This is a genomic window from Methanobrevibacter gottschalkii DSM 11977 (assembly GCF_003814835.1).
GTDB classification, from domain to species: Archaea; Methanobacteriota; Methanobacteria; order Methanobacteriales; family Methanobacteriaceae; genus Methanocatella; species Methanocatella gottschalkii.
Window position 1 is genome coordinate 285,408 of sequence record NZ_RKRG01000002.1, and the last position, 115,343, is coordinate 400,750.

Genomic DNA, 115,343 nt, shown 5'->3' on the forward strand with positions numbered 1-115,343 from the left:
CATATTACTGGTAGTTACGCCGGTTATAATGGCAATAATATCGCCATTTTCAGGAAAATTTTCAGATAAGATTGATTCACAAAAATTAGCAGCAATTGGAATGGGCTTTGTAACTATTGCAGTATTTATATTAATATTTTTAGATTATTCAACACCATTATGGGTAATAATTATTGCTATGGCATTACAAGGTTTGGGTTATGGAATATTTTCATCACCAAATACAAACATGATAATGAGTTCAGTTCCGCAGGAGGAAACACCAAGCGCATCAGTATCTATTACTGTAATGAGAGTAATAGGTCAAACTATGAGTCTTGCAATGTTGACTATAATATTTTCAGTAATAATGGGTAATGTACCAATAATTCCAGAATACTTTAGTTTATTAACAAAAAGTTCTCAAACAGCATGTATAATATCCACATTATTATGTTTTATTGCAGTTATAGCTTCACTTGTAGGAATTGGTGGAAAAAACGATTTAACTAATTGAAGATTTTTATCTTCAATTCTTATTTTTTTAAATTAACTTAACTTTTTTGAGTTTTTAAATAGGCATTTTTTATTTCTTTTTTAATTAGCTTATTGTTTTTAACCTTTTAATTTCAGATTAAATAAAAATTTGAACGGATTTCTTGAAATAGGATTTTCACTATAAATCGAAAAAGCTTATGAAATTTTACAGGCTGTGTTTATTTAAATTTTTTATAATTATATTAATATACTTGTTTTTACAAATAATATTTCGTTAATTATTATTGATTAGGAGATAAAATGTCAGAAGATAAGATTAGTATGAATCATGGTGCTGGCGGAGAAGTAATGGCTAATTTAATTGCTAGCACAATTTTAGATAATATCACTAAAAAAAGTGTTAATGGAGGTATTAGTTTAGATGCATTGGATGATGGTGCATCAATACCTATTGGAGAGGATTATGAACTTGTTTTAACAACTGACGGTCACACTATTGATCCATTATTCTTCCCAGGAGGAGATATTGGTAGGATTTCAGCTGCTGGAACAATAAATGATGTTTCAGTAATGGGTGCTCGTCCATTAGCGATTTCAAATGCAATAATTATGCAAGAGGGATTTCCAATTGAAGATTTGGATAGGATTATCAAATCATTAAATGAAGCTTGTGAGGAAGTGGATGTTGCTGTGATTACTGGAGATACAAAAGTAATGCCTCAGGACAAACTTGAGGGTATTGTAATGGTTACAACCGGTCTTGGAATAGCTAAAAAAGGTGAAGTTGTTCGTGATTCAACTTTGGAAGTCGGAGACAAGATAATTGTCACCGGTAGTCTGGGTGATCATGGAATGAGTTTAATGTCTTTTAGAGAAGGTTTCGGATTTGAAACTGATTTAAAATCTGATGTTGCTCCAATGTGGAATATTATTAAAAAAGCTTTGGAGATTGGAGGAGTTACTGCTATGAAAGATCCAACACGTGGAGGATTTGCAAATGCTATTAATGAAATGGCATCAAAATCTGGTGTAGGGGTTGTTCTTGAACAAGAAGCGATTCCAATCAAAGAAGAAGTTCATGCTGTATCTGAAATGTTAGGTATTGATCCGTTTGAAGTAGCAAATGAAGGAAAAGTTGTCATGGGTGTTAAAGCCGATAAGGCAGAAGCAATCCTTGAAGCTATTAAAAATGAAAAATACGGTGAGAATGCAGCTATAATTGGTGAAGTAGTTGAAGGAGACTATGTTGTAGTTAACACTCCTATTGGTGGTGAAAGGATACTTGAAGCACCTATTGCGGATCCGGTTCCTAGAGTTTGTTAAGGTGATAAAATGGTAAGTATATTTTCAAGAAGAATTATTGCATATTTTGTTGATTTCTTTGTAGTTTCAGCTTTCATGTGGATTGTATCTTATTTGTTATCATTAGTAATTGGCACTAATAATCCTATATATCATTATTTTATATATTTAGTTCCAATTTTAATAATGATTTACTTTGTTTTATGTGAAAAAATTGTCGGGGCTTCTGTTGGAAAATCTTTATTGTACTTGCAAGTAAGATCCCAAAATGGTGCACATATTTCTTGGTCTCAAGCTATTGTACGCAATTTAACTAAAATTTATTGGATTCCAATAATTTTTGACTGGGGTATTGGTAAAGTATTAAAAAAGGACAGGTTATTTAATAGCATTACAAAAACTGTTGTTATTGATGAGCTTAATTAAGCTCATTCTTATTTTTCAGAATTAAAGAACTTAAATAAATCATATGTTGGTAGTTTAATTTCAAATAAATGTCATATTGCTGCTGATGCTTGAATAAAATATTAAATAGAAAAGTAAAATTTACTTGATTAGTTCTGAATATTAAATATCTCCTTTTTTAAATTCACTTGGTGTAAAGTAAGATATTTCAGATAAGTTATTGTTAATTAATTCTTTATTGACATCAACAGTGTCTGTATAAACAATAGCTAATGCACGACCATATTCATCTTCTACTTTTTTATCATCAATATCCAGATATACTGTTTTTCCAAGGCAATTATTTTCAACAAAGTCTTTAGCTTCACTACTTGGACTTCCAACTTGTGTAAGCTGAACTTTACCGATGCCATAAACTTTTATTGTATTTCCATCAATTACTTCTAAACATTTTCCGGATTTTTCATAGTGTATGGTTTTATTGTTGATTTTTAAGGTTCCCGCTTGATTTTCTAGTGGAGTATTGTCATTAATTAATATATTTGCAGTAGTGAATATTATTGTTATTGAAAAAATAATTAGTAAAATTACTGAAATGGATTTTTTATTCATTTTAATCTATTGTGCATGTTCGCAGTCATGTTTAAATCTGCATGAATGACATTTTTTAGGATTTTTAGTTGGCATGAATGGTTTGGATCCATTAAATAATCCATGTATTCTATCAATTGTGAATTTAATTTCTTTTTCAACATCTTCTGTGAATGGTTCAATCCAGAAGAGATTTTCAGTACCTCTTTCACGAAGCGCTCCTTTAATTTTTCTATCATCTCCAGACATGTCTTTAAATGCAAGGCAATATGCTCTTACTTGATTCATTGTAGATTTATAAGGTGTTCTTCCAGGTTTATCGTCAATTATTACAATTTCCTCTGGTTTCATCCATATTTCATCAATATGTCCTCTGATTCCATATTTGGGAGATATGACAAAGCATTCTCTAGACATTGAGGCTTCACTTTTAGATGATTCAATCACTTCTTCAAAGCTGACTTGTGCAGATTCTTGTTTGAATATATCCTCAAGTTGCTTGTGAATTTCACTTCCATGGGTCATTTCAGGTGTTGTTGGTGATTTTATATTTTTTACATGTTCCAGATATAGTTGGTATTCGCAATATCCTTGTTTATTTAACCAACTAATGGGGAAATTGTTTTTTCCTTCAATTATCTGAAGACCTTTCACTGAAGGATGCTGTTTAGTTTCATAATTAATTGAGTATTGTGTAATGTTTTTTTGTTCCATATTTCAATGTTTGTTTTTTGAAGTATAATTATTTATCTTTCAAAATTAAAATTAAGTTCATGCACTATATTAATTCAAAAACAATACTGTCACCAAAAAACGGAATGAACCTATATCGCGGTTGTACTCATGGTTGCATATACTGTGATTCTAGAAGTGACATATATAATATGAATCATAGATTTGAGGATGTTGAAGTTAAAAAGAATGCTTTAGTGTTACTTAAAAATGAACTTCTTAAAAGACCGCAATCTATGATTGGAACTGGAGCAATGACTGATCCATATATCCCACTTGAAAAACACTTGGAATATCTTAGAAAATCTCTGAATCTAATTTATAGATATGGTTTTGGATTTACATGCATTACAAAATCCGATTTGATTTTAAGAGATTTGGATTTACTTAAAAAAATCAATGAAAAAACAAAAGTTGTTGTTCAAATGACTTTAACTACCTCTGATGATGATTTGTGCAGAATATTGGAGCCTCATGTATGTAATACAACAAGAAGGGTTGAAGTTTTAAAGATACTTCAGAAACATGGTATTCCAACAGTTGTTTGGTTAACTCCAATTTTACCTTATATTAATGATAATATTGAGAATATTGAATCCATTTTGAATTATTGTATTGATGCGGGTGTTAAAGGAGTAATCTGTTTTGAAATGGGGATGACATTAAGAGAGGGGGACAGGGAGTACTATTATAAAAAATTAGATGAATATTTCCCGGGTCTTAAAGATAAATATATTGAAGAATTTGGAAATAGTTACTCAATTCCAAGTCCAAATAATAAACAATTAATGTCTATTTTTAATGAAAAAACAGATAAACATGATATTTTAAACAAACCTGATGAAGTATTTGACTATATTTCTTATTTTCCTCAAAAATCAGTTCAATCTAGATTAATCTAAATAATTAAATAGTTATTAAGCTAAATATTTATGTAATGAATTTTAATGAATTAAATATTTCTGATAATATTAAAAACGGACTAAAAGGAATGGGTTTTACAAAAGCAACTCCCATCCAAGAACAATCAATTCCTGTAACTTTAAAAGGAAAAGATGTAATGGGTCAGGCACAAACAGGTTCCGGTAAAACTGTTGCATTTGCAATTCCAATTATTGAAAAGATTTTCATTGATGATAAATCTCCTCAAGCTATTGTATTATGTCCAACAAGAGAACTATGTATGCAGGTAGCAGATGAAATTTCGAAAGTAGCATCAAACATTAAAAAACTTAAAATTTTATCTGTATATGGTGGCCAACCAATTGGAAGACAGACAAGAGTCCTTAAAAAAGGGGTTCATATTGTTGTCGGAACTCCTGGGCGAGTAATTGATCATATTAATAGGGGCAATCTTGATTTAAACGGCATTGAAAGTGTTGTTTTAGATGAAGCTGATGAAATGCTGAATATGGGTTTTAGAGATGATATGGAATTTATATTAAAAAACACTCCTAAAACTAGACAAACATTACTGTTCTCAGCCACAATGCCTGATGAAATTAAAAAAATAGCTAGAAAATACCAAAGAAATCCCAAATTTATTAAGGTTAAAGCAAACAAGAAGAACTCTCCAAAAATAACTCAATATTCTTTTAAATGTAATGCGAAATATAAATTCGATGACATGACAAGGTTACTTGATGTATTTGATGTTGAACTTGCTTTAATATTCTGTAACACTAAAAAAGGTGTTAATTATGTTGCAAAACACTTAAAAAAAAGAGGATACTCTGTTGACGGTCTTCATGGGGACATGACTCAAAAAATGAGAGATAAAGTGATGAACAAGTTTAGAAATGATAATATTGACATTTTGGTTGCAACTGACGTGGCAGCACGAGGACTGGATGTTGATAATTTGGATGTTATAATTAATTATGATGTTCCTCAAAACCCTGAAAATTATATCCACAGAATTGGAAGAACTGCAAGAGCAGGTAAACTTGGTTATGCTTTTACTTTAGTATGCAGGGATGAAACTAGGAGATTTGCAGCTATTAAAAAAGCTAATAACACTAAAATTACAGAAAAACAGATTCCTTCTTATAAGGAAGTTGAAACTATTAAAAATAAACTGATTTTGGATAAAGTTATAAACTGTATAGAACGTGGAGAATTGGAAGACAGTTATATTAATTCAATTAAAGACAGTATGAATAAAAAAATAAACGCACAGCAATTAGCTGCGGGTTTATTGAAGATGGTAAGAGAAAATTAATTATTTTTTACCATCAATAACATTATATTTTATTTTTTCAGATTCGAGCTCACGAGTAAATGCTTTACTCATATCACCAACACAGATTGCAAGAACATTCAAACCTTTACGTGCAGCATTTGCAGTTGCATTTGGAGCAGCATATTCAATATCTAGTGGTAATTCTAATTTATTGATAATGGCGCGTGAAACAGTACCTGCACATGCAATTTTATCGATTGGCTCACCACTGTTTGTTCCGTTCTCATAAACTTTTTTAATTAATTCTAAATCAGAAGCTTTGGATCCGCCATCTTTTATGGTTGGAACATTAATTATAGTTACCTCACCATTACTTACATCAATAGTTCCTGTAAGGTTTGATAATGCCACATCCATTCCTTCTTTAGTATTATCCATAACAATGCCTGTTGCATTTTCTTCTTTTTTATGGGCATATAATACTCCATCATCCATAAATAAACCCACTATATCATCTTTTTGGAGATCTTCTCTTGCAATAGCTGGCCAAATAGTTTTATAATGGTTCATAGTCTCTAAAACTGCATCTGAATATTTTCTAAGACTAATTGCATCTTTTTTAACTTTTTCAATACCTTTTTGAGTTATTTTATATGGTGATCTGCCGTCTTTAGAACTGATGTATCCTTGTTCAATTAATGTTTTTATGTTTTCGGAAACTGCTTGTATTGTAATTCCTAATTTATTAGCCAAATCTTTTTGTTTGAGGTGAGGGTCCTGTTTTGAGATTTCACTTAAAATCTGAAAATGAGTTAATGCACCTCTTTTTTTAAATGCTTTCATCATAATTCATTCCTCAATTGTATTTGATTATTTTATATATTTAATTTTATATTATTTATATTATCTTTTTTTAGGTGGATTTGTATGGTATATTTGTCTTATTTTTTAGGCATAATTTTGAATATTATTTTATTTTTTGGGTTTTTAATTTAATTGATTTGTAATTTTTTTAAAATAAATCATGTTAAAATAAAAATCATATTTTATTTAAAAATTATAAATGACATTTTAAATTAAGATTATCAATTGATATTAATAAATTTTAGTTCATGATGATGGTTTAAGTAAATCGGCTGATATGAATTGATATAAGTTAAATAGATGTGGATTAAAGAACAATATCTGTTTATTTTGTTAATTTTCCATCTAATCTATTATTAAACTCTTCTAAAAATTCATATTTTTTATCAATTGGGATGTAAGCTCCACAAGCCATTGCGTGACCTCCACCAGATCCTCCAACATCACTTGCAACTTCTCGTATGATATTTCCAAAGTGAATTCCATCATATGAAAGTAATCTGGAACATCTAAGAGATACTTTAAGACCGTCACTATCTGTTTGTGTAAAACCAATAATTGGTTTTTTCCAATTACAGTATCCTAAAATCATTCCTGTTATTGTTCCAACAATTTCAGGAGCAATTCCGGTTCCATCAAAGTATTGTAAATTTTCGAGTTCTATGATATTTGTTTCATCATTTTCTGCAACACTACTAATCCCTTTAGCAAGGTTTGTTCTATGAATTTTACTTACAACTTCAAGTTCATCAAGTGCAACAAATCTGTCCCCTTTCAAAACTTCCATAGCTATCTGCTCTTCATGATTTCTTCCACACGCATTCATTGCTGTTGAAAATTCAGAACCATCTCTTAAAAAGCTATGTTCATCCTCTTTTAAGAAAGTATATGAGTCCCCTAAGATTAATTGAGGTAAATATTGAATATATTTCGGTGGAACGGCCTGTGTAAGCATGGACATGAGACGTTGGAAAAGTTTACCTTTTTCCTCCATTGTTAACTCATTTAAAGTTTTTCTGTTATGTTTTTCATCAATACCTAACTCCTCTAAAATAGCCATGGTTTCATTGGTATTATTGGTGATTGGAAGTTTAACATCACTAAAATAAGAAAGTGCAACAAATAATGGGCGGGTGTTCCTTCCGTAAATGTTGATGTCGCTTTTTATTATTTCAAGGTATCCTCCATCAATTGCATCCTGTTGTATGATTTTATTCAAACCTTCAAAATGACCTGTTTTTGTATTTTGCATATCTCCAATTGCAGATAAAACACCAATCCAGCTTAAATCATCATATCCGAATCTTTTTGCAAGAAAATAACATAATCCTCCACCACAAACATAGTATGATCCATCGATACCGTGATGGTTGGGATTAATTTCTAAATAAGTATAATCCTTGTTATTTTTATAGTCCAAATCCCTTAAAGGAGGGTGGTGGTCTAAAATGAGTATTTTCTGATTTTTTTGAGCTTTTGCATCAATTTTTTGCCCTGAACCCAAATCTGAAAATATTGTAAGTTCATGGGTAAGTTCAATGTCATCCAACACGTCTAAATTCACAAATTCTATTTCATATTCCTTATTTTGCCTATCTAGTATGGTTGATAAGATTGCACCTGAACAGATACCGTCACAATCGATATGGGAATAAACTTTAATGTCTTCCGCATTTTCGATAAGTTCTTTTGCTTGCCTGTATTGCTCGTGCATTAATTGTGGTATTTGCATGATAATCAGTTTCTAATTTCTTTAATCTTTAAGCTAATTTCTTTTATTAATTCTAATTTGCTTTTATCCCATTCAACGAGTGCTCTTCCGGATTTTTCATACCATTTTCCAGGGTATGATTTATCTTTTTCAAGTTCATAATTAAGTCCCAGTCTCTTCAATGCCCTTTCTATGTCATTTATAGTCGGATCTTTTACACAATCCTCTTTTGAAATCTTACGGCCTTCATTGAGGGATAATTTTTTATTTAAATATTGTGGCCAAACAGTAATCATAGTCAACACCTATTTAATTTCATTTTCAAAAATTTCTAATGCATCTTTAACAACTAAATCCATATTGTAATATTTGTATTTTGCAAGTCTACCTGCAAAGATTACATTTTCTTCTTTTTCCATTTCTGATTCGTATAATTTGAATTTATCCAGATATTCCTGAGTAGGGTAGGGATAACATTTTTCTCCATTGAATCCGGGATATTCTCTCATAATAGCAGTTTTTCCACCAACTTTTTGTTGAGTTAATTTTTTAAATTCAGTTATCCTTGTAAAATACGGGTCATTTGGATAGTTTACAACACCTGCTTCCTGATATGAATCTTCATCTAAAACTTCATATACAAAATTTAAGCATCTGTATAACAATTCCCCATATTTGTAATCGTAAAAGTAATCGATTGGACCTGTGTAGACTAATTTTTCATAATTAATTTTACCAATATAATCTTTATAGTCGGAATTAAGGCCAATATGAATATTGTCTGATTTTGCCATGTTTTCACACATTTTAGTAAATCCTTCTTTAGGCATTCCTTGATAAGTGTCACTAAAGTATCTGTCATCATGATTAAATCTGAATGGAATTCTTGAAATGACTGCTGGACTTAAATTAGCTGCTGATGTCCCCCATTGTTTTTCTGTATAATTTTTAAATAATTTATTGTAAATATCACGACCAGCATTTTTCAGCACAACATCTTCAGAGGATTTTATCTCGTCAATGTCTTCTTTGTGTTCCTCAATCCATTCTTTCATTGAATTTTCATCTAAATCTAAATCATATAATTTATTTAATGTATCTATACAAATGGGCATTGGTACGAGCTTATCATCAACATAACTTAAAACTTTGTGCACATAATCTGTCCATTCAGTAAATTTAGATAAGTAATCGTGAACTTTTTTATAATTTGTATGATAAATGTGAGGTCCATATTTCTGAATTAGTATGCCGTCTTTGTAGAAATCATAAACATTACCTCCGATGTGGTCACGTTTTTCAATTATCAATACTTTTTCATTTAATTCATTTGCAATTCTCTCAGCAATTGTTAAACCAGAAAGTCCAGCACCTACAATCACATATTTATAATCGGCCATTGTTTCACTCCTTTTGAATTTGAATTTTAGATTCAATTGCGGTTGAAATTGAGCTTAATAAAATTTTAGTTTTTAAATCTGTATTATGAATGCTTTTAAGTTTATTTACTTCACTAAGTAACAATTTATTTTCTTCTTTGGTAAATGGAGAGCTTTTCCAAGAATTAGTCCAATGAAGTAAATGTGGATTTATGGAGACAGTTTGAACTTCTTTAGAAAATCCTTCAGTACATTGTCTGCAGTAAATGTATGATTCCATTAATTCATATAAAAGTCTAACATTAACAGTATTGGTAATGGATTTATCATTAGGCAAATCCCTGATGTAGTAATTATAACACATGAAATTGTTTAAAAACACAATTCCCTTTGCTTTTAATAGTGCTTCGAGTGAAAATGCCATATCATCACCTGAAACAAATGGCTGGAATCGTAAGTTATTATCCGTAATCAACTCTCTTTTATAGATTTTACTCCAGACAGCAGGAGCCATTTTTAATAAATCTGGTTCCTGCTCGATATTCTCAACATGGATAGTGTCAATTGGAACATCCCTTGGATAAGTTACTTCTAAGGTTTTGCCATAAAGAAATCTTTCAACAAAATTATCCCAAATGAAATCTGGAACATCTAAAAAGTTTGCAGTATCAAAAGTTTCATTTGGATAGCTATTTTCTAGAGTGTCAATGTAGGGCGAGAACGATTTTTGAACTTTACCGCCATATTCAAATATTCTTCTAAAACGACCAAAAGCAACATCTGCATTATTTTTTTTAGCTGCATGGTATAATGTTTCACATGCATCTGGTGTGTATCGGTCATCCGGATCTAAAAACATTATATAATCCCCGGTACAAGCATCAATGCCGGTGTTACGTGGTGTGTATGCCGCACCACTGTTTTTTTCATGATGGATTGCAATACAACAGTCGTATTTTTCCGCATATTCATCTATGATTTTATCGGATCCATCGGTTGAACAATCATTGACCATTATTATTTCCAAATTTTCATTTCCTATTGTTTGATTAATAAGTGAGTCAATTCCTCCTCTGAGATGGTCACCAACATTAAAAATTGGTAAAATAATGCTTATTTTATCATTCATTTTGCTCTCTCCATTTTTTAAATAACAATTCCATCATATCTGGAACTGTGTAAGTATCAGGGTGAATGTAAGTAATATTATATTTTTTTAAAACTTTTGCAGTAATAGGTCCAATACAAACGGTAAGTATGTTGTCAGATAGCAGTTTAGCAATTTTTTCTTTATTCTCTATTATCTTAAAGAAGTTTTCAACAGTTAATGGACTTGTAAATGTAATTGCATCAATTTCTTTGTTTTCAATTTTAGAAATTAATTCTTTTACCGCTTTTTTATCCATTGGAAATAAAGATTTATATGCTTCTGCTAGAATCACAGTATTTCCCATTTTTTCTAACTCTTCTGGTAAGACTGGTCTTGCAGATAAAGTTCTAGGAATTCCAATAATTTGGTTTGTTATTTTCCTTTCTTTAAACTCTTCAATCAAACCTTCTGCTGTAAAATCTTCAGGAATTAAATCAACTTTAAGTCCGTTTTCTTCAGCAAGTTTTCCAGTTTTATTTCCAATAACAGCTAATTTACAATTTAAACTTCCTAAAAAATCAGGGTAAAATTTATTCAGTGAAACGATGGTTGTAGGGGATGTAAAAATAATCCAGTCAAGTTCATCCTTTCTTTTAATTAAATCTTTTAAAGATTTGCTGTTTACAGGTTCCAAATCAAGTGTTGGTGCTAAAAAAGGTTCTCCACCTAATTTTTCTACAATATCACAAGCCTTTTTTGCTCTATCTTCAGGTCTTGTTATTGCAACAACGGGTTTCGACATTTATATTACCTTCATCAATTTATAAGTAAGGTAAAATTTTACCATTTACCAATACTTATTATACTTTAAATAATTAAAATTTAGATTGAACTATTAATTAAATTTTTTTCAAATGTCCAATTCATGGAATATCAGATTTGACAAATTGGAATTCTAATGGTTATTTTAGTGATAAATTTCCAACCATTCTTGAAGAGAAATTTAATGATTAATTTCTTTAAAATTTAGAGCTTAAACTTTTTTTATTCTTATTTGAGGATGGGACACAACCATAAAATTAAAATCTTTGCATATCTTTTGGTTTCTCAACTGTTTTTTATTAAAAATAGTTAGGGTTATAAATATCATTCTGGTGGTCTGATTGATTGTTTTCATAACTTATATTCCTCATTAGTTATTTTTATGCTTTTTTATAAAGTCACAGTTTGCAAGTATTTATAATATATGAGATAAATAATATCAATTATCATAATATATTTATTCGGTGATTGTAATGCATGATAGGATTGAGATTGCTCGTGAGTTCGCAAATGCAATTAAATCAGATAAAATCATTAAAATTATTTTATTTGGTTCTGTTGCTCGCGAAGACGATATTGAAGACTCTGATATTGATATTCTGATTATATCTAATGAATGGGAGCAAATTGATTCATTAATAACTGATGAAGTCTTCAAAGTTGTCCTAGACACACAAGAACTTATCTCTCCACATATATTGTCTGAAAAACAATTTGAGGAAACTAAAAATTTCAATTTCTTAACTAATGTTTTAAAGGATGGTGTTGAAATTGGATGAATGTGAAGCATTCATCAAAAAAGCAAAAAGTAAATTAACCTCCAGTAGAGCATTATACGAAATAGGGCAATATGGGGATTCTGTTGGAAGATCATATTATGCAATGTTTCTATCAGCAAAAGCATTACTTGTTAGAGATGGTTATGATGTAAGTTCACATAAATCCTTAATTGGTATTTTTGGTAGGGATTATGTTAAAAAGGGAGATTTTGACAGTAATATTGCCAAATATCTTTCAGGTACGCAATCCTTAAGGGATAATGCTGATTATGATGCTATTGATGCAATTTCAAAAGAAATTGCACATGGTAGAATCAAACAAGCTGAAAGATTCATAGCCTAAGCTGAAAGATTGCTCTAAAAACTTTTTTTTAATCTGGAGGGTTCGCCAAAATTGATTTTTGATTTTTTGCTGAATAATTTTGGGTTTAATTTTTTCTTATTTTCACCATATTTTATTAACTTTTCCGCATTCATTGCGATTAGGAATTAATATTTATTTAAATTAATTCAAGGGATTATTATGATTTTTGCAACTGGTATTTGATTGGATGTTTGATAATACATATGGAATTAGATTAACTAAATTTTAAACTGCTTTTTATAATATTGTTGTAAATGTAAACAATTATATAATTGGAATATATATCATATTATTAAAGGTGATAAAATGACTAATGTTTTAATTGCATATTTCTCAGCCAGTGGTGTTACCAAAAATCTTGCTGAAAAAATAGCCAATGATAATGATTATGATATATTTGAAATTGTTCCAGAAGAAATCTATACTCCTGAAGACCTTGACTGGACCAACAAACAGTCAAGATCAACTATTGAAATGAATGATAAATCATTCAGACCTCCAATTTCTGAATCATGTGATGTAGGTGAATATGAGACTGTTGTAATTGGTTTTCCGGTATGGTGGTATACTGCACCTACAATAATTAACACATTCATCGAAAGTGTTGATTTAACTGGTAAAAAAATTAAAATATTTTGCACTTCCGGTGGATCTGGGGTTGACAAGTGTGTAAATGATTTAAAAGCCACCTATCCTGAACTTAATTTTACAAAAGGTATTCGATTCACTGGTAATGTTTCAAATGCAAAAGAATGGATTGAACAGGATTTGTGAATAAAAAATTAGTTTGTAATAAGTTATTCAACAAGAATCGGGAAACTCAGGTTTCTGTGATGAATTTATAAAATGAGCAATTGATTATGGTAATGGTGCTGTAAAATAGAATTTAAAATTAATTAACATTGGATCATGTAAGCATTTATGTAATGTAGACTCCTGATGAAATGTTTTAAAAAGAGTATAATATTGGAATTTGCCGATAAAATGATGGAGTCGGATTGATTGTATATGCAACTGCAGATTACTATTATTCAATGTGTGGATAATTAAACTTCTTTGATATGACTTATCCTATATTAAATAAAAATTACTGTATTTTAACTTCTGTTGTTCATATGAGAATAATGCATTAGTGAAATTAAAGATTTCATTGGATTTTCTAAAACCTTGGTAAGTATTAATTTTTTATATTAATAAATTATATATTAAATTATGTTTTCAAATATAGGTGTTGTTGGTGCAGGTGCTATGGGGACTGCAATTTCTCAAACCATCTGTGATAATACTCAAAAAGTTTCACTGTATGCTAGAAGGGAAGAATTAGTTGATTCAATAAATACAACTCGTTTTAATAAAGATTATTTTCCAAATATTCGTTTAAAAGATAATATAATAGCTACTAATGATTTAAATGATTTGAAAGATGCAGAAATAATCTTTTTAACATTGCCTTCTTCTACAATAAGGGAAGTTTGTTCTCAATTGAAATATATTATTTCTCAAGATTGTGTTTTAGTAAACACTGCTAAAGGTCTTGAAAAGGGTTCTCAAAAAAGGATGAGTGAAGTTATCATGGAAGAAACTGGTAGGCCAGCTTGTGTATTATCAGGACCAAATATTGCTGTTGAAATGGTTGAAAGAACATTTTCTTCAGCATCTATTGCATGTGAAAATAAACAGTACCTTGAAAAAGTTGAAAAAGCACTATCAACTTTTAGATTCAAAGTTTCGGCCAGTTGTGATGTTATTGGTGTTGAATATTGTGGTGTAATTAAAAATATTATTGCAATATCCCAGGGAATCTGTGAAGGGATGAAAATAAATGACAATGCACGTTTTTCTGTATTTACAAAGACTTATAATGAAACTAAAGATATGATAGAAAAATTTGGTGGTAATAGGAACACTGTTGATGATTATTGTGGTTTTGGGGATATTATTACTGCTTCTACTTTAAATGTAAGTAGGAACCATACATTGGGTGTTTTATATGGTCAAAGAATTGTAATTGATGAGAAAGCATCAGGTGTTCTTTTTGAAGGAAAAAATACAATTGTAATAATGAAAAAATTATGTAAAAAACATAATATTGATTGTGCAACAGTTGATTTTACTTATGATGTAATTATCAATAGAATTAATCCTAAAAAAGCATTTGAAATATTTTGGGATAAATTATAGTGAGATGGTTTGATGATTTGTGCAGCAATACTTGCTGGTGGTATAGGGAGTAGATTAAAACAAGGAAAACCTAAACAGTTTGTTAACATTAATAATAAGCCAATTTTGGTTCATTCTGTTGAAATATTTTTAAGTGTTGATGAATTAGATAAAATTATTGTATCCTCTCCAAAAGAATGTGTTGATAAAACAAATGATTTAATGGATGAATATTTCCCTAAAAATGATAAAATAATTGTTATTGAAGGTGGAGAAACTCGTAATGGCACTATATTAAATTCAATTCAATATATGAAAGGTCAAAATTGCGAAAAAGATTCTATTTTAGTAACTCATGATGCATCAAGAATATTTGTGTCTAAAAAATTAATTAAAGATAGTATTAAATACGCAATTGAAGTTGGTGCAGCTAGTGCTGCAATACCTGCAACAGATGTTATATTTGAAACAGAAATAGATGGGAAGCTTACTGGTGTTCCATTAAGGAAATATTTATGTCATGCACAAACTCCACAGTCATTTAACATTGATAAATTTTTAGATATTTATGAAGATTTATCAGAAGAGGAAATATCTAAATTAGATGAAGCTATGGTGCTTTTCCATTTAAGGAATGCCGATGTAAAATTATTCCCCGGCGATCAAAATAATTTTAAAATAACTCGTCCTTTTGATATTAAATTAGCTGAATCTATTTTTAAAAATTAACTAATGTAAATAATGTTTAAATATCTAAAAAGGGATATAAAGTATTATTAAATTAATTGTAAATATTATTGATAAAATGGACAATTTTAAGTGTGGAAGTATGGATTTTAAGATTAGTGTTATTGCACCGGTTTATAATGCTGTTGATTCTTTAGAAATAGCAATAAATTCTATCATCAATCAAACAATTGGTTTTAAGAATATTGAATTAATTTTAGTTGATGATAAATCTAATGATGGATCTCAAGACATTATTAAAAAATATGCTGATAAATATGAAAATGTTATTGGAATATTTCTAAAGGAAAATTCAGGACTTCCAGGAAAACCAAGATCACTTGGAATTAAATATGCATCAGCACCTTACTTAATGTTTTTAGATGCTGATGATGAATATCTGCCTAATGCTTTTGAACTGCTTTATAATACCATTGTTAATGAAAAATCTGATTTTGTAATGGGTTCTCATTTCTGGAATATGAATGGGGAGAGAATGAAAATTAATATTTTACATGATTGTAATGATAAATCAGATGTAATTAATATTAATCCTTTTTTAAATCAAAGAAATTTTATTTTACTTAGTTATAATCATGTTGCACCATGGGGTAAAATTTTTAACAAAGAGTTAATATTAAAAAATAATATTTCTTTTCCAGAAGATACATTGGCTGAAGATACTTATTTTTATTTTAAAACTCTAATTAACTCAAAAAAAGTTACATTATTGCCTAATGATTCATTATATATGTATAATGTATTTGAAAATAAAGATTCTGTAATTCATACTCATAACCTATCTAAATTTAACTATTTTTTAAAAGGTTTTGCTAATGTGATGGAGTTAATTAAGGATATTCCATTTTCTAAAGAGCGGATTTTAATTAGTAATATGGGAAGTTTGTTATTAATATTTTCGAATTTATCTATGAAAGAAAAAAAAGAAGCTGTCCCGAAAATTTATTATTTTGAAAAATCATTAGATGAAGAAGTTGTTCTTAAAAGAAAGGAACTCATATTATTAAATAAATTGATTTTAAAAAAACATTTTTATTTAGCAATTATTATTTCTGATATTTACTCTATTCTGTATAATAATGAAAAAATTAAAAATTTGTATAGAAAATGGGGTCATAAGGAATAGTTTTTTCTAAAAATATAATAAAAAATTAATCTTTTGAATGAAGATTGATTTAATATGGATCATATTCCACTAAATGTTCTTACATAAGGAATTTTGCTTAAAATATAAGGCATTAACCAAGATAAAAAAATTATCATTATGAACATTAATGGAAACATTAGATTGGAATGGGGATTGTAATAAGATAAAAATTTAGTTACAATTACATGTGAAAAGTACATTCCATAACTACATATACTTAAAGAAATAATGCTTTTGCCAATGAAGTTATCTTTTATCGCTTTAAATTTGTTTAATTTATCTGCATACTTAATAGATATGAATAAACCTAATCCCATAAATACAATTGGGATATTCTGATAAATAGAATGGATAGCAGTACTATTTATGTAATTTAAGTATACAAAACAACTTAATGAAATTAAAAGAGTGATAACTCCTAGAATACAAATTTTTTCATTATTTAGTTTAAATTCTTTATTTTCTAAGTAGTAACCTAAAACTGGATAACCAACATAACCAGCAAAATAGCTTAAATCAAGGTTAGTCCACAATGGATAAACATTAAATGTTTGTAAAATTATAATGCTAAACCATATAGCTAAAAAATATTTTAAACCTTTTTCACCATATTCTTTTACAAATGAATTGAGTATTGGTAGAAATAAATAAATTCCAATTAAAACCCAAAAATACCAAGTAATTGAGGGTTCACCAATAAATACTTTCCAGAGATATGTTGGATTGCCCCCATAATAATATATTTGAGCTAAAATAAGTATTATCCAAAAGATAAATGGGTAAATAATCCTTACAAATCTTTTCTTTAAAAATTGACTTAAATCAGGATATTCGCGATTTAATAGAAGCGCTCCGCTTATCATTAAAAATATTGGCACACCAATTCTTCCAATATCATGAAAAGTCATTTGAACAATTATTTGTGTTGTACTTGTTAGTGGGCCAAAAAAATAGTCCACATGGCAAATAATAACTGCAATAATTGCAAATGCTCTTAAAAAATCGTAATAAAATATTCTCTCTTTTTTGGTTTTCATATTATTGTTTAGGGTTAAATGAGTAAATATAGTTATTTTTTTTAACTAGTTTTAATATTATTATTGTTTTGTAATGTAATATATTTATTATTAATAATTCCTAAAATATATATTAATTGTTAATATTAGATATGATATTTTGAAATAAACATTACTGGTGCTTTTTAAATGAATTTAACTGAACTTTATTATAAATTACCTAAAAAAATTCGTTATTCTGAGAGATTTATATTGTTTTGTATCAAATTAGCTAAACCATTCCACAAGAAAAAAACACATGAAAAGGAGATTAATTATACATTAAATTATTTATTCAAGTCATCTGATGTTAAAATTGAAGGTACTTTAAGGAATATTCAATTATTGTATGCTGAATTATTAAGATTCATTGATAATATATGTAAAAAATACAATTTAGATTATTGTTTAGCTTATGGAACTTTATTGGGTGCTATTCGTCATGATGGTTTTATTCCATGGGATGATGATTGTGATATCATCATGATTAGAAATGATTATAATAAATTAATCGAGGTATTGCCTTCCGAAATCAATAAACACAAATTTTTAAAAGAAAATATTGGTTTAACAAAATTAGTCGGTTTTAGAGAAAATTATTTTAATAATGTTAAAACTCTTTATGATGAAGAATTGGGGCATGATGTTTATTTTCACGATTATAATAAAGCACCTAAACAATTTGATAGTAAGTATAATGAAAAGTTACCGAATTTATGTAAATCATTATTTTTACAGATAGGTTGGCTAAAACCGATGGTTAGGTTAGATATATTTCCATATGACTATATTGAAGAAAAATCCCTAAATCATTATGATAAACATTATCGTCCGGCTAAAGTGTCATTTAGAAATTTCTTTGCAGATGATGATTTTTCTTATGAAAAAGAATTTAATAAGCATTTTGATAAATTAGGCTTAACTCTTGAGAAAACTAAATATGTTGGTGAAGGTATAGATGGATCTGATGAATATGTAGGATCTTATGATTCAAGCATGTTTTTCCCAGTAAAAACACATAAATTTGAAGGATATGATCTTAAATGCCCAAATAAATCTGAAGAGTTGCTTAAAAGATGGTATGGTGAAAGTTATATGAGTATCCCACAAGCTATTGTAATGCACGGATACTCAGAGTATAATTCTCGTTTCTTTGATTCAATTGAAGATATGAATGAATCATTTAAACTTGCTATAAATGAACTTAAAAAGATTAATGACGAATTCGAGTAGTTTTTTATTTTTTCATATTTTAATTAGTAAACTAAACAATTGGTTAGTTTTTTTAATATTCGCCAAAATCAATCTCGTCAGGTGCTGGACTCCATTTGGATTCTTCTGGGGGTAATGCCATATAATTTCCGTATGTTCTGGTAAGAACTTTATCATAATTATTCGGTATATTTACTTCAATATCTTCAAATTGTGCTTTTTTTGGAGGTAACCAATCAGTTTTATGATAAATTGGCATTTGGCATATTGCCGGGAAATCACATATGTCATCACAGTCATCATTTTGGTATTTGCGATAAGAATTCACACATCTTTTTTTAATTCCATATGCTGAAATAGGGATTATTTTTATTAAATAATGTATTGTTTGTTGTAATATTTTTTTTAATTTTGACTGATTGTCATATTTAATGAATGCATACATGGTTAACTGATTAAGTGAAAAACTAACCCATTTATGAATAAATCTTTTGAAGCTATTATTTGGAATATTATCTAAAATGAATACATCAATAAAAATATTTTGAGTGTAATCAACTTGATCTGCCCACCATTCATTTATTACAGTATTTTTTAGCATTAACCTGCCCCATGTGTAATGGTATGTTTCTTCATTTAAAACATTGATAAATCTGTATTTATCATCAATATCCTTCTCTATAATTTTATTTAATTTTTCAAATTCTTCTCTAAACATTATCACGTCAATATCATCATCCCATGGGATGAACCCTTTATGTCTTATGGTTCCAAGTAGGCTTCCGCCATATATGAAATAAGTTAAATCATTTTCTTCACAGAGTTTAATGAAATACTTTAAAATACACATTTGGACTTTTTGTAAATGTTTTAGAGTCTCATCATCGTATCGTTTTGTCCTGAACATTGTATTCCCATTATCTTTTTTTTTTAATTAATTTTATTTATGTGTTGGAAATTTTTAAATATTTCTTTTTTTAAAATTTATAATATAATAAACATAAATTTTATTAAGGTAATATTATGAAATCTGATAATCCAATTGTATATACTTGTTTCTGTACCGATATTATTCATGATGGGCATCTAAATTTAATTAATGAAGCAAAAAAATATGGAGATGTTGTTGTCGGAGTTCTTTGCGACTCTGAAATGGTCAAATATAATAGATTTCCCTTAAAAACAACTGAAGAACGTATTGAATTAGTTAAAGAGATTCCGGATATAAAAGATGTAATTGTTCAAAATAAAATTATGTATGATGATGTGGTTTCTGAACTCAAACCGGATTATATTATTCATGGAGATAACTGGTCTGAAGAATCTATGAAGGTTATAAGGAGAAATATTATTTCTGTTCTTGATAAGTATGGGGGGAAATTAATCGAAGTTCCATATACTTTCAATGAAAAAATACAAAAAGTTGATAGGCAAATGAGAGAAAAGTTAGCAATGCCTGAACTCAGAAGAGCCAGATTAAGAAAATTATTAAACATGATTCCTGTTGTAAAAACAATTGAAGTGCACAGTGGATTAACAGGTTTAATAGCTGAAAAAACTGTTGTTGCTGACGATGAACACATTGACCAATTTGATGCAATGTGGATTTCAAGCTTATGTGACAGTACAGAAAAAGGTAAACCCGATATTGAATTAGTGGATATGACTTCAAGATTTAGAACAATTAATGACATTATGGAAGTCACTACAAAACCAATCATATTTGATGGGGATACAGGGGGAATAGCAGAACATTTTGTTTATACTGTAAGATCTCTTGAAAGAATGGGTGTTTCAGCAGTGATTATTGAAGATAAAATTGGATTAAAGAAAAATTCGTTGTTTGGAAATGAAGTTAAACAGACACAAGATGAAATTGATCATTTCTGTGAAAAAATTTCTGCAGGTAAAAATGCTCAGTTATCTGAGGATTTCATGATTATAGCAAGAATTGAAAGTCTTATTTTAGAACAAGGTATGGATGATGCACTTAAAAGGGCATTTGCATTTCGTGATGCTGGTGCAGATGGCATCATGATTCACAGCAGAAGAAAAGAACCAGACGAAATCTTAGAATTTTGCGACAAGTTTAGAGCAGAAGATAAAGAAACCCCAATTGTAGTGGTTCCATCTTCATATAATACAATTACTGAAGATGAATTAAAAGCGCATGGAGTTAATATTGTAATTTATGCAAATCAGTTATTAAGAGCAGCGTTTCCATCAATGCAAAATGCTGCAAAAAGTATTTTAAAACATCATAGGGCTCATGAAATAGATGAAAAGTTATTGTCTATTAAAAAAATTATTACTTTAATAGATGAATTGTAAGGTGGTTAAATGTCAAGATATGCAATTTTATCGGATATTCATGGAAATCTATTTGCTCTAAAAGAAGTTTTTAAGGATTTAAGTACACAAAAAACCGATTATATAATTCTTTTAGGGGACTTAATTGATTATGGGATGCAGTCTAATGAAGTTGTTGAGTTCATCCGTGATAATTTATCTTCAAAAATAATCTGTAATATCTGGGGAAATCATGAAATGGCTATTTTGACAAAAGATTTTAAACATTTTTCAAGCTCAAGAGGTGTTGAATCAGCAAAATTTACTGATTCTATTTTAACTAACGATTCTAGGAGCTATTTAAACAATGAATTGGTTAAAGAGGGTAAATTAGATTTTGAAATATGTGAAAAACAAGTTTTAGCAGTTCATGGATCTTTAACGGATTATTATTGGAAAGCTATTTTTCCAGATAATTTAAATGGAAATTATATTGATTATGACATTGTTTTATCAGGCCATTCCCATTATCCTCATGTTTTTCAAAAGTTTTATGAAGTTGATGATCCGGACATGAGAAATAAGAAATCCGTATTGTTTATTAATCCGGGATCTGTTGGCCAGCCTAGAAATCATAATCCTAATGCTCAATATGCAATTTTAGACACTGATTTAATGAATATCGAATTAAAATCAGTTAAATACCCTAAATATGATGCTATGGATTTATATGATGGTAATATTGATGATTTTTATAGAAAAAGATTAAAAAATGGAATTTAAGGGATATTATGAATATATTATATATTATTAGTGGTGTTACTGGAATGACTGGTAACGAGTTAGTTCGCCAGTTGTTAAATCAGAATGAAGATGAAGTGAAAATCATCGGCTTCGATAATTTTTATGCATCTTCAATTGATACTGTAAGCGATTGTATTAATGACGGTCGTTTTGATTTTTATGAATATGACTTAAACAGTAATGATGATATGGATAAAATTGAAGCACTGGTTTTAAGTATTAAAGATGATTTCGATGAATTAGTATATATTAACTGTGCAGCTGTTGTTCATACCGAACACTTCTATAAAGTTTATGAAACTTATCAAACTAATGTTGCTAGTATGAATGACTTCTTACAACAGGCTATTCGTGTGGGTGCTGAAAAATACATTAATTGTTCCACATCAGAAGTTTATTCCATGAATTCATGGAATGAAGAGGGTGGGGTTAAAGAATCTGATTTCATCACTATGGCTGATGCAGAACACAGTCAAAGAACTAGTTATGCAACTGGTAAATTGTTAACAGAGTTTTTTATGAAAGATTCTGTAGATAATGGCAAAATCAAGGGATGTTCTATTCGCTTTGCCAATGTTTACAGTAAAGATGAAAAGTATCCAAAACATATTATTCCACATATTATTGATAGCTTTAAAAACAAGGGTGAAGTTGTTTTACTTGAAAATTCTAAAAAGAATTGCAGAACTTTCTTAAATAATTATGATAGTTGTAGTGCAGTAATTGAATTAGCTAAAACTGATTCTGCACTTGATGGTACAATTTATAATGTTGCAACAGATGAAGAAATTTCAATTATTGATTTGGCAATATTAATTGCTAAAAAAATGGGAATTGATAAACCTGTTATTAAATTTGAAGGTTACCGTGAATCTGATCCTGAAAGAAGACTATTGTCCACTGAAAAAATTATAACCAGAACTAACTGGAAACCAATTATTGACTTGGATAAAGGATTGGATGAATGTATTGAGAACTACACTAAAAATTAGGTGAATAGACTTGAAAATTTCCATTATTACTGTTGCTGGTGTTTCCAGCAGGTTCAATAAAGATATTTCTGAAGAAGAAAAGATGTTAAAATGCATATATTATGAAGAAAATCCTAAAGACACTTTAATTTATAAAATGATTAATAAATTATCATATTGTGATAAAATAGTTGTTGTTGGAGGATACAAATACTCTGATTTAACTGAATATGTCAATAAAGAAATTCCTATAGAGTTACAGGAAAAAATCATGCTTGTTGAAAACGACCGTTATGCTGATCTAAGCTCAGGTTACAGTTTATACTTAGGAATCAAAGAATCTTTAAATAATTTTGATGGTATTGAGGAATTACTTTTTGTAGAAGGTGATTTGGACATTGATTCAGAATCATTAACAAAGGTAATCGATTCTGATAAAAATGTTTTAACATTCAATAGAGAACCAATTTTTTCAAATAAATCTGTTGTTTTATATCAAAATGAAAATGATGAATACCATTACTTATTTAACAGTAATCATGGAATGTTAATCTTAAATGAACCATTTAAAGCTATTTTTAATTCAGGTCAAACTTGGAAATTTAGAGATATTGAATTACTTAAAATAGCTAATGATTATTTTTATGAAAATTGTATAGATGATACTAATTTGGGCATTATCCAAAAATATTTTGATTCAGTTGAAAATAAAGATACTATTGAGATTATCGGATTGGAACATTGGGTTAATTGTAATACTCGTGCTGATTATCAATATATAAAAGAATACTGGGGGAAATAACATGAAAAATTTAGATGAAAGGTTAAAAATAGTAGAAAAACATGTAAAAGATGATGAAATTACAATAATGATTATTGGTTTAGGTAGTGTTGGAACATATTTGCTTGACTTTTTAGTAAGTAAAAATGATGCTGCGATAAAATTAGTAGTTGTTGGAAGAAATCAGGAAAAAATGCAATCTGATGTTAATATTGTCCGTGTTGCAGGTCTTATTCGTGAAGTTAACAAATCTCAAATTGTAGTTGAAGCAGGTGTTGACTTAAACGATATTGATTCAATTCAAAAAGCAATCAGTAAACATAATCCTGATTTTATTGTTAATTCAAGCAGAGCATATCCTGGTCTTAAATATGGAAGTATATCTTGGAGTAATGTAAGGGCTTACGGTATTTGGACTCCTTTGTCAATTAAATTTACTAAAAATATTATGGAAGCATGTGAAAATGTTGACACTGATGCAGTTGTCATTAACACTTCATACTCTGATGCAGTTATTCCATGGCTTAAAAGTGCTGAAAAAGCATATCCTGACTTTGGAAGTGGAAATTTAAATCACTTAATTCCTAGAATGAAATTTGCAGTAGCAAATATTTTAGGGGTGGATGATTTCTGGAATGTTGACTTTAATTTTGCAGCAGCTCATTTCCATGATGTATGTATTAGTAAAGAAGGACAAACCGAAGGTGTGGACTTGCCTCTCAAGATATACTACAAAGGCGATGAACAAGACATTCCTCATGATGAAATTTATAATGCATGTTCAATTAGTATGCCCGTTGATCAAAAAAGGAATATGATGAATGCTTCTAGTAATTATCGTATTATTTCAGCAATAATTGATGCAATACGCACCGGTGAGAATCAAAAAATATTTTCTCCAGGAGCGTTTGGTCATATTGGAGGATATCCTGTAATTATTGGTTATAAAGAGGGTAAAATTTCTGCTTGGATTGATGAATCTGTATTTACATTTGATGAAATGGATAAAGCAAATCGTAAATCCCTTGCTTTAGATGGTGTGGAAGATATTCTTGATGCAACCTTAATCTACACTGATGATTTAATTAAAAAAGTTGAAAAAGCATTTGGTGAAGATTTACCGAAAAAAGTAAAATATGATGAAATTGAAAAAACCGCTGAATTTCTCATTGAAAAGATAATCACTCCACAATTAAATAAATAGGATCAATCATAATGAAAGTTGAAGATTTTGTTGATGTTTTGGATTGTGAATTTTATACTGGTGTTCCGGATTCACAATTAAAAGCATTATGTAATTATTTGATAAATGAATATGGCATTGATGAAAAGCATCATTTAATCGCAGCTAATGAAGGTAATTGCACCGCTCTTGCTGCAGGTTATCATTTAGCAACTGGAAAAGTTCCAGTCGTTTATATGCAAAATAGTGGTGAAGGAAATATTATCAATCCTGTTGCATCACTTTTAAATGATCAAGTTTATGCAATTCCAGCTATTTTTGTCATCGGATGGAGGGGACAACCTGGAATTCATGATGAACCTCAACATATTTATCAAGGAAAAATTACTTGTGATTTGCTTGATTTAATGGATATTGAGAACTTTACAGTCAGTCCGGAAACTTCTGTTGATGAACTGAATGATGTAATGATTAAATTTAATAATGTTTTAAAATCAGGTAAAAGTGTTGCATTTGTTATTCTTAAAAATGCTTTAACTTATGATGGGAAAACTATTTATGAAAATGATAATGAACTAATTCGTGAAGAAATTATAGAACACATTGTTAATGTATCTGATAGTGATCCAATTGTATCAACAACGGGTAAAGCAAGCCGTGAGCTATTTGAAATAAGGGAATCTAAAAATCAAGCTCATAAACATGATTTTTTAACAGTTGGTTCAATGGGGCATTCTTCTTCTATTGCTCTAGGGATTGCAATAAATAAGCCGGATAAACGTGTTTGGTGTATTGACGGTGATGGAGCTTTATTAATGCATATGGGATCAATGCCGGTTGTTGGAAATGTTAATCCTGATAATTTAATTCATATTGTAATAAATAATGGTGCTCATGAAACCGTTGGTGGAATGCCAACTGCAGCGGCAGGTACTGATTTAGTTGCTATTGCAAAAGCTTGTGGTTATTCTTATGCAGTTTCTGTGGATAATATTGATGATTTGGATGAAGAACTTATTAAAGTAAAAAATATGGGTAATTTATGCTTTATTGAAGTATTATCTTCAATTGGTTCACGTGCTGATCTTGGAAGGCCGACTACAACAGCATTAGAAAACAAAAAAAGCTTTATGAACTTTTTAAATCAATGAATTTTAAGTGGTATTTTGAAATATAATGAATATGATGATAAAACATTAAAACATCTGCAAAGTTTGGAATTAATGATTTTAAAGGATTTCATTAAAATTTGTGAGGAAAATAATCTTACATATTACATGTATGCTGGTTCCCTTTTAGGAACCATTAGGCATAACGGGTTTATTCCTTGGGATGATGATCTGGATGTAATCATGTTTCGTGATGATTTTGAAAAATTCAAAAAAATTTTTATTTCATCTCAAAGTGATAAGTATGAATTATTGTCCAATGAAACTGAAAAAGATTATTTTCATTTGCTTTCAAAATTAATGCTTAAAAATACTAAATTTGAGGAAGACTGGGTTAATCAGGTTGATTTTCATATTGGAATAAATATGGATATTTTTGTTTTAGATGATTTGGCTAATGGCAAATTCAAAAGGAATTATCAACTTAAAAAATCATTTTTATATAATAAACTGCTGATTATGTCTAAAATAAAATTAAATGATTTGCCTTTTTCTACAAAAGTAATAACTCATGCATGTTACCATATTTTAAATTTATTTGGAATTAAACCATCAAAAATAAATAAAAGATGTTTAAATTTTTTAAATAAATATAAAAATCCTGATGCCGAATTTGTATTTGATATATCTGCTAATGCAGATGAATACCCTCAAATATTTCGTAGGGATGATTTTAAATCTATAATAAAAGTTAAATTTGAAGATATTGAAGTTAATGTGCCTGTTAACTATGATCATATTTTAAAAAGTTTGTATGGGGATTATATGAGTTTACCTCCAAAAGAGGACAGATATAATCATATTACAGAAACCTTGGATTTTGGTCCATATGAACTATAATCTTTTCGATTTTTTATTTTTTAAAGCTTTTTTATATCAACATTATAAATAACATTTTATTCAAAATAACTATTTTTAAAACATCTTATTTGAATAAACTTAAAATTTTCCTAAATTAAAAAGTAATCTATTTAATACATTACATACAAAAATTTCTAGTATAAATTATAGGAAATTGTAAAAAAATGTCAGATAAAAACGAATGGGGCAGCAACATGTCATTCATCCTTGCAATGATAGGTTCTGCTGTTGGACTTGGAAACATTTGGAGATATCCTTACGTACTTTATTCTAACGGTGGGGGTGCATTTTACATCCCTTATATTGTAGCAATTCTCTTAATGGGAATTCCTTTCTTGATCTTGGAATATGGTGTTGGATATAATTATAAATCTTCATTTGCAAAAGCAATCAGAAAGATTAATGCCAAATGGGAGTATTTAGGCTGGTTTTTACCAGTTGCTGTATTTATGATTATGATTTATTACTCTGCTATTTTAGGCTGGGATGGAATCTACATGGTTTTGAGTTTCTTTAAAGGTTGGGGAGCAGATCCGAACACTTACTTTGCAACTACTCTCTTACAATCTAGTGATTCCATGAATGGATTATTCACTTTCATTCCGGTTATTGCTATTGCAATGCTTGCAGGCTGGGTAATTATTTGGTTTATTTCACATAAAGACCTTGAATCTGGTTTAGGTAAGGTATCAAAAATATTGGTGCCGTTATTGTTCTTAATCATGGTTGTTATTGTAGTATTTTCACTTACATTGCCTGGATCTTCAATTGGTCTTGCTGAGCTATTTAATCCGGACTGGTCACTTTTAACTCACTTTGAAATATGGATGGCTGCATTCGGACAGATTGTATTTTCATTAAGTTTGGGCATGTCTATTGCATTTACATATGCAAGTTATACAAAAGACGGTTCCGATTTAATTACAAATACAATTTCTATTGCACTTGCAAATTCCATATTTGAAAATTTTGCAGCATTAGGAGTATTTTCAATTTTAGGTTATATGTCCCTGCAATCCGGAACTGCAGTTGCAGACCTTGTAACTCAAGGTACTGGTCTTGTATTTATAGCATATCCAACTGTATTTAATGTATTGGGTGATTGGGCATTAGTACTTGGACCGTTATTCTTTTTAACAGTTTATCTTGCCGGTCTTACAAGTATTTTATCTACAATTGAACCATTGTCTTTTTCAATTCAAAACAAATTCGGTCTAACAAGATCCAGGACAATGACAATATTGTGTGTTGTTGGTGCTGTTGTATCGATGCTTTATGCAACTGCTTACGGCGGATCCTTACTTGGATATGTGGATACATTTATTAACCAGATAGCATTATTAATCGGGGTTGTAGCTGAATGTATTGTATTTGCTTGGATATTTGAAGCTGAAAAATTAATTGATTTCTTAAATGCGAGAAGTAAAACAATTAAACTTGGTAAATGGTGGTTGGGTATTGTTAAATACATATTACCTATTTTTGTAACTGTTATTTGGATTGGTGGTATGGTTGATGTAGTCAACAATGGTACAATGGATCAATTAATATTTACAATAATTTCAGCCGCTGTTTTATTAATTGCTACTTTGATCTTTACTGTTCTTCCTGCTAAAACTCCTGAATGGGATAATGCTGAAGACAGAGTATAGTGTTATGCTTAATTTATAACACTCTCTTTTTCTTTTTTTGATTATTATTTTTTTTAAATTGTCTTATGGAACCAATATCCATTTTAAAAGATTTTAGGTGGTATAATATTCATATACTGTCAATTTCAACATGGGCACTGAACTTTAATTGTATTTACTTGTTTTGAAACATTTGAAACAAATGATAATATTCGCTTGATTTTAATATTAATGGTATTTTAGCATATTTTTGAAGCTTCAGATGCTTCAGAAACATTTTATATTCTCAAAAGAAGTTTTAAATCATATTTTCTGCTTTAACATTGATTTGGGTATTGATGGAAAAATTATATCAATTAATATCTGCATAATAAGTGAAATTAAAAAAAACAAATATTTAAAGCATTTACAAGCAGTTTTAATAATATTTCTCATAATATTGCTCATTTTGCGTTAGTTTAATTCAAATTACTCTTTATTCGTTTTCATTTTCAAAACAGAAAAGTATTTTAATATGCATGTCTAATTATATTTAACAAAATTTTATTGAGGTGAAAATTATGAAAAACTATGTTATAATCTTGATTGGTGTAATTATCGCATTGGTGATTGTTGGTGGTGCTATTGCATACACTTCTATGCATGATGACACTAGTGATAACAACAATACCACTATAAAATCTTGCATCCCGAATATAACAAATGCAACAAATGATGCTCCAAATGCAACAGGTGATGATAAAAATACCACTTCATCCGAACCTTATGTTGTAAGTGAAGTTGTTAAATTTAATGCACAGCAAGGTGAAGGATATTACCGTGAAGTAACATATAGTGATGGTAATTTCCGTCAATATGATGTTGATACTGGTAAATTAATAGGTTCTTCATATGATTCGGATCAAGATAAACTCCCAAGCATGGAATGAGATAATGATTTTTAGTGAATTATTAAAACATTTCAATATCAAAGAGGAGTTTCCACCTTATCTTCTTGATCAATCCTTTAATGAAGTTTTCCTTGATGGAGAGTTGTTTAGAATTGATAAAAACTATAAAATAGTAGTTAAAACACGTCAGGATGTTGTTCATAAAATGTTTATAAAACCGGATGATATGTATCCTGTAATTATATTGTCAAAGCTTCCAAATGGCCTTTTAAATGGTATGAAATTTGGGCATGCTAAAGATGATGTAATTTATATTAATAAATTATAAAACTACTATTTTTCTTATTTTTTAACTATTTTTATATAATATTAAAACTAAAAATTACAGTATTAATAATTTATTTATTCTGTTGATATCATGAACAAAAAAGAGTTAATTAATAGCGGTAAAGTAAAAAGTGTATTCAACACAGATAATGATGATGAAGTAATCATTGAGTTTAGGGATGACATGACTGCTGGTGACGGTGCAAGAAAAGAAATAATGGCAAATAAAGGAGCTTATAATGCTGTGATATCTTCTAAAATATTTAGAGTATTGGAGGAAAATGGTGTTGCAACTCAATTTATTGACCTTCCTGAACCAAATGTCATGGTTGCAAAAAAACTTGAAATGATTCCTATTGAAGTTATTGTAAGAAACATTGCAACTGGCAGTTTAGTGCGTAAATATCCAATTGAAGATGGCACTAAATTAAATCCACCAATTGTTCAAATGGATTTCAAAGATGATGAATATCATGATCCTATGCTCAATGATTCAATTATCAAAGCATTAGGAATAGCTACTCAAGAAGAAATAGATATTTTAACTGAAAAAGCATTGAGAATCAATGAAATTTTAACTAAATTCTTTGCTGATTCAGGAATTATTTTAGTTGACTATAAAGTCGAATTCGGTAAGGATAAAGATGGAAACATTCTTTTAGGTGATGAGATATCTCCTGATGGATGCAGATTATGGGATAGTGAAACATTGGACATGTTAGATAAAGAATTATTTAGAAAAGGAAAAGATGATGAAGTTATGACTGCTTATATGGAAGTTTATAATAGAATCATGCCGGAAGACGAAAAGGTGATTTAAATGTTATTTGATATTGAAGTTAAAATCTCACTTAAAAGGGGAATGCTGAACCCAGAAGCTACTACAATTGAAAGATCTCTAGATTTACTTGGTTATAAAGTTAAAAATGTAAAAACTGATGAAATCATTAAATTCCAAATGGAAGGTGAAGATAGGGAAGTAATCAGATCAAATGTAACTGATATGTGTGAAAGATTACTTTGTAATCCTGTAATTCATGATTATAAGATTAATGTTATTCCACAAAACATGGCTTGCGGTAAATAAGGTGAGAAAATGAAAATTGGAGTAATTAGATTTCCAGGAACCAATTGTGACCGGGATGTTGCAAAAGCCTGCGAGCTTGCAGGTCTTGAACCGGAATATGTTTGGTGGAGTGAAGAAAAACTGACTGACTTTGATGGTATTGTAATTCCTGGCGGATTTTCTTATGGGGATTTCTTAAGAGCCGGTGCAATGGCTTCCATTACACCAGTAATCGATGGAATAAAAGAATTAGTAAAAGAAGAAAAACCAGTTCTTGGAATTTGTAATGGTGCTCAAATTTTAGGCGAAATCGGTCTCATTCCTGGAATTTTTATTACAAACGAAAACCCTAAATTCAATTGTGAATGGTCTAAATTAAAAGTTGCAACTAACAGAACTCCATTTACAAAAGCATTTAAAAAAGACCAAATTATTGACCTTCCGATTGCACATGCAGAAGGAAGATTTTACACAAAAGATGTTGATTTACTAAAAGATCAGGATCAGATTGTTTTGCAATTTGAAGGTAAAAACCCTAATGGTTCTATTGAAGCAATTACAAGTGTATGTGATGAATCAGGTTTGGTTGTTGCTATGATGCCGCATCCTGAAAGAGCTTGCGAATCAATATTCGGTTCTGATGATGGTCTAAACTTCTTTAAAGGATTTTTATAAAAAAGTGGTGTGTATGGTAGTTTATTTAATTGGTGCGGGACCTGGAGATGCTGATTTAATAACTCTTAAAGCGGTCAAAGCTTTAAATAAAGCAGATGTTGTTTTATATGATTATTTGGCTAATGAAGAAATATTAGCTCATGCTCCGGAAACTTCACAGAGAATTTATGTGGGTAAAAAAGCAGGTGAGCATTACAAAACTCAGGATGAAATAAATGATTTAATTATAAAGCAGGCTCGGAATAATGAAAATGTAGTTAGACTTAAAGGAGGAGATCCTTTTGTCTTTGGTCGTGGAGGAGAAGAAATATTGGCTTTAATGGAACATGATATCAAATTTGAAGTTATTCCAGGTGTAACTTCAGCTATTGGAGCACCAACTTCTCTTGGACTGCCAGTAACTCATAGGGGTGTTGCAACATCACTCACGATTGTAACTGGTCATGAAGATCCTACAAAACCGGAAAGTCAAGTTCATTGGGATTATACTGCAGACACTTTAATTATTTTAATGGGTATTGGTAATATTCGTGAAAACACAGCTGAAATCATGAAATATCGTTCAGCCGATACTCCAGTTTGTGCAATTGAAAGCGGGACATTGGCTAATCAGAATTTAGTATTCGGTACTTTAGGCGATATTTCAAATAAAAAAATAAATACTCCGGCTATTTTGGTAATTGGTGATGTTGTAAGCATGTATAAGGATATCTATAATTATCAGGGTGATTAGATGTGTGGAATTGTTGGTTGTATTTTAAAAAATGATGATGATGTAGCTCCAATTCTTTTTGATTGTATTTCTAAATTGGAATACAGGGGATATGATTCAATAGGTCTTGCCACTTACAGTGAAGATAAGATTCACATTAAAAAAGACAAAGGTAAAATCAAGGAAGTTGATAATAAATTAAACCTATCTGATATGCCTGGAAATTATGGTATTGCTCATGTGAGATGGGCAACACATGGCGATCCTTCCAAATTAAATTCACATCCTCATGTTGATGAAAGAAGAGATGTGGCTGTTGTTCATAATGGTATTATTGAAAATTACTTGGAAATTAAAGAAAAGTTAATAAGTGAAGGTCATGTATTCAAATCTGATACTGATACTGAAGTTATTCCTCATTTAATTGAGAAATTCACAAATGAAGGTTTTGACCTTGAACATGCAGTTAGGAAAACTGTTGATATTATACATGGGACTTATGCAATTGCAGCAATATCTATTAATGAACCTGATAAAATTGTTGCAACCCGTAAGGATTCTCCATTAATTGTTGGAATCGGGGGGGAAGGATATTACCTTGCATCCGACTCTCCAGCTATTTTAAAATATGCTCGCGACATTATTTATCCTGAACAGGGGGAAATAGTCATTCTTGATAAAAATGGTGTCGTTGTTCATGATGAATTTGATAATCCAGTCAGCAAAGAAATTGAAACAATTAACTGGACACCTGAAATGGCTGAAAAAGAGGGTTATAATCACTTCATGATTAAGGAAATCAATGAACAAGCAACTTCGGTTAGAAATACTTTAACTCAAAGGGAACATATTCAGGAAATTATTGATGATATTGATGAGGGCATTCAAAGAATATGCTTTGTAGCATGCGGAACATCATATCATGCATCGTTAACTGGAAAATATTTAATAGAATCTCTTGCAGGCATTCCAACAGATGTTATTCTGGCTTCCGAGTTTAAATATTCCGCCAATACATTAAATGATAAAACTTTAGTTATATTTATTTCACAGTCCGGTGAAACTGCTGATTCACTTAAGGCCCTGGATGTGGCAAATGAAACTTCAAAAACTTTAGGTATTGTTAATGTAGCAGGTTCTTCAATTACAAGAAGGGCGGAATATGTAATTCAAACTCAGGCAGGTCCGGAAATTGGAGTTGCAGCGACAAAAACTTATGTGGCCCAACTTACTTCAATTTATTTATTTGCTGCACTGCTTGCCAAAAATACAGAATTGCTTGAAGAACTTGAAAAAGTTCCGGATTTCATTGATGAGGCTCTTGAAGATATTGATTTTATCAAAGAAATTTCAAAAAGATATAATTATGCTCGTGACTTCTTCTACTTGGGAAGAGGTTATTCATATCCCACTGCTCTTGAAGGAGCTTTGAAACTTAAGGAGATTACTTATATTCATGGTGAAGGCTATGCTGCGGGGGAACTTAAACATGGTCCTTTAGCCTTGATTGATGAAGGCATTCCTGTTGTTGTTATTGCGCCACCGGGAGATTCTCACAGGAAAACAATGAGTAACTTAGAAGAAGTTAAATCCAGAGGAGCTAATGTACTGGCTATTGGTTCGGCTGATGATGATGCACTAAAAACTAAAGCAGATGATATTATTACAATTAATCCGGAAGTAAATGAGATAATCGCACCTTTAGTTTATGTTGTTCCTCTTCAGCTGATTGCATATTATATTACTCTTGAAAAAGGGCATGACCCTGATAAACCTAAAAATCTAGCAAAATGTGTGACTGTTGAATAAGAACTTTTCAACATTATTTTACCTTTTTCATTAACTCTTTTTAAACACTTTAATTTTCATTTTAATCTGTTTTCAATCGTTATTCATGATTTATCATTAAGCAGGAGTTATAAGCAAAAAATTGTTAGATGATGCTAGGTTAATATGTGATGTATTGATTGTTGTGTATTTTAACTATTTATTGCCAATTTGTTATTTTGACGATTCGAATTTCTATTTAATTTTTTCTTTTGTTAGTAATTTTAATTATTGCAATATATTTGTTATTATTTTTATCCTTTTATTTCTTTATTTTCTTAATTTAGGCTTACTTGAGCTTATTTTAAAAAACAAAAGCTTTTTATACATAAAACCAAATAACAATTAACACGAAATAAAATGTTAAATGGAGATTATTCATGTTTAATAAGAAAATTAGTTTAATTTTATTAACATTAGTTTTTATGTTATCAATTTCTGCAGCTGTTGCAACTGATACAAATTCTACTGATGATGTAATTTCTAGTGATGAGGAGGCTGAACCTCCATCGGTTGTATCTCAGGACATATCTATAAATGAAGGAAATGATTCAAACCCTCAGGAAAATTATACTTTGAAGGGCAGCGATGTAAGTATGTATTATAACTCAGGATCTGGTTATGAAGCATCATTATCTGATGGAAATGATTCTGTGGAAAATGCAACTATTAATTTAAACATTAATGGTGTAGATTATAATAAAAGCACTGATGCATCAGGTAAAGTTTTTTTAATCATAAATTTAAAACCGGGCGATTATGTAATCACAGCTAGCTACGGTAATTTAACTACAGAAAATAAGATTAATGTATTGCCGGTTATAACTGGAAATGATGTTTCAACAACTTATAAACATTCAGTACCATATTCAGCTACATTTTTAAAAAGTGATGGTAGCCCATTATCCAATACCTATGTCAAATTTAAATTAAATGGCAAAACATATTCCAAGAAAACAAATTCTAAAGGAATAGCTAAATTATATGTCGGTTCAAAAATCGGAACTTATAATATTTATGCAATGCATCCTAATGGATACAGCATTTCAAATAAAATAACTGTAAAAAATTCAATCATATCAAGCAATCTGAAAAAACATTATAGGAGCTCAAAAACTTTTAAAGCAACATTTTATGGTAAAAATGGTAAATTATTAACTGGTAAAACCATTAAATTCTACACTAAAGGATCTTATTTCTATAAAAAAACTAATTCCAAAGGTGTGGCTTATATTAAAGTAATTTCAAAACCTGGAACCTATAAGATTACTTCAATTAACACAAATACCGGTGAGAAGAAATCCAATACAATTACTGTGTTATCAACACTGGAAGCGAAATCAATGACAGTTTTCACCGGCACCACTTCAAAATTTAAAGTGAAACTTTATAAAGGTGAAAACATTGCTAAAAACACTAAAATGACAGTTTATGTTGACGGTGTTAAAAAAAGAGTAACTACAAACTCAAATGGTGTTGCAACCGTTAAGTTCAAATTAGATAAAGGGATTTATAACATCAAATCGGTAGATCCTTTTACAGGCTATGTTTTAAATAAAAAAGTAACTGTAAAACTGGCTTCTATCAGTGCTATTAATGTCAATGCAATTGAAGGCAAGGAAGGGTTATTCCCTGCCAAGCTTTTACAGCAGAATGGTAAGGTAGCTAGTGGTACTTATATGGAGATGACTATTGATGGTGTAAAACATAAAGTCAAAACTGATTCAAGAGGTATTGCAGGTTATAAGTTCACATTTAAGGATGCTGGTGTGCATACTGTAGTTTGTAAAGATTTATCTACAGGCTATAAGGTAACCAAAAAGATTAATGTTGTAAAAAAGGGTGAAGGTAAATCTTATGATCAGTTTGGTGTTTCAGAAGATGGCAAAACAATGCTTGTGATTGGCAGGCCATCTGCTTCTGGTGAAACAGCTAAGTATGGTTATACATATTATAAAACTGAAGTGGATAGAACCTGTCCGATCTGCGGGAGCAATGAACTTTACTGGAGCATCTTTTGGGCTTCCGGTAATACTGATGGCGGAACTTTCCCAGAAACACCTAGCCGTCCGGCCCATTATGATGAGGGCAATTTAGATGGCATCATTATTTGCATGCATTACACTGGAGATGATGAGTATTGTGATGCCGACTGGTCTGTTTTCGGGCATAATCATGATGGTAGCGGTAGGGATTTAAAGCTTGTATCAAAACCAGTCAGATCATCAGAAATAGAAGCATATCTGCTTAAAAGCGGATATTATGTTAAAGTATAATCTCCATCTTTAACTTTTTCTAATCTTTTTTTCATATCCAATATTCTGGCTGTTGAATTGTTTTCTCTGTCTTGCTTTTCTGAGTATTTTTTTTCACATTCAATGATGTAGAATGCTTCGGGGGAGGTTGTTGACGGAATATTCATTTTAATAAGGTTTCTTTCAACACGTCTTTTTAATTTTTCATCATTTTCCATTGCATCCCCCAGAAATATTGGTGTTTTAACGGCAGATGAAATTTTAGTATTATGACGTGCATTGTGCCTTTCTTCAGATCTTTCACTTAAAATAAAGTCACTGGATTTATTCAAATCCGGATCTCTAAATGGTATTCCAACATCTGAAAGTGCAATTCTTATTTCATCATTTTTGGGAAGTGAATAATCAAGCATTTCAGGATTCGGGCTTGCAAGTGTTCCCCCCTGTTTTCTTCCAAAAATCGGACCAAGACCGATATAGAAGCCAGCTTCAATAAAAGCAGCTCTTACTGGTGCTGATGAGGTATATGTTGCAACAATGCCATTGTCTTTTATTATTCTTTTAAATTCTTTGAAAAACTCAAGTGAAAATAGTTCTGGAGTCATATTCTGACTGAACGGATCTAGGAATATCGCATCATATGTATTGTCCTCAAGATTCTGAACAGTCTGCCTTGCATCTTCAACAAACACATTAATATCAATATTTTCCGGAATTTCACATTCTTCTAAACTTAAAGTTGCATAATCTAATCTGATTAATTCGTCTTCAATAGCTTTTTTTGTAATGTCATGTTCCGGTATTGGGGATGGAACTAAAAGACCACAGGCAAATGTTGCTTTTGAAATTTCAACCATGTCTACTTTTAAATTTGAATCAAAGCTATTTTTAATAAAATCAGCAATGGCTGCTGATGAATTGTAGCCTAATCCTGCACAAATGTCTAAAATTGCAATATCTTTTGTGTAATCAAATTTCATCGGTTTTATAAATTTCTCGAATGACTCACTTATTGCACCTGTAGATGTATGTAATGTTTCAACTTTATGATTTATTTCTTTTGAATTAATAGAATAAGATCCATCATCGGTTAAAACAAAGTAATTCTTGTAAGTATCAAAAAAATTAAGTCTGCTTTCATTATTTTGACTAGTTTTTTCCTGACCGAAACATTCATTCACTAAATCAAAAATATCATCATTAATTATCCTAGCACTATTTTCATAACTCATTTTATCTAAACTTAATTTTTGAAAGTTCTTTTTAATAAACTTTAAAATTTTGAGCAAACTTTATATAATTTTCTAATTAAAATAAAATCTAGTCATTGTAATAATCCAAATTTTTGGATATATTTTTTTTAAAGAACTTGAATTATTAATTTTCACCCGAATTAAAGATAAGGTTTATAATATGTTTGAAATTAAAGCAAAAGATAATATGGGTCGTGTTGGAGTTTTAAAAACTAAACACGGTAATGTAAAGACTCCTGCATTAATGCCGGTTATTCATCCTAGAAAACAGGCAATTGATGTTGGGAAATATGGTGCTGATATCGTTATTACTAACGCTTATCTGATCTACAAAGATGAAGAATTGAAACAAAAGGCAATTGATGAAGGACTGCATAAATTAATTAACTTTGATGGTCCAATAATGACTGATTCGGGATCATTTCAGTTATCTGTTTATGGTGATGTGGAAATAACAAACAGGGAAGTGATTGAATTTCAGGAATCAATTAAAACCGATATTGGAACAAGCCTTGATATTCCAACAGCTCCTTTTGTTGACAGGGAAAAGGCGGAAAGTGATTTAAAAATCACATTAGAACGTGCAAAGGAAGCAGTTGAATTTAAAAAAGAAAATAATATTGAAATGTTATTGAATTCTGTTGTTCAGGGATCCACTTATCTTGATTTAAGGCAAGACTGTGCCCGCCAACTCTCAAAACTCGATGCTGATTTATATCCTATTGGTGCGGTAGTTCCTTTAATGGAATCTTACCATTACAAAGATTTGGTGGATGTTGTAATGAATTCCATGAAAGAATTGTCCGACAGTGTTCCCCGTCACTTGATGGGTGCGGGACATCCTATGATTTTTGCATTATGTGCAGCAATGGGATGCGATTTATTCGATTCGGCAGCTTACATCTTGTATGCAGAAGATGATAGATTCTTAACAACTAGAGGAACTTACAAGCTTGAGAACTTACATGAAATGCCATGCTCATGTGAAGTCTGCACTAAATACACTCCAGATGACCTGAGGGCAATGCCTAAAAAACAAAGAAGAGATTTAATTGCTCAGCACAATTTGCATGTTTCTTTTGCAGAATTAAGACGTATCAGACAAGCTATTTATGAAGGCAGTTTAATGGAACTTGTAGAGGAACGCTGTCGTGCTCACCCCGCACTTCTGGATGCAGTAAGACAACTTGGAATGTATGCCTGTGATCTGGAAAAATATGATCCGAGAAGCAAAAAATCCGCATTTTTCTACACAGGACCTGAATCATTGGGAAGATCTGAAGTATTAAGGCACATTCAAAAACTAATGGCAATGCCTAAAAAGAGGGATTTAATTTTACTTCCCCCATCAAGAAAGCCATATTCTAAATTCATTTCAGGTAAACTCGGTGACTTTTACAGATACGGCGAAGAACATGATATTGATTTGGATAATGCTGACTTTATGGTTGTTGATGTTCCATTCGGTTTGATACCTCTTGAAGTTGATGAGGTTTATCCGTTAAGTCAAAATTCAACTCCAAAAATACGTGATGTAGATGCAGTTGAGTTTTTACAGGAATTTGTTGATGAATTCTCTGGATATTATGAACAGGTATTAATACATTCAAGAGTTCTTAAGGATTTAGAAATAGAAGGGGAAAATAATCTTGTTGATGCAGAAATCAGATACGCAAAAGATGATGTTAAAAAAATAAAGGCTATTGCAGACTATCAGTTTGGTGTGGGTGCGGGTGAAGCATTATTTGATGGCAACATTAACATTGAGAAAAGTAAAAAAACAGGTAAAATAAGACACATTTATGATGGTAAAACATTAATTGTCAATATGAGGGCATCTGATTCCTTTTTGGTTTTATCAAAAGAAGGTGCAAGAAGACTTCATGCTGCAATGCCGTCTTTAAGTAACAGGGTTGTTGTAAATAAAGATTCAGAACCATTTGCACTTGATGGCAAAAGCGTATTCTGTAAATTCGTCGTTGACTGTGATGATAATATACGGTCTAATGATGAAGTTTTGATTGTAAATGAAGAAGATGAATTGCTTGCTTATGGTAAAGCATTGCTTGGAGCCTGTGAAATTAAGGAATTAAAAACTGGTCAAGCTATTAAAACACGTAAAGGTATGAAAAAGTGATATTATGGTTGATAATGATAAAGTAAATACTGGTCACAATATTGAAGATAAAGAACTTATTAAAAATGCAAGAAAACCTGTTGGTGAGCTGGGACATCAGATATTGGACAGGATGAATAAATCTCACGAATCCATGGCGCAGTGGGGAGTAAGTCACTTTGAAGTAAAAGAGGATAGTAAAATATTGGATATCGGCTGTGGCGGCGGAAAGAACATTGAAAGATTTGCAAAACAAATTTCTCAAAACGGAAGAGTTGTAGGTATTGATTACTCTGAAGTAAGTGTTGAAAAATCCGCTAAATTAAACCAAAAATTCATAGATGGGGGAATTGTTAATGTTCTTCAGGGATCTGTTTCTGACATGCCGTTTCACGATGAAACTTTTGATATTGTAACTGGTTTTGAAACCATTTATTTCTGGCCTGATTTTATAAATGACTTAAAAGAAGTGAACAGGGTTCTTAAAAATGATGGTATTGTATTTTTCTGTAATGAAGCAGTATATAGGGAAGGTGAAATGGAAAAATACGATGATTTGGTTGAACTTTTGGACATGAAAATCTATTCGGAAGAAGTTTTAAGAAATTCATTGGAAAAAACTGGTTTTAAAGACTTTAAAGCTTATTTAAATGATGAAAACGATTGGATTTGTGTGACTGCTAGAAAAATTTAAGGTAATATCATGGCTAATCAGGTAAAAACAATATTTGCAAACATGAGTTTCATGCTAGTCTCACAGATTATTGCTAGTGTCTGTGCTTTTGTTTGGACAATTGTTACTGCTTGGTATTTGGGTCCGTCTGATTACGGAGTATTTGGTGCAGCAGTATCTTTTGCAGCACTTTTTGGTATTGTAATTGATTTTGGACTCTCGACTTATGTTGTAAGGGCAATTTCTACGGATTTTGCTAATGAACATAAATATCTGGATAATGCAATTTCTCTTAAACTGTTTTTATCCGTATTTTATGTAATTGCAGTATACTTATCGGTATTGGTCATGGGTTGGCAGCCTAAATTGGTGTTAGCTTGCGTATTCCTTGCTTTTGAAAATGTTATAAAATCTTATCATGCTATTTTATTTACTTCATTCCAAGCACATGAGAAAATGAAATATCAGGCCGTTACCAATACTGTCATCAATGTATTCACACTGATATTTATATTGTTGGTTGCATGTACTGATTATGCATTAGTTGGAATTTTAATGGCATATATTGTTGCAAATGCATTGGGTTTGTTTTATGAAGTTTATGCACTTAGAAAACACATTATTAAACCGAAATTGTCGTTTGATTTTAGTTTTTACAAGGCATTATTAAAAGCAGGACTTCCTTTTGCTCTAACCGGTCTTTTTTATACAGTTTATTATTCAATAGATCTTGTCATGATTACACAGTTTTCAACTACTTATGCAACAGGACTTTATAATTCAGCATATAAGTTAATAACAGTTTTAACCTTATTCTATACAATCTATACCTCTGTTATTTTCCCGGTAATGAGTAAATTGTTCACAGATGAGAAGGATTTATTGAATTTAAGTTTTGTAAAGTCAATTAAATATCTGATGCTGGTCACTATTCCTATTGCAGTATTTACTTCATTTTACTCATATCAGATTATTGCAATTTATGGGGCGGAATATATTGAAGCCGGTGGTGTTTTACAGATACTGATTTGGACAGTATGCTTCTTGTTTGTTAATGGTGCGTGTTCATTGGTATTGAATGCATCACACCAGGAATATTCAGTTACAAAGATTTATACAATCGCCGCATTATTTAATGTTGTTTTAAATTTAGCATTGATTCCGAAGTATTCCGTTTACGGCGCTTCGGTTGCAACAGTTTTAAGTGAAATTTTAATTTTGGTCTTGGAACTGTACATGCTTGGAAAAATCAACCAGCTTCCGGACAGGCACTTAATTCATGATATTTTAAGGATTATTTTCGCATCTTTGGTCATGGGCACTGTTTTATATGTTCTTGATTTAAACATATGGGCTGCTATTGCGGTATCTGTGGTGGTCTATTTTGCAGTTATTGTGCTGATTAAAACTGTTGATAGTGAAGATAAACTGATAATTAGGCAGATTATCAACAGATAATAGAAACCTTTATATATAATTAAAACATAATTATATATGTTGTTAGTTACATGCGGTGTTAGTCCAGCCTGGTTAAGACTCTAGCCTGCCACGTTAGAGACCCGGGTTCAAATCCCGGACGCCGCATTTTTTTTATAGCAGTTGTGGTATAGTCTGGTTATTACTTGGGCCTTCCAAGCCTACAACCCGGGTTCGAATCCCGGCAACTGCACCTTTTATATAAATTTCTTTTTTTAATATTCCTGTTTTCTTTAGAAAATTATTCAATATTTAGTTAATTTTATATAAGACTAAGTAGATAATATAAATAATTAAATTAATTTGTAATTTCTTTAATAATTATTTTAAGGTGATTTAATGGTAGGAATTGTAGGATATGGGGCATATGTTCCCTCATATAGAATTAAAGTAGAAGAAATTGCTAAAGTTTGGGGAGATGACCCTGTAGCTTTATCAAGAGGATTAATCGTTAATGAAAAATCCGTACCTTCTTCTGATGAAGATACTGCAACAATTGCAGTTACTGCTGCTAGATACGCTCTAGCAAGAGCTCAGATTGATCCAAAAAATATTGGTGCGGTTTATGTCGGTTCCGAATCACATCCTTATGCAGTAAAACCAACTGCTTCAATTGTTGCTGAAGCAGTTTGTGCAACTCCAAAATTAACTGCTGCGGATCTGGAATTTGCTTGTAAAGCAGGAACTGCTGGCATTCAAATGTCTATGGGACTTGTTCAATCTGATATGGTTGATTATGCTTTAGCTATTGGTGCTGATACATCTCAAGGAGCACCAGGTGATGCTTTAGAATACACTGCATCTGCTGGCGGGGCCGCATATATTATTGGTAATGATAATACTGTTGCCGATATTGAACACACTTGCAGCTATACAACTGATACTCCTGATTTTTACAGAAGGGAGGGTGAGCCTTACCCATCTCATGGTGGACGTTTTACAGGAGAGCCGGCTTACTTTAAACATGTTTTAAGCGCTGCCGAAATGTTATTCGATGAAACCAATACCGCTGCTGAAGACTATGATTATGCTTGTTTCCACCAGCCTAATGGTAAGTTTTACTTAAGGGCAGGTAAAAAATTAGGATTCACTTCTGAACAGATTGAAAGAGGATTACTCACTCCTAATATTGGAAACACTTATTCCGGTGCCGTACCTTTAGCGTTGTCTAATATTTTAGATGTTGCAGAACCTGGAGATAAAATATTTGTTATTTCATATGGATCCGGTGCTGGAAGTGATGGTTTTGCAATAACTGTCAAAGATGAAATTGAAGAGAGAAGAGAATTGGCTCCGAAAACAGAAGATATCATCAGTAAAAAAACCTATGTTGATTATGCTGTATATGCTAAATTCAAAGGTAAAATTAAAATGTAAGGGGGCTTGAATATGAGAGATGTTGCTATTGTAGGAGTTTCACAAACAAAATTCGGTGAATTATGGGATTCATCATTTAGAGATTTAATTGCTGAAGCAGGTGTAAAAGCTTTAGTGGATGCTGAAATTGATGGTGCAGACATTGAAGCAATGTTTGTCGGAAATATGTCATCTGGACTTTTTGTAGAGCAAGAACACATTGCTGCTCTTATATCTGATCATGTTGGTCTTAATCCAATTCCAACCACAAGAGTTGAAGCTGCTTGTGCATCCGGCGGTTTGGCTTTAAGACAGGGAATCATGGCTGTTGCCTCAGGATTCCATGATGTGGTAATTTCTGCAGGTGTGGAAAAAATGACCGATGTCGTTGATGCTACTCCGGCTATTGCTACTGCATCTGATAAAGAATGGGAAGCACAGCAGGGAGCTACTTTCCCATCATTATATGCAATGATTGCTAAAAGGCACATGTATGAATACGGTACTACCCGTGAACAGTTGGCGCAGTTTTCTGTAGTAAATCATAAAAATGCATCTAAAAACCCGAATGCACAATTCCCGTTTGAAATTACTGTAGATAAAGTTTTAAATGCAACCATGGTAGCGGACCCATTGACTTTATTTGACTGTTCCCCTGTATCTGACGGGGCGGCAGCTGTTGTTATGGTGCCTGCGGAAGATGCTAAGAAATATACTGATACTCCAATTTATGTAAAAGCTTCTGCACAGGCTTCTGGAACTTTAACATTACATGACAGAAAAGATTTAACTACCATTGAATCTACAAAAGTCGCATCCAGAAAAGCTTACGAAATGGCTGGAGTTACACAAAAGGATATTGACTTGACTGAAGTTCATGACTGTTTCTCAATCAATGGACTTTTAGCTGTAGAAGACTTAGGATTTGCTGAAAAAGGTAAAGGTGGAATAGCTATTGAAGAAGGTCAAACTGAAATTGATGGTGATTTCCCAATCAACACATCCGGCGGTCTTAAAGCACGTGGACACCCATTAGGTGCAACCGGTATTGCTCAGGCTGCCGAAGTAGTATGGCAACTTAGAGGAGAGGCCGGTGCACGTCAAGTGGATGGTGCTGAAATTGGTATGACTCACAACATTGGAGGTACCGGAGGTACTGCAGCTGTACACATTTTCGGAAGAGATTTATAAATCTCTTAACTCTTTTTCTTTTTTCATGATAATTAACACAGGTTCCAGAACTGACATTCCCGCTTTTTTCAGTAAATGGCTTTTAAACAGAATTGATGAAGGTTCAGTCTGCACCAGAAACCCATACAATGATGATATTTATAAATATCCGTTGGATTCAAAAATAATTGACTGCTTGTGTTTTTGTACTAAGAATCCAAAACCGATGATTGCTAGTTTGGATAAGCTGGATGATTTCAGACAATACTGGTTTGTAACAATAACTCCTTATGGAAAAGATATGGAACCCAATGTTCCAGGTTATAAAAACGTAATGAAATCATTCAAAAAGTTGTCTGAACATTTGGGAATCGGCAAAGTATCCTGGAGATATGACCCCATTTTCATATCTGAAAAATATAATCTGGATTTCCATATTGAAATGTTTGATAAAATGGCATCTGAACTTGGGGATTATACGAATGATTGTACAATCAGTTTCATTGATTTGTATCAAAAGGTCTTGAGAAACTTTCCCAATTCAAAGGAAGTTACTCAGGATGAACAATTAATTATAGGCAGGGAATTTTCAAAAACAGCTAATGAACACAATATTAAAATGAAAACATGTGTTGAAGGAACTTTGCTTGACCAGTTCGGCTTTGATTCAAGAGGATGCATGACTCAGGAAGTAATCGAAAAAGCTATTGGTAAAAATTTAAAAATCCCTAAAGGAAAATATAGAATCCGTGAATGCGACTGTATATTTGGAAGGGATATCGGAGCATATAATACCTGCCTGCATGGATGCAAGTATTGCTATGCAAACACCAACATGAAGCTGGTTAAAAAGAATCAAAAACTGCATAATTCAAATTCACCATTATTGATCGGGGATGTTAAAGAGGGTGATGTTGTAAAAGAGGTTAGGGAACCTAGCTATATTGATACACAACAAAGATTCATTTGATTAGTGCATTTCCATATTTAAATTTCATTTGCTTGAAATATATTTCTAATTTTCATATTGATTTTCAGTTAACTGAAAATAATATTAATTTTAGTATTTACTTTTCAATATACTGAAAACTTTATATTACAGTTATGATAAATTAATAATTATAAAAAGAAGTGTGGTTTTAATGATCATCCAAAGAAAAGATTATATTGATAAAATTAATCCTTTTGTAAATAAACATATTATTAAAGTTTTAATAGGAGCAAGACGTTCCGGCAAGTCAACCATATTAAAACAAATTATTGATTCATTAATAAAACAAGGAACCCCAAAGGAGAATATTGTTTGGATGAACTTTGAATTAAGTGATTATTTTGAAATGGATAATATTAAAAAGCTTGAAGAGTTCATATCTAATAAAACTGAAAATATTGATGGTAAAATTTATCTATTTTTTGATGAGATACAGATTGTTCCCCAATGGGAAAAATTAATCAATTCTTACTTTGCAAAAGAAAATTATGACATATATATTACCGGATCAAACTCAAAATTATTGTCCGGCGAGTTTGCTACATATTTATCCGGCCGCTATGTGGAATTAAACATATATCCATTTTCTTTTAGGGAATATCTTGAGTACTATGAAATTACTTCTGATTTCAAATCTCATTTTTACAGATATTTGGAAGATGGGGGTATGCCTTCAACATTTGACTACAGGGGTGATGATAAAAGATTAATTCTGATTGATTTATACAATTCTATTGTCCTTAAAGATATAATTCAAAGAAATAATGTTAAAAATGTTGACTTGTTGGATAGAATTATGAGATTTGTAATGTATAACATTAGCCAGCCCTTTTCCGCAAATAAAATTCATAAAAGACTAAAGCAAGATATGGTAAACTTATCTGTAAATACAATTTACAATTATCTGAAATTCTTTGAAAATGCATGCCTGATTTATCAGGTAAAGCGCGAAGATTTACAGGGTAAAAGAATATTAAAACATGATGAAAAATATTATATATGTGATTTGGGTTTTAGACAGGCAATAATAGGAAACAATCAAAGGGATATCACTCGTGCAATCGAAAATATTGTTTATTTGGAACTTTTAAGAAGAGGATATGAAATCACCATCGGTAAAGTTGATAACTTGGAAGTAGATTTTGTATGCAAAAAACAAAATAAACTCATTTATATTCAAGTTTCTTATTTATTGGCAAGTGAAGAAACTATTGAAAGGGAATTTAAACCGTTAAATAATATTTCAGATAATTATCCGAAATACGTAATAACCATGGATGATGCGGACATGTCTCATGATGGAATCATTCATTTGAATTTAATTGATTTTTTAAGGGATAATGAAGTGATTTAACATCTGGAATTCATATTCTTTTTTAGGGAGTTTATAAACTCATTTTGTTTTTTAAATAATTTTTTGAAGACAAGTAATATTTGTTTTTATATGAAACAAAATTCACTAAAAATTAGCGGATAATTCCGCTACTTTTTACTATAATTTGTTCGTAATATATCAAACAAAAATCAAAAAAGCAGTAGCTAATTTCAATACTGTTATGCAAACGCCAACATGGAGCCGGTTAAAAAGAATCAAAAACTGCATAATCTGGATTAGCCATTGATTATTGGGGAGGTTGTAAAAGAGGTTAGGGAACCTATCTACATTGACACTCAAACTAGGTTGTTTTAAATGCTTCTAAATGGGTATATTCCATTTTTTTCATAACTGTTCTTAAGCCAATATCCAAATATCGGGTCTGTAATTTGATATTTGTCATTTGCATATTCAATTAAATCATAGTCCAGAAGGCGATTTAAGGGTCTGTTTAGTGATCCGCTAGTTACTTTGAGGGAATTTGCCACTTCTATTCTCTTTTTTGGATTTTCAAGTAGTGAAATTATGATTTTCTGTTCCTGGAATGTTAATTTGGACCACATGTATACGAAATGGATTGCAAGATAATCAATTGAATCCTTGAATAATTCGCTTATGTTATTTTCACTTAATGTTAGGTTTTCTGGAAGATATTTTGCAAATATGTTGATGTAATAAGGAATTCCACGTGTGCATTTGTAAAATCTTTCAAATCCTCCATGGTCTAGTTGGATGTTTCTTCTCATTGATTTGATATAGTTTTCAGTGGTCTTTTTTGAAAATGGTTGAACTTCAATTGTCAGCATCCTCCCTCCAAATGCCCCTTTATTTCCATTTAAGTCATTTATTAAACTGTCTTTCAGGCTCATGCTTCCGCAAAAGATGTATGCAACATTCTTTTGTGTTTGAATGAAACTGCGCATATACCATAAAAATCCATTCAATTCATCTCCCAAATCTTTGATTAATTGGATTTCATCAATGAATATGAAAACTCCTTTTATCTTATCATTATTGTCTTCATAAATTTTCTGAGGCAGTTCCATTACAAATTCCGCCAATCTCTCATAATTGTCTTCACTTTCAAAGATTGGGATGGGGATGTGTTCGTATGATAAGAGTTTATCTATTTTGAAATTTTTTGTTTTAAAATATTTTTCTATTTGATTGCTGATTGTTTTTAAGCCGAATTCTTTGGATGATCTGATGATTGAGTCGTAGATTATTTTTATCATGCTTGCCCTTGTGAGATTTTTCTGTTGATATGCACTGCTTCTGGATAAATCGATATCTACAACTAAATATTCCCTTTCAAATTTATTTCTGATTTTTTTGATGAGGGCTGTTTTTCCAACTCCTCTAATTCCTGTTAATAGTATTGTGGGTGCGGAGTTGAATTCAGTGCTGATCAATAAATTTGATAATATGTTGATTTCATCTCTTCGATTGAAAAATTGTGTTTCGGTTAAATTTGTATCTGTTATGCTTGCAATTTCATCCATCTGTTTCCCTCAAGTAATGTGTTTTTCATTATATAATATTATGTATTGTATTTTGAATTATGTAATTAACTTTTCATTATATTTTGTAATATAATGTATTTTTCATTATATATAATCCTGATTATTTAAAATACGGATTCAATTAAGTATGGTGTTGATGATAATTCCACATTAATTATAAATTTATTGACCAACATAAGTTATTAACAACATATTACAACTGAGTGGTTTCAATGAAAATTATATCATGGAATGTTAATGGATTTGAATCCATTATTGGAAAAGGATTGTTATAAGAGATAATAGCTCAATACACTGGCATATTATGTTTACAGGAAGTCAAGTCAACTTAAATACCGGAAATTGAAAATTACATTTCTTACAATTATCCTGCATTTAGCTATTGAATCCAACTCAGCAACCAGAAGAATGTATAAGAAATTAGGAAGAAGCAAGACCTAAAGTTGACTTTATTTAAAGGAGATTAACATGCCAATATATAATATTGATGGAGAAACATTAACTCCAATTAAACAGGTAAAATTTAAAAACGAAAGGGAATTACAGATTTTAACCGAAAAAAACCTTGAAGAACTATTCGGTTTAAAATTTATTGCAACTGAATTTCAGGTTGACAATTTAAGAATAGATACATTAGCATTCAATGAAGAAACTAATTCTTTTGTAATTATTGAATATAAGAATGTAAAAAATTATAGTGTTATCGACCAAGGATATAGCTATTTATCCCTATTGCTTAATAACAAAGCAGAATTTGTTTTAAAGTATAATCTTGTTTGTAATGCTGCATTATCTAAAGATGAGTTTGATTTTTCACAAACCAATGTAATGTTTATCTCTCCAAGCTATACTACTTATCAATTAAGGTCTGTTGAATTTTCTGATATAGCTTTTGAATTATGGAAAGTAGTTAAATATTCTAATGGTACTGTTTTATTTGATAAAGTTAATAATACTGATACTCAAGCTTCAATAAAACAAATTACCAAAGAAAACACTAGTAAAGATAAGGTCAATAAGGAAATTAAAAAATACACGGAAGAAGATACTTTAATGAACAAATCCGATGACATTAAATCTTTGTATGATAATTTAAAGGAATTAATTTTATCCAATTATGATGATATTGAAATTAACCATTGGAAATATTATGTTGCAATTAAAGTGAATAATAAAATGGTTGCTACTGTAAGTGTTTTATCAAAATCTTTGAAAACATGGATTAATTTAAAAGAAACTGAATTAAGAGATTCCGAAGGCAAAGTTAGAAATGTGTCTAATATTGGACATCATGGTGTAGGTGATTATGAGTATGTAATCTCTTCAGAAGATGATTTATATTATTTCAATAAGTTATTTAAACAATCTTACGATGAAAAAATTTAAGTAGGCCTTAATATGAAAATTGTTACTTGGAATGCCAACGGTAAATTCAGTGAAAAGTTTCCAGCTATTCTGGAAAAAGATGCTGATATTTATGTAATTCAGGAATGTGAAAATCCTGAAATAATTAATTTAAAAGAATATAGTGAATTTTCTTCCAATTATTATTGGGTTGGTGAAAACCAATATTATGGTCTTGGAATATTTGCTAAAGATAATGTAAAATTAGAATTGGTAGATTTGGATGATAAGGGACTCAGATATTTCATACCATTTACTGTTAATGATGATTTTAATCTTTTAGGTGTTTGGACCAATCCTGATATGGATGGCACTAAAACAATTTATTATCCTAAAGAAATAACCAAATATTACGAAGAACACAAGGATTCAGGATTCTTCAATGAAGACATGATTATCTGTGGAGATTTTAATTGTGATGTAAGATTAAAAGGCACTCATGCCAAGAATGTTTATGAAGTAATTGAAAAATTGTCTGAATGTGGTCTTGTAGACATATATCACCATTTAACTGGTGAAAATGAAGGTGAGGAAACTACGCCAACTTTTTACATGTATAGGCACTTGGATAAACCTTATCACTTGGATCATATATTTTCGTCATCAGATAAAGTTAAAGCTTTGGAAATTGGTGATGCAGACAAATGGCTACAGTTAAGTGATCATGTACCGTTAATCTTTAAAATTTAAAAAATAACCTTGTTGAAACCATGTTAAAATTTAAGTGAATATCGGTACTATTTGCTTTTTTGGTCAAATAATTTCTTTTTATTCTTTGTTTTTTTCTTCGTAAAATTACTTTTTTTACTAATTCAATATATATTCGGTAATTTAGTCTTTAATTAGGAATTAATTTAAAATACTATTATTCAAATATTTGAACAGTCTTTTATATATAATTATTTAAATATTTGAATAATTATTTATATTGGTTAATTCAAATATTTGAATATGAAGAAATCAGGGGATTGCCATGTTTGAAAAGGAAGAATTAATCACAAATTTCATTAAGGAAGAACTGACTGATGTTCCCAATATCTTGAACAAAGAGTTATCTAAAAACAATGAAAAATTCAACTCCAGAGAGGAACTGGATGAGATAAAAGGATACATGGACACTTTTTTAAATGAAGATACATCAAATAAGATTATAGTTTTGCCGGGCCTCAGGGGCGTTGGCAAAACAACGCTGGTTCTGCAGGCATATGAATATCTCCTAAAAGAAAGGGACATTCCTCCCAGTAATGTATTATACATTTCCTTTGACGATTTAAATGATCTGGTTGAATGCAGTATAAGGCAGATGGTTGAAATATACCTGAAAAACATATTTCATGCAAACATAAGGAATTTGGATGAAAAGGTTTTCATATTCGTCGACGAATCACAAACCGATAAAAATTGGGCTTTATCCGGTAAGGTCATATATGACAAATCTTATAACATTTTCATGATATTTACCGGTTCATCTGCTCTTCATCTGGAACGCAGCGATGAGCTTGCAAGAAGGATGCGCAAAAAATCCGTAACTCCACTAAACTACACACAGCATCTGAAATTAAAGTATGGCATTGATGTGGGAAGTCTATCAGATGATTTAAGAGAACTGGTATTCACTGGAAATATTGACAATGCGGCAGCCTCTGAATTTGAGGCAAATAACTTATTGACCAATTGTTTGGATTATTCTTCAACAGATTGGGACGAGTATTATAAATTCGGCGGTTTTCCAATATTATTTGACAAAAAGTCCCATAGGGAAATCTGTGAGGACTTGGTTGAAATCACAGAAAGGGTCATTACAAAAGACATGCCGCAGATAAAAGAGATTTCCTCTGAAAATCAATCCAATGCAAAACGTATATTGAGATATCTCGCCCTCCAACAGCCGGGTGAGTTAACACAGGCGAATCTGGCAAATTATCTGAAAACATCAACCGCAAATGTAAACAAAATATTGGATTTGCTTGAAAAAACTCATCTGATTTTCCATTGCGAACCATATGGAGGTTCAGCCAAAAGGGTTAAAAAATCATGGAAATATTATTTTGCAGCACCCAGCATCAGACACGCCCTGTCAGCTAAAATAGGAAACCCATTATTGGGAACTGATGATTATGAAGGTCTGCTTCTGGAAAATCTTGTAGCGTCAAATTTGTTTAACTTATCCAATAGGCAATTCACAAATTTCACAGTTTATTATGATGCAGACAAAAAAAGAAATGTTGATTTTCTGATTCATAAGGATTCAGAAAACATCATCCCAATTGAGGTGGGACGTGGAAAGAAAAAGAAACTGCAGATCAAACATGCCATTAACAGATATGATTGTGAATATGGCATAGTGGTTGCAAATAACTATTCTTCTCTAAAAAAAGATGATGATGTAATTTATATATCTCCAAAAACATTTTCATTTTTATAGCGAGACAGGGATAAGTAATATTTGTTCTTTAGATATAAGAGATTTCACTAAAAATTAGCGGATAATTCCACTACTTTTTGTTCATTATTTGTTAATAATGGAAGTGTCTGTCAAAAGTAATTTTTTTGATGCGAATTTTTCTTTGTTTTGAATGGAAGTACTTTTAATCAGTTTCAAAAATTAATTCTGGATTTTTGGAGGACACTCGAGAATGGATGAAAAATATAAAATAAATTTAGTGAAAAGTATAAAATGAAATGGGTGAAAAATTTAAAAAGTGATTGTGATGAAAAAATATTTGCCAAGATATACTGACCGTGAACTGAAGGAATCATTGGAATAAGCAGGTAGGATAAAAAGAATCGTAATGCGTCCGATGAGTTTATATGAAAGCTGTGAATCCACAGGTGAAATTTCATTAATGGAATTATTCAATAATCATGATTTAAACATTGATGGTGTAACATCAAATTTGACAATACCCGATTTGATATTTGCCGCCTGAGAGGGGAATGACCCGATTCCCTAAACAAAAAAACCAAAAAACAGCAATTGGCAATTGTATCCGATTACATAGGCATAATATGCAATAGTGATGTTTCAGAAGTAGATGGTGTTAAACGAAACCCCCAAAGGGTAAAAGCAATCTTAAAATCATATGCTCGGAACATATCAGCACTGCCAACTAAAAAAACACTCATGAAAGATGTAAGAACTGAACACGGAGATATCTCTGCACCAACATATAATTTATACATCAATGCCCTTGAAAGGTTATATGTTATTCAGGACATTCCTGCATGGTCGCCAAATATCAGATCTGCAAACACAATCAGAAAATCCCACAAAAAAGAATTCACTGACCCATCAATAGCAGTGGCAAGCCTTAACTTGACACCAGAAAAAATTGCTGAAAGACTTCGAAACCTTTGGATTCATATTTGAAAACCTCTGTATATGTGACCTGCTGGTTTATTCAAGTTCAGTCAACGGAGAAGTGTTATATTACAATGATGACAGCGGTCTTGAAGCAGATTGTGTAATATATCTAAATGATGGAAGATATGCATTGATAGAATTTAAATTGGGCAGTCGTGAAATTGAAAAGGGAGCGGAAAACTTACTTAAACTAAAAAATTAGGGGATGATGATTTAAAGAAATATAATAAAGTTTTTTCTAATTTGCGCACTGGTGGAATAATTGTTATGCATAAACCTGGAAATTTTGGAGTTTCATAGATCCAATTATTCTTGAAACCGAAATATACTGTTTTTATCAAGATAAATTAATAATTATTCCTTGCCGTTCATTTAAACATAATACATCATCAAAAACAATCCTTTCACTAATATTATGGTCTATTATTTGATCATATGGATTAATTTTGTGTTTGCATTTTATGAACAAGTATTTATATAATAATGTCCATAAATTATAAACAAACCAATGTAATGGAGGATTAATGATGGAAGACGTAATCTATAACTATCTTATAAAACAGTTATCTGAAGTACCTATGATTCTAAACAGGAGATTATCATATAAAAACATCAAGTTCAATAACAAAAACGAATTTGATAAGCTCAGATTAATGATTGACAGTTTTTTAGATGGGGAATCTGAAGAAAGATACTTTGTACTTCCGGGAATTCGTGGGGTTGGAAAAACAACAATATTATACCAATGCTATGAGTACCTGTTAAAGGAAAAAAACTTCAATTCAAGTGATCTGTTATACATTTCATGTGAAACAACTAATTTCGCAGGGGAAACAGATATCAAAAAAATAATAGAAATTTATTTAGATGAAATTCACAATACGTCCCCCGCACTTTTGGATAGGCCTGTTTTCATTTTCATAGATGAAGCGCACTTTGACATGAATTGGGCAATGAACGGAAAAACCCTTTATGATGAATCCCCATATATTTTCCTGATATTGGCAGGTTCATCATCACTTCATCTAAATTATAATTCTGATGCTGCCAGAAGGCTCAATATACTGCCGGTCATGCCATTAAACTATTCCCAGCACTTAAGCTTAAAGTACAACTACCAAACAGATATCGGAAATGACTTAATCGATTTGATATTCACAGGAAACATTGAAGCAGCACAGGAAAAGGAACTAAAAATCCAAAAGGACTTAATAAGCTTAAATAGTTATCCATTAAATGACTGGAACATTTATTTAAACTATGGCGGATTTCCAGCAACATTCAACATCAAATTCGAGGACATAATTGTATCTAAACTATGGACAATAATATCCAAAGTAATAACTGTCGACATGGCGAATGTATTCAATTTAAACAAGAACAATCAAAACCTGGCTTATAAAACATTGGTGTATCTGGCATCACAAAAACCGGGAGAAATATCACATGACAAACTGTCAAACTACTTGGATTGCGGCAAAACAACAATAAACAATATTATCAACACATTGGAAAAGACACAATTGATATTTCACAGTGAAGCTTATGGTGGAGCTTCCAAAAAAGTTAAAAAACCATGGAAATATAATCTTGCAACACCAAGTATCAGAAACTGCATAAACATAAAATTCGGAAACAGCGCAGGATCAAAAAGTGAATATGAAGGAATATTACTGGAAAACCAAATTGCATCTAATCTATTTAACCTAAACAACAATAACACATCATTCGACTTCAATGTTTATTATGATTCGCAAAAGGGAGGCGTAGACTTTATCGTTAAAAAATTATTCGGCAATGCAATACCGATAGAATCAGGGATAGGCAGCAAAACAAGAAGACAAATAAAAAAAGCAATGAATAAATATGATGCAGATTATGGAATTGTGGTTTCAAATAAAACAGATTTCATAGAAAAAGAAGATGATGTGATATTCATACCTCCAAAAACATTCACATTTTTATAAAAACTGCTGTAGGAATTCTCATTTTCATTGAATCTGAGTTGATTGGTAGGTAAATTATGGCTTTGAGTTTTGTTTATTTATTTGATGGATCTGAGATTCTGCTTATTTATCAAATATTCTTTTTATTGCTTTGAATATTGTCATTCTTTAAAAATGTATTGAATATTCATTTAACACAATTTTTGAGTATTTAAATGTTATATTTAATGAATTGTATAGTACGCTTCTGTTCACTTAGATTTTTTAATTCTATTTCTTCAAAAAGTCCAAATCCGTTATCTAAACTGATTACATAATCCAAATTATAATGATTATATATTATGACTTGTGAGCAATCTATAAAACTTACCTTAAAGCTATTTTGATTGTATTTTTCAAAAACGGATAATACATTGTCATTGTACATGCTGATTTCACTTTCATGAATGATGGTGAAATTGTCCTTTAGATAATTGTAAACTGTTCTAACCAACCCAATGTCTTTTGTTTTCTGCCCAATAATTGTCATTACTTCAGCCAATATTCCGTCTGTGATGTAGCAGTCATTATTAAGCATGTCCTTGTTTTCAATGGCCTTTTGGTGAAGCCCATCATTTTTCCTAAACAATGCAATGATGAATGATGAATCGATTAACAGTTTGCTCATTTGTATAGACTCCTTTTTAGTTCAACTGCATTTCTTGGATCATCATCTTCAATGATTCCGATTACATCTTCTAAACTTACTTTTTTTCTTGGTTTTATTATGATTTCATTTTCTTCATTGATGAACCAGTCAATAACTGTGTCTTTACTGTTCAGTTCTTTAAATTGACTGCGAATGACCTTGGGTATGGCCAGTTGATAGTTTTTATATAATGTTGTTGTAGCTAGTATATTATCCATGATTTTCAGACTCCTGTATTATTGTTGATTAATTATATATTTTCAGAAAATATAAAATTATCTGAAATTTAAGCTCTTTCAAAAACTTGTGTGATTTGAATTTTGATTAGTTTTTGAGTCATGAAATTTTTTTATTGATATTTTTTCTTATTTTTTAATTTAAATGTAGTAAAATTAATATATTAAGTGAAAATTATATATTAATAGGGTTAAATATAAAATAAAAGATTCATATAATGGTATGAAATCAAAAGAACTTAAACATTCGATTTTACCCAAATTTTTCTGGATTCTGTCAATCTTATGTTTTTTCCCCATTTGGTTATGAAAATATTGAAGATAATCTTATTTTTGAGAATGGAATTGCTATTTGTTCATAGTTATCGAACAAATTTCACTAAAAGTAGTACATAATTCAATATGTATTATGCAAATGCCAACATGAAGCTGGTCAAAAGGAACCAGAAGTTGCATAGTCCTGATTTGCCATTGCTGATTGGTGATGTTGTAAAAGAGGTTAGTGAACCCGCTATATTGACACACAACAAAAGATTATTTTAAAATATTTCATCATGGTTAAAGTTTTTCAAAAAATCAATTATATTCATGTGTTTTATGCCATTTTGAGGTTGGACAGTTCTATCCATTGATAATACATATTTTGGATAATTATCTTTAATCATTAATAATGGCCTAAACTCCCTTTCAATTGTTTCATCATTTTCCAGTAGATATGTAACTTGTATGTAGATTTTTTGGTTATTTTTTTTACATATGAAGTCTATTTCATAGTCATTTACTTTTCCTATTGTTATTTTATATCCATGTCGCTTTAATTCGATGAATATTATGTTTTCTAATATGTGGTCTATATTTCTTTGCTTTTCCTCAAGTTGTGATTTATAAAATCCAGTGTCGAGTAAATAATATTTTTCAGAGCCTATAATTTCTTTTTTTCCAGCAATATCTTCTTTTGAGGCTTTTGCAATTAGGTATGCATTTTCAAGATATTCTAAGTAATTGTAGATAGTTGGTTTTGTAATTCTAAGTTTTTCATGTTTTAAGTATTTGTATACTGCATTTGCTGATATTAAATTTCCTGTGTTTTCAATTATATATTTTACAATTCTATTGAACAATCCAACATTTCTAATTTCATATCTTTCTACTATGTCATTTAGGATTATGGAAGAGTATATTCCATTTAACACTAGCTCTTTGTCATGTTGGGAGGATATGGTGAGAGGTATTCCGCCATATTTTTGGTATTCTTCGAAAAAGTTTTCCAAATCACTATTTAGTTCATTTGTTATTGAAGGGGGGTGATTTAATTCTTGTTTATAATCTAAAAATTCATTAAATGAAAATGGATATAGTTCTATATTTACGTATCTTCCAGTTAATAATGTTGCAAATTCTGCAGACATTAATTTTGAGTTGGATCCTGTAATGTATATGTCGGTGTTTTCTAGTTTGTAGTAGCTGTTGATACTTACTTCCCATTCTTTAACATTTTGTATTTCATCAAAGAATAAATAAACTTTGTTTTCATGGGATTCTATGAACGGAACTACAATTTCATCTAGTTGTTCTCGTGTTTTTATGTGATTGTATGTGGGTAACTCTAAATCTATTAGTAGTATATCTTCATCTTTGGTTCCTCTTTTTTTAAGTTCATGGATAATTAATTTGAATAAATAGGATTTGCCGCAACGTCTCATGCCCGTTATTATTTTTATTAAATTTTTGCCCATAAAATTGTAAATTTTTTCTAGATATAATTCTCTTTTTACCATATTGTCCCTCAACACATAGTTTTATATAAAATACTATTTTTACTTAATTAGATAAATAGTTTTATATAGAATACTTTTTATACTTACTTTATTAAATAGTTTTGTATAAAATAAAATATTTTTTTCCAGTTAACTAATATTAAAGAAACAAATTAATTATTAATTTAAAATTAAAGATATATAATACTATGTTTAAGCAAAAAACAGTATTATGGTCAGTATAAATAAAAATAAAGATTAATCAATATTTATTTCTGTTGGATGATATCGGGACATATAACTGATTATCATAGATTCAGATATTTCTATGCAGATTACAGCTTGAAACTTGTTGATGAATCAAAAGTTGCATCATAATGATTGTCCTTACTGACTGGCAATGTTAAGGTAATGGTGTTGCTAAGGAAGTTTCAGAACTTGATATATTGATGCTCAGTAAAAATTATTTTAATTATTTTGTATGTATTTGGTAACAGTTTGAAGAGTTAAACTTTACTTCATCTGTTTGAAGTATAAACTTTTACTTCATTCATTTGAAGTTACAGCAGTAACTTTAACAATATGAAGTACTTTAAATTATTAAAGTATATGTGCTTTAAAATACATAGTTTAAGATAGGTGTTTTAAATGAGTATTGTTCCATTGCATATTCCAATTAATGAAATCGACAGATATTTCTATAACCGGACTGAAGATATTAAAAAAATTGAGTATTATCTAAATTCATTGGAAATCGGAATATCTCAATCATTATTAATAAGGGGAGTTAGAGGTGTTGGAAAAACTTTTTTACTTCAAAAATTAAAACAGGACTCAAAAAAGAATTTTCTGGTTTCATACATTGATATTTCAAGAATTGTGGGCATTGATGATACGCAGTTAACTGCACAATCAGTTTTATTGGAATTATTGGACGAAATGAACAATACAATCTATGATAAGATACATGACGGTAAAAAAGTAACTTTTCTTTTGAAAAAATTAATTGACAAATTAAAAATTAAAGATTTCAGCTTTTCAAAAGGCATTCATATGGCTGAAATACCAATACCAGCAACCGAAGACAATTACAAAAAAATCAGTAAATTTGTAATGGAATATCCTCAAAATGTTGTTGAAAGTATTGATGGCATTAATGGATTCATAATTATAATTGATGAATTCCAGATGCTTAAAAAGTTAAAAAATCCAGAATCCTTTTTTTGGTTAATGAGGAGTTATAGTCAATTCCAATCAAATGTCAGTTATGTGATGAGCGGATCAATCTCACAAACATCAGATGCAATTGAAATGTTGAATGGAGCAACTGGAGCATTTGGTGGAAGGATGATGCAAATAAATATAGATCCTTTCACAAAGCATGAAACCAAATCTTATTTCAATGACAGATTTCCAGAAATAAAATTCACTGACGATGGTTTTAATCGTTTTTATGAGTATACAAAAGGAATTCCAATGTATATAAATAGCTTTTACAATGCATTATCATCCCATGAAACATATGATGAAAAATCAATAGATTATATTTTCCTCAATAACATGGACCAAATTCTTGTAATGTGGATTAGGATATGGGGTACTTTAAACAAATATGAAAAAAAGATAATATGCGCCATGTTAAACAAAGAGAATATTTCCTGGTCTAAACTGGAAAGGAGTTTAGACATGTCTCCAGCTACTTTAACCAAGTATATTAAAACTCTACAGGATAAGGGAATCATAAAATATCATGATGGAAATTATAATTTTGAAGATTTAATGTTAAAAACATGGCTGAATAATGAAAAAGAGAGGACTGGTGTTTATCCTCAATAGATGACTTCAACAGGCAGTTATTTGGAAAATAACAGGTCATCGATAATATCCATATCCAAATTTTCTTCAACAATTTCGGCTAATCTGTTTAGGGAATAATCTTTTTGAGTTTCATATGGGTCTTCACCATATCTGGCTTCAAGGCCTTTTTTAGTACGTATGTAGTTTAAAAATTCTCTTCTGAAGTTGTAATTGTGGAATATTCCATGAAAATAAGTTGCAAAGATGTTTCCATTGCATGCCCCATCAATCATTCCCTCATCATTGTTTCCCTGTCCTTTTTTAACATTTAATAATGCTTTAGAGCTTAATAGTTCACTGGTACCTTCGTGAATCTCATAGCCTGTAATGCTTTCACCTGCAATGTTTTTAAATATTGCACCAGCAATACCATCGAGATTATCCGGTATTGTGGCTTCTGATTGGGTTACGATTTTGTCTGCTCTTGAAAATTCAGATTCAATATCTAAAAGGCCAAGACCATTTACTGTTCCGTGTTTTGATTCCCTTTTTTCATCATCATAAATGACATTTCCAAGAATTTGCAGGCCTCCGCATATTCCGATTATTGGTATTTCATCTGCTTTTTTAATTATTTGATCTGCAAGACCGCTTTTGCGAAGTTCAAACATGTCTTCTGTTGAGTTGCGTGTTCCGGGAATTATGATAGCATCAACATCACTTATATTGTCGTTGATGTCAATCATTTTAAGTGCAACATCATCTTCATATTCAAACGGGTCAATATCTGTGAAATTGGCTATTTTTGGAAGTCTAATGACGCCAATTGTAATGTCCTTATCTTCTGCAAAGCTATGTGTGGTTAGTGAGGCGGAATCTTCTTCAGGCAATTTTAAAGTTTCATCATATGGGAGAACTCCTAAAACGGGTTCGCCGGTAATTTCTTCAATTCTGTCAAGCCCTGGTTTTAAAATATCCAGATTGCCTCTAAATTTGTTTATGACAGTTGCTTTTAATCTTGACCTGTCATAATCATCAAGCAATACGTAAGTTCCTGCAATTGCTGCAAAAACACCGCCCATTTCGATATCTGCTATTAAAATAACATTTGCGTCTGCAAGATGTGCAATTTCCATATTTGCAATATCCTGATCACGCATATTGATTTCAGCAGGAGAACCTGCTCCTTCAATAATAATCACATCATACTCCTCTTTTAGAATATTGAAGCTTTCTTTTATAGCTTCTAATGCGGTATCATGGTATTTATGCTGGTAGTCATAGAAATCCATATCCCCGATGGATTTTCCCTGAATAATCACATTTGATGTGAAATCTCCTTTTGGTTTGAGTAAAACGGGATTCATATGTATGCTCGGTTCAACCATCGCTGCTTCTGCCTGTAGCATCTGTGCTATTCCAATTTCACCATTTTCTTTGGTGGTGTATGAGTTTAAAGACATGTTCTGTGATTTGAAAGGAGCTACTTTGTATCCTCTGTTTTTATATATTCTACATAATGCAGCTACAAGCATACTTTTTCCAGCATTTGATGAGGTTCCTTGAACCATGATACAGTTTGTCATGCTTGAATATATCTAGTTAATATTATAAATAATTTTTAAATGAATTTAATTTAATCATATTTGATGCATTTAATATTGTTATTTGGGATTCAGAAAAATGATTTTGTGTTAATAATTAAGGGTTAAATGAAGTTAATAGAATTTTATTGCCGGTTACATTATTCATTGGAGTTTTGTAAGGTAATAATGTCATAAAAGAATGCTTTTTATATTTGTTTTGTCTTCTAAAATTCACTTTTTGATTTTGGTTTGTTTTCATTGTTGAATTGAAATTACAAAAACCCAATTATTAAAGTAACTTTTGTTTACTAAATTAGAAACCTTTATATAATATACGGATTTAAATAATATTTAAATAGTATATTTAACTTAATTTTTTAATGATGAATTTATTTATTGAAAGGAGGTTTATTTTATGAAATTTGAAGAAGTAGAAATAACTGAAGATTCTCCTCAAGAATTAGTTGCTGAGCCGGTAGTGGAAAAAGAAGATCATGGCGAAGAAACTAAACCAATGTTAGATTATGACAATATTAAAAGTTCACAGGATATTGAAGTTCCACCTCTATTAATTGACCAGGTTATAGGGCATGAAGATTCCATAGAAACAATTAAGAAGGCAGCAAAACAAAGAAGGAATGTTTTACTAATTGGTGATCCGGGTGTGGGAAAATCAATGCTTGCTAAAGGAATGGCGCAAATTTTACCTCACGAAACTTTAAAAGATGTATTGGTATACCCGAACATGGAAGATAATAACCACCCGTTAATAAGGACAGTGCCTGCAGGTGAAGGTAAAAAAATTGTAAAAGCTACTAAGGGGTCTGCTAAAAGCCATGAAGAAAAGAAAACTATTATTACAATGTTTGCAATTGGAGGTATTCTGGTAATTGGATTTATGTATGGAAGATTACTTGAATCTATTATTGCAGCAGCTTTAATTTTACTTATTTCAATTCAGATTAAACCAAAAAACAGTAATATGTCTCCAAAATTATTGGTTAATAATCAGGATTCAAGATTTGCACCATTCATGGATGCAACCGGTTCTCATGCTGGTGCTCTCTTGGGGGATGTACGTCATGACCCATACCAGTCCGGAGGACTTGGAACTCCTGCACATGAACGTGTGGAAGCAGGTATGATTCACAAAGCTAATCGTGGAGTTTTATACATTGATGAAATTGGTACAATGTCTATGAAAACCCAACAGGAGTTATTGTCTGCAATGCAGGAAAAACAATATGCAATCACAGGTCAAAGTGAAAACTCAAGCGGGGCAATGGTAAGATCACAGGCAGTACCATGTGACTTTGTGCTTGTAGCATCCGGTAACCTTCAAGTTTTAGAAGGAATGCACATTGCAATGAGGTCTAGAATCAGAGGATATGGTTATGAAGTTTTCATGAAGGATTACATGGAAGACACTACTGAAAACAGAGAAAAACTGGTCCAGTTCGTAGCTCAGGAAGTTAAAAACGATGGAAGAATCCCTCATTTTGCAACTGATGCATTGGATGAAATAATCATGGAAGCAAAAAGAAGATCCGGAAAACAGAATGCTTTAACTTTAAGATTAAGGGACCTCGGTGGACTTGTAAGGTCTGCAGGGGATGTGGCTATAGAAAAAGGAGCAAATCTTGTAACTGCTGAGCATGTATTTGAAGCTAAAAAATATGCAAGAACATTGGAACAGCAAATAGCTGATAGGTCTATTTTACAGAGAAAAGACTACAGTATGGTTTCTGCTCAAGGTGGAAGAGTTGGTCTTATTAATGGCCTTGCAGTTATTGGTGACAGGAGCGGAATTGTATCTCCTATTGCAGCAGAAGCAGCTCCGACTCAATCTAAAACTGGCGGTAAAATCATTGCCACTGGTAAATTAGGTGAGATTGCTAATGAATCTGTTCAGAATGTAAGTGCATTAATTAAAAAATACACTAATAAGGACATTTCAAATTATGACATTCATGTTCAGTTTATCCAAACTTATGATGGTGTGGAAGGGGATTCTGCCAGTGTAAGTATTGCAACAGCTGTTATTTCAGCTATTGAAGAAATTCCAATTGATCAGACTGTTGCATTAACCGGTTCACTTAATGTTCGTGGTGATGTAATGCCTATTGGTGGAGCAACTGCTAAAATCGAAGCAGCTGCTGAAGCTGGAATGAAAAAAGTGTTAATTCCTAAATCTAACTTGAAAGATGTCATGATTGAGAAAAAATATGAGGATATGATTGAAATCATTCCAACTGAAACATTAAGTGATGTTTTAGAAAACATTCTAATTAGTGGTTCTTCTAAAGATAAGTTAATTGCAAAAATGAAGAACTTGAGTTCTAAAGTTGCAGATAAGGTTCCACAAACAGGTTTAAACAATCCAACTATAAATTAAGTTGGATTTCTATTTTTTATTTTTAATCTGCATTGGATAATTGTCACATGCAGTATTTTTCGAATTTAGATTAGGTTGCATTGAATTTTTTTAATCGATAATTTTACTTTCTATTATTTCTTCAATTTTTTTATAAAATTTCCCGTCTGCTTTTTTAAATTCTTTAAATGATGCAGTAATACTGCAGTTGCAGACATCTGTTTGTCCGATTTTATAATCAGTGGAATCTTTTTTTATCAAAATTCCAAATAACTTTTCTTCTTGTTCACAGTATTTGTCAAATTCTTCCGGTGAAAGTTTTAAGCTATAGTCTTTAGTGGAAAATATGTCACATTCATTTAAAACTGGTATAAAAGTAATCATTCCACATGGTAGGAAAATATTTTCGTTTTTATGAATTTTGAAAAGTCTTTCTTCATAGGCGTCATTATCTCTGATATCATAACCTTTAATTTCTAGGATATTGTTGTCTCCCATATGGTTATCATCATCAATAATGAATGCCAGCAGGTTTGGATCCACATAATTATCGCAGGATGCTCTAATATTTTTAATAGTTTCATAAATATTCATCACATGCTACCTCGTATTTTTCACATAAATCAATAATTGTTTCAATCTGACGAATTTCACTAATCCACTCTATAGGAATTTCATCAAAACCATAGTAAATGCCTGCAAGTCCACCGCAAATAGCTGCTACAGTATCGGTATCATCACCTAAATTAACTGCTTTTAAAACTGCATCTTTATAATTATTTGTATTTTCCAGGCAATAAATAACCGCTTCAAATGTGGAGATAACATAACCTTTACCTGAAACTCCTTTCGAGTAATCATCATCAAAGATTCTTTTAAAATTACTGAGTTCTTCTGAATCTTTGTAATATTCAATGATTTTAGCACTTGCATTTTTAACATGTTCGTTAATAGTTAAGTTGGAGTTACTAATCATTGATCTGGCAATTTCAACATATAATACGCAAGCAATTCTTGATCTTTCATGTCTATGGGTTAAAGATGAAATGTTTTCAATTGTTTCATAATCGATATTGCCAATAAAAGCCAGAGGAAGAATTCTCATCAAAGAACCATTTCCATTGTCTCCCTCACCTCCCATTCCACAAAGCGGATTGATTCCTGGAGTGTAGCTGTCCAATGCATTACGTGTTGTAATGCCTATGTCAAAGGTTTCCTCTTGGGAGTATTTATTATTCTTCCGCCATTCAATAAACTCTTCCATGATATCTGAATAATCAATGCATTTTTTGTTTATAATGCTGGCCATTGTAGCTATTGTCAGTGAAGTATCATCAGACCAGGTTCCTGCAGGTTTATTGTATGTTCCATAACTTTTCATTCCTGTCACGGGATTCTTTTCAAGGTCTTCTCTTCTGTAAAACTCAACAGGAACACCTAATGCATCCCCTACTACCAAACCGATAATCCCATCTTTGACTTTCATAGTTAAATATTAAACGGTGTTTGTATTTAAAATTTTTATATTATTTGGAACATAATTTAATTAATGATTTTTAAAACTGCAAATCTCACTTTAAGGCCATGGCAAATTTCAGATGCGGAATGTTTATATCATTTTGCTAAAAACCCGAATATCGGTCCGATTGCTGGCTGGCCACCACATGAAAGTGTTGAAGATAGTTTAAATATTATTCAAACTGTATTTTCAAAAAAAGAAACTTATGCTGTTGTTATAGATAATGTTCCAATTGGCTGTGTTGGATTATTGTTTCATCCAGACTGTAATCATTATTGGGGGGATAATTCTGCTGAACTTGGATATTGGATTGCTGAAGAGTATTGGGGAAATGGATATGCTGTTGAAGGATCGGAAGTTTTAATTAAAAGAGCATTTGAGGATTTTAACATAAATCAAATTTATGCAACTTACAGGTGTGAAAATACCCGGTCAAAAAGAGTTTTGGAAAAATTAAATTTTAAATATTTTGATAATTTAACAAATGTCAATTATTTGGGCGATCAATTTAGTGAAATTGCTATGGTGCTTAAAAAATAATTTATATAAGGAAATATTAATTTTAATTAATGACAAGATTATGTAAAAATTGCGGATTTGAAAATCAGGATGATTATGATTTCTGTGCTAAATGCGGTACTCCATTGGTTGAAGGTCTAAAACCTAATCAATTTAGGGTTTATAGAACACAAGATCTTGAAATTAATAAAAAGGCATTAATTGCAGCTTATATTGCTACTATATTTTTATCATGGAGTGGTTTTTTTATTGGGTTGATTTCAAAAAATACTGTTTTTGCAACATTTACTTTCTTTGGATTTTTCATGCCATTTTTCTTAGTGCAATCAAAACACCCGGCACTTAAGAAACATGGTCTGATTATGATGGCTATTTCTTTTGTAGGGGTTGCACTTTCATTTTATGTAATGATGCATTAAAAAAAGAAAAAGGGAAATTAGACAAAGTGGGGGCTAATGTTCCCTATTAAAAATTGTATTGGAATTTCAATTATATTAATTCCATTTTCTGCCATTGCAGTTCCAACAGCGTCTCCTCTATCCATACTTCCTGAAACTTTATCATTACCTGCATATCCGTTATAACCATCATTTGCACGAATATCATCTATGATGTTTTCTCCGAATATGGCTGCAGCTGCATCATTGTTAATACTAATTATGATATGTGGGGTGACATGGTATGTATAACTCATTATGTCACGGGCAGCACCATATGGATTATCAGGATAGTCTGCATAAACATTATGTAATGTTTGACCTTGAGCGTTAACAGAATTACCGGGATAAATCCAGTTAAAACCAGTTAAACCAATAGTCGCAGCCATATCAATACCATTGTCTTCAGATGCATCTTCAGCAACTATTAGAACCGGGCTTACAATAGTTGATGCTAAAAATGCAACAACTATTAATACCAATGCTATAAGTGCGACATTTAATTTTTTCATGATTAACTTTTATAATACTTTTAAATATTAATACTTAACCTTTTTAATTACAAAGAATATAATTATATTCATATAAAAATTTTGGTGATATTATGATTATAGGTGGTTCATCATCACAGGATTTAGCAGCTAGTGTAGCACGCGAACTTGGAGAAGAATTATGTTATGTCGAAACTAGGAAGTTTCCGGATGGAGAAAGATATTTGAAGATTAATGGTCATGTTGAAGATGAAGCAGTAACTGTCATCCAATCAACTGGATATCCTCAGGATGAGAATTTAATGGAATTGTTATTCATAATAGCTAATCTTAAGGATTTAGGTGCTAAAAAAGTGAAAGTTGTAGTTCCGTATATGGGATATGCAAGACAGGAAAAGCGTTTCAATCCCGGAGAAACAATTTCTGCTAAAATTGTTTGTGATTTGATTCAGACAGTAGGTGCTGATGAATTTATAACATTTAATATTCATGAAGCATGCGTTTTAGATTTTTTTGATATTCCTGCAAGAAATTTATCTGCAATGCCGGCTATTGCCGAATATCTGGATAAAAAATTCTTTAAAAAAGAAGAACTTAAACCATTAATTGTTGCCCCTGATAAAGGTGCATATGGATTTGCACAAGAAATATCTGAAATTATTGGTTGTGACTGTACTTATTTAACTAAAGTTCGTTTAGGACCTGATAAAGTTGAAACTAAAATTGTAGATGTAAGATGTGATAGTGAAAGTGAGAACACGGTTAACATTGATTCTGTAAAAGGCATGCATGCGATTATTGTTGATGATATTATTGCTACTGGGGGAACAATTGTTAATGCAGTTAATATTTTAAAACAGTATGGCGCTTCTGCTGTTGATGTATGCTGTGTTCATCCAATTTTAACAAATAATGGTGTAACTAGAATCTATTCTGCTGGTGCAAGTAAAATTATCGGAACTAATACATTATCTTCTGACACTTCACGTGTATCTATTGCTAAAAGTATAGCACAGGCATTGAGGGAATAAAATGGATAAAGAAACAATAAAAAAAGAATTAGCTGATAAATCTAATGAACTTTTAGCTAAATATGGGGAGCAGGATTTGGTAGAGGATATATCAGTAATGAATATGGCTACTAAAACTGTGTTTTTGGGATCTCTTAGAGTTTATAATTATGATAATGCAGGCAAAATCAAAAATGATTTGGAAAAAAAGATTAAAAACTATGGGGAAATTGCAATCAGGGATGAAAAAATAGTTCCTTGTTGTGCTCCAAGTTACATTCATGTCAGTTTCAATGTTTCAATTAATAAATAGATATTATGAAAGAATTCAAGTTAAATTCACCTTATAAACCATTAGGTGATCAACCAAAGGCCATTAACTCATTAGCTGAAGGTATAAAAAAAGGCATAAAGGAACAAACGCTTTTGGGTGTAACTGGTTCGGGTAAGACTTTTACAATGGCAAATGTCATTGAAAAGGTTCAAAAACCCACTCTTGTTATTTCCCATAACAAAACTTTGGCTGCACAGTTATATGAGGAATTTAAAGAATTTTTCCCAGATAATGCAGTTGAATATTTTGTTAGTTATTATGATTATTATCAGCCTGAAGCATATGTGCCAAGAACAGATACTTTCATTGATAAAGAAGCATCTATTAATGATGATATTGATATAATGAGGCATTCAGCAACACAATCATTATTATCAAGGGATGATGTTATCGTTGTTAGCAGTGTTAGTTGTATTTATGGTATTGGTTCGCCTGAAGATTATGGTGAATTTGCTTTTGGAATATCCGTTGGAGATATTTATGATAGGTCAGAAATCCTGGCTCGTTTAGTTTTCATGCAATATGAACGCAATGATATTGAATTTGCCCGTGGTCAATTTAGAGTTAGGGGAGATGTTATTGAAATAAATCCTGTTCATGGAACACCGCCAATACGAATTGAACTATTCGGTGATGAAATAGATGCAATTAGTATTATTGATAAAGTTACAGGAAAAAAACAGGAATCGCTTAAAAGATACATGATTTTCCCTGCAAAGCATTTCGTTGTTGGCCAAGATAAGATGGATGAGGCACTTTCAAAAATTACAAGTGAATTGGATGAGAGATTATCTGAACTTAATGCAATGGGTAAGTTGTTGGAAGCCCAAAGGTTAGAACAGAGAACCCGTTTTGATATAGAAATGCTTAAAGAAATGGGATACTGTCCTGGAATTGAAAACTATTCCATGCACTTGTCCGGACGTCATTGGGGAGATAAACCTTACTCTCTTTTAAAATACTTCCCGGATGATTTTTTAACAATTATTGATGAGTCTCACGTTACTGTACCTCAGATTAGAGGAATGTATAATGGGGACCGTGCACGTAAGGAAACATTAGTTGATTATGGTTTCAGATTGCCGTCTGCTAAAGAAAATCGTCCTTTAAGATTCGATGAATTTGAATCATCCGTTAATCAAGTAATCTATGTATCTGCAACACCTGCAGCATATGAACTTTCAAAATCAAGAAATGTTGTTGAACAGATTATAAGGCCAACCGGACTCGTTGATCCTGAAGTTATAATTAGACCGGTTTCAGGTCAGGTTGAAGATTTGCTTAAAGAAGTTAAAGCAACTGCTGAGAAAAATGAAAGAATTTTAGTTACAACTTTAACTAAAAGGATGGCGGAGGATTTGACTGATTATTATGCACGTATAGGTATTAAAGTAAGATACATGCATTCTGAAATTGACACATTGGAGAGAATTGAAATTGTAGATGATTTAAGACGTGGCAAATTCGATGTATTGGTGGGTGTAAATCTCTTAAGGGAAGGTTTAGACCTGCCGGAGGTATCTCTTGTAGCTATTTTGGATGCAGATAAGGAAGGGTTTTTAAGAAATGAAACTTCATTAATCCAAACTATCGGCCGTGCAGCAAGAAATGTTAACGGTCGTGTGATAATGTATGCTGATGAAATGACTGATTCTGTTAGAAATGCATATGATATAACACTTAAAAGGCGTAAACTACAAATGAAATACAATGAAGTTCATGGAATTACTCCAACATCAACTCAAAGGACATTAAAAGAAAAATTGGCTGAGGAAGATGAACGGTATAAAATTGCTGGAGCTAATATTGAAAAAATGCCTAAAGATGAGCTTAGATTACTCATTAAGGATATAGAAAAAGATATGAAAGATGCGGCTGCAAGACTTGACTTTGAACGGGCTGCTGATTTGAGAAACAAACTTTATGCTTTAAAAGGTATGGATAAGTAATTTGATGAGGAGTATTTTTATTAGCTATTAATAAACTCATTATTATTCATCAAAATCATCATTGCTTTCTTTTATTGAATGTATTGAGGTACAGTCTATTAATTATGATATTCATCAGATGTCTAACATGTGTTCTGTTCTGTCAGTCATGTCTTATCTTTCCGGTTATCGAATTTTATCATTTGTCATTTGAAATTCCAAAATATTTATTATATAATAAATATTAATGATTTGTATTGAAAAAAGATTTATATACTCTGAAATCAAACATTTGTTTTATGCAATACGAATGATTATTATTTTTCATTTGCTCTCTGAATATTTTTTTAAAAGAGGTTTATTAAATAAATAATATAAAAGAGGTTTATCATGACTGAAGATTCTAAAAAACAGATTATCATCCGAGGTGCACGTGAGCACAATTTACAGGACATTGATGTTTGCGTCCCCCGTGATGAATTCATTGTAATTACAGGTTTAAGCGGATCAGGTAAGTCTTCATTAGCTTTCGATACAATTTATGCTGAAGGACAGCGTAGATATGTTGAATCTTTATCAGCTTATGCAAGACAGTTCTTAGGTCAAATGAAAAAACCTGAAATGGAATCCATTGAAGGATTATCTCCGGCTATTTCAATTGATCAAAAGACTACAAGAGAAAACCCAAGATCTACTGTGGGTACAATTACTGAAATTTATGACTACTTGAGATTATTATTTGCAAGGGTTGGAATTCCTCATTGTCCTAATTGTGGAAAAGAAATATCACAACAAACTCTTGGACAAATAGGTGATTCAATCATCGAGGAAGGGGAAGGTCTTAAAATCCAAATCCTAGCACCTATTGTAAGAGATAAAAAAGGTCAGCACAAAGATGTCTTTGAAGATTTAAGAAACAAAGGTTTTGTAAGAGTACGTGTTGATGGTGAGATAAGAGAATTGGAAGAAGATATTGGCCTTGCAAAAACATACAGACACAGTATTGATGTTGTGGTTGATAGACTTAAAACCAGACGGGATGTTGATTTTAAAAGGAGATTGGTTGATTCTCTTGAAACTGCATCAGAATTTTCTGAAGGTTTAATTACCGTATTATTCACCAAGGATGATGAGGATTATGAGAAAAAATACTCAGAACATTTTGCATGTGTTGATTGCGGAATAAACTTTGAAGAATTAACTCCAAGGATGTTTTCATTTAACGCTCCTCAGGGAGCTTGTCCAGAATGTAATGGTATTGGTTCTAAGATGGAGATTGATCCGGATTTAATTGTTCCGGATAAAACACTAACATTAAGTGAAGGAGCTATTGCGCCGTGGTCAAAATCTTCAACAAAAGAAAATTATTATTACCAAATGCTTGAGGCAGTATCCGAGTATTTTAATTTCAGTATGGACATTCCATTTAATGAATTGGATAAAGAATATCAAAATACAATTCTTTATGGTTGTAATGATAAAATCCCGTTCACTTTTAAAAGAAGAAATAAATCTTACATGGTTAACCGTAAATTTGAAGGTGTTATTCCAAGAATGGAAAGGTTATATGTGGAAACTAAATCCAACTATTCAAGAAAATACCTCTCAAAGTTCATGTCTGATAGAAAATGTCATGTTTGTGGAGGTAAACGACTCAGACCAGAAGTATTGGCAGTTACTGTTGGCGGAAAATCAATTATTGATGTTTGTGATATGGCAATTAAAGATTCATATCAATTCTTCCAGGATTTAAAATTAACTGAAAGAGAGAATTTCATTGCAAAAGAAGTTTTAAAAGAAATTAAAGAACGTTTAAGCTTTTTAGTTGAAGTTGGACTTGATTATTTGTCCATGTCAAGATCTTCCGGTACTTTATCTGGTGGAGAAGCTCAAAGGATTAGATTGGCCACTCAGATTGGTTCTGGTCTGGTGGGAGTACTCTACATTTTAGATGAACCAAGTATTGGGCTTCACCAAAGAGACAATATAAAACTTATTGATGCTCTTAAAAGACTTAAGGATTTGGGAAATACTCTTGTGGTAGTGGAACATGATGAAGAAACAATTTTGTCTGCTGATTATGTTGTAGATATCGGTCCGGGTGCTGGTGAGCACGGTGGTAAGGTTGTGGCTCAGGGAACACCGCTGGACATTATGAATAATCCAGATTCCATTACTGGTCAGTACATATCACGGGTTAAAAAAATAGAAATTCCTAAACAGAGAAGACCTGGAAATGGTAATTTCATAAGAATTGTTGGTGCTGCTCAAAATAACCTTAAAGATATTGATGTGGATATCCCATTAGGTAAATTTACTTGTGTAACAGGGGTTAGTGGGTCTGGTAAAAGTAGTTTAATTAATGAAATATTATACAAAGGGGTTCAAGGTAAATTAGCTAAGAAATTTACTTTCGCCGGTAAATATAAGGAAATTGAAGGATTGGAAAATATTGATAAAGTTATTGCAATAGATCAAAAACCAATTGGAAGAACTCCACGTTCAAATCCTGCAACTTATACTGGAGTGTTTACTGATATTCGTGAGTTATTTGCAAACACTCCAGAATCTAAAGCTAGAGGTTACAAACCTGGAAGATTTTCTTTTAATGTAAAAGGGGGAAGATGTGAAGCATGTTCTGGTGATGGTATTGTTCAAATTGAAATGCACTTTTTAGCAGATGTTTATGTGCCATGTGAAGTTTGTGGTGGTAAAAGATACAATGAAGAAACTTTGGATATTAGGTATAAAGGTAAAAATATCTATGAAGTTTTGGAAATGACTGTTGAAGAAGCACTAGAGTTCTTTGAGAATATTCCAAAGATTACTAAAAAACTTCAGACTTTATATGATGTTGGATTAGGTTATATGAAGATTGGTCAGCCTGCAACAACATTGTCTGGTGGTGAGGCTCAGAGAATTAAATTAGCTAAAGAGTTATCTAGAACAAGCACCGGCAAAACTTTATATATTTTAGATGAACCTACTACTGGTCTTCATTTCGCCGATATTGAAAGGTTGCTTGATGTTTTAGCAAGATTGACTGATGCGGGCAATTCAGTTGTTGTTATTGAACACAATTTGGATGTTATTAAAACAGCTGATCATATTATTGATTTAGGTCCTGAAGGAGGTGACGGTGGTGGTCAGGTGATTGCTACTGGAACACCTGAAGACATTGCTAAAGCTGGAACTTATACTGGTGAATTCTTGGAAAAAATGCTTAATGAGAATATTACTCCTTATGCAAAAGAATTAGTAGAGGATATTGGTAAATAACCAATTTTTATTTTTTTATTTTTTTTAAACTTACTAAACATTTATATACTATTTTTTACAAAATATTTTTAATGGAATATATTTTCCGACAATATTTTTCCGTTAATATATTTTGTTTAATTATTTAGTGATTATTATGGTTTTAAGTACAGGAAATACTGCATGGATGCTTATTGCAACGATTATGGTTTTATTAATGAGTGTTCCAGGTATTGCATTTTTTTATGGTGGTTTATCAAAAAGAAAAAACGTATTAAACTCAATGTTTCTATCTTTAATAGCATTTGCAATTGTTAGTATTCTTTGGGTTATGTATGGTTATCAATTTGCATTTGCAGATTTAAGTTTTGCGGGTTTAATAGGAATTCCAAAAACATTATTCATGGAAGGAATTGGTGTAGGTTCTCTGACAGGAACTATTCCAACATTTGTCTTTGCCGGATTTCAGCTAACATTTGCAGGATTAACTGCTGCAGTTGTATCAGGAGCAATTGTTGGAAGAATGAAAACAAAAGCATGGGTAATATTTATCATATTATGGGCAACATTTGTTTATATTCCAATTTGCCACTGGATTTGGGGTGGAGGATGGTTAATGAACATTGGAGCCATTGATTTTGCAGGTGGTGTTGCAGTTGAAGTTAACTCTGGTTTTTCAGCTCTTGCTCTAGCTTTAATACTTGGAAAAAGAAAGGATACATCATTGCTTCCACATAACTTAGGATACTCAATTCTAGGTGCAGGATTCCTATGGTTTGGATGGATGGGATTCAATGGAGGATCTGCTCTTGCAGCTAATGGTCTTGCAGGTTCTGCAATTCTTGTTTCAAATACTGCTGCAGCTGTTGCAATGATTGTTTGGTTGCTTTTAGATGTGCTCAATGATGGAAAACCGACAGTTTTAGGTGCAATTACTGGTGCAGTTGCAGGACTTGTTGCAGTCACTCCTGCTGCGGGTTTTGTTTCACTTTCTGGCGGGATAATAATTGGTTTAGGCGCATCGTTGATTTCATATTATGCAGTTTTTTATATTAAAAGCAAATTTGGTTATGATGATGCATTGGATGTATTTGGTGTTCACGGACTTTCTGGTGTTTGGGGATTAATTGCAACTGGTTTATTCGCAGCACCATCAATAAATGGTGTGGCAGGTCTATTTTATGGAAATCCTGAACAGTTGATTATTCAATTAATAGCAGTTGTTGCAGCTATTTCATATTCATTTACCGTAAGTTATTTCATTGGAAAAGTGTTAGATATTTTAATTGGATTAAGGGTAGATGATAAAGAAGAAATAATGGGTCTTGATTCTGCATTACATGAAGAATCAGGATATAGAATTTAATAAAGAGGGATATTATGAAAAGGATTATTGCAGTAATACGTGAAGAAATGTTTGACCCTGTTAAATTAGCGCTTTTGGCTGCCGGATGTGAAGGGATGAATGTTTCAACAGTTAAAGGTCGGGGAAGACAGACTGGTATTAAAGAATCTTACAGGGGTTCTAGCTATTGTATTGATCTGATTCCAAAAACAAGAGTCGAATTAATTGTTAACGAAGAGGATTTGGATAGGATTATTAATATTATTCTGGAAAATGCTCGAACTGGGGATATTGGTGATGGAAAAATATTCGTTTCTGATGTTGAAGAAGTAATTAGGATTAGAACTGGTGAAAGAGGTTCTGATGCAGTTTAATCAACTTAAGATTTGTAAATATTTTTCATTATTCTTTTTTTATTTTATTCTATTATTTTCTAATTTTTAATAATTTTATTTAGCTAATTGTTTCTTTTTATTGGAATTATTTAACTAGATTTAAATATTATGTAACATATATTTAATCACACTGACTAGTTAAGTATGGATAACTATTTGTACTTTTCTTAGTATGAATATAGGTGATTGTATGAAAGAATTATATGAAAAAATGATTGACGAAGCAATGGCTGCTCAAAAGGCTGATGTTTCTGTTGTATCAAAAAATAGGTATAATGACTTTAAAATAGTTGATGCAAAACCATATGCTGATGCTGTTTCAAACATGAAAGCACTTGACAACCAAGCAGAATCTGTGATTAACTTGCATAAAGAATCTGTTAAAAACCATTATGAAATTTTGTCTTCCATCACAAAGACTTTGAAATGTGAAGATGATCCGTTCATTGAACATTTCCAAACTCCTCCGGTATTTGAAATATTATGTGACGAAGATGGTGACTTTGCAGATAGTGTGGACAAATTTGTTCAAGCAATTGCTGATGCGGAAGCATTAATTGCTAAAGAATCCATCAGGAGATATGGCGGATTTTATGGACCTACATGTGTAGTTGACTTTGCTTTAATGCCGGGAAGTACAAGTAATGTTGTAAACCAAATATTAAAAACAGTAGATATTCCAGTTCACCACAAACAGGCAATTTTATCTGCAAAATCATGGGGTATGAACACTTCTTATGGTATTGGAGATGCATTTGCTCATGCAATTGAAGATGGTTTAACTGCTGCACAGGCTACTGAAAAAGAAATTGAAACATTACAAATGATTTACAAAACTCCTATTGAAGGACAAGGTACTTTAATGGATAATGCAAATCATTCTTCATTTGATGTAAGAGATCACATGAATAAGTATAAAAAGGCAATGACCAAATCTGTTAAAGCTGCAATGGATGATGGTGTACACTATGGTAACATTGTAACTGTTCCAGCATACTGTGTTGGGGACATTGGACACCACATTGGTCAGTCTACTTACAATATGTGTAAAGATGATGTGATAATGGCTATTATAGAAGCTACTACAGGTGTTATTGAAAACTCATTAAGAAACAACATCGATAAATTTAAAACTCCATTTGATGTATTAAAACTTTCAACTGGTGCTCCGGCATGTGCAACTGAATTCTTATTGGAACTTGATGGATTCACAGCTCCAATGATTGTTGACTTGTTAAATAAAAGATTCCATAACTATGTACAACAATATCCTACAAGAGGTGCAGCTGCTGAGCTGCACAATTGTGATTTCATGGACATGATTTACAGAGGATTCAATGCAATGAGCAATGCAAGAAAAATGAGATCCTCTGCAGGATTTGAAATTATCCCTAGAATTAAAGGTATGGAAATTGATTTCACACCTATCTTAGAAAATGAAGTGTTAATGAACCCGCAAAGATACACATATCCGGCATGTGCTATTTCTGTAAGGTTCTCATCTCTTATGAGATTGGCAGATTACCCATGTCTTTTAACTTCAGAACCTATTACAGCAACAATGATGACAAATATTATAGCACTTGACAAAAAAACTCCCGGTTCTCCAGTAAGAGGATGTAAACAATGTGCTTCTGCATGTTTAGCGGATAACACTCATGAATACTGTCAATGGAGAGAAGCTGTATAGGTGAAAAAATGCCTTGTAATATAAGAAAAAAATTTTTTGCAGAACTATTGGGAACCTTTTTCCTTGTATTTTTTGGTACAGGATCAGCAGTTGTAACCCTTTTAGTATCTCAAAGTATCAATCCTGCTAATGTAGGCATTGGTGTTTTGGGAGGTCTTGGTGACTGGATTGCAATTGCTTTAGCCTTTGGTTTAACTGTAATGATTGGAATATATGCATTTGGTAGGATATCTGGTGCACATTTTAATCCAGCTGTAACTATAGGATTGCTTGTAACTAAAAACATTCCTTTAGTTGATAGTATTTATTATATTGTTGCACAATTAATTGGCGCATGTCTTGGAAGCCTTGCATTATTCCTGTGTCTTGGGGCTCAGGCTGTTACAATCGGAGGATTGGGTGCAACAGCTCCGGGTCTTGGTATTGGATATATGCAAGCTATGTTTGCTGAATTTATAGGAACATTTTTCTTAATGATGGTTATAATGGGTGTTGCAGTTGATAAAAAGGCAGAACCTGGTTTTGCAGGAGTATCGATTGGTATGACTGTAACTGCTGTAATCGTAGTTTTAGGTTCATTCACTGGTGCTTCAATCAACCCTGCACGTACATTCGGACCGTACTTGATGGACATGATTCTTGGAGGTCAAAACCTTTGGGGATTCTTCCCAATATACTTAGTTGGACCTATACTTGGTGCAATTTGTGCGGCATTTGCATATGCATATCTTGCTAAAAATAGTGGAGTTTGTGAACTCCCGCAACCATTTAAAGACGAATAATTCTTTTGAATTATTCCATTTTTTTCTTTTTTTAATTCAAAAACTTTATTACATGTTCTTATTAAAATATTAATTAGTTAAGCTTTATTTTGTTTAACAATTGTTATTTGGAGGGAAATTATGAATAAAGAGATTATTGCAGCAGTTATGGCTTCTACAATAGATATGGATAATATGTCTAGTGATAGACTTGAAGCATTAACTAAAGGACATGGTATGTTAAATATTGCAGCAATTTGTTCTGCTAATGTAATTGCTGAGGAAGTTTTAAGGGGAGTTAATCTTCAGTTAACTGATGAAAATATTGGAGAACTTCCAATTGATGATCTTTTAAGAAAATCCATCGAAGCAGCTGAAAATGCTGGTGCGGATGCAGCAAATGCTGCTTTATTAAGTGCAACTTTATGTTATTTTGCAGGTTCAAATGCACAAGCTGGTGTTCCGGCAGGTAACAGAAAATTAGGTGCAATGGCACGTATGATTGCAGGTGTGGACAGATGCGGAGTATTAGCTATTCCAACACCAAAAGCAAATAACAGAATTTCAGGATATGCTGCAGTTAAAGCAGTTTATGATGAGGTGTTTAATAATAGTTTAACTCCAATTGATGGCAGTATCTTGCCCTTGGGTGTGGGTGGAGGTCCATTATATGGACACAATGCATTAGGTGAAGATATTGGGTTTTCACAATTAGCAATTAATGGTGCTAAAGCAGGTACTAAGGGGATGTTGCAAGCATTTGCTAATGTGGGAATGCCTCCAAGCCCGATTATTGCAGCAATTTTAGGTGTTGCAGCAATTTTAGAAATTGTTCATCCAGATTCAGAAGTTGCTGAAGAATATGGTGAATTTTTTGTAGCAAACAGTGCATATGTTGCAGGTTTAGGAGCATGTGAAGTGGCAGGACTTCCTGAAAAATTACATATTAGGGGGACTGGCGAAGAATATGATACTGCAAATTTAGTAGGGGATTTAGGAGTCATTATGAAAGATATTGGAGGACCTTCCGTAGTTGGTATGATTGCATTTGAAGAAATGCTTTCGGCTTTTGAAGAATCTTTGGACATTGGTGCAGGATTTTCAGGTGGACCTTTACAACCACCTTTAGGACATATGACTGCTGATGCGATTTTAGCACTTAAAGTTTTACTTTCAACAAATGGAGATATTGATCAAGCTGCAGAAAAAATCAAAGAAATTAAAACTAATTTCTGGTTAGAACCTGAAATAGCAAAAATAGCTACAAACACCATTGCACGTAAATCAGAACAAGTAAGAAGAGGACCAGTTACACGTGCAATGATTTTAGCAACTGAAGGTGCATTAACTAAAGAAACTTTAAGGATTGCAGAATTTACACAAGAAAAAATCACTGAAGGAATGGATTTAAGTGATATTACAAAAGCACTAGATGATGAAAAACTTAATAATGTTTGTAAGGCGGCATCTAGTTTATTTAGTGGAATGATGGATAAGGACATTAAAATCATGATTACTAAATATGCTGGAAGATCACGTAGGAAAGAAAATCCATTTTTAGATAATTATGCTGGTTTTGATACTAATGTCGATGTTGAAATAGAAATTGAAGGTGAAAAAATAGTTATGGAAAAATTAGCCAATGAAATAATTCCTGATGCGGTTGTTAATAAAAAACAAGATGTATTGGAAGTTTTACCTCTTGCATCAGTTCCTGTTACAGAATTACAACTTTGCGGACACACTATCGTTAATGTAATTGTTCCTGCTGCCGTTGCAGGTGCAATGGGTGTTGATGAAAGTGAAGTCATTGCTAAAAAAGCAACAAAAGGTGCTTATATAACTTCATCTATTCCTGGTGGAATTGAAAGGGCAAGAGATGTGGCTAAAAGAGCTGCAAATATAATGAAAGATTTAAATTAAATCTTTTATTTTTTTATTTTTTGATATTATGTTAATAATGACTACAATTGATGATTTGCCACCTGAAGGAATTCCCTATATTACTGAAAAAATAATGGATAGTGGTGCTAAAAACATCCATATTTTAAATGCATATACCAAAAAAGGAAGAGTTGAATATATTATTTTAGTTGATTTTGAAGAAAAATATTTGGATGATATTTCAAGTCTTTTAGCATTAGAATTTGGAACTATTGGTATGAAATTATTTGATTATAAACATATTAGATTTCCATATAAATTAGATGAAAAATCATTTTTAATTAATATTAATCACTGCTCTTTGGAAAGTAAAGTTAAAATTAAATATTTATTTGATTCAGATGAAAAACTTATTTCTTTAAAAGCTGAATATGATGATTTAAAAAGGTTAGCTATTACTTTAAATAAAAAAGGTTTTGATGTTTCATTTTCCAAGTTAAAAACAATTATTGAAGCTGAAGCATATATTAATTCCATTGAATTAAATGAACTTAAAATTTCTTTGTAATTAATTATTTAAATCAACATAATCAATATTATTATAATTACTTTTTAGGTGATACTTTGAATTTTAATTTAAAAGAAGTGTTTTTAATATTTGTTCGTGGAGTATTGATGGGTTCTGCTGATATTGTCCCTGGTGTTTCTGGTGGAACAATTGCATTGATTACTGGAATTTATGGTCATTTGGTAGAAGCAATTAGCAATATTCGTTTCGGTTTTTTAAAACCCTTGTTTAAGGGTGATTTTGATGGTTTTGTAAATAGTATTCTTGATGAAATCGATTTTAAATTCCTTATACCTTTAATATTAGGTATCGGTGTTGCATTTTTAACTCTTGCAAAAGTTGTTACTTATTGTATGGATGTATATACTGCATTTACTTATGCATTCTTTTTAGGTTTAATTATAGCTTCAGCTGTTATTTTATTCAAAAAACTCAATCATATTAACTTTAAAAACATATTATTCGCTTTAATAGGTTGTATTTTGACATTTATATTTGTAAGCTTAAACCCGATTGCCACCAATCATTCCTTACTTGTATTATTTATTTCAGGAATGATAGCTATTTGTGCAATGATTTTACCGGGTATTTCAGGTTCATTCTTATTATTGCTTCTTGGACAGTACAAATACATGTTAAATGCCCTTCATAATTTTCATCTTTCAGAAATTATTGTTTTTGTAGTTGGTGCACTTATTGGAATTCTTGGATTTTCAAAAATCTTAAATTATTTACTTAAAAACCATGAAGAGATAACAATGGCTTTTCTTATTGGTGTAATGATTGGATCTCTAAGAGTTCCATGTGTAGAAATTGCAAACTCAATTAGTATAAACATTGCTAGTTTATTCCCATGCTTAATTGTTGCCGTGATTGGTTTTGCAATAATTATTGTCTTGGAAACTAGATTTGATTATATTGATTAAATGAATGTTATTTGATTACTTTTTTATTATTTTTTTTAATATTTTTACTACTTGTCAAATTTTATACAAGTTAAACGTGGTTTTCATGTGAAATCTCCATGTATATATAGTATTTATTGATGTTTTAATGCAGGGTTTAAAAACTTATTAACAATTAAGAATATAATTAATTACAATGCTAGTTTTAAAAATGATTAAAAAACAGTGGAGATTATATCCGATTGGTTCACCAAAAGGTGCTTTGAACCGTAAAAGAGAACCTGATTTCGTTGGTAATATAAAATTTTCAAGAAATGGGGATGTTCTATCAATTTCAAGATTTGTTGCCGATTATAATTTCAATGATAACTCCACATTAAATGAAAAGTTAATGCCTCCGGGGGAAGTAATTAAGCTTCTACGCTCACAAGCTGTTTTTCTTGCAACTCCTGATGATGATGTGGAGAAGTTTTTAAGATCCCTTAATATCAAAGTTAGAAAAACTCAAGTCTGTGACTTTTGTGCCTATGAGGGTGATATTACAATTGTCAACTCTTCCTATTCATATAAGTACCACAATCAATTAATATGTAGGAATTGTGCATTTGATACGATAAAACAAGAAATCAAACTTCAAGGTTTCGATAAAAAGATTTTTAGAAATTTAAAATCTACTCTTGAAAAAACAGGAAATCTGGAAAAAACATTATCAGTTCTTGATCCTCACTTTGATCCTTTAGGGAATACTAATTTAACATTATTTGATAAAACAAAAAAATCAAAGCATATCATACCTCCAGTTGATATGAAAAGGCTTAAAATTCCTAAAAACTTTAAAAAAGTTCTTTTGGAATCTGGAAATACCAAATTGCTGCCTGTTCAATATTTGGCTATTAAGGAAGGTCTTCTTAAGGGTGAGGATTTGCTTGTTGTAAGTGCAACAGGTTCTGGCAAGACTTTAGTTGGTGAACTTTCAGGCATTACAAAAGCACTTAAAGGTAAAAAATTCATCTTTCTCACTCCTTTAGTTGCTCTTGCTAATCAAAAATATAGGGATTTTAAAAAGAAATACTCTAAACTAGGCCTTAAAGTATCCATTAAAGTTGGAAGAAATAGAGTTAAGGCTAAAGGAGAACTTAACCTTCCAGATTCAGATGTATCATCCTCAGATATTGTTGTTGCTACATATGAAGGAATTGATTATTTGCTCAGAAATGGTAATTCGCAGGCATTATCTAATTTGGGTGTTGTTTTAATAGATGAAATTCACATGATTGATGATGAAGATAGGGGAACTCGTTTGAATGGTTTAATTAAACGTTTAAAAAACTTATATCCTAAAACTCAGATTATCGGATTATCTGCTACTGTTAAAAACCCCGAATTTTTAGCATCTGAATTTAATATGAAATTAGTTCAATACTCTCAAAGGCCAGTTCCATTGGAACGACATTTGGTTTATACAAGAAACGAATCTCAAAAAAGACATTTGATGAGAAAGCTTGTTCAAAAAGAGCATAATACTAAATCTAAGAAAGGGTATAGTGGACAAACTATTATATTTACAAATTCAAGACGTAAAACCCACCAAATTGCCAATTATTTAAATAACAAAAGAGTTAATGCTCAAGCATACCATGCAGGATTGTCTTATTATAAAAAAGAGATAATTGAAAAAGATTTTGATAAGGGTAAAATATCTTGTGTTGTAACAACGGCCGCTCTTGCAGCAGGTGTTGATTTTCCAGCATCACAAGTAATATTTGATTCACTTGTAATGGGAAATAAATGGATTAACCCAAATGAGTTCTCACAAATGTTAGGGCGTGCTGGAAGACCATCTTATCATGATAGAGGTGTTGTTTATTTGATGCCCGAAGTAGGTAATGATTTTGCCGGTGAATCTGAAGAAGCAAAAGCGTTAGACCTTTTAGAAAGCAATAGTGAAGATGTATATATAGAATATGATGAAGAATCCTCTTATGAACAAATTCTCGCTGACATTTCATCCAATTCAATTAAATCTAGAAATGAATTGAATGATTTCTATGAAAATATTGATGTTCCAATTTCACTTAAAACAGCAACTGATGAAATGGAAGATTTAGGATTAATTAGATATGCCTCAAGCAATAAATTTGAAATTACCAAATATGGAAGAGCAACTTCAGTGTCATTTTTATCAGTCGATGAAGCAGAATTTATTAAAAACACATTAAATAATAAAGAATACTTAAATAGATATGTTGCTCATTCTCCAATGTATAAGAAAAAGAAAAAATATGATAAACTAAAAGTATTGGTTTTAGCTATGGCATTGGATTTGGAAATGTTTGAAAATGCATATTTATCTAGTGTCATTCACAATCAAATTGCAAATGCCCTTAAAATTAAATTTTCAACAAGATTATTCGCAGAATCTACTTTGGATATTATATCTAGTGGGGAAGCTATTGAAAAAGTTGATAAAAAGTTCCAAGATGCATTGATTGCTCTTCAAAGTGATTTCATGCAATGCAAATGTCAGGATAGGCCATTTTGCACATGTATGCAGAAAGGAATTTCTGAAGTTATTATTCATGAAAGGCTTAAGGGAAAAGATCCCCAAGATATCTCAAATAAGTTATTTAGAAAATATCAGATTCAAGTATATCCTGGAGATATATTTTCATGGTTAGATAATTTTGTTAAGAATTTGGATGCAATTAAAAGAATTGCCAAGTCATTTAATAGAAGTAATGTAGTTAAAAAGACTAGTTATTTAATCAAGAAAATTGAAAATGGGTGAAATGAAGATTGCAGGATATAAAATACTGATTGGTGAATTTAAATTAAAATGGCTTGTTTTATGACTTTTTCTTGAAACATGAATTTGATGATGTGATTAAGTTCATTCTTTAAAAAATTCACATGGAATATCTATTGAGTCATAAGCATTTAAAACACAATGAATAGCTTTATTCCTATTTTTAAAGTAATATAAATGACTTTTGCAATCACAATCTGTGCATCCAAAATCTGTAATTCCAGTGGTTTTACTTCCAATAAACTCGGATAATTCACATTCTACTTTTTTTGTTGAACTGTTATATATTACATCAGTTATCTCTGCATTTTTTAATAAGTAATCAATGTGCCAATGAAGTTTTTTTTCGTCACTTAAATGTCTTTTAATTCTTGCCATTAGTGAATTCATGGCAGAACCTACATAAATATAATATCCTTTTTCAAACTGGATTTTTCCCAATTTGCCGATTTTGATTGTTTTTTTAGAATCAACATTAATTATTAAACAATAACATCCTTTCATAGTTATTATATATTTTTCATTGTTTTATGTAGATTGTCATGTTCTTTTTATTTCATGCATGTTTCATTAATTAGTATGCTTGGAATAATTGGTTATATTTCAGGGAGTTTAGTTAAAAATATTAAAATTATTAATCCTTCTTTTATTATTTCATGGGGAAAATTTAATTAATTTTTTAACCAATTATTAATTATGATTTTTAAACTTCAAACTAAGGGACATAAAAATGTCACTTCACTTCATAAATCTACTTTTGAAATAACCGAGGATGTTGAAATTGGACTGGCTGCGGATTGTATTATTGGAACAAGTATGGACAAATCCATGTCTGATTTTCCAGAAGAATTTAAAGATAAGATAGCTAATTCAAATACAAAAATAACAGTTATTTTAGATACGGAGAATGGACATGATGAAATTGTTGGTTTTGGTCATGAAAATTTGACATTAACTCATCCAACAGATATGGTATCAAGAACTAGCGATTATACTTGTTCCCGTACATTAATGATTAAAGCAAATAAAGCTGCAAGAGATCTTGATGATAATCTGATTGAAGATTTAAAAAATGAAAAAATCATGGATGTTACTATAAAATTAGAGTAAAAATAGTTAACTTTATATAAGTTAATTAATATATTTAATAATAACTACTTTTGTTGTATGCGGGGGTGGTCGAGCGGTCAAAGGCGCTAGGTTGAGGGCCTAGTGGGTCAGTCCCTTCGCGGGTTCAAGTCCCGTCTCCCGCACCATTTAATTAAATTATTTTTTAACAGATAATGCTTTTATTCATATTTTAAAGTTTTTCATTATTCATTTTTTAAATTTGTTTTTCCCAATCTATTTATAATAATTCAATTAAAAATTATATTTAATTAAAAAAAATTTTGGTGATAACTTATGAAAGCTGTAATTCCGGCAGCAGGTTTTGGAACTAGATTTTTGCCTGCTACTAAAGCACAACCTAAAGAGATGTTGCCTGTTTTTGATAAACCTACTATTCAGTATGTTATTGAAGAAGCAGTAGCTTCAGGTATTGATGATATTTTAATTGTTACTGGTAGAAATAAAAGATCTATTGAAGATCATTTTGATAAATCATTTGAACTTGAACAAACTTTACAGAGTGCTGGTAAAGATGATCGTTTAAAGCAAGTTCGTGCTATTACTGATTTGGCTGATATTTGTTATGTGAGGCAGAAGGAGCAGAAGGGTTTGGGTGATGCTATTTATTGTGCTAAAAAGCATGTTGGTGATGAGGCTTTTGCTGTAATGCTTGGGGATTCTATTACTAAAGGGCCAACTCCATGTACTAAACAGTTGATTGATGTTTATAGGAAGTATGGTGCGTCTGCAATTTCTCTTGAAGCTGTTCCAAGAGAAAAGGTGGAAAGATATGGTATTATTAAGGGGGAGGAAGTTGAAAAGGGTATTTATAATATTTCTAAACTTGTTGAAAAACCGTTAGCTCATCAGGCACCATCTAATTTGGCTATTATGGGGCGTTATGTATTAACACCTGATATTTTTGATAGAATTGATGAAACTGAACCTGGTGTTGGTGGTGAAATCCAACTGACAGATGCTCTTCAAAAATTAGATGCAATTTATGGGGTTATTTTTGATGGAAAAACTTATGATATTGGTAATCGTTTAGAATGGTTAAAAACATCAATAGAATTTGCTCTAGATGATTCTGAATCTAAAGACATTTTAATCGAATATATGAAAGAAATGATTGATGGAGTTTAATTGCTCTAAACTTTATTTTTTAAAGATTTTTTATGCAGTATAGATTAATCAAAAAAACAGGGGATGAAATTTCATCAATTGGTTTTGGTGCTATGCGTTTGCCATTGAAGAATGGTAAAATTGATAGAACTGAAGCCCGTAAACTTATTTTTCATGCAATAGATAATGGAATCAATTTCATTGACACTGCTTATTTGTATGGTGATAGCGAAACGTTTTTAGGGGAAATTTTAACTGAGGATATACGATCCAAGGTTAAAATATGCACTAAATTACCTGCTATCAATGTTAAAAAATATGAGGACATGGAATCCTTTTTAAATGAACAGTTAAGGAGACTTAATATTGATTGTATTGATTATTATTTAATTCATGGGGTGGATTTAAAAAATATGAATCGCTTGCTAAAACGTGATTTGATTAAATTCATTGAAAAAGCAAAATCTGATGGTAAAATAAAATACATTGGATTTTCATACCATGGTCCTAAAGAAGAATTTCAAACTGTAGTGGACTGTTATGACTGGGATGTTGTAATGGTTCAATATAATTACTTTGATGAAAATGTCCAAGCTAGTATAGAAGGAATAGAATATGCGGCTTCAAAAAACATGGGTATTTTTGTTATGGAACCATTAAAAGGTGGAATTCTTGCAGGTAATATGCCTAAAGAAGCAGAGAAAGTTTTTAGAAAATCTAATCCGGATAAAACTAATGCTGCATGGGCATTGGAATGGGTTTTAAATAATCGTAATGTTACATGTGTTTTATCAGGTATGGATAGTTTTGAGCAGCTTGATGAAAATTTAGCTGTTGCAAATAGAACTACACCAATGTCGATGACTTTTGAAGATTTGGAAACTGTTGAACTTGTTAAAAGAGTAATGAGAAATTCCTTAAAGATTAATTGTTCTACTTGTGGATATTGCATGCCTTGTCCACAGGGTGTAAATATTCCGGAATGTATGAAAATATATAATGAGAAATATTTATTTAACCATAAAGGAATTGCTAATCTGTATAATGATGTCTACTTATTTAATCCAAAAGGTCTTATTAATCAGTCTTTCATTGATTATTACCAATATGTAGGTGGAATTATGGGAAATTCTGGAAATGCAGGTAAATGTAATGCTTGTGGAAAATGTTTGAGGAAATGCCCTCAGAAATTGGATATTATTGCAGAATTGGAGAAGGTTAAGAAAGAATTTGAATTTCCTGGTGTCAAATATATGTTGTTATTTGTTAAACATGTTGGTTTCCCACTTTATAAATTTATAAATAAATTATTAAACTAACATCATTATATATTTCAAAAATAAATTTACTATTGAGGTGAAAAAATGAAACTCGAAGAATTATTAGCACCATGTCCAAAATGTGGTTCAAAAGACAAAATAGCTCACAGAAAAATGTTGGATAATCATAGAGCTCACGCAGAAATGGATACTGTAAAATGTGAAGAATGCGGTTATATTTTCTTCGTTAATGAAAACATGGAAGAAGATGAGAAAAAACAATTACTGAATGAATTAAACAAAATATACGGTTAAAATGACATTTCACGTAATGATTATTCCCACTCTCAATTGTCCATCAAAATGCAAATATTGTTGGGGTTCTGAAAATAAAAAAGAAATGATGGATATTGGAATTATAGATCAGATTATAACTTGGTTAAGTGATTTCAGAGATGATAAAGTTCATTTTACATTCCATGGTGGTGAACCGCTTCTTGCAGGCTATGATTTTTACAAGACCGCTTTAGAAAAATTGTCTCTATTGCCTAATTTAGATGGATTTTCTCTTCAAAGCAATATTTGGCTTTTAACTGATGAACTTATTGATTTATTTGTTGAGTACAATGTTGTTGTAAGTACAAGTATTGACGGACCAAAAGAAATCAATGATTATCAAAGAGGGGAGGGTTACTTTGATAAAACAATGGCCAGATATGAAGCTGCTAAAAATAAAGGATTATTAATTAACTTTGTTTTAACAGTGACTGATTATTCAAAGGATTTCTCTGATGAATTGTATGATTTCTTTAAAAATGAAAAGATGAATTTAAAAATCCATGCAGCTCTTCCATCACTTCGTGGAGACAATGCAGATTCCTGGGCCCTTGAACAAGAAGAGCATGGTAAATTATTGGTTGAATGGTTGGATAAATACCTTTATGACCTGGACAAATTCTCAATAATGGATTTAGATCATATCTCTAAAAGTTCACTTAGAAGAAGGGGAACTCTGTGTACCTTTGCAGATTGTATAGGAACTACATTTGCGGTTGGTTTTGATGGTTCTATTTATCCATGTTATAGATTTGTGGGAATGCCGGATTACATTTTAGGTAATGTCGGTGACAATCCAAGTTTCGATGACTTAAAGACATCTGATGCATGGGTGAAACTTCAAGAATTCAGAGATTATGTTGATGAAAACTGTAAGAAATGTAAGCATGTTAAATATTGTGAAGGAGGATGTCCTTACAATGCTATTGTTGCATATCAGACACCTAAAGCAGTTGACCCGCAGTGTAGAGCATATAAAATGATATTTGATGAAGTTTCAAAAAGAATGAACAAAGAGTTTGCTCGTTCTGCTTTTGGTTTAGGTGGTTCTGAGCCTAAAGGTGAAGGTGAAGCTTTTAGCATAATGGATTTGGCTATGAAGCATTAATCCTTTCTATTTTTTTTAAGTTTTGTGTAGTGCTGAGTATATAAATAAACTCAAAAAAAGTAATAAAGTTTATATTATTGGGTTGATATAATATTCAATAGTAATACTTAGTATTTAAATAAATTCAAAAAAAGTAATACTTTTTTGGTTTCTGTTACTTAATGAATTTAATTTTTTAATGGTTTAAAATTTTGGGAAATCTATTAAAAAATTTTTAAGTAATACTTTGTATTTAAATAAATTCAAAAAAAGTAATACTTAGGGGGGTTTTCTATGATAGATGAAATAACTGATTTCCTATTTGGATTAAAAATGACCATTGTTTCAGGTATATTTTTATTAATTGCAGTTATTTTCATGATTTTTGGAGTTAATACTCCAATTTATTTAAACCCTGCATGGGGAACAGTAATAATAAGCGGTATTCCAATGTTGACATTAGCAATGTCAAGATTAATCCGTGAAAAATGGATTTCTTCTGCACTTTTAATTGCAATTGCTATGGTTGCCTCACTTTTGATTGGTGAAGTTTTTGCAGCAGGTGAAGTTGCATGGATTATGGCATTAGGTGCTATTTTGGAAGACTGGACAGTGGAAAGAGCTAAGAAAGGATTAAAAAATCTTATTAATCTAACTCCACGAACAGGTAGGAGAATAATTAATGGTAATGAAGAGATGATATTTGTCAATGAAATTAAAATTGGGGATATTTTAAGAATTCTTCCAGGTGAAAGTGTACCTGTTGATGGTGAAATTGTAAGGGGTACATCTTCGCTTGATCAGTCAATTATGACTGGTGAATCTCTTCCTATTGATAAAGAAGTAGGTGATGAGGTATTTTGCGGAACCATGAATATGTATGGCGCAATTGACATTAAAGCAACTAGTTTGGATGAAAATTCATCACTTCAAAAATTAATTGATCTTGTAAAAGCAGCTGATGAAAAACAAGCTCCAACACAAAGGATTGCTGATAAATGGGCAACTTGGCTTGTTCCTGTTGCATTAATAATTGCTGTTGTATCTTGGATTGTAACGGGTAATATTGAACGTGGAGTAACAGTTTTGGTAGTATTCTGCCCATGTGCATTAATACTTGCAACACCAACTGCAATAATGGCTGCTATTGGTCAGGCAACAAAATATGGGGTACTTATTAAATCTGGTGAAGCACTTGAAACCCTTGGTGGTCTAAATACTTTAGTATTCGATAAAACTGGCACATTAACTTATGGTAACTTAGAAGTTTCTGATGTTATCTCCTTAAATGAGCATTTAACTGATGAAGATTTGCTAAAAATCACTGCTTCATGTGAAAAATTAAGCGAACATCCATTGGCCAAGGCTATTGTAAATAATGCAAATGAAGTTAAAATTCAAATTGAAGAACCAGAAGAATTTAAAATGTATCCCGGTAAGGGAGTTACATGTATAAATTCCTATGGTAGAGTATATGTAGGAAACTCCAAATTTCTATCCGAAAACAATATTCATATAAATATTGATAGTCAATTAGACAAATTAAAACATGAAGGAAAAGCCTCAATTATAATTGCATTAAATGGTGAAGTCATTGGATTAATCGGATTATCTGATGTTGTTCGTGAAGATTCCAAAAGCATGATTGATAAATTACATGATTTAGGTAATGAGACTATATTGCTAACAGGGGATAACACAGAAACTGCTAATTACTTTGCTGCAAAAGTGGGAATTAGCAGAGTTTATGGAAATTTACTGCCGCATGAAAAGCTTGATCGGATTGAAAAACTCAAAAATGATGGTAAAAATGTCTGCATGATTGGAGATGGCGTAAATGATGCACCCGCTTTAAAAACTTCTGATGTGGGTGTTGCAATGGGTTCAGTTGGAAGTGATGTAGCTATCGAAGCAGCCGATATTGCTCTTTTAGGCGATGATATTGGTAAAATTCCCTATCTTAAAAAACTGTCTAATTCTACATTATTTACAATTAAAGCAAACATTGCAATTTCCATGACAATTAATGCAGTAGCTATTGTCTGTTCTGTACTTGGTTTATTAAATCCTGTAACCGGTGCTATTGTTCACAATGCCGGATCTTGTCTTGTAGTTTTAAATGCAGCATTATTATATGACAGGCACTTTGATGATTCAGTTAAAATAATGGATACTGAAAGTGTTGAACATTCTCATTATCATTTCCACAATGATGGTGAACACACACATTCTCATGACCATGTTCATATAATTAATGAAATAAGAACAGATAATGGAATTAAACATATTCATGCTCACAAACATGCTTTTAGAAGGCAAATTTGCAAAACTTATCACAGTTAGCAGTTTTTTATGTTAATCATACCTCATGATAAATCATTAATATTTATAAAGTATATCTGACATAAATTAAAATACTAATAATATTTGATGAGGATTATGCATGTTAACATCTGTTCAAAAGGAAATTTTACAAACCTTAATAAATTTATATCAATCATCTAATGGTAAGTCTATTAAGGGAGAGGATATTGCTGAGGTTATGGGAAGGAATCCCGGAACAATTCGTAATCAGATGCAATCATTAAGAAGCTTAGGTTTAGTTAAGGGTGTACCAGGTCCTAGAGGAGGATATAAGCCAACTATTGAAGCTTACCACTCTTTAAACATAACTGTTTCAGATAAAGATTCCAAAGTGCCTATTTTTAAAAACGGCAATAGGGTTGAGGATATTTCTGTTGCAAAAATTGAATTTACTAGTGTTCCACAACCGAGTGAATGTGAAGCTGCTATTAAAGTTTTAGGAAGTATTAAAGACTTAACTTTAGGCGATACTATAAGTATTGGACCGACTCCTGTCAACAACTTAGGAATTCTTGGAACTATAGTTGGCCGTGATGATATGGACAATATACTTTTACTTGATACGAAGACTATTAGAAGTATTCCTAAACAATCAGTTGGTGAAATTGCAAGTCGTGATGTCATATCCTTTAAAATGAATTGCACTATAAAAGATGCCGCAAAAAGATTAGCTGAAAATGAGATTGATGGTGCACCGGTAATGAAGGATGGAAAAGTAGTTGGTGTATTCACAGTGTCTGATCTTGTTCACGCGATTGCTGAAGATAAAGATAATTGTACTGTTGGTGAATTGATGTCTACAAATCTTATAATTGTTAATGAGGATTTGAAAATAGCTAATGCAATCGAAGTGATGCTTAAAAAATCAATTTCCAGATTAATTGTTGCAGATAACAATCAAGATTTACTAGGTATTGTTACAAGAACAGATTTGATTAATATAATTGCCAATTTAGATCAATTCCCAATAATTACAAACTAATTTTTAAGTGATTTTTAATGAAGGTTAACCAAATTAATGTAGAAAGTAATATGAATGTGTCTGATTTAATAGATAATTTTGATGCATCCGGTGTTTTGGGTGCTGGTAGAGTAGCTCGTGCACGTAATATTTTAGTTGACATGATACAAGATAAAGACATGAATGTGTTTATGAGTCTTGGAGGTCCCTTAATACCTGGAGGTATGAGAAATGTTGTATCTAAAATGATTAAAGAAGGGCATGTTAATTTAATTGTTTCAAGTGGAGCTAATTTAACACATGATCTTGTAGAGGCATTTGGTGGAGCTCATTATCGCCATGAAGGAAAAGATGATGAAGAATTAAATGAAGAAGGGATAGGTCGTATTGCTGATATTAATGTTGGTTCAGATGATTTTACTATTTTTGAGACAGAAATAACTAAAATATTTGAAAAAATAGCTTCTAAAAGGAAAGTTATTTCAATTCAAGAATTATTATATGAAATTGGTCTTCTAGTTGAAGATGAAAACTCATTTATTGCAAATGCTGCAAAAAATAATGTTCCAATTTTTGCTCCTGGAATAATTGATTCAATGATTGGATTGCAGCTTTGGATTTTTTCCCAGGACCATGACTTTACAATAAGTGCTGCAGGAGATATGCCTTATCTATCTGATATTGTATTCGGTTCGGAGAAAGTTGGTGCAATCCTTTTAGGTGGTGGCCTTACTAAACATTATACTTTAGCATCTAATGTAATTACTGGAGGACTTGATTCAGCTATTCAAATTACAATGGATAGGCCTGAAGCAGGTAGTTTAGGTGGAGCGCCATTAGAAGAAGCAAAATCATGGGCAAAAGCAAAATGCGGATCTAATTTAGCTAGTGTGGTTGGGGATGTTACGGTTATTTTCCCATTAATTTATGCATCTGCATTAGATAAAATCAATAGTGATTAGATGGAATATATTATTTTAGCAATTTTATTTTTGTTATCCGGATTTTTCATGAAATATTCGGATGATTTATTTGATGACAAGAAGGATTTAAAATTTGCAAGTGTTTTCGGTGTTTTATGTGCTATTGCATCTGCTGGTGCTACAATTTATAGTACAGAAGCAGCATATATTTTTATTGCAATCCTGTTAGGCAATTTAATAGCTCTAAAAGTAGATGGCATTCATCATATTATAACATTGCTTTTGTTTGTTTTATTATGTCTCGTATTCGGGATTCCTGAGTTAAGTTATGTCATTTTATTAATCTGTATTTTAGCAGCTCTTGGTGATGAAGTAGGTCATGAATTAATCTCAAAAGTTACTGATAATAAGTTTTTAAATCTATTTTTCGAATATAGGTTTGTAATGAAAGTTGTGATTTTACTTTTGGCTATTGGTGGTGTATTTAGTATTTGGATATTCCTATGCTTTTTATCCTTTGAAATAGCTTATGAATTTGCAGGAATTATTTTTGAAAGATTTAATTAAAAAAAGAAGATAAAAAGAATATAAAATTCTTTTAAATTTTTATTCACCAAGTTCTATGCCCATTTTACCTGCTACTCTTGCAAGAAGTACTGTAACAACAACTGCAACAATAGTCACGATGATTGCATAGATAAATAAACTAGGAAGTGCATCTCCAGTACCAATGATTGTTGCAATTAATTTTTGGATTGCATCATTCCATGCTAAACCTGCTACAAATGCAAATGCAGTAGTAATTAATCCTAAGATTGTTTCCATTACTAATTTGGTTACTTCGTTTGCCATTTATTTTCACCCCATATCATTTTTTTTTGTTTTGTATTTAAAAACAATTTAATTTTTATTTTTTTTAATTAAAATAGTTTAGTCTTATTTTAAAGATTCAATTAAATTTTTGCATGCAGTTTTTGGCTTTTCTGATTCATAAATGCTTCTTCCAACAATGATTGCATTGGAGTATTCAAGTGTTTTTTTACCGTCTCCTCCTTGTTTTCCAACTCCCGGTGAAATAATGTATGATTCATTTCCAACAATATTTCTGATTTCTGATAAACGATCTAATCTAGTTGCTGGTGCAACATAGTTGGTGATTCCCATATCCACTCCCATTTGAGCTATCGCATCTGCATTTTTTTGTAAAAACATTTTAGCACCGGGATGAGACATTTCAGTAAGTAAAAATAATTCTTTTCCATGTTTGTTTGCCATATTCAGACATGCTTGAACACTGTCTTCTCCAACAAAGCCATGGCAGATTATTGCATCGGCTCCTGCTTTAAAAGTTTCATCACATATTTTAGAGTTTGTTGCGTCTATGTCTGCTACTTTGAAGTCACATATCACTTTAAATCCAAACTTATTTTTTAATTTATTAATAATTTCAAGACCTTCTGCCAATGCTAATGGATAACCAATTTTTATTGTATCAATGTATTCTTTAATTGAATCACAAATTTCAATAGCATCACTTTCGTTCATTACATCAAGGGCTAAGATTAAGTTATTTTTTATATTCATGTTATCAACTTTTTGATTTATGATTTGAATAAATTTTTTAATAATATTTATATAGAATAATGTATATAATTAATATTATCAATAATACTTTAATTTATTTTAATTTCAATTAAGTTTTTATTGACTGTTTTGTCAAGTTATATTGATAGACTATTTGGAGGAAATTATTTTATGCATATTATGGAAGGATATTTACCATTAACATGGTGTATTGTGTGGTTTGTCATATCATTCATCATTGTTGCATTTGGTATTTATCAAATTAAAAAAATTGTTGATGAAACCCCTGAATCTAAAGCTTTACTTGCTGTAAGCGGTGCATTCATGTTCATCTTGTCATCTTTGAAATTACCTTCTGTTACTGGAAGTTGTTCTCACCCTTGTGGTAATGGATTGGGCGCAGCATTATTTGGTCCTGCAGTAACTGCAGTATTAGCAACTATTGTTCTTTTATTCCAAGCAATTTTACTTGCTCATGGTGGTTTAACTACATTGGGTGCAAACATATTTTCAATGGGTATTGTCGGACCATTCGTCGCATGGATTGCATACAAAGGTTTGACTAAAGCTAATATCTCTTCTACCATTGCAATATTTTTTGCAGCATTTTTAGGAGATTTATTAACCTACGTAGCTACTTCATTCCAATTAGCATTTGCTTTCCCAGCTCCTACTTTCAGTGCAGCTTTAGGAAAATTCTTAGTTATTTTTGCAGTAACTCAAGTACCATTAGCTATTGGTGAAGCTATATTGACTGTAATTATTTGGGATAGATTAAAAGCTTACAAACCAAAATTGTTGAACAAACTTGGTGCATTAGCTCCTAATGAAGCATAGGTGATTATCATGAAAACATCTACATTAATTATTTTAGCAGTTGTTTGTATTATATTATTTGTAGCACCATTGGCAATGTATAATGGTCATGGGGAAGATGATGGATACTTTGGTGGTGCAGATGATGCTGCAGGCGAAGCTATTGAGGAATCAGGTTTTGAACCTTGGTTTTCATCAATTTGGGAACCACCTAGTGGTGAAATAGAAAGTTTATTATTTGCTCTTCAAGCAGCTATAGGTGCAATCATTATTGGATATGCATTTGGTTACTGGAGAGGTAAAGGTAAAGAAGAATAATTCTTCTTTATTATTTTTTTCTTTTTTTTAAATATTATTTAGTGGTTTTATGAAATTTGACATGGATTATATTGCGCATAACAATGCTTTAACAGAAACAAATCCTTATTTTAAGTTGTTTTTAACAATAATACTTTTAATTGTTACATTAGCATTTGATAATTTATATTTTGATGTAACAGTTTTTGTTATAATGTCTATTGTCATATTAACCATTGCTAAAATTAATTACAAATCATATTTGAAATTTCTATCAATTCCAATGGCTTTTCTTGTTATAACATGTATATTTTTAATATTCTTCTTTGGAAAAGGAGATGTTATATATGAAACAGGAATATTGGGTATTGTAGTTACTACCGATTCGTGGCACTATGGTGTTTACACATTTATGAGGGTGTTGGGTTGTTTACCCTGTTTAGGATTTTTAGCTCTAACAACACCAATTGCAAAGATTTTAAATTGTTTAAGGACTTTGAAAGTTCCAAAAATTTTAATTGAAATTGCACTTTTAATGTATAATTCAATTTTCATATTTTTAAATGAAATCGATACAATGCAAAAAGCACAAGAGACTAGACTTGGTTATCATTCCTATTGGTCTTCATTTAGTTCTTTGGGGGCTCTTGTAAGTATAATATTTTTAAGATCTCTTGATAAAAGTGAAACATTACAGTACTCTTTAGACTCAAGAGGTTATTCTGGTGAACTTCCGGTTTACGAACCAAAAAAGAGATGATTAACATGTTAGAAGTAAAAAATATTAAATATTCTTATAATTCAAATTATCAAGCACTTAAAGGAGTAAGCTTAAAAGTTGATAAAGGTGAAATGGTAGCTCTTTTAGGTAAAAATGGTGCAGGTAAATCTACTTTATTTCTTCATTTAAATGGAATTTACAGGCCGGATGAAGGAAAAGTTTTCATTGATGGTGAAGAATTAAAATATGATAAAAAATCTCTGCTTAAGTTTAGACAAAAGGTCGGAATTGTATTTCAAAATCCTGATGATCAGATATTTGCACCAACAGTCGAGGAAGATGTTGCATTCGGTCCTCTGAATTTAGGATTGCCAATGGAAGAAGTTCAAGACAGAGTTGAAGAAGCATTAGTTCGTGTTGGAATGTCAGGTTATGAAAAAACAGCTCCTCATCATTTAAGTGGCGGACAAAAGAAAAGAGTAGCTATTGCAGGTATTCTTGCAATGAAACCTGAGATAATGGTTTTGGATGAACCAACTGCAGGTCTTGATCCACAGGGAGTTGTAGATTTATCTAAATTATTGAGAGAACTTAACGATGAAGGAATTACAATTATAATTTCAACACATGATGTTGAGTTAGTTCCGAATTATGCTCAAAGAGTATTTGTTTTAGTTGATGGTTTATTGATTGCAGAAGGCACTCCTAAAGAGATTTTTGCAAAACCAGAAATTTTGGAAAAAGCAAACTTGAAAGTTCCAATTGTTACAGAATTATTTCAAAAACTTGAAGATGAAGGTTTTGACATGGAAGGGAATTATCCTCTAACAATTGATGAAGCTAAGGATAAGTTTTTAAAATTATTGCACGAAAACTAATTTTTTTAAAACACTAATTTTTTAATAATTTCAAAGATATAATTATTAATTATATGAATTTCATATAATACTTTTTTTAAATTACTTAAACATTTATATTAATAAAAACATAACTTTTTTTAAGGTGAATTTACATGAGAATTGGAATTTGTGATACAACTTTTGCTCGTTTTGATATGGCTGGAGCAGCTATAGATGAGCTTAAAAAGAATGCTTATGATTTAAAGATAATTCGTCAAACAGTTCCAGGGGTAAAAGACTTGCCTGTAACTGCTAAAATTCTCATTGAAGAAGAAAACTGTGATATTGTAATGGCGCTTGGAATGCCCGGACCAATGAAAAAGGATAAAATGTGTGCTCATGAAGCATCAACAGGTCTTATTAATGCACAACTGATGACAAATAAACATATTTTGGAAGTATTTGTACATGAAGATGAAGAAGATAATCCTGTTGAACTTGCTAAACTTGCAGAAAACAGGGCACGTGAACATGCACAAAATTTAATTAAAATGATGTATCACAGAAAAGCAATGAGAAAAGAAGCTGGAATGGGAATGCGTGAAGGAAAAGAAAATGCAGGACCATTATAAAAGGTGTAAAATGGGATTTGAAGTCACAGAGGAAGATAAAAAAGCTACATATGTTATTCTTCCAGCATATAATGAAGCTACAAGAATCCAGCCTGTAATTGAAGAAATTGCGGAAAAAGGATATAACATGATTATTGTTAATGACGGTTCTTCAGATAATACTTTGGATGTTATAAAGGAATCTCAAAATAAGTATCCTGATAAGATTTTTATTTACTCTCATATGATTAATCGTGGTGTTGGAGTAGCTATGCAAACAGGCTTTGATGCTGTTTTAAGATATAATCCAAGATATATTGTTAATATGGATTCTGATGGTCAGCATGATGCTGATGATTTGGAAAATGTATTGGAACCCTTAATAATGGGCAGGGCTCAGGCAGTAATAGGGGTCAGACCTTTAAAAGACATGCCTTTAACTAGGAATATTGCTAATGCAATAATGAATCTTCTCACAAAAGTATTTTATAAAGTTGATGTAAGTGATTCACAGACTGGTTTTAGGGCTATTACAATTGATGCTTTGAGAAAAATAAATATTAATGCTAGAGGATATCTTATCTCTTCTGAATTTATACGTGAAGTCAATGATAATAAAATTCCATTTGAAGAAGTCGAGATAAGAACAATTTACACTCCTGAAACTCGAGCGAAAGGAACAAATGTGGCTGTTGCATTTAAAATATTAATTCAAATGATTAAACACAGGTTGAGGTGATTAAATGTTATTTTATTCAATTTTATTTCCAATAATATCTTTAATTGCTATTATTTGGCTTTTATGGAGATATCTGAATGAAAAAGATTCTTTAATTACGGTTATTTTATGGGCTGTTTTCTTGATTATTGTTAGTGTATTTGCAATTTTCCCTCATGCAAGTACTACATTTGCTAAATTGTTTGGTATAACTCGGGGATTGGATTTTATAATCATAATTGTATTTGCAGTGTTGGTATATACAATTTTTAAATTATATTATAAAATCGATAAATTAGAAGATAACATAAATAAAATAGTTAAAGAAGTAGCTTTGAGCAATGAAATATCCCTTAAAGATAAAGAGGATTAATTTATGTTGTATTTTAGAGGATGTACAGCACGGGAAAAATTAAATAATATTCAATCTGCAACTGAAAAGTTATTAAAACTGGCGGATGTTGATTATCATATTTTAGATGATGAAAAATGTTGCGGGTCTGTTTTACTTAGAACAGGTTTTTTAAAAGAAGCTGAAGATCAAATTAAAAAAAATACTGAAATTCTTAAAGGAGAAACCATTATTACTTCATGTGCTGGATGTTATAAAACATTAACAGAAGATTATGATGGTTTGGATGTAATCCATATCTCCCAATTACTTGATGAGCTAATTAAAGAAGGTAAACTCAAGTTATCTAAAATGGATTTGGATGTCACTTTCCATGATTCCTGTCATTTAGGACGCCATTGTGCTGTTTTTGAGGAACCTAGAGATGTGATTACATCTGTTGCTGATATTGTTGAGATGAAAAATATTCGTGAAAATAGTTTGTGTTGTGGTGCTGGCGGTGGTGTAAAATCTGCTTATCCTGAAATTGCAGATCAAATGGCAAAATCAAGAATAGAACAAGCAAAAGAAACAGGTTGCAAAACGTTGGTAACTTCATGTCCTTTCTGTAAGCTTAATTTGGAAAACGGTGATTTGGAAGTACTTGATCTAACTGAATTTTTAGTTAAATATGGTGGTTTAAATGAAAGACAGTGAACTTGAAACAATGAGAAATTCATTTAATACAGTTAAGAATAGATCAAATTCACTTATTGAATCACCATCTGCTAAAAGACTGATTTCAAGAGGTCGTGAAATCAAAAAATATTCAATTGAAAATAATGATGAATTACTTAATCAGGTTTGTGAATCATTTAAACGTAATGATGTTGATTTTAAAATTGCTGAAACGGCAGAAGATGCTCTAAGTATTATAGATGATTTGCTCTGTGAATATGATTGCAATACCATTGCAAAAGCTAAATCTAATACTTTAGGTGAAATCAATCTTAAAAGACATTTAGCCAATGAAAATATTGATGTTGTTGAAACAGATCTTGGAGATAGAATTTTACAGCTTAAAAAAATTGATAATAAACCAGTTCATCCAACTGGACCTGCTTCACATTTGAATGTTGATAATATCACTGATATTGTTAATGAATCATTGGATGTCAATGTTAATCCGGTTCCAAGAGAAATCATGGAAGCTGTAAGGTATGATGTGCTTAAGCGTTTGGAAAATGCAAATGTAGGTATAAGTGGAGCTAACGCAATAGCATCTGAAGAGGGATCTATTGTGATGGTGCATAATGAAGGTAATATTTCGCTTGTTTCACTAAAGGATTTGCATATAATTGTGGCTGGAATTGATAAAATAGTGCCTACATTGGAAGATGCAATTTCAATTGTAAAGCTTGAAACTATATTTGCTACTGGAAACTATGTAACATCATATATGAATGTAATTTCAGGACCATCAAAAACAGCAGATATTGAAAAAAAACTTTTAAAAAATATGTATGGTGCTGAAAGAGTAGTTGTTATTTTACTTGATAATGGAAGAAGTGATGCAACACAGGAATGTCTTTATTGTATTGGTTGTGGTAATTGTGTTGTTCACTGTCCAGTTTATAATGCTGTTGGAAATGAATTCGGATTTAATAATTATTTAGGTGGTCGTGGAGTTGCAATGTCAAAGTTCATTGAAGATGATGAGACATGTTATAACTCAGGATTATATATGTGCACTTTATGCGGATTATGCACTTTAAATTGTCCTGTTGATATTCCAACTAATGAAATTATTGAAAATATGAGAAAATTATCTGCTGATGCCGGTTTCTATCCGAAAGCTCATGGAATTATTAAAGATAATGTTTCTAGTAAAGATTCACCCTATTAATTTTTAAAATACTGATTTTTTATCATATTTTTTTAAAAAACAATAATATTATATGTAATAAGATAGTAATATTAATATATTATAATATAATATTGGAGGAAATTTATGCTTCTATTAATTAGTCCTATAAATCGTGAAGAAGCTCTTGAATCAATTGAAGGTGGAGCAGACATTGTTGATGTAAAAAATCCTAAAGAAGGTTCTTTAGGTGCTAATTTTCCTTGGGTAATTAAGGAAATTAGAGAATTAACTCCTGAAGATAAGCTTGTAAGTGCTACTTTAGGTGATGTACCTTACAAACCAGGTACAGTTTCTCTTGCAGCAATGGGCGCTCATGTTTCTGGAGCAGATTATATTAAAGTCGGATTATATGGAACAAAAAACCATGATGAAGCTGTTGAAGTCATGGAAAATGTTGTTAAAACTGTAAAAGAAATAAGTGAAGAAACTATTATTGTAGCAGCAGGATATGCAGATGCTCACCGTGTAGGTGCTGTTGAGCCTATGGAAATTCCAAAAATCGCAAAAGATGCAGGTTGCGACCTTGCAATGTTGGATACTGCTGTTAAAGACGGTCATACTTTATTTGATTATTTGGATTTAAATCAATTAAAGGAATTTGTTGATGAAGCTCACGGATATGGTTTGTTAACTGCACTTGCAGGTTCTGTTAAAAAGGATCAATTAAAACCATTACATGATATTGGTTGTGATGTTGTTGGTATTAGAGGAGCTGCTTGTGTTGGTGGTGATAGAAACACTGGTAAAATACACCATACTGCAGTTGCTGAGCTTAAAGAATTATGTGATTCATTTTAAATAGGTGTTACTCATGTCATTTTCCAAAAAAGTTCAAGAAGCAAGAATGTCTTACACTTTTGATGATTTTCTTTTAACTCCTAATGCAAGTTATGTTGAACCAAAAGACATTGATACTAGAATCGAATTAGGAAAAGGAATTAGATTGAATATTCCAGTTTTAAGTGCTGCTATGGATACTGTAACTGAAGCAGATCTTGCAATTGCTATGGCACAAGAAGGTGGAGTAGGTGTAATTCACAGAAATATCACTCAAGAAAGACAAGTTGAAGAAGTTAAAAAAGTTAAAAATGCTGAAGATTTGACAATTCGTGATGTTATAACTATCACTCCGGATTCCACTATTGCAGATGTTCAAACTAAAATGCAAGATGAATTGATAAGTGGTCTTCCAGTTGTTGAAGGTGATAAAATTATTGGTATTATCTCTAAAAGGGATATTAGGCCAGTTTTAAAATCAGAACCTGATAAAACTGTAAAAGATATCATGACTTCGGATGTTGTAACTGTTGAAGAGGGAGTTTCAGCTGAAGAAGCATTAAATATCGCTTATGAGAATAAAGTGGAAAGACTTCCTGTTGTTCGTGATGGCAAATTAGTTGGAATTCTCACTATTAAGGATATTTTAAATCAAGCACAGTATCCTAATGCCGCTCGTGATAAAAATGGTAACTATTTAGTTGCTGCAGCTTGTGGACCATTTGATTTAGACAGAGCAATGGCACTTGATCAAGCAGGTGCAGATATAATTTCTATTGATTGTGCTCATGCTCACAATATGAATGTAGTTAAATTCACTGAGACTATTAAGGATAACATTGATGCCGAGTTATGTGTTGGTAATATTGCTACTGCTGAAGCTGCTGAAGACTTGATATCCATGGGTGTAGATGCACTTAAAGTTGGTATTGGTCCTGGTTCAATGTGCACTACTCGTATTGTGGCTGGTGTTGGTGTACCGCAATTGACTGCTATTTCTGATGTTGCTGATGCAGTTGAAGATACTGGTGTTCCTGTTATTGCTGATGGTGGTATTAGATATTCTGGTGATGTTGCTAAAGCTATTGGTGCTGGTGCAGATGCAGTAATGCTTGGTAATTTACTTGCAGCTTCTCTTGAAGCTCCTGGAGATATTGTTGTTATGAATGGAAAACAATACAAGAAATACCGTGGCATGGGATCAATGGGTGCAATGACCAGTGAATATGACGGTGGAGCAGACAGATATTTCCAAGGTCAAAAAAGTAAAATGAACCACACTAAATATGTTCCTGAAGGAATTGAAGGTGCTGTACCTTATAAAGGAACTGTTGCAGAAATATTATTCCAATTAGTAGGAGGATTAAAATCCTCTATGGGATACTGTGGTGCTAAAGATATTGCTGCTATGCAGGAAAAAGCTAATTTTGTTAGAATCACTAGTAGCGGTATTAAAGAATCCCACCCTCATGATTTGTTAATCACTAACGAGAGTCCTAATTATCCAACTCTTGACTAGTTGGATATTATTTAATATTTTTTGATGAGACAAGCACAGACATAAAAGATTTATAGGAAATAGTTTTTTCTCATCAAAATTTTCATATTTCCATCTGAAAATGTTGTTTTTTCTTAAAATTACTTATTTTAAGCAAACCTTTAAATATTAGTTAGTATAATATTATCATATTAGATAATTTTATGTTTATGACATAATTAATGTAAATTATATGAATTTACATCTTTTATTAAATTTTATTATTAACGGAGAGAATATAAATGGCAAGAACTAAAAAAGTTGGTATTACAGGAAGGTTCGGTGCAAGATACGGAAGAAAAGCTAAAAGATCTGTAAAGATTATTGAAGAAAACATGAAAAAAAATCATGTTTGCCCTAAATGTGCTAGACCTTATGTTAAAAGACAAGCTGCTGGAATTTGGAAATGCAGAAAATGTGGCGCAGTATTTACTGGAGGAGCTTACATTCCACAAACTCCTATGGCAAAATCTGCAACACGTAATATTAGGGATATTAAAGTGGAGGAATAAGCTTTGTATAGGTGTCCAAGTTGTGGAGCAGAAGTAGACCACAAAAGTTACATGGAAAATAAATGTCCTAAATGCAGATATAGGATTTTATTTAAAAATGTGCCTGAAACTACTAGAATAATCAAAGCAAGATAATTTTATCTGTTTTCACTAAATTTTTTACTATTTTTGATTCAAATGTTAATTTCAACTTCTAGAAAGCCTTCTCAAAAAACTAGAAAGTTTTGCAAGAACTTAGCTCATGCTACAGGTTCAATTTCTGTTAACAGAGGTAAAATGAATATGCGCGAGTTATTAATCAAAGCATTAGAAGTTGAAGAATATAATCTGGCTATTGTAAATGAGATTAAAGGTAATCCCAGCAGAATTTCATTTTACTCTAACAAAGGTAAGTTATTATTAACACTGATTATCGGAGCATCTGAAGAAAAAGAAAAAATGAACATTGCTCCTTCTCAATTAAAAATAGTTTCTGAAGTAAAAGAACTCAATATTTTAAGTGAAATCTTAGATATGGATTTAGTAGATAATGCTGAAAGTAATTATATATTAATATCCGAAGATGAGGATTCATTAGCTAATATTAATTTCATCAATAAATTCGGTGACATGAATAACTTTAAAATTAATGTTAAAAAGATTTTAGAGGTTTCAAATGATTGATGAAAGTCCTCTTGAGAGGGTTAGGAGCAATATAGTTATTGAATTTGAAGATAATGCCCAAGCTAAGATTATTTATGATTCTATTATTTTAGAATTTAGTACTGCTCCGGATTTTAGATCATCTATGACTATTGATTTGGATGAGTCTAATATCATAATTAACATCGATGCAGAAGATTCCACATCATTTAGAGCTTCTGTTAATTCGGCTATTAAATGGATTAAATTAGCTTTAGAAATAAATGATTTAACAAATTAATTCTTATTTAATAATTATTAAGGTGATACTATGGAGATTCCTGAAAATATTCAACAACAATTAAATCAGTTTCAACAATTACAACAGCAAGCTCAGGCTATAAGCATGCAAGTTCAAAATGTTGAAATTCAAATTCAAGAAACTGAAAAAGCTTTAGAAGAACTTAAAAAAACTGATGAATCAACTGAAGTATTCAAACAAGCTGGTACTTTACTTATTAAAGTTGAATATGCAGATGCATTATCTGACATGGAAGATAAATTAGAAACTTTAGGTTTAAGAAAACAAACCATGTCACGTCAAGAAGAAAGAGTTATGAAAAAACTTGAGGAAATGCAAGCATCTATTCAATCAGTTATGCAAGGTATGGGCCAATAGGCTCAATACTTTATTTTTTCTTTTTTTCACGATTTTTATGTCAAAATTAAAAACATTATCACAAGATGATTTATCCTCTATTTCTGATAAGTTTGGTGAAATTCTTGAAAAAGAAATTTCAAAATCAATTTCAATGAAAGAATTGGAAGATTTAGACTTAGATATTATTCTTAACTATGAAAACGAACAGTTAGATGTTGATGTTAATGTGGGAGTTTTGTTTGATGAACTTTCTGAAATTACTCAAGATCAGGTTATGCAGTCTATTGATGAAGCTTATTTAAAGTTCGATTCATATATTGATGATAATTTCAGAATGTAATTATTTTTTTTAAATTTTTATGTATTACTTTTGTTATATTTTATATTATAATAAGTAATACTTTTTCATAAAAAAGTATTTATATAACAAAAACAAATCATTATGTAAAGTTTGGAGTAAAATATACTGTCATATTATTAAGACAAAGCATTGTACTATTATTCTATCTTTCAAATTTCCCTCTTATTGCTTCAAACTTTAACCTTTTTTTAATTAATGAAGATTATCAAGTTTATTTTATTAAATTTTATCAATTTTAATTTCTTTAAAATTTCGTGTTTTATTTATTTTATATTTTTATTTATTTTTGTCAATATTTTTGTCAATATTATATTATTTAATTTAAAATTTTAATATTTTATTAAAAATCATATATTCAAGTATACTTTAATTTTTATAAACTATAGTAACATTTATATAGTATGTAAATTAAGTTAAGTAATAGAGACTCACATTGAGGCTGTTTCTCTAAATTGATCATTATTTTTAAGTGTTTGGGATGAGTTTAAAAAACATTTAACTCATCCGCCTCCTTCATATTTTAATACTAGTTTTAATATAATTATTATCATGATTAAAAAAATTCCAGTTATAGATTTAAAACAACATCAGGCAGTAAGTGGTAAATCTGGAATGAGAGATAAGTATCAACCTTTAAAAACAGTTTTTGCCAAATCTGCCAATCCTGTTGAAATTGCTCAAGGATTAAAATTAAATGGGGCTACTGAAATGTATATTGCTGATTTGGATTTAATTGAATCTGTGGGGCATAATATCAATGATATTAAAATGGTTAATACAATTTTACCTGTAATCTTTGATGGAGGAGTTAAAAATTGTGAAGGATTTGAATTTTTCCTTAATTATGCTTATAAGATTATTATTCCGACCGAAACACTTGAAAGTATTGATGAGATGAGAAAAATATTTGAAAAATATCCTAAAGAGAGGATTGTAATTAGTGTGGATGTTAAAAATGGTGAACTACTTGCAAAACATTTAAATTTAAATTTATCTGAATTTAAAGAGATTTTAAAAGAGCTTGATCCAAATGATATTATTATTTTAGATATTTCCAGTGTTGGCACTGAAAGGGGATATAATAAAAAGTTGCTTGAGGAATTTGGAGATTTAAAAGAAAAATTAATTATTGGTGGCGGGTTAAATAAAGATTCTTTAGTTGAATTGGAGTCATTAGGTATAAAAAAAGTATTAATAGGAACTAGTCTACATTCCGGTGAGGTTAAACTCTTAGACTAGAACACTTAAAATTAAGTACGGGAATATGCAAGCTATAATAAATAAAACAATACCTAATCCTAATTTACTATTGCTTTTTTCCAAAGATCCAGAAATAATCATTACAATTCCAAAAAATCCACAAATTACTGGAAGAATATGAGAAAATATTGTTGTTCCAACTATCGCCATTTTAAATCACTAATATAATTTACATTTTTTAAATTATATAAATATAACTTAATTATAGGTCTGTTTTTAATAACTTTTTTATTGTTGTAATTTAATATATTAAAATATGAGAATTGACACACATCATCATCACAAAAAAGCAGGTGAAAATCTAGCATTTGTTTTTTTCATGAATTTGACGTTCAATATAATTGTTATTGCAGGTGGTCTTGCAACAAATAGTATGGCAATTCTTGCTGATTGTATTCATGATATGTCCGATACTATTTCAATTGCTTTTGCATGGTTTTTAGAACATGTTGCTCAGAAAGATTCAACTGATAAATATTCTTATGGTTACCAAAGATTTTCAATTCTTGGTGCGGTAATAATTTCTATTTTTGTTATTATTATGGCTTTATTGATTCTTCAAGAGGCTATTCCTAGATTATTCGCTCCTGAAAGTGTTGATGCAAATGGAATGCTTTTAATGGCAATTGTTGGATTGGTATTTAAATCAATTTCAGTTTATCGTTTACATGGTGGTGAAACATTCAATGAAAAAGCAATTTTATTACATCAACTTGGGGATGTCCTTGAATGGATTACTATTTTAATATTAAGTTTAGTTTTGATGTTCTGGGATGGCGCACCTTATTTGGATCCTTTCGTATCAATCGGTATTGCATTATGGTTAATATTTAATCTTGGAATGAATTTATATAAATCTGTTGAGGTTTTACTTCAAAAAACTCCAAACCATTTTGATGTTAAAGAGTTTAAAGTAAATGTTTTAAATATTGAAGGCATTAAATCATTTGATGATTTTCATGTTTGGTCACTTGATGGGATTGATTCTGTGTTGACATTAAAAGTTTCTATTGATGATTGGAACAATCAGGAAAAAATTAAAAATGATATTTATAATATTGCATCTAAATATCATATTGTTGATATTACTATTGAATTTGATTAATTGATTATAATGAGTTATCTATATAACATTTTATGAATGATTATTCATATTTCTTCATTGATTTTATAGCATATTTAAGTAATAGTATTTAAACTAAAATTATTGTTTAAATAGAATATATGAAGTAAAATTTATTAAATATGAGAATTATATATCAACACTTATATTTGAAATAATGGAGAACATTACATGGTGGAAAAAGGAACTGATGTATTAAAAGAAGGCTTCGCTAAAATGACAAAAGGCGGAGTTATTATGGATGTAGTAAACGCTGAACAGGCATCAATTGCAGAAGATGCAGGTGCTGTAGCAGTTATGGCTCTTGAAAAAGTGCCTGCTGATATTCGTGCTGCTGGTGGGGTTGCTAGAATGGCAGATCCGACAATCGTGGAAGAGGTAGTTGATGCTGTGTCTATTCCGGTTATGGCAAAAGCTAGAATTGGTCATATTGCAGAAGCACAAATTTTGGAAACTCTTGGTGTGGACATGATTGATGAAAGTGAAGTACTCACTCCTGCTGATGAAGAATATCATATTAACAAAAAAGAATTCACTATTCCTTTCGTATGTGGTGCACGTAACTTAGGTGAAGCGTTAAGAAGAATCGATGAAGGTGCAGCTATGATTCGTACCAAGGGTGAACCTGGTACTGGAAATATTGTAGAAGCTGTACGCCATATGAGAATGGTAATGGGTGAAATCAGAACCGTTCAAGGAATGGAGGAAGAAGAGATTTGGAAGTATGCAAGAAAAATTGAAGCACCTATTGATCTTGTTAAAAAAACTGCAGAACTTGGAAAATTACCTGTTGTAAACTTTGCAGCTGGCGGTATTGCAACTCCTGCAGATGCATCTTTAATGATGCAATTAGGTTCAGATGGTATCTTTGTAGGTTCCGGAATCTTCAAATCAAACAATCCAGAAGCATTCGCAAAAGCTATTGTAGAGGCAACTGCAAACTATGATAAGCCTGAAGTGTTGGCTGAGGTATCCAAAGGGTTAGGTCAGGCTATGAAAGGTATTGAAATGTCAACTTTAACTGAAGCTGACAGAATGCAGGATAGAGGAATTTAAATTCCTCATATTTTTTTAATATGACTCTCGTTATTATTGGTCCTGTAACCCAGGATTTGGTTGTTATTGGTGAGAAAAGCACTCATAAAATCGGTGGAGCCACTTATTTTCAATCTTTTGTTTTTGAAAAATTTTACAATGATTATTTGGCTATTGTAAACTGTTCTGATGAAAAAATAGCTAATGAATTTCCTTCAAAGGATAAAGTTAAAGTTATTTTAAAAGAATTTACTCATTTTTTTATAAACAATTATCCAGATGTCAATAACAAAGATTACAGGGAGCAATTAAGTAATTTTGTTCAAATACCTATATTTAAAAGTGATTTGGAGAAAATCTTACCTAAAAAGATTGATGGGTTTGTTATTAACCCCCTTAATAGGCATGATTTTCCAATTGAAACAATTGATTATTTAAAAAGTTTCAATGTTCCAATTTTCATATCAATTCAGGGATTTTTACGAATTCCTGATGTTGAAGTAAATGGAAAATATGCTATTAAATTAGGTACTTTTGATAAATTAAGTGATATTTTAGAAGGTGTCTCTTCAATATTTTTAGATGAAGGTGAAGCAAACATAACCGGAATTGACTTTGATGTAGATGAAGTAGTTATAACTGATGGAAGTAATGGATCTAGAATAATTTCAGACAATCATGAAACTAAAATTAATGCTGTTAAATGTGAAAATATTGCAGATGCAACAGGTTGTGGTGATACTTATATGGCCGCATATATTTCTAAAAGACTAAATGATTATTCTATTAGATCTTCTGGCGAATTTGCTTCTGATATTTCCAGTAAAAAGTTAACAAAATTCGGACATTATTAATATTGGGGTGTTGCTATGGTAAAAATTGGAATACTGAATTTACAGGGTGCTGTAAGTGAACATTATAATATAACACGAAAAGCAGTTAAAAATATGGGTGTTGATGTGGAAGTTGAATCTGTACGTTATGCCGAAGATGTTGAAACATGTGATGGTTTAATTATTTCGGGTGGGGAAAGCACTGTCATTGGAAAACTAATAAAACAAAGAGGAATTGATAAAGTTATTAAAGAGAATAATATTGCAGTTTTTGGAACTTGTGCGGGTATGGTATTGCTTAGTAAAAAAACAGATTTTAATCAACCGTTAATTGGATTAATGGATATTGCAGTTAAAAGAAATACATATGGCAGACAAAAAGATTCTTTTGAATGTCCAATAGATATTTTTGGTAAAAAATATTTGGGAGTATTTATTAGGGCTCCAGCACTTGACAGTTATAATCATTCAAAGGAAGATATTAAAGTTTTATCTGTTTTAGATGATGAAATCATTGCTATTCAACAAGGACCGCATATTGCTATTTCATTTCATCCGGAACTTACTGAAGACACCTTAATTCATGAGCACTTTATTGATGGAGTTATAAATAGGTCTTAAATAGTTATTCTTAATTTTGTATTGATGATTATTATTCATTTTATTATTTATAACTTATTACTAGTTTTTTCTAAATAATAATAAATATTATTCTAATTATAAAAAAATTAAAGCATTATACTTGCTTAAATTAAAATTCAATTATTTTAATGGAAAAATTTTATTATGGTCTCTGCAAGTTTAAAAATAGAAGAAAATTTGTCATTGTAGGTATGGATTCAAATTCATGGAATTGAACTCATTTATGAATCTTTTCATATCGATTAATACTAAACTGGGGATTTAAAAGAATTATAAAAGTTGAGCTGCTGAAACGGGATTGGATAGATTAAAAAATTAATGAAATCTAAGATTTAAGTTGAATTCGAAAATCAAAGATTGAACAATATTTTCCAATTTATATTCAGTTATAATCTTGCATGTACAATTAAAAATCTCAAATTAAATATAACGGTCTTATCAAATAAGGCGGATTAATAAAAAATTTCACCTAAAAAAATCTCAAGTTTCTAGGATTGACCTTCATTAGAAACTTTTATTAATTAATATTATTATAATTAAATAATGTATTTCTTAATTTTTTTAAACACTACAAAGGGTTGTCATGTTAAATAAATCATCTAATATAATCGAGAAGGAATTTAAAAATTTACGTAAGGAATTATTGGATTTAACTTTAAGAAATCAACTTCTTAACTTTAAATCAAGAGCTAAAACCATTACTATAGTAAATCAAACTCCTGTAAATCTTTTTCAAACATTAGTTTTACAAGATAATAAAATGTATTTTGTAGCTAATAAAAAAGATAAAAAGGAAGACAAATCATCAGTATGGGATCATATTCCATTTGATTTTTCAAAGTTTTCAGAAGGGGATAAGAAATTAGCTACTGAGTTAACTCCCAAAGAGCTTCAAAAGAGATTGTATTATATTAATAACCAAGCTAAAACAATGCTTCAGGAACAAGGTTATAATATTTTATACTTGGCTATCGGTTTTTTAGAATGGACTGACAAATCAAAACCAAAACAAAGAAATAATGCCCCATTAGTGTTAATTCCAGTTGCAATGGAAAGAAAAAAGGTTGGTGAATCATTCAATCTTGAATGGACAGGAGAAGACATTCAGACTAATATTTCACTCAAAGCTAAATTATTGGAGGCAGGTATTGATTTTCCTGATTTTGAATTTAAAAGATATGGTGAAGTTATTGACCATTATATTGCAAGTGTTCGTCGTTCAGTTAGTAAAATGGACGGATGGACAGTTAACAATAATGTAGCTTTAGGTTTCTTTAGTTTTACAAAATTTGTAATGTACAATGATTTAAATCCAGAAGCTTGGGAAGATAATGTGGATTTGACTAAAAATGAATTAATCCAAGCTATTTTTAACCCTGCTAAAAATGACCATGAATCATTTAGAGAAGAAGATATAGATTCAAGATTGGAATATCAGAATATGTATCAAGTTTTAGATGCAGATTCATCTCAAATTGCAGCTATTCAGGACGTGAAAGCTGGACGTAATCTTGTTGTGGAAGGTCCTCCCGGAACTGGTAAATCACAAACCATTGTAAATTTAATCGCCGAATTACTTGCTGAAGGTAAATCCGTTTTATTTGTATCAGAAAAAATGGCGGCTCTTGACGTTGTAAAAGATAGGTTAACAGGGGTGGGGCTTGGTAAATTTGTTCTTGAATTGCATTCACATAAAACAAGAAGGAAAAAATTCCTTAAAGAATTGCAGAAAGCTACTAATGTACAATCTCAAGAACCATTAAACATTGATCAAACTATTCGTAAATTGGAGACTTTACGTCGTCAGCTTGATGATTATTCTCAAATTATACATAAACCAGTTTTTGCTGTTAATTTATCAGCATTTCAATTATATGGTATGAAAGAATCTGCCGATGATCATTTTGCAACCAAAAACGCATTAATGCCATTGGTTAGATTTGATAATCCTGAATCCATTACTTTAAAAGATTTGGATGATATGAAAATAGCTTTAGAAAATCTTGCTGAATTATATCAAACAATTTCTAAGGAAAATCCTTGGAGTAAATGCTCTCCAAAAAGCTTGCTTCCTGCTGATTTAAGAGAAATTGAAATGTTAATTGGAGATTCATTGTATGCTCTTGATAATTTCCTAGTTGAACGTGGCAGAGTCTATGATATTTATGGGATTAAAAAACCAGATACTTTAAATGAATTCCAAAACTCCCTTTCAGCTTTTGAAATAATTAAATCTCAAAATGCAGAATTAATAGATGGAAATATATTGAAATCAGGAGCATGGAATAACAACAATGATGATGCATTTAAATTAATTCAAGAGCTCCAAAGATATCAAAAATATGCTGAAACCTTAACTAAATTTAATCAAAGTATTTTCCAAGCCGACATTGATGGATTAGTCTATGAGTTAAGAAACATTTCTAATAAGAAATTCAGATTCTTCAATAACAAGCAACACATTGAACTTGTTGAGAGATATTATTCAATACCGGTTTCTGGAAGTGTTGATGATATTATAAGAGAGTTACAAGAAGCAAAAACAATAATCAATATTAGAAAAAGTCTTGAAGCTAATAATGCATTAGGTCAAAAATACTTTGGAGGTTACTGGCATTTAAATGCAAATATAGATGATTTAAATGCTATTGCAAAATGGATGCATGAATTTACTGCACTTGTACATGAAGGAACATTTTCTGAGAATACTATTGAATTAATGAGTAAAGATTTATTTGATATTAAGCCTGAAAGAGACCTTTCAGATTATATTGATGCTGGAGAGGAATTTGTTCATGTATTATCAAGACTTAAAGATAAATTAAATCCAAGAAGTAAATTAATATTTAAAAGAGAAACTGGGGATGTTCCATTTGAATCATGGAAGGAACAGTTGTATAATTGGAGAGGGCAACTATCAAGCCTTCACTTATGGTCTCAATATTTAAATACTAAAAATTCACTTAAATCTTCAAATGCTAAAATGTTTGTAGATTCAATTGAGAAAAGAAACATTAAAAAAGAGGATATTGAAGCACTTGTTGACGGAAATTTCGCTGATTCACTTTTGAATATATTGTTTGTGGAAAATCAGGAACTTGCAACATTTGTCGGCGAACTTCATGAAAATAGGATTCGTGAATTCAAAGATTTGGATAAGCAAATTTTAGTATTGAATCGTAAAAGGATTTATCAAAAATTAAACAGCAATATTCCAAAAATTTTTGGAGGAACTGAAAATCCACAAGCTAAAATATTGGCCGGTGAATTCACAAGAAAAAGTGGACATATGCCAGTTAGAAAACTCTTAGAAAAGACTGGTGGAATGATAAAACAAATTAAACCTTGTTTTATGATGTCTCCATTATCAATTGCACAATATTTGGATCCAACGAATGAAGAATTGCAGTTTGATGTTGTTATTTTTGATGAAGCAAGCCAAGTGAAACCTGAAGATGCATTAGGTGCATTTATGAGAGGAAAAACAGCAGTTGTCATGGGTGATACTCAACAGTTACCTCCAACTTCATTTTTCGATCAAATGTCTGATGCAGAAAGTGATGAGGAAGAAGCTACTTCATTAGACATGGAAAGTATCTTGCATTTGTGTAAATTGTCATTCCCAGTTAAAATGCTTAAATGGCACTATCGTAGTCGTCATGAATCATTAATTACAGTTTCAAATAGGGAATTTTATGATAATGATTTATTAGTTTATCCTTCACCTTCTCATAATGATCCTGAGCTTGGTTTGAAGTTTCACTACAATCCAAATACCGCGTATCATAGAGGTTCCTCTTCTGCAAACCCTCTGGAAGCTCAGGATGTTGTAGAAGAAATATTCAATCATTTTGAAAAATATGGTGATACAAAAAGTTTAGGTGTTGGAACATTTTCTGTTGCTCAAAAAAATGCAATTCTTGAAGCTTTGGAAGTAAAACGTAAAGAAAGGCCTGAATTCGAACCTTTATTTTCGGATAATAAAGATGAAAGATTCTTTGTTAAAAACCTTGAAACAATCCAAGGTGATGAAAGAGATGTTATATTAATCAGTGTGGGTTATGGTTATGATCAAGATAGAAAAATGTCTCTTAACTTCGGTCCTTTAAACCAGAACGGTGGTGAAAGAAGGCTTAATGTATTAATTACACGTGCAAGAGAAAAATGTGTTGTATTTTCAAACTTTAAAGCTTATGACATGAAATTAACAGCGAATCCACCATATGGTGTAAAATCTCTAAAAGAATTTTTAGAATATGCTGAAAACTTAACATTAGGCACTGATAATCAAGATTCTTATACAAGAGAACCATTTGAAGATGCAATAGCTAGTTTTCTGGAAGAAAACGGTTATACAGTTGATAGACAGATTGGTTGTGCAGGATTTAGGGTAGATCTTGCTATTGTTGATGATGAGAATCCGGGGAAATATATTTTAGGAATTACAACTGATGGTAAAATGTATTCTTCAAGTAAAGTAGCACGGGACCGGGATAGACTACGTGAGCAGGTCTTAAGCGGACTTGGCTGGAAACTTTACCATTTATGGTCAACTGACTGGTATAGAAACAGGGATTTAGGACGTAAAAAATTATTGGATTTTGTTCAAAAATCAATTCGCCAAACTCGCGAAGAAGAAAAACGTAAATCAGAAGAAGAGAAAAAATTAGCTGAAAAAAGAAGATTAGAAGCTGAAAAAAAAGCTGAAGAGTTACGTATTGCACGTGAAAAAGAAGAAGCAGAAAGAAAGGCTAAAGAAGAACAAGAAACTAATAATGAAATAAACATTGGAGATATTGGTCCAGCAGACTTTGTTGAAGTTGAAAAAGTTGATGATGGGGATTTCTTAGAAAAACCTATTGATGTTAGTTCAATTAATCCTTCTGAATTCTTTGAAGAGGAACCCTCAAGGAATTCAATAAATGAAGATAAAACAACAAAAGAGACTCCTTCTGAGTTTGTCAGTATTGAACATCCGGATAAAGATGTTGATTTTAAAAATAATTCTTCTGAAGTTGCTAATCAATATTCTTCTGATGATGAATCATTTGAGGTAAGGAATAACGATTTTAAAGATATTGAATCTGAACATCCTAAATCAGATGAAGATGATGATGAAGTCAAAATTGAATCTCTTGATGATTTAAATGCTGATGAATATAATGAAGAAAATGAATCATATGAAGAAATTCATAAAGAAAATACTTCTAAAGTCATGGAAAATGATGAAGATTATTCTGATGAATCGGATAGTATTTCTAAAAAGCTTTCTGATAAATTCAAATCAATTTTAAAATCTGATGGGCAAGAACAAGAAGAAAATACTCATTCATTCTTTTCATCTTCTAAATTTGCAAAGGATTTAGGTAAAAATTCAGATTTAAATGATGAAAAATCTTTTGAAGTAAATGATGAATTTGATTCAAAAATCAATGAATATACTGATAATGAAATTCTTGAAGAAAATCCAGTTGATCTGGATTCAAAAGAAGATACATCTGTAAATGAAGAGGATACTTCAGATTTCAAAACACCAAAATTTAGTAATAAAATTGATTTAGAATCTGATGATTTCAT

Annotated in this window: 113 protein-coding genes and 3 tRNA genes (2 of these 116 cut by a window edge); 93 read left to right on the top strand and 23 right to left on the bottom strand. The window is 31.0% G+C overall.

Annotation, left to right across the window (positions count from 1 at the left end; genetic code table 11):
* The 3 genes from EDC42_RS05220 to EDC42_RS05230 form a co-directional block, all read left to right on the top strand.
* Positions 1-496 carry the 3' end of an MFS transporter gene (locus EDC42_RS05220; RefSeq protein ID WP_069574471.1) on the top strand. 884 nt of this gene lie to the left of the window's left edge, so 496 of the gene's 1,380 nt are visible here — the last part of the coding sequence; its start codon lies beyond the left edge, outside the window; it ends in the stop codon at positions 494-496.
* Between the two features lie 281 nt (positions 497-777).
* Positions 778-1,800: a hydrogenase expression/formation protein HypE gene (gene hypE, locus EDC42_RS05225; RefSeq protein WP_069574472.1), complete on the top strand. Its 1,023-nt coding sequence runs from the start codon at positions 778-780 to the stop codon at positions 1,798-1,800.
* A gap of 9 nt (positions 1,801-1,809) precedes the next feature.
* Positions 1,810-2,205: an RDD family protein gene (locus EDC42_RS05230; RefSeq protein ID WP_069574473.1), complete on the top strand. Its 396-nt coding sequence runs from the start codon at positions 1,810-1,812 to the stop codon at positions 2,203-2,205.
* Positions 2,206-2,346: 141 nt separating this feature from the next.
* Here the strand turns inward: EDC42_RS05230 and EDC42_RS05235 are convergent, their stop codons facing one another.
* The gene (locus EDC42_RS05235; RefSeq protein ID WP_069574474.1) at positions 2,347-2,796 is read right to left on the bottom strand and encodes a thermonuclease family protein; all 450 of its coding nucleotides are present in this window, start codon (positions 2,794-2,796) and stop codon (positions 2,347-2,349) included.
* 6 nt (positions 2,797-2,802) lie between these two features.
* A complete protein-coding gene (cas4, locus tag EDC42_RS05240) occupies positions 2,803-3,489 on the bottom strand; it encodes a CRISPR-associated protein Cas4 (protein ID WP_069574475.1) in 687 nt (228 codons plus the stop codon).
* A gap of 59 nt (positions 3,490-3,548) precedes the next feature.
* Here cas4 and EDC42_RS05245 point away from each other — a divergent pair, with 59 nt between their 5' ends.
* The gene (locus EDC42_RS05245) at positions 3,549-4,409 is read left to right on the top strand and encodes an SPL family radical SAM protein (protein ID WP_069574476.1); all 861 of its coding nucleotides are present in this window, start codon (positions 3,549-3,551) and stop codon (positions 4,407-4,409) included.
* A gap of 35 nt (positions 4,410-4,444) precedes the next feature.
* Positions 4,445-5,728, top strand: a complete 1,284-nt coding sequence (locus EDC42_RS05250) for a DEAD/DEAH box helicase (RefSeq protein WP_069574477.1) — start codon at positions 4,445-4,447, stop codon at positions 5,726-5,728.
* On the opposite strand, the gene EDC42_RS05255 is transcribed toward EDC42_RS05250, so the two are convergent.
* The 6 genes from EDC42_RS05255 to EDC42_RS05280 all read right to left on the bottom strand — a co-directional run bounded on the left by EDC42_RS05255 (position 5,729) and on the right by EDC42_RS05280 (position 11,535).
* Positions 5,729-6,532, bottom strand: coding sequence for a DUF7839 domain-containing protein (locus EDC42_RS05255; RefSeq protein ID WP_069574546.1), 804 nt, complete (start codon positions 6,530-6,532; stop codon positions 5,729-5,731).
* Positions 6,533-6,878: 346 nt separating this feature from the next.
* Positions 6,879-8,288, bottom strand: coding sequence for a single-stranded-DNA-specific exonuclease RecJ (gene recJ / locus EDC42_RS05260; protein WP_069574478.1), 1,410 nt, complete (start codon positions 8,286-8,288; stop codon positions 6,879-6,881).
* A 2-nt stretch (positions 8,289-8,290) separates the two neighbouring features.
* Positions 8,291-8,560: a signal recognition particle subunit SRP19/SEC65 family protein gene (locus EDC42_RS05265; protein ID WP_069574479.1), complete on the bottom strand. Its 270-nt coding sequence runs from the start codon at positions 8,558-8,560 to the stop codon at positions 8,291-8,293.
* Positions 8,561-8,569: 9 nt separating this feature from the next.
* Positions 8,570-9,664 (bottom strand): UDP-galactopyranose mutase, encoded by a 1,095-nt coding sequence (glf, locus tag EDC42_RS05270; RefSeq protein WP_069574480.1) that lies wholly within the window; start codon positions 9,662-9,664, stop codon positions 8,570-8,572.
* Positions 9,665-9,668: 4 nt separating this feature from the next.
* On the bottom strand, positions 9,669-10,772 hold the full coding sequence (locus EDC42_RS05275; protein WP_069574481.1) for a glycosyltransferase: 1,104 nt from the start codon (positions 10,770-10,772) through the stop codon (positions 9,669-9,671).
* Positions 10,765-11,535, bottom strand: coding sequence for a uroporphyrinogen-III synthase (locus EDC42_RS05280; RefSeq protein ID WP_069574482.1), 771 nt, complete (start codon positions 11,533-11,535; stop codon positions 10,765-10,767). Before EDC42_RS05280 ends, EDC42_RS05275 begins: the two co-directional genes overlap by 8 nt.
* A 493-nt stretch (positions 11,536-12,028) precedes the next feature.
* On the opposite strand from EDC42_RS05280, the gene EDC42_RS05285 reads away from it, so the two are divergent.
* The 6 genes from EDC42_RS05285 (at position 12,029) to EDC42_RS05310 (ending at position 16,731) form a co-directional block, all read left to right on the top strand.
* The gene (locus EDC42_RS05285) at positions 12,029-12,334 is read left to right on the top strand and encodes a nucleotidyltransferase domain-containing protein (RefSeq protein ID WP_069574483.1); all 306 of its coding nucleotides are present in this window, start codon (positions 12,029-12,031) and stop codon (positions 12,332-12,334) included.
* On the top strand, positions 12,327-12,677 hold the full coding sequence (locus EDC42_RS05290) for a HEPN domain-containing protein (RefSeq protein WP_158005582.1): 351 nt from the start codon (positions 12,327-12,329) through the stop codon (positions 12,675-12,677). The genes EDC42_RS05285 and EDC42_RS05290 overlap by 8 nt, the downstream gene beginning before the upstream one ends.
* Positions 12,678-13,004: 327 nt before the next feature.
* Positions 13,005-13,472, top strand: coding sequence for a flavodoxin (locus EDC42_RS05295; RefSeq protein WP_069574485.1), 468 nt, complete (start codon positions 13,005-13,007; stop codon positions 13,470-13,472).
* 438 nt (positions 13,473-13,910) lie between these two features.
* Positions 13,911-14,879, top strand: coding sequence for an NAD(P)H-dependent glycerol-3-phosphate dehydrogenase (locus EDC42_RS05300; RefSeq protein ID WP_069574486.1), 969 nt, complete (start codon positions 13,911-13,913; stop codon positions 14,877-14,879).
* A 12-nt stretch (positions 14,880-14,891) separates the two neighbouring features.
* On the top strand, positions 14,892-15,587 hold the full coding sequence (locus tag EDC42_RS05305; RefSeq protein ID WP_069574487.1) for an IspD/TarI family cytidylyltransferase: 696 nt from the start codon (positions 14,892-14,894) through the stop codon (positions 15,585-15,587).
* Positions 15,588-15,687: 100 nt separating this feature from the next.
* On the top strand, positions 15,688-16,731 hold the full coding sequence (locus tag EDC42_RS05310; RefSeq protein ID WP_123833429.1) for a glycosyltransferase family 2 protein: 1,044 nt from the start codon (positions 15,688-15,690) through the stop codon (positions 16,729-16,731).
* A 59-nt stretch (positions 16,732-16,790) separates the two neighbouring features.
* Here the strand turns inward: EDC42_RS05310 and EDC42_RS05315 are convergent, their stop codons facing one another.
* On the bottom strand, positions 16,791-17,789 hold the full coding sequence (locus EDC42_RS05315; protein WP_069574489.1) for an acyltransferase: 999 nt from the start codon (positions 17,787-17,789) through the stop codon (positions 16,791-16,793).
* Positions 17,790-17,957: 168 nt separating this feature from the next.
* Here EDC42_RS05315 and EDC42_RS05320 point away from each other — a divergent pair, with 168 nt between their 5' ends.
* On the top strand, positions 17,958-19,040 hold the full coding sequence (locus tag EDC42_RS05320) for a LicD family protein (RefSeq protein WP_069574490.1): 1,083 nt from the start codon (positions 17,958-17,960) through the stop codon (positions 19,038-19,040).
* Positions 19,041-19,092: 52 nt separating this feature from the next.
* On the opposite strand, the gene EDC42_RS05325 is transcribed toward EDC42_RS05320, so the two are convergent.
* A complete protein-coding gene (locus EDC42_RS05325) occupies positions 19,093-19,926 on the bottom strand; it encodes a LicD family protein (protein WP_069574491.1) in 834 nt (277 codons plus the stop codon).
* A gap of 116 nt (positions 19,927-20,042) precedes the next feature.
* Between EDC42_RS05325 and aepX the strand changes: the two genes are divergently transcribed.
* The 16 genes from aepX to EDC42_RS05405 all read left to right on the top strand — a co-directional run bounded on the left by aepX (position 20,043) and on the right by EDC42_RS05405 (position 36,481).
* Complete coding sequence (aepX, locus tag EDC42_RS05330; protein ID WP_069574492.1) at positions 20,043-21,350, top strand: phosphoenolpyruvate mutase; 1,308 nt, start codon at positions 20,043-20,045, stop codon at positions 21,348-21,350.
* Between the two features lie 9 nt (positions 21,351-21,359).
* Positions 21,360-22,091, top strand: coding sequence for a metallophosphoesterase family protein (locus tag EDC42_RS05335; protein WP_069574493.1), 732 nt, complete (start codon positions 21,360-21,362; stop codon positions 22,089-22,091).
* Between the two features lie 8 nt (positions 22,092-22,099).
* Positions 22,100-23,104, top strand: coding sequence for an NAD-dependent epimerase/dehydratase family protein (locus EDC42_RS05340; protein ID WP_069574494.1), 1,005 nt, complete (start codon positions 22,100-22,102; stop codon positions 23,102-23,104).
* A 10-nt stretch (positions 23,105-23,114) separates the two neighbouring features.
* On the top strand, positions 23,115-23,885 hold the full coding sequence (locus EDC42_RS05345) for a DUF6564 domain-containing protein (protein ID WP_069574495.1): 771 nt from the start codon (positions 23,115-23,117) through the stop codon (positions 23,883-23,885).
* A gap of 1 nt (position 23,886) precedes the next feature.
* Positions 23,887-25,068, top strand: a complete 1,182-nt coding sequence (locus tag EDC42_RS05350; RefSeq protein ID WP_069574496.1) for a saccharopine dehydrogenase NADP-binding domain-containing protein — start codon at positions 23,887-23,889, stop codon at positions 25,066-25,068.
* An 11-nt stretch (positions 25,069-25,079) separates the two neighbouring features.
* Complete coding sequence (gene aepY, locus EDC42_RS05355; RefSeq protein WP_069574497.1) at positions 25,080-26,198, top strand: phosphonopyruvate decarboxylase; 1,119 nt, start codon at positions 25,080-25,082, stop codon at positions 26,196-26,198.
* A gap of 15 nt (positions 26,199-26,213) precedes the next feature.
* The gene (locus tag EDC42_RS05360; RefSeq protein WP_069574498.1) at positions 26,214-27,056 is read left to right on the top strand and encodes a LicD family protein; all 843 of its coding nucleotides are present in this window, start codon (positions 26,214-26,216) and stop codon (positions 27,054-27,056) included.
* Positions 27,057-27,241: 185 nt separating this feature from the next.
* Positions 27,242-28,729 (top strand): sodium-dependent transporter, encoded by a 1,488-nt coding sequence (locus tag EDC42_RS05365; protein WP_069574499.1) that lies wholly within the window; start codon positions 27,242-27,244, stop codon positions 28,727-28,729.
* 539 nt (positions 28,730-29,268) lie between these two features.
* Positions 29,269-29,637: a hypothetical protein gene (locus tag EDC42_RS05370; RefSeq protein WP_069574500.1), complete on the top strand. Its 369-nt coding sequence runs from the start codon at positions 29,269-29,271 to the stop codon at positions 29,635-29,637.
* 4 nt (positions 29,638-29,641) lie between these two features.
* Positions 29,642-29,926 carry a hypothetical protein gene (locus EDC42_RS05375; protein ID WP_069574501.1) on the top strand — a complete coding sequence of 95 codons (285 nt, stop codon included), beginning with the start codon at positions 29,642-29,644 and terminating at the stop codon, positions 29,924-29,926.
* Between the two features lie 90 nt (positions 29,927-30,016).
* Entirely contained in the window at positions 30,017-30,745 is a 729-nt protein-coding gene (gene purC, locus EDC42_RS05380) for a phosphoribosylaminoimidazolesuccinocarboxamide synthase (protein WP_069574502.1), read from the top strand.
* On the top strand, positions 30,746-31,012 hold the full coding sequence (purS, locus tag EDC42_RS05385) for a phosphoribosylformylglycinamidine synthase subunit PurS (protein WP_069574503.1): 267 nt from the start codon (positions 30,746-30,748) through the stop codon (positions 31,010-31,012).
* A gap of 9 nt (positions 31,013-31,021) precedes the next feature.
* On the top strand, positions 31,022-31,666 hold the full coding sequence (gene purQ, locus EDC42_RS05390) for a phosphoribosylformylglycinamidine synthase subunit PurQ (RefSeq protein WP_069574504.1): 645 nt from the start codon (positions 31,022-31,024) through the stop codon (positions 31,664-31,666).
* A 13-nt stretch (positions 31,667-31,679) separates the two neighbouring features.
* The gene (cobA, locus tag EDC42_RS05395; protein WP_069574505.1) at positions 31,680-32,399 is read left to right on the top strand and encodes a uroporphyrinogen-III C-methyltransferase; all 720 of its coding nucleotides are present in this window, start codon (positions 31,680-31,682) and stop codon (positions 32,397-32,399) included.
* Positions 32,400-34,187: a glutamine--fructose-6-phosphate transaminase (isomerizing) gene (gene glmS, locus EDC42_RS05400; RefSeq protein ID WP_069574506.1), complete on the top strand. Its 1,788-nt coding sequence runs from the start codon at positions 32,400-32,402 to the stop codon at positions 34,185-34,187.
* Between the two features lie 398 nt (positions 34,188-34,585).
* Positions 34,586-36,481, top strand: a complete 1,896-nt coding sequence (locus EDC42_RS05405) for a hypothetical protein (RefSeq protein WP_069574507.1) — start codon at positions 34,586-34,588, stop codon at positions 36,479-36,481.
* On the opposite strand, the gene EDC42_RS05410 is transcribed toward EDC42_RS05405, so the two are convergent.
* The gene (locus EDC42_RS05410; protein ID WP_069574508.1) at positions 36,466-37,692 is read right to left on the bottom strand and encodes an MnmC family methyltransferase; all 1,227 of its coding nucleotides are present in this window, start codon (positions 37,690-37,692) and stop codon (positions 36,466-36,468) included. The genes EDC42_RS05405 and EDC42_RS05410 overlap by 16 nt on opposite strands.
* 181 nt (positions 37,693-37,873) lie before the next feature.
* Here EDC42_RS05410 and tgtA point away from each other — a divergent pair, with 181 nt between their 5' ends.
* The 9 genes from tgtA to EDC42_RS05455 all read left to right on the top strand — a co-directional run bounded on the left by tgtA (position 37,874) and on the right by EDC42_RS05455 (position 46,849).
* Complete coding sequence (tgtA, locus tag EDC42_RS05415) at positions 37,874-39,850, top strand: tRNA guanosine(15) transglycosylase TgtA (protein ID WP_069574509.1); 1,977 nt, start codon at positions 37,874-37,876, stop codon at positions 39,848-39,850.
* Between the two features lie 4 nt (positions 39,851-39,854).
* Positions 39,855-40,523, top strand: a complete 669-nt coding sequence (locus tag EDC42_RS05420; protein ID WP_069574510.1) for a class I SAM-dependent methyltransferase — start codon at positions 39,855-39,857, stop codon at positions 40,521-40,523.
* A 9-nt stretch (positions 40,524-40,532) separates the two neighbouring features.
* Positions 40,533-41,960, top strand: coding sequence for a flippase (locus EDC42_RS05425; RefSeq protein ID WP_069574511.1), 1,428 nt, complete (start codon positions 40,533-40,535; stop codon positions 41,958-41,960).
* A gap of 52 nt (positions 41,961-42,012) precedes the next feature.
* Positions 42,013-42,086: transfer RNA gene (locus tag EDC42_RS05430), tRNA-Gly, on the top strand.
* Positions 42,087-42,097: 11 nt separating this feature from the next.
* Positions 42,098-42,171: transfer RNA gene (locus tag EDC42_RS05435), tRNA-Gly, on the top strand.
* Between the two features lie 146 nt (positions 42,172-42,317).
* Positions 42,318-43,355 carry a hydroxymethylglutaryl-CoA synthase gene (locus tag EDC42_RS05440; RefSeq protein WP_069574512.1) on the top strand — a complete coding sequence of 346 codons (1,038 nt, stop codon included), beginning with the start codon at positions 42,318-42,320 and terminating at the stop codon, positions 43,353-43,355.
* Positions 43,356-43,367: 12 nt separating this feature from the next.
* Entirely contained in the window at positions 43,368-44,525 is a 1,158-nt protein-coding gene (locus EDC42_RS05445) for a thiolase domain-containing protein (protein WP_069574513.1), read from the top strand.
* Between the two features lie 25 nt (positions 44,526-44,550).
* Positions 44,551-45,474: a DUF1848 domain-containing protein gene (locus EDC42_RS05450; protein ID WP_069574514.1), complete on the top strand. Its 924-nt coding sequence runs from the start codon at positions 44,551-44,553 to the stop codon at positions 45,472-45,474.
* Positions 45,475-45,649: 175 nt separating this feature from the next.
* Positions 45,650-46,849: an ATP-binding protein gene (locus EDC42_RS05455; protein WP_069574547.1), complete on the top strand. Its 1,200-nt coding sequence runs from the start codon at positions 45,650-45,652 to the stop codon at positions 46,847-46,849.
* A 332-nt stretch (positions 46,850-47,181) separates the two neighbouring features.
* Here the strand turns inward: EDC42_RS05455 and EDC42_RS05460 are convergent, their stop codons facing one another.
* On the bottom strand, positions 47,182-48,372 hold the full coding sequence (locus EDC42_RS05460) for an AAA family ATPase (RefSeq protein WP_069574515.1): 1,191 nt from the start codon (positions 48,370-48,372) through the stop codon (positions 47,182-47,184).
* Positions 48,373-48,861: 489 nt separating this feature from the next.
* Between EDC42_RS05460 and EDC42_RS05465 the strand changes: the two genes are divergently transcribed.
* The 7 genes from EDC42_RS05465 to EDC42_RS05485 all read left to right on the top strand — a co-directional run bounded on the left by EDC42_RS05465 (position 48,862) and on the right by EDC42_RS05485 (position 55,128).
* Positions 48,862-49,779: a DUF5655 domain-containing protein gene (locus tag EDC42_RS05465; protein WP_069574516.1), complete on the top strand. Its 918-nt coding sequence runs from the start codon at positions 48,862-48,864 to the stop codon at positions 49,777-49,779.
* A gap of 12 nt (positions 49,780-49,791) precedes the next feature.
* Positions 49,792-50,487 carry an endonuclease/exonuclease/phosphatase family protein gene (locus tag EDC42_RS05470; protein WP_069574517.1) on the top strand — a complete coding sequence of 232 codons (696 nt, stop codon included), beginning with the start codon at positions 49,792-49,794 and terminating at the stop codon, positions 50,485-50,487.
* A 283-nt stretch (positions 50,488-50,770) separates the two neighbouring features.
* Positions 50,771-52,222 carry an ATP-binding protein gene (locus EDC42_RS05475; RefSeq protein ID WP_069574518.1) on the top strand — a complete coding sequence of 484 codons (1,452 nt, stop codon included), beginning with the start codon at positions 50,771-50,773 and terminating at the stop codon, positions 52,220-52,222.
* A gap of 376 nt (positions 52,223-52,598) precedes the next feature.
* Positions 52,599-52,727 carry a hypothetical protein gene (locus EDC42_RS09795; RefSeq protein ID WP_255360565.1) on the top strand — a complete coding sequence of 43 codons (129 nt, stop codon included), beginning with the start codon at positions 52,599-52,601 and terminating at the stop codon, positions 52,725-52,727.
* A gap of 47 nt (positions 52,728-52,774) precedes the next feature.
* Entirely contained in the window at positions 52,775-53,167 is a 393-nt protein-coding gene (locus EDC42_RS09800; RefSeq protein WP_255360566.1) for a DUF4143 domain-containing protein, read from the top strand.
* Complete coding sequence (locus EDC42_RS09805) at positions 53,130-53,363, top strand: DUF4143 domain-containing protein (RefSeq protein ID WP_255360567.1); 234 nt, start codon at positions 53,130-53,132, stop codon at positions 53,361-53,363. The genes EDC42_RS09800 and EDC42_RS09805 overlap by 38 nt, the downstream gene beginning before the upstream one ends.
* 322 nt (positions 53,364-53,685) lie before the next feature.
* Positions 53,686-55,128, top strand: a complete 1,443-nt coding sequence (locus EDC42_RS05485) for an ATP-binding protein (protein WP_083234844.1) — start codon at positions 53,686-53,688, stop codon at positions 55,126-55,128.
* Between the two features lie 190 nt (positions 55,129-55,318).
* On the opposite strand, the gene EDC42_RS05490 is transcribed toward EDC42_RS05485, so the two are convergent.
* The 3 genes from EDC42_RS05490 to EDC42_RS05500 form a co-directional block, all read right to left on the bottom strand.
* On the bottom strand, positions 55,319-55,774 hold the full coding sequence (locus tag EDC42_RS05490; protein WP_069574519.1) for a PIN domain-containing protein: 456 nt from the start codon (positions 55,772-55,774) through the stop codon (positions 55,319-55,321).
* Positions 55,771-56,013 (bottom strand): hypothetical protein, encoded by a 243-nt coding sequence (locus EDC42_RS05495; RefSeq protein WP_069574520.1) that lies wholly within the window; start codon positions 56,011-56,013, stop codon positions 55,771-55,773. Before EDC42_RS05495 ends, EDC42_RS05490 begins: the two co-directional genes overlap by 4 nt.
* A 557-nt stretch (positions 56,014-56,570) precedes the next feature.
* Positions 56,571-57,809 (bottom strand): ATP-binding protein, encoded by a 1,239-nt coding sequence (locus tag EDC42_RS05500; protein WP_069574521.1) that lies wholly within the window; start codon positions 57,807-57,809, stop codon positions 56,571-56,573.
* Positions 57,810-58,436: 627 nt separating this feature from the next.
* Between EDC42_RS05500 and EDC42_RS05505 the strand changes: the two genes are divergently transcribed.
* The gene (locus EDC42_RS05505) at positions 58,437-59,624 is read left to right on the top strand and encodes an AAA family ATPase (RefSeq protein WP_069574522.1); all 1,188 of its coding nucleotides are present in this window, start codon (positions 58,437-58,439) and stop codon (positions 59,622-59,624) included.
* Positions 59,625-59,641: 17 nt separating this feature from the next.
* Here the strand turns inward: EDC42_RS05505 and cobQ are convergent, their stop codons facing one another.
* Positions 59,642-61,171 (bottom strand): cobyric acid synthase CobQ, encoded by a 1,530-nt coding sequence (cobQ, locus tag EDC42_RS05510; protein ID WP_069574523.1) that lies wholly within the window; start codon positions 61,169-61,171, stop codon positions 59,642-59,644.
* A 514-nt stretch (positions 61,172-61,685) separates the two neighbouring features.
* Here cobQ and lonB point away from each other — a divergent pair.
* Positions 61,686-63,566 carry an ATP-dependent protease LonB gene (gene lonB, locus EDC42_RS05515; RefSeq protein ID WP_233144875.1) on the top strand — a complete coding sequence of 627 codons (1,881 nt, stop codon included), beginning with the start codon at positions 61,686-61,688 and terminating at the stop codon, positions 63,564-63,566.
* Positions 63,567-63,656: 90 nt separating this feature from the next.
* On the opposite strand, the gene EDC42_RS05520 is transcribed toward lonB, so the two are convergent.
* Together EDC42_RS05520 and EDC42_RS05525 are read right to left on the bottom strand one after the other, a co-directional pair.
* Positions 63,657-64,139, bottom strand: coding sequence for a hypothetical protein (locus EDC42_RS05520; RefSeq protein WP_069574525.1), 483 nt, complete (start codon positions 64,137-64,139; stop codon positions 63,657-63,659).
* Positions 64,126-65,031: an ADP-ribosylglycohydrolase family protein gene (locus EDC42_RS05525; RefSeq protein WP_069574526.1), complete on the bottom strand. Its 906-nt coding sequence runs from the start codon at positions 65,029-65,031 to the stop codon at positions 64,126-64,128. Before EDC42_RS05525 ends, EDC42_RS05520 begins: the two co-directional genes overlap by 14 nt.
* 63 nt (positions 65,032-65,094) lie before the next feature.
* Between EDC42_RS05525 and EDC42_RS05530 the strand changes: the two genes are divergently transcribed.
* Both EDC42_RS05530 and EDC42_RS05535 read left to right on the top strand, forming a co-directional pair.
* The gene (locus EDC42_RS05530; RefSeq protein WP_069574527.1) at positions 65,095-65,604 is read left to right on the top strand and encodes a GNAT family N-acetyltransferase; all 510 of its coding nucleotides are present in this window, start codon (positions 65,095-65,097) and stop codon (positions 65,602-65,604) included.
* 29 nt (positions 65,605-65,633) lie between these two features.
* A complete protein-coding gene (locus EDC42_RS05535; protein WP_069574528.1) occupies positions 65,634-66,002 on the top strand; it encodes a zinc-ribbon domain-containing protein in 369 nt (122 codons plus the stop codon).
* 17 nt (positions 66,003-66,019) lie between these two features.
* On the opposite strand, the gene EDC42_RS05540 is transcribed toward EDC42_RS05535, so the two are convergent.
* Positions 66,020-66,532 (bottom strand): hypothetical protein, encoded by a 513-nt coding sequence (locus tag EDC42_RS05540; RefSeq protein WP_069574529.1) that lies wholly within the window; start codon positions 66,530-66,532, stop codon positions 66,020-66,022.
* A 92-nt stretch (positions 66,533-66,624) separates the two neighbouring features.
* Between EDC42_RS05540 and EDC42_RS05545 the strand changes: the two genes are divergently transcribed.
* From EDC42_RS05545 to EDC42_RS05600, 12 genes are all read left to right on the top strand, one after another.
* On the top strand, positions 66,625-67,542 hold the full coding sequence (locus tag EDC42_RS05545; RefSeq protein WP_069574530.1) for a ribose-phosphate diphosphokinase: 918 nt from the start codon (positions 66,625-66,627) through the stop codon (positions 67,540-67,542).
* A gap of 1 nt (position 67,543) precedes the next feature.
* On the top strand, positions 67,544-67,834 hold the full coding sequence (locus EDC42_RS05550) for a hypothetical protein (protein WP_069574531.1): 291 nt from the start codon (positions 67,544-67,546) through the stop codon (positions 67,832-67,834).
* A 5-nt stretch (positions 67,835-67,839) separates the two neighbouring features.
* Positions 67,840-69,804: an excinuclease ABC subunit UvrB gene (uvrB, locus tag EDC42_RS05555; protein WP_069574532.1), complete on the top strand. Its 1,965-nt coding sequence runs from the start codon at positions 67,840-67,842 to the stop codon at positions 69,802-69,804.
* A gap of 369 nt (positions 69,805-70,173) precedes the next feature.
* Entirely contained in the window at positions 70,174-73,062 is a 2,889-nt protein-coding gene (gene uvrA, locus EDC42_RS05560; protein WP_069574533.1) for an excinuclease ABC subunit UvrA, read from the top strand.
* Between the two features lie 136 nt (positions 73,063-73,198).
* Complete coding sequence (locus EDC42_RS05565) at positions 73,199-74,407, top strand: ammonium transporter (protein ID WP_369815335.1); 1,209 nt, start codon at positions 73,199-73,201, stop codon at positions 74,405-74,407.
* A gap of 14 nt (positions 74,408-74,421) precedes the next feature.
* Complete coding sequence (locus EDC42_RS05570) at positions 74,422-74,760, top strand: P-II family nitrogen regulator (protein ID WP_069574534.1); 339 nt, start codon at positions 74,422-74,424, stop codon at positions 74,758-74,760.
* 211 nt (positions 74,761-74,971) lie between these two features.
* Positions 74,972-76,471 (top strand): DUF2193 domain-containing protein, encoded by a 1,500-nt coding sequence (locus EDC42_RS05575; protein ID WP_069574535.1) that lies wholly within the window; start codon positions 74,972-74,974, stop codon positions 76,469-76,471.
* An 8-nt stretch (positions 76,472-76,479) separates the two neighbouring features.
* The gene (locus EDC42_RS05580; RefSeq protein WP_069574536.1) at positions 76,480-77,253 is read left to right on the top strand and encodes an MIP/aquaporin family protein; all 774 of its coding nucleotides are present in this window, start codon (positions 76,480-76,482) and stop codon (positions 77,251-77,253) included.
* A gap of 120 nt (positions 77,254-77,373) precedes the next feature.
* Entirely contained in the window at positions 77,374-79,155 is a 1,782-nt protein-coding gene (locus tag EDC42_RS05585; protein WP_069574537.1) for a hypothetical protein, read from the top strand.
* A 28-nt stretch (positions 79,156-79,183) separates the two neighbouring features.
* Entirely contained in the window at positions 79,184-79,684 is a 501-nt protein-coding gene (gene larC, locus EDC42_RS05590) for a nickel insertion protein (RefSeq protein WP_083234845.1), read from the top strand.
* 107 nt (positions 79,685-79,791) lie between these two features.
* Positions 79,792-80,610: a DUF368 domain-containing protein gene (locus tag EDC42_RS05595; RefSeq protein WP_069574550.1), complete on the top strand. Its 819-nt coding sequence runs from the start codon at positions 79,792-79,794 to the stop codon at positions 80,608-80,610.
* A gap of 175 nt (positions 80,611-80,785) precedes the next feature.
* A complete protein-coding gene (locus tag EDC42_RS05600) occupies positions 80,786-83,377 on the top strand; it encodes a DUF5814 domain-containing protein (protein ID WP_069574539.1) in 2,592 nt (863 codons plus the stop codon).
* 102 nt (positions 83,378-83,479) lie between these two features.
* Here EDC42_RS05600 and EDC42_RS05605 read toward each other — a convergent pair whose 3' ends face one another.
* The gene (locus EDC42_RS05605; RefSeq protein ID WP_069574540.1) at positions 83,480-83,899 is read right to left on the bottom strand and encodes a GIY-YIG nuclease family protein; all 420 of its coding nucleotides are present in this window, start codon (positions 83,897-83,899) and stop codon (positions 83,480-83,482) included.
* Between the two features lie 192 nt (positions 83,900-84,091).
* On the opposite strand from EDC42_RS05605, the gene EDC42_RS05610 reads away from it, so the two are divergent.
* The 10 genes from EDC42_RS05610 (at position 84,092) to EDC42_RS05655 (ending at position 93,127) form a co-directional block, all read left to right on the top strand.
* Positions 84,092-84,505 carry a DUF371 domain-containing protein gene (locus tag EDC42_RS05610; RefSeq protein WP_069574541.1) on the top strand — a complete coding sequence of 138 codons (414 nt, stop codon included), beginning with the start codon at positions 84,092-84,094 and terminating at the stop codon, positions 84,503-84,505.
* Positions 84,506-84,564: 59 nt separating this feature from the next.
* Positions 84,565-84,651, top strand: a tRNA-Leu gene (locus tag EDC42_RS05615).
* 148 nt (positions 84,652-84,799) lie between these two features.
* Positions 84,800-85,651 (top strand): UTP--glucose-1-phosphate uridylyltransferase GalU, encoded by an 852-nt coding sequence (galU, locus tag EDC42_RS05620; protein WP_069574542.1) that lies wholly within the window; start codon positions 84,800-84,802, stop codon positions 85,649-85,651.
* Positions 85,652-85,683: 32 nt separating this feature from the next.
* A complete protein-coding gene (locus EDC42_RS05625) occupies positions 85,684-86,949 on the top strand; it encodes an aldo/keto reductase (RefSeq protein WP_069574543.1) in 1,266 nt (421 codons plus the stop codon).
* A gap of 45 nt (positions 86,950-86,994) precedes the next feature.
* Positions 86,995-87,204, top strand: a complete 210-nt coding sequence (locus EDC42_RS05630; RefSeq protein WP_069574544.1) for a TIGR04165 family Cys-rich peptide — start codon at positions 86,995-86,997, stop codon at positions 87,202-87,204.
* A 1-nt stretch (position 87,205) separates the two neighbouring features.
* Positions 87,206-88,333 (top strand): TIGR04083 family peptide-modifying radical SAM enzyme, encoded by a 1,128-nt coding sequence (locus EDC42_RS05635; RefSeq protein WP_069574545.1) that lies wholly within the window; start codon positions 87,206-87,208, stop codon positions 88,331-88,333.
* Between the two features lie 273 nt (positions 88,334-88,606).
* The gene (locus EDC42_RS05640) at positions 88,607-90,655 is read left to right on the top strand and encodes a heavy metal translocating P-type ATPase (RefSeq protein WP_069575174.1); all 2,049 of its coding nucleotides are present in this window, start codon (positions 88,607-88,609) and stop codon (positions 90,653-90,655) included.
* Positions 90,656-90,755: 100 nt separating this feature from the next.
* The gene (locus EDC42_RS05645; protein ID WP_069575173.1) at positions 90,756-91,658 is read left to right on the top strand and encodes a CBS domain-containing protein; all 903 of its coding nucleotides are present in this window, start codon (positions 90,756-90,758) and stop codon (positions 91,656-91,658) included.
* A gap of 17 nt (positions 91,659-91,675) precedes the next feature.
* Entirely contained in the window at positions 91,676-92,599 is a 924-nt protein-coding gene (locus EDC42_RS05650; RefSeq protein ID WP_069575172.1) for a deoxyhypusine synthase, read from the top strand.
* Positions 92,600-93,127, top strand: a complete 528-nt coding sequence (locus EDC42_RS05655) for a hypothetical protein (RefSeq protein WP_069575171.1) — start codon at positions 92,600-92,602, stop codon at positions 93,125-93,127.
* Positions 93,128-93,166: 39 nt separating this feature from the next.
* Here EDC42_RS05655 and EDC42_RS05660 read toward each other — a convergent pair whose 3' ends face one another.
* Positions 93,167-93,412, bottom strand: coding sequence for a DUF5654 family protein (locus EDC42_RS05660; RefSeq protein ID WP_069575170.1), 246 nt, complete (start codon positions 93,410-93,412; stop codon positions 93,167-93,169).
* Between the two features lie 84 nt (positions 93,413-93,496).
* Positions 93,497-94,144, bottom strand: coding sequence for an orotidine-5'-phosphate decarboxylase (pyrF, locus tag EDC42_RS05665; protein ID WP_069575169.1), 648 nt, complete (start codon positions 94,142-94,144; stop codon positions 93,497-93,499).
* A 171-nt stretch (positions 94,145-94,315) separates the two neighbouring features.
* Here pyrF and cbiM point away from each other — a divergent pair, with 171 nt between their 5' ends.
* The 18 genes from cbiM (at position 94,316) to EDC42_RS05755 (ending at position 106,112) form a co-directional block, all read left to right on the top strand.
* Positions 94,316-94,981, top strand: a complete 666-nt coding sequence (gene cbiM / locus EDC42_RS05670; RefSeq protein ID WP_069575168.1) for a cobalt ECF transporter S component CbiM — start codon at positions 94,316-94,318, stop codon at positions 94,979-94,981.
* A gap of 9 nt (positions 94,982-94,990) precedes the next feature.
* The gene (locus EDC42_RS05675; protein ID WP_069575167.1) at positions 94,991-95,278 is read left to right on the top strand and encodes an energy-coupling factor ABC transporter substrate-binding protein; all 288 of its coding nucleotides are present in this window, start codon (positions 94,991-94,993) and stop codon (positions 95,276-95,278) included.
* 49 nt (positions 95,279-95,327) lie between these two features.
* Positions 95,328-96,017: a cobalt ECF transporter T component CbiQ gene (cbiQ, locus tag EDC42_RS05680; RefSeq protein ID WP_069575166.1), complete on the top strand. Its 690-nt coding sequence runs from the start codon at positions 95,328-95,330 to the stop codon at positions 96,015-96,017.
* Positions 96,018-96,022: 5 nt separating this feature from the next.
* The gene (locus tag EDC42_RS05685) at positions 96,023-96,856 is read left to right on the top strand and encodes an ATP-binding cassette domain-containing protein (protein WP_069575175.1); all 834 of its coding nucleotides are present in this window, start codon (positions 96,023-96,025) and stop codon (positions 96,854-96,856) included.
* Between the two features lie 134 nt (positions 96,857-96,990).
* Positions 96,991-97,449, top strand: a complete 459-nt coding sequence (gene ribC, locus EDC42_RS05690) for a riboflavin synthase (RefSeq protein ID WP_069575165.1) — start codon at positions 96,991-96,993, stop codon at positions 97,447-97,449.
* A gap of 10 nt (positions 97,450-97,459) precedes the next feature.
* A complete protein-coding gene (locus tag EDC42_RS05695; RefSeq protein WP_069575164.1) occupies positions 97,460-98,167 on the top strand; it encodes a glycosyltransferase family 2 protein in 708 nt (235 codons plus the stop codon).
* A 4-nt stretch (positions 98,168-98,171) separates the two neighbouring features.
* The gene (locus EDC42_RS05700; RefSeq protein WP_069575163.1) at positions 98,172-98,519 is read left to right on the top strand and encodes a DUF2304 domain-containing protein; all 348 of its coding nucleotides are present in this window, start codon (positions 98,172-98,174) and stop codon (positions 98,517-98,519) included.
* Between the two features lie 3 nt (positions 98,520-98,522).
* Positions 98,523-99,194 carry a (Fe-S)-binding protein gene (locus EDC42_RS05705; protein ID WP_069575162.1) on the top strand — a complete coding sequence of 224 codons (672 nt, stop codon included), beginning with the start codon at positions 98,523-98,525 and terminating at the stop codon, positions 99,192-99,194.
* A complete protein-coding gene (locus EDC42_RS05710; RefSeq protein ID WP_069575161.1) occupies positions 99,181-100,383 on the top strand; it encodes an LUD domain-containing protein in 1,203 nt (400 codons plus the stop codon). The genes EDC42_RS05705 and EDC42_RS05710 overlap by 14 nt, the downstream gene beginning before the upstream one ends.
* Positions 100,384-100,488: 105 nt before the next feature.
* Positions 100,489-101,202, top strand: coding sequence for a (5-formylfuran-3-yl)methyl phosphate synthase (locus EDC42_RS05715; RefSeq protein WP_069575160.1), 714 nt, complete (start codon positions 100,489-100,491; stop codon positions 101,200-101,202).
* A gap of 13 nt (positions 101,203-101,215) precedes the next feature.
* Complete coding sequence (guaB, locus tag EDC42_RS05720; protein WP_069575159.1) at positions 101,216-102,700, top strand: IMP dehydrogenase; 1,485 nt, start codon at positions 101,216-101,218, stop codon at positions 102,698-102,700.
* 260 nt (positions 102,701-102,960) lie between these two features.
* The gene (gene rpl37A, locus EDC42_RS05725) at positions 102,961-103,230 is read left to right on the top strand and encodes a 50S ribosomal protein L37Ae (RefSeq protein WP_069575158.1); all 270 of its coding nucleotides are present in this window, start codon (positions 102,961-102,963) and stop codon (positions 103,228-103,230) included.
* 3 nt (positions 103,231-103,233) lie between these two features.
* Positions 103,234-103,365, top strand: coding sequence for a DNA-directed RNA polymerase subunit P (locus EDC42_RS05730; protein WP_069575157.1), 132 nt, complete (start codon positions 103,234-103,236; stop codon positions 103,363-103,365).
* Positions 103,366-103,407: 42 nt separating this feature from the next.
* On the top strand, positions 103,408-103,893 hold the full coding sequence (locus tag EDC42_RS05735; protein ID WP_069575156.1) for a Brix domain-containing protein: 486 nt from the start codon (positions 103,408-103,410) through the stop codon (positions 103,891-103,893).
* On the top strand, positions 103,886-104,152 hold the full coding sequence (locus tag EDC42_RS05740; RefSeq protein WP_069575155.1) for a KEOPS complex subunit Pcc1: 267 nt from the start codon (positions 103,886-103,888) through the stop codon (positions 104,150-104,152). Before EDC42_RS05735 ends, EDC42_RS05740 begins: the two co-directional genes overlap by 8 nt.
* 30 nt (positions 104,153-104,182) lie before the next feature.
* A complete protein-coding gene (locus EDC42_RS05745) occupies positions 104,183-104,530 on the top strand; it encodes a prefoldin subunit beta (protein WP_069575154.1) in 348 nt (115 codons plus the stop codon).
* Between the two features lie 37 nt (positions 104,531-104,567).
* A complete protein-coding gene (locus tag EDC42_RS05750) occupies positions 104,568-104,852 on the top strand; it encodes a DUF3194 domain-containing protein (RefSeq protein WP_069575153.1) in 285 nt (94 codons plus the stop codon).
* A gap of 570 nt (positions 104,853-105,422) precedes the next feature.
* Positions 105,423-106,112 carry a HisA/HisF family protein gene (locus EDC42_RS05755; RefSeq protein ID WP_069575152.1) on the top strand — a complete coding sequence of 230 codons (690 nt, stop codon included), beginning with the start codon at positions 105,423-105,425 and terminating at the stop codon, positions 106,110-106,112.
* Here EDC42_RS05755 and EDC42_RS05760 read toward each other — a convergent pair.
* The gene (locus EDC42_RS05760; protein WP_069575151.1) at positions 106,104-106,283 is read right to left on the bottom strand and encodes a hypothetical protein; all 180 of its coding nucleotides are present in this window, start codon (positions 106,281-106,283) and stop codon (positions 106,104-106,106) included. The two genes, EDC42_RS05755 and EDC42_RS05760, sit on opposite strands and share 9 nt — an antisense overlap.
* Before the next feature lie 106 nt (positions 106,284-106,389).
* Here EDC42_RS05760 and EDC42_RS05765 point away from each other — a divergent pair, with 106 nt between their 5' ends.
* The 5 genes from EDC42_RS05765 to EDC42_RS05785 all read left to right on the top strand — a co-directional run.
* A complete protein-coding gene (locus EDC42_RS05765) occupies positions 106,390-107,238 on the top strand; it encodes a cation diffusion facilitator family transporter (RefSeq protein ID WP_069575150.1) in 849 nt (282 codons plus the stop codon).
* 192 nt (positions 107,239-107,430) lie between these two features.
* Positions 107,431-108,312: a pyridoxal 5'-phosphate synthase lyase subunit PdxS gene (gene pdxS, locus EDC42_RS05770; protein ID WP_091699476.1), complete on the top strand. Its 882-nt coding sequence runs from the start codon at positions 107,431-107,433 to the stop codon at positions 108,310-108,312.
* Positions 108,313-108,332: 20 nt separating this feature from the next.
* On the top strand, positions 108,333-109,145 hold the full coding sequence (locus tag EDC42_RS05775; RefSeq protein WP_069575148.1) for a PfkB family carbohydrate kinase: 813 nt from the start codon (positions 108,333-108,335) through the stop codon (positions 109,143-109,145).
* A 15-nt stretch (positions 109,146-109,160) separates the two neighbouring features.
* Positions 109,161-109,745 (top strand): pyridoxal 5'-phosphate synthase glutaminase subunit PdxT, encoded by a 585-nt coding sequence (gene pdxT / locus EDC42_RS05780; RefSeq protein ID WP_069575147.1) that lies wholly within the window; start codon positions 109,161-109,163, stop codon positions 109,743-109,745.
* Between the two features lie 604 nt (positions 109,746-110,349).
* Positions 110,350-115,343, top strand: the 5' portion of a protein-coding gene (locus tag EDC42_RS05785; RefSeq protein ID WP_123833412.1) for a DUF3320 domain-containing protein. It continues 2,182 nt past the right edge of the window; 4,994 of the gene's 7,176 nt are visible here — the first part of the coding sequence; its start codon is at positions 110,350-110,352; its stop codon lies off the right edge, out of view.

Bases quoted from the DNA above. Each gene is read 5' to 3' on its own strand.
- EDC42_RS05500 (WP_069574521.1), bottom strand. From the start codon at position 57,809: ATGGTAAAAAGAGAATTATATCTAGAAAAAATTTACAATTTTATGGGC.
- EDC42_RS05700 (WP_069575163.1), top strand. From the start codon at position 98,172: ATGTTATTTTATTCAATTTTATTTCCAATAATATCTTTAATTGCTATT.
- tgtA (WP_069574509.1), top strand. From the start codon at position 37,874: ATGTTTGAAATTAAAGCAAAAGATAATATGGGTCGTGTTGGAGTTTTA.
- EDC42_RS05655 (WP_069575171.1), top strand. From the start codon at position 92,600: ATGGAATATATTATTTTAGCAATTTTATTTTTGTTATCCGGATTTTTC.
- EDC42_RS05365 (WP_069574499.1), top strand. From the start codon at position 27,242: ATGTCAGATAAAAACGAATGGGGCAGCAACATGTCATTCATCCTTGCA.
- EDC42_RS05425 (WP_069574511.1), top strand. From the start codon at position 40,533: ATGGCTAATCAGGTAAAAACAATATTTGCAAACATGAGTTTCATGCTA.
- EDC42_RS05505 (WP_069574522.1), top strand. From the start codon at position 58,437: ATGAGTATTGTTCCATTGCATATTCCAATTAATGAAATCGACAGATAT.
- EDC42_RS05765 (WP_069575150.1), top strand. From the start codon at position 106,390: ATGAGAATTGACACACATCATCATCACAAAAAAGCAGGTGAAAATCTA.
- lonB (WP_233144875.1), top strand. From the start codon at position 61,686: ATGTTAGATTATGACAATATTAAAAGTTCACAGGATATTGAAGTTCCA.
- pyrF (WP_069575169.1), bottom strand. From the start codon at position 94,144: ATGAATATAAAAAATAACTTAATCTTAGCCCTTGATGTAATGAACGAA.
- EDC42_RS05300 (WP_069574486.1), top strand. From the start codon at position 13,911: ATGTTTTCAAATATAGGTGTTGTTGGTGCAGGTGCTATGGGGACTGCA.
- EDC42_RS05350 (WP_069574496.1), top strand. From the start codon at position 23,887: ATGAAAAATTTAGATGAAAGGTTAAAAATAGTAGAAAAACATGTAAAA.
- larC (WP_083234845.1), top strand. From the start codon at position 79,184: ATGTTAATAATGACTACAATTGATGATTTGCCACCTGAAGGAATTCCC.
- EDC42_RS05735 (WP_069575156.1), top strand. From the start codon at position 103,408: ATGTTAATTTCAACTTCTAGAAAGCCTTCTCAAAAAACTAGAAAGTTT.
- EDC42_RS05255 (WP_069574546.1), bottom strand. From the start codon at position 6,532: ATGAAAGCATTTAAAAAAAGAGGTGCATTAACTCATTTTCAGATTTTA.
- EDC42_RS05495 (WP_069574520.1), bottom strand. From the start codon at position 56,013: ATGGATAATATACTAGCTACAACAACATTATATAAAAACTATCAACTG.
- EDC42_RS05265 (WP_069574479.1), bottom strand. From the start codon at position 8,560: ATGATTACTGTTTGGCCACAATATTTAAATAAAAAATTATCCCTCAAT.
- EDC42_RS05310 (WP_123833429.1), top strand. From the start codon at position 15,688: ATGGATTTTAAGATTAGTGTTATTGCACCGGTTTATAATGCTGTTGAT.
- EDC42_RS05450 (WP_069574514.1), top strand. From the start codon at position 44,551: ATGATAATTAACACAGGTTCCAGAACTGACATTCCCGCTTTTTTCAGT.
- EDC42_RS05740 (WP_069575155.1), top strand. From the start codon at position 103,886: ATGATTGATGAAAGTCCTCTTGAGAGGGTTAGGAGCAATATAGTTATT.
- uvrB (WP_069574532.1), top strand. From the start codon at position 67,840: ATGAAAGAATTCAAGTTAAATTCACCTTATAAACCATTAGGTGATCAA.
- EDC42_RS05475 (WP_069574518.1), top strand. From the start codon at position 50,771: ATGTTTGAAAAGGAAGAATTAATCACAAATTTCATTAAGGAAGAACTG.
- guaB (WP_069575159.1), top strand. From the start codon at position 101,216: ATGTCATTTTCCAAAAAAGTTCAAGAAGCAAGAATGTCTTACACTTTT.
- EDC42_RS05490 (WP_069574519.1), bottom strand. From the start codon at position 55,774: ATGAGCAAACTGTTAATCGATTCATCATTCATCATTGCATTGTTTAGG.
- EDC42_RS09795 (WP_255360565.1), top strand. From the start codon at position 52,599: ATGAGTTTATATGAAAGCTGTGAATCCACAGGTGAAATTTCATTAATG.
- EDC42_RS05630 (WP_069574544.1), top strand. From the start codon at position 86,995: ATGAAACTCGAAGAATTATTAGCACCATGTCCAAAATGTGGTTCAAAA.
- EDC42_RS05545 (WP_069574530.1), top strand. From the start codon at position 66,625: ATGATTATAGGTGGTTCATCATCACAGGATTTAGCAGCTAGTGTAGCA.
- glf (WP_069574480.1), bottom strand. From the start codon at position 9,664: ATGGCCGATTATAAATATGTGATTGTAGGTGCTGGACTTTCTGGTTTA.
- EDC42_RS05470 (WP_069574517.1), top strand. From the start codon at position 49,792: ATGAAAATTGTTACTTGGAATGCCAACGGTAAATTCAGTGAAAAGTTT.
- EDC42_RS05275 (WP_069574481.1), bottom strand. From the start codon at position 10,772: ATGAATGATAAAATAAGCATTATTTTACCAATTTTTAATGTTGGTGAC.
- EDC42_RS05675 (WP_069575167.1), top strand. From the start codon at position 94,991: ATGAAAACATCTACATTAATTATTTTAGCAGTTGTTTGTATTATATTA.
- EDC42_RS05575 (WP_069574535.1), top strand. From the start codon at position 74,972: ATGAAAGAATTATATGAAAAAATGATTGACGAAGCAATGGCTGCTCAA.
- EDC42_RS05315 (WP_069574489.1), bottom strand. From the start codon at position 17,789: ATGAAAACCAAAAAAGAGAGAATATTTTATTACGATTTTTTAAGAGCA.
- EDC42_RS05520 (WP_069574525.1), bottom strand. From the start codon at position 64,139: ATGAATATTTATGAAACTATTAAAAATATTAGAGCATCCTGCGATAAT.
- EDC42_RS05485 (WP_083234844.1), top strand. From the start codon at position 53,686: ATGATGGAAGACGTAATCTATAACTATCTTATAAAACAGTTATCTGAA.
- EDC42_RS05550 (WP_069574531.1), top strand. From the start codon at position 67,544: ATGGATAAAGAAACAATAAAAAAAGAATTAGCTGATAAATCTAATGAA.
- EDC42_RS05540 (WP_069574529.1), bottom strand. From the start codon at position 66,532: ATGAAAAAATTAAATGTCGCACTTATAGCATTGGTATTAATAGTTGTT.
- EDC42_RS05570 (WP_069574534.1), top strand. From the start codon at position 74,422: ATGAAAAGGATTATTGCAGTAATACGTGAAGAAATGTTTGACCCTGTT.
- galU (WP_069574542.1), top strand. From the start codon at position 84,800: ATGAAAGCTGTAATTCCGGCAGCAGGTTTTGGAACTAGATTTTTGCCT.
- EDC42_RS05405 (WP_069574507.1), top strand. From the start codon at position 34,586: ATGTTTAATAAGAAAATTAGTTTAATTTTATTAACATTAGTTTTTATG.
- purQ (WP_069574504.1), top strand. From the start codon at position 31,022: ATGAAAATTGGAGTAATTAGATTTCCAGGAACCAATTGTGACCGGGAT.
- EDC42_RS05605 (WP_069574540.1), bottom strand. From the start codon at position 83,899: ATGAAAGGATGTTATTGTTTAATAATTAATGTTGATTCTAAAAAAACA.
- EDC42_RS05600 (WP_069574539.1), top strand. From the start codon at position 80,786: ATGCTAGTTTTAAAAATGATTAAAAAACAGTGGAGATTATATCCGATT.
- EDC42_RS05755 (WP_069575152.1), top strand. From the start codon at position 105,423: ATGATTAAAAAAATTCCAGTTATAGATTTAAAACAACATCAGGCAGTA.
- aepX (WP_069574492.1), top strand. From the start codon at position 20,043: ATGAAATCTGATAATCCAATTGTATATACTTGTTTCTGTACCGATATT.
- EDC42_RS05565 (WP_369815335.1), top strand. From the start codon at position 73,199: ATGGTTTTAAGTACAGGAAATACTGCATGGATGCTTATTGCAACGATT.
- EDC42_RS05305 (WP_069574487.1), top strand. From the start codon at position 14,892: ATGATTTGTGCAGCAATACTTGCTGGTGGTATAGGGAGTAGATTAAAA.
- EDC42_RS05250 (WP_069574477.1), top strand. From the start codon at position 4,445: ATGAATTTTAATGAATTAAATATTTCTGATAATATTAAAAACGGACTA.
- EDC42_RS05460 (WP_069574515.1), bottom strand. From the start codon at position 48,372: ATGGATGAAATTGCAAGCATAACAGATACAAATTTAACCGAAACACAA.
- ribC (WP_069575165.1), top strand. From the start codon at position 96,991: ATGAGAATTGGAATTTGTGATACAACTTTTGCTCGTTTTGATATGGCT.
- EDC42_RS05585 (WP_069574537.1), top strand. From the start codon at position 77,374: ATGAATAAAGAGATTATTGCAGCAGTTATGGCTTCTACAATAGATATG.
- EDC42_RS05645 (WP_069575173.1), top strand. From the start codon at position 90,756: ATGTTAACATCTGTTCAAAAGGAAATTTTACAAACCTTAATAAATTTA.
- EDC42_RS05465 (WP_069574516.1), top strand. From the start codon at position 48,862: ATGCCAATATATAATATTGATGGAGAAACATTAACTCCAATTAAACAG.
- rpl37A (WP_069575158.1), top strand. From the start codon at position 102,961: ATGGCAAGAACTAAAAAAGTTGGTATTACAGGAAGGTTCGGTGCAAGA.
- EDC42_RS05375 (WP_069574501.1), top strand. From the start codon at position 29,642: ATGATTTTTAGTGAATTATTAAAACATTTCAATATCAAAGAGGAGTTT.
- EDC42_RS05295 (WP_069574485.1), top strand. From the start codon at position 13,005: ATGACTAATGTTTTAATTGCATATTTCTCAGCCAGTGGTGTTACCAAA.
- EDC42_RS05640 (WP_069575174.1), top strand. From the start codon at position 88,607: ATGATAGATGAAATAACTGATTTCCTATTTGGATTAAAAATGACCATT.
- EDC42_RS05530 (WP_069574527.1), top strand. From the start codon at position 65,095: ATGATTTTTAAAACTGCAAATCTCACTTTAAGGCCATGGCAAATTTCA.
- aepY (WP_069574497.1), top strand. From the start codon at position 25,080: ATGAAAGTTGAAGATTTTGTTGATGTTTTGGATTGTGAATTTTATACT.
- cas4 (WP_069574475.1), bottom strand. From the start codon at position 3,489: ATGGAACAAAAAAACATTACACAATACTCAATTAATTATGAAACTAAA.
- EDC42_RS05335 (WP_069574493.1), top strand. From the start codon at position 21,360: ATGTCAAGATATGCAATTTTATCGGATATTCATGGAAATCTATTTGCT.
- EDC42_RS05445 (WP_069574513.1), top strand. From the start codon at position 43,368: ATGAGAGATGTTGCTATTGTAGGAGTTTCACAAACAAAATTCGGTGAA.
- EDC42_RS05705 (WP_069575162.1), top strand. From the start codon at position 98,523: ATGTTGTATTTTAGAGGATGTACAGCACGGGAAAAATTAAATAATATT.
- EDC42_RS05525 (WP_069574526.1), bottom strand. From the start codon at position 65,031: ATGAAAGTCAAAGATGGGATTATCGGTTTGGTAGTAGGGGATGCATTA.
- cobA (WP_069574505.1), top strand. From the start codon at position 31,680: ATGGTAGTTTATTTAATTGGTGCGGGACCTGGAGATGCTGATTTAATA.
- EDC42_RS05410 (WP_069574508.1), bottom strand. From the start codon at position 37,692: ATGAGTTATGAAAATAGTGCTAGGATAATTAATGATGATATTTTTGAT.
- EDC42_RS05710 (WP_069575161.1), top strand. From the start codon at position 99,181: ATGAAAGACAGTGAACTTGAAACAATGAGAAATTCATTTAATACAGTT.
- EDC42_RS05695 (WP_069575164.1), top strand. From the start codon at position 97,460: ATGGGATTTGAAGTCACAGAGGAAGATAAAAAAGCTACATATGTTATT.
- hypE (WP_069574472.1), top strand. From the start codon at position 778: ATGTCAGAAGATAAGATTAGTATGAATCATGGTGCTGGCGGAGAAGTA.
- EDC42_RS05245 (WP_069574476.1), top strand. From the start codon at position 3,549: ATGCACTATATTAATTCAAAAACAATACTGTCACCAAAAAACGGAATG.
- EDC42_RS05340 (WP_069574494.1), top strand. From the start codon at position 22,100: ATGAATATATTATATATTATTAGTGGTGTTACTGGAATGACTGGTAAC.
- EDC42_RS05595 (WP_069574550.1), top strand. From the start codon at position 79,792: ATGGGTTCTGCTGATATTGTCCCTGGTGTTTCTGGTGGAACAATTGCA.
- EDC42_RS05760 (WP_069575151.1), bottom strand. From the start codon at position 106,283: ATGGCGATAGTTGGAACAACAATATTTTCTCATATTCTTCCAGTAATT.
- EDC42_RS05285 (WP_069574483.1), top strand. From the start codon at position 12,029: ATGCATGATAGGATTGAGATTGCTCGTGAGTTCGCAAATGCAATTAAA.
- EDC42_RS05230 (WP_069574473.1), top strand. From the start codon at position 1,810: ATGGTAAGTATATTTTCAAGAAGAATTATTGCATATTTTGTTGATTTC.
- pdxT (WP_069575147.1), top strand. From the start codon at position 109,161: ATGGTAAAAATTGGAATACTGAATTTACAGGGTGCTGTAAGTGAACAT.
- EDC42_RS05320 (WP_069574490.1), top strand. From the start codon at position 17,958: ATGAATTTAACTGAACTTTATTATAAATTACCTAAAAAAATTCGTTAT.
- EDC42_RS05750 (WP_069575153.1), top strand. From the start codon at position 104,568: ATGTCAAAATTAAAAACATTATCACAAGATGATTTATCCTCTATTTCT.
- EDC42_RS05440 (WP_069574512.1), top strand. From the start codon at position 42,318: ATGGTAGGAATTGTAGGATATGGGGCATATGTTCCCTCATATAGAATT.
- EDC42_RS05650 (WP_069575172.1), top strand. From the start codon at position 91,676: ATGAAGGTTAACCAAATTAATGTAGAAAGTAATATGAATGTGTCTGAT.
- uvrA (WP_069574533.1), top strand. From the start codon at position 70,174: ATGACTGAAGATTCTAAAAAACAGATTATCATCCGAGGTGCACGTGAG.
- EDC42_RS05535 (WP_069574528.1), top strand. From the start codon at position 65,634: ATGACAAGATTATGTAAAAATTGCGGATTTGAAAATCAGGATGATTAT.
- glmS (WP_069574506.1), top strand. From the start codon at position 32,400: ATGTGTGGAATTGTTGGTTGTATTTTAAAAAATGATGATGATGTAGCT.
- EDC42_RS05775 (WP_069575148.1), top strand. From the start codon at position 108,333: ATGACTCTCGTTATTATTGGTCCTGTAACCCAGGATTTGGTTGTTATT.
- EDC42_RS05235 (WP_069574474.1), bottom strand. From the start codon at position 2,796: ATGAATAAAAAATCCATTTCAGTAATTTTACTAATTATTTTTTCAATA.
- purC (WP_069574502.1), top strand. From the start codon at position 30,017: ATGAACAAAAAAGAGTTAATTAATAGCGGTAAAGTAAAAAGTGTATTC.
- EDC42_RS05625 (WP_069574543.1), top strand. From the start codon at position 85,684: ATGCAGTATAGATTAATCAAAAAAACAGGGGATGAAATTTCATCAATT.
- EDC42_RS05745 (WP_069575154.1), top strand. From the start codon at position 104,183: ATGGAGATTCCTGAAAATATTCAACAACAATTAAATCAGTTTCAACAA.
- cobQ (WP_069574523.1), bottom strand. From the start codon at position 61,171: ATGACAAACTGTATCATGGTTCAAGGAACCTCATCAAATGCTGGAAAA.
- EDC42_RS05420 (WP_069574510.1), top strand. From the start codon at position 39,855: ATGGTTGATAATGATAAAGTAAATACTGGTCACAATATTGAAGATAAA.
- cbiM (WP_069575168.1), top strand. From the start codon at position 94,316: ATGCATATTATGGAAGGATATTTACCATTAACATGGTGTATTGTGTGG.
- EDC42_RS05685 (WP_069575175.1), top strand. From the start codon at position 96,023: ATGTTAGAAGTAAAAAATATTAAATATTCTTATAATTCAAATTATCAA.
- EDC42_RS05280 (WP_069574482.1), bottom strand. From the start codon at position 11,535: ATGTCGAAACCCGTTGTTGCAATAACAAGACCTGAAGATAGAGCAAAA.
- EDC42_RS05635 (WP_069574545.1), top strand. From the start codon at position 87,206: ATGACATTTCACGTAATGATTATTCCCACTCTCAATTGTCCATCAAAA.
- EDC42_RS05715 (WP_069575160.1), top strand. From the start codon at position 100,489: ATGCTTCTATTAATTAGTCCTATAAATCGTGAAGAAGCTCTTGAATCA.
- EDC42_RS05610 (WP_069574541.1), top strand. From the start codon at position 84,092: ATGATTTTTAAACTTCAAACTAAGGGACATAAAAATGTCACTTCACTT.
- EDC42_RS05325 (WP_069574491.1), bottom strand. From the start codon at position 19,926: ATGTTCAGGACAAAACGATACGATGATGAGACTCTAAAACATTTACAA.
- EDC42_RS05580 (WP_069574536.1), top strand. From the start codon at position 76,480: ATGCCTTGTAATATAAGAAAAAAATTTTTTGCAGAACTATTGGGAACC.
- cbiQ (WP_069575166.1), top strand. From the start codon at position 95,328: ATGAAATTTGACATGGATTATATTGCGCATAACAATGCTTTAACAGAA.
- EDC42_RS05660 (WP_069575170.1), bottom strand. From the start codon at position 93,412: ATGGCAAACGAAGTAACCAAATTAGTAATGGAAACAATCTTAGGATTA.
- purS (WP_069574503.1), top strand. From the start codon at position 30,746: ATGTTATTTGATATTGAAGTTAAAATCTCACTTAAAAGGGGAATGCTG.
- EDC42_RS05370 (WP_069574500.1), top strand. From the start codon at position 29,269: ATGAAAAACTATGTTATAATCTTGATTGGTGTAATTATCGCATTGGTG.